At 48.8% G+C, this 115,343-nt stretch carries 111 protein-coding genes and 1 rRNA gene (1 of these 112 running past the window's edge); 63 read left to right on the top strand and 49 right to left on the bottom strand.

The window, feature by feature from the left end; all coding sequences use genetic code 11:
• On the bottom strand, window positions 1-377 hold the 5' portion of the coding sequence (yihA, locus tag CWE06_RS09165; RefSeq protein ID WP_126793367.1) for a ribosome biogenesis GTP-binding protein YihA/YsxC. Its footprint begins 277 nt before the window's first position; 377 of the gene's 654 nt are visible here — the first part of the coding sequence; its start codon is at window positions 375-377; its stop codon lies beyond the left edge, outside the window.
• Window positions 378-553: 176 nt separating this feature from the next.
• On the opposite strand from yihA, the gene CWE06_RS09160 reads away from it, so the two are divergent.
• Window positions 554-1,189 (top strand): c-type cytochrome, encoded by a 636-nt coding sequence (locus tag CWE06_RS09160; RefSeq protein ID WP_126793365.1) that lies wholly within the window; start codon window positions 554-556, stop codon window positions 1,187-1,189.
• A gap of 107 nt (window positions 1,190-1,296) precedes the next feature.
• Here CWE06_RS09160 and CWE06_RS09155 read toward each other — a convergent pair whose 3' ends face one another.
• The 3 genes from CWE06_RS09155 to polA form a co-directional block, all read right to left on the bottom strand.
• Complete coding sequence (locus CWE06_RS09155) at window positions 1,297-2,139, bottom strand: IS3 family transposase (protein WP_241972530.1); 843 nt, start codon at window positions 2,137-2,139, stop codon at window positions 1,297-1,299.
• Window positions 2,139-2,639 (bottom strand): helix-turn-helix domain-containing protein, encoded by a 501-nt coding sequence (locus tag CWE06_RS09150; protein WP_126793361.1) that lies wholly within the window; start codon window positions 2,637-2,639, stop codon window positions 2,139-2,141. The genes CWE06_RS09155 and CWE06_RS09150 overlap by 1 nt, the downstream gene beginning before the upstream one ends.
• A gap of 317 nt (window positions 2,640-2,956) precedes the next feature.
• Window positions 2,957-5,863 carry a DNA polymerase I gene (gene polA / locus CWE06_RS09145; RefSeq protein WP_126793359.1) on the bottom strand — a complete coding sequence of 969 codons (2,907 nt, stop codon included), beginning with the start codon at window positions 5,861-5,863 and terminating at the stop codon, window positions 2,957-2,959.
• Window positions 5,864-6,360: 497 nt separating this feature from the next.
• On the opposite strand from polA, the gene elbB reads away from it, so the two are divergent.
• On the top strand, window positions 6,361-7,020 hold the full coding sequence (gene elbB / locus CWE06_RS09140) for an isoprenoid biosynthesis glyoxalase ElbB (protein ID WP_126793357.1): 660 nt from the start codon (window positions 6,361-6,363) through the stop codon (window positions 7,018-7,020).
• A gap of 106 nt (window positions 7,021-7,126) precedes the next feature.
• Here the strand turns inward: elbB and CWE06_RS09135 are convergent, their stop codons facing one another.
• The 3 genes from CWE06_RS09135 to aroE all read right to left on the bottom strand — a co-directional run bounded on the left by CWE06_RS09135 (window position 7,127) and on the right by aroE (window position 11,162).
• Window positions 7,127-8,317 (bottom strand): YdgA family protein, encoded by a 1,191-nt coding sequence (locus CWE06_RS09135; RefSeq protein ID WP_126793355.1) that lies wholly within the window; start codon window positions 8,315-8,317, stop codon window positions 7,127-7,129.
• 86 nt (window positions 8,318-8,403) lie between these two features.
• Window positions 8,404-10,335 (bottom strand): SLC13 family permease, encoded by a 1,932-nt coding sequence (locus CWE06_RS09130; protein WP_126793353.1) that lies wholly within the window; start codon window positions 10,333-10,335, stop codon window positions 8,404-8,406.
• A 5-nt stretch (window positions 10,336-10,340) separates the two neighbouring features.
• Window positions 10,341-11,162 (bottom strand): shikimate dehydrogenase, encoded by an 822-nt coding sequence (gene aroE / locus CWE06_RS09125; RefSeq protein ID WP_126793352.1) that lies wholly within the window; start codon window positions 11,160-11,162, stop codon window positions 10,341-10,343.
• Here aroE and CWE06_RS09120 point away from each other — a divergent pair.
• Window positions 11,161-11,580, top strand: coding sequence for a group II truncated hemoglobin (locus CWE06_RS09120; RefSeq protein WP_126793350.1), 420 nt, complete (start codon window positions 11,161-11,163; stop codon window positions 11,578-11,580). The two genes, aroE and CWE06_RS09120, sit on opposite strands and share 2 nt — an antisense overlap.
• Before the next feature lie 65 nt (window positions 11,581-11,645).
• On the opposite strand, the gene CWE06_RS09115 is transcribed toward CWE06_RS09120, so the two are convergent.
• The 6 genes from CWE06_RS09115 to dprA form a co-directional block, all read right to left on the bottom strand.
• Window positions 11,646-12,350: a hypothetical protein gene (locus CWE06_RS09115; RefSeq protein ID WP_126793348.1), complete on the bottom strand. Its 705-nt coding sequence runs from the start codon at window positions 12,348-12,350 to the stop codon at window positions 11,646-11,648.
• Window positions 12,351-12,472: 122 nt separating this feature from the next.
• On the bottom strand, window positions 12,473-13,426 hold the full coding sequence (gene hemF, locus CWE06_RS09110) for an oxygen-dependent coproporphyrinogen oxidase (RefSeq protein WP_126793346.1): 954 nt from the start codon (window positions 13,424-13,426) through the stop codon (window positions 12,473-12,475).
• Window positions 13,423-14,001 carry an L-threonylcarbamoyladenylate synthase type 1 TsaC gene (gene tsaC, locus CWE06_RS09105; protein ID WP_126793344.1) on the bottom strand — a complete coding sequence of 193 codons (579 nt, stop codon included), beginning with the start codon at window positions 13,999-14,001 and terminating at the stop codon, window positions 13,423-13,425. The genes hemF and tsaC overlap by 4 nt, the downstream gene beginning before the upstream one ends.
• Window positions 14,002-14,075: 74 nt before the next feature.
• Window positions 14,076-14,633, bottom strand: coding sequence for a DNA topoisomerase family protein (locus CWE06_RS09100; RefSeq protein ID WP_126793342.1), 558 nt, complete (start codon window positions 14,631-14,633; stop codon window positions 14,076-14,078).
• 42 nt (window positions 14,634-14,675) lie between these two features.
• Entirely contained in the window at window positions 14,676-15,152 is a 477-nt protein-coding gene (locus CWE06_RS09095; protein WP_126793480.1) for a DUF494 family protein, read from the bottom strand.
• A 5-nt stretch (window positions 15,153-15,157) separates the two neighbouring features.
• The gene (gene dprA, locus CWE06_RS09090) at window positions 15,158-16,384 is read right to left on the bottom strand and encodes a DNA-processing protein DprA (RefSeq protein WP_198679075.1); all 1,227 of its coding nucleotides are present in this window, start codon (window positions 16,382-16,384) and stop codon (window positions 15,158-15,160) included.
• Window positions 16,385-16,553: 169 nt separating this feature from the next.
• On the opposite strand from dprA, the gene def reads away from it, so the two are divergent.
• Genes def through trkA form a run of 4 tightly spaced genes read left to right on the top strand, consistent with a single transcriptional unit; the run spans window position 16,554 to window position 20,844 of the window.
• A complete protein-coding gene (gene def, locus CWE06_RS09085; RefSeq protein ID WP_126793338.1) occupies window positions 16,554-17,069 on the top strand; it encodes a peptide deformylase in 516 nt (171 codons plus the stop codon).
• A 24-nt stretch (window positions 17,070-17,093) separates the two neighbouring features.
• Window positions 17,094-18,077 carry a methionyl-tRNA formyltransferase gene (gene fmt / locus CWE06_RS09080; RefSeq protein WP_126793336.1) on the top strand — a complete coding sequence of 328 codons (984 nt, stop codon included), beginning with the start codon at window positions 17,094-17,096 and terminating at the stop codon, window positions 18,075-18,077.
• Window positions 18,078-18,099: 22 nt separating this feature from the next.
• Window positions 18,100-19,458: a 16S rRNA (cytosine(967)-C(5))-methyltransferase RsmB gene (gene rsmB, locus CWE06_RS09075; RefSeq protein ID WP_126793334.1), complete on the top strand. Its 1,359-nt coding sequence runs from the start codon at window positions 18,100-18,102 to the stop codon at window positions 19,456-19,458.
• 3 nt (window positions 19,459-19,461) lie between these two features.
• Window positions 19,462-20,844 carry a Trk system potassium transporter TrkA gene (gene trkA / locus CWE06_RS09070; protein ID WP_126793332.1) on the top strand — a complete coding sequence of 461 codons (1,383 nt, stop codon included), beginning with the start codon at window positions 19,462-19,464 and terminating at the stop codon, window positions 20,842-20,844.
• Window positions 20,845-20,919: 75 nt separating this feature from the next.
• On the opposite strand, the gene CWE06_RS09065 is transcribed toward trkA, so the two are convergent.
• Together CWE06_RS09065 and CWE06_RS09060 are read right to left on the bottom strand one after the other, a co-directional pair.
• On the bottom strand, window positions 20,920-22,419 hold the full coding sequence (locus CWE06_RS09065) for a TrkH family potassium uptake protein (RefSeq protein WP_126793330.1): 1,500 nt from the start codon (window positions 22,417-22,419) through the stop codon (window positions 20,920-20,922).
• A gap of 103 nt (window positions 22,420-22,522) precedes the next feature.
• Window positions 22,523-24,607, bottom strand: coding sequence for a transglycosylase SLT domain-containing protein (locus CWE06_RS09060; protein WP_126793328.1), 2,085 nt, complete (start codon window positions 24,605-24,607; stop codon window positions 22,523-22,525).
• Between the two features lie 256 nt (window positions 24,608-24,863).
• On the opposite strand from CWE06_RS09060, the gene fadB reads away from it, so the two are divergent.
• From fadB to tusA, 3 genes are all read left to right on the top strand, one after another.
• Window positions 24,864-27,005: a fatty acid oxidation complex subunit alpha FadB gene (gene fadB, locus CWE06_RS09055; RefSeq protein ID WP_126793326.1), complete on the top strand. Its 2,142-nt coding sequence runs from the start codon at window positions 24,864-24,866 to the stop codon at window positions 27,003-27,005.
• Between the two features lie 17 nt (window positions 27,006-27,022).
• Entirely contained in the window at window positions 27,023-28,186 is a 1,164-nt protein-coding gene (fadA, locus tag CWE06_RS09050) for an acetyl-CoA C-acyltransferase FadA (RefSeq protein ID WP_126793324.1), read from the top strand.
• Window positions 28,187-28,391: 205 nt separating this feature from the next.
• Window positions 28,392-28,634 carry a sulfurtransferase TusA gene (gene tusA / locus CWE06_RS09045; RefSeq protein WP_126793322.1) on the top strand — a complete coding sequence of 81 codons (243 nt, stop codon included), beginning with the start codon at window positions 28,392-28,394 and terminating at the stop codon, window positions 28,632-28,634.
• A gap of 103 nt (window positions 28,635-28,737) precedes the next feature.
• On the opposite strand, the gene CWE06_RS09040 is transcribed toward tusA, so the two are convergent.
• The 3 genes from CWE06_RS09040 to CWE06_RS09030 all read right to left on the bottom strand — a co-directional run bounded on the left by CWE06_RS09040 (window position 28,738) and on the right by CWE06_RS09030 (window position 31,150).
• A complete protein-coding gene (locus CWE06_RS09040; RefSeq protein ID WP_126793320.1) occupies window positions 28,738-29,220 on the bottom strand; it encodes a GNAT family N-acetyltransferase in 483 nt (160 codons plus the stop codon).
• 154 nt (window positions 29,221-29,374) lie between these two features.
• Window positions 29,375-30,559 (bottom strand): alpha/beta fold hydrolase domain-containing protein, encoded by a 1,185-nt coding sequence (locus tag CWE06_RS09035; RefSeq protein ID WP_126793318.1) that lies wholly within the window; start codon window positions 30,557-30,559, stop codon window positions 29,375-29,377.
• A 9-nt stretch (window positions 30,560-30,568) separates the two neighbouring features.
• On the bottom strand, window positions 30,569-31,150 hold the full coding sequence (locus CWE06_RS09030) for a DNA-3-methyladenine glycosylase I (RefSeq protein ID WP_241972529.1): 582 nt from the start codon (window positions 31,148-31,150) through the stop codon (window positions 30,569-30,571).
• 100 nt (window positions 31,151-31,250) lie between these two features.
• Between CWE06_RS09030 and glyQ the strand changes: the two genes are divergently transcribed.
• From glyQ to CWE06_RS09015, 3 genes are all read left to right on the top strand, one after another.
• Window positions 31,251-32,222 carry a glycine--tRNA ligase subunit alpha gene (gene glyQ / locus CWE06_RS09025; protein ID WP_126793316.1) on the top strand — a complete coding sequence of 324 codons (972 nt, stop codon included), beginning with the start codon at window positions 31,251-31,253 and terminating at the stop codon, window positions 32,220-32,222.
• Complete coding sequence (gene glyS, locus CWE06_RS09020; protein ID WP_126793314.1) at window positions 32,219-34,291, top strand: glycine--tRNA ligase subunit beta; 2,073 nt, start codon at window positions 32,219-32,221, stop codon at window positions 34,289-34,291. Before glyQ ends, glyS begins: the two co-directional genes overlap by 4 nt.
• A gap of 211 nt (window positions 34,292-34,502) precedes the next feature.
• Window positions 34,503-34,775 (top strand): hypothetical protein, encoded by a 273-nt coding sequence (locus tag CWE06_RS09015; protein ID WP_126793312.1) that lies wholly within the window; start codon window positions 34,503-34,505, stop codon window positions 34,773-34,775.
• 190 nt (window positions 34,776-34,965) lie between these two features.
• Here CWE06_RS09015 and gyrB read toward each other — a convergent pair whose 3' ends face one another.
• The 4 genes from gyrB to dnaA are packed head-to-tail and all read right to left on the bottom strand — an operon-like array spanning window position 34,966 to window position 41,077.
• Complete coding sequence (gyrB, locus tag CWE06_RS09010; protein ID WP_126793310.1) at window positions 34,966-37,383, bottom strand: DNA topoisomerase (ATP-hydrolyzing) subunit B; 2,418 nt, start codon at window positions 37,381-37,383, stop codon at window positions 34,966-34,968.
• Window positions 37,384-37,396: 13 nt separating this feature from the next.
• A complete protein-coding gene (recF, locus tag CWE06_RS09005) occupies window positions 37,397-38,485 on the bottom strand; it encodes a DNA replication/repair protein RecF (RefSeq protein WP_126793308.1) in 1,089 nt (362 codons plus the stop codon).
• A gap of 22 nt (window positions 38,486-38,507) precedes the next feature.
• A complete protein-coding gene (gene dnaN, locus CWE06_RS09000) occupies window positions 38,508-39,608 on the bottom strand; it encodes a DNA polymerase III subunit beta (protein ID WP_126793306.1) in 1,101 nt (366 codons plus the stop codon).
• Between the two features lie 44 nt (window positions 39,609-39,652).
• Window positions 39,653-41,077: a chromosomal replication initiator protein DnaA gene (gene dnaA, locus CWE06_RS08995; RefSeq protein WP_420808533.1), complete on the bottom strand. Its 1,425-nt coding sequence runs from the start codon at window positions 41,075-41,077 to the stop codon at window positions 39,653-39,655.
• A 286-nt stretch (window positions 41,078-41,363) separates the two neighbouring features.
• Between dnaA and rpmH the strand changes: the two genes are divergently transcribed.
• The 8 genes from rpmH to CWE06_RS08955 all read left to right on the top strand — a co-directional run bounded on the left by rpmH (window position 41,364) and on the right by CWE06_RS08955 (window position 47,974).
• A complete protein-coding gene (gene rpmH, locus CWE06_RS08990; protein WP_126777617.1) occupies window positions 41,364-41,498 on the top strand; it encodes a 50S ribosomal protein L34 in 135 nt (44 codons plus the stop codon).
• 24 nt (window positions 41,499-41,522) lie between these two features.
• Complete coding sequence (gene rnpA / locus CWE06_RS08985; RefSeq protein ID WP_126793302.1) at window positions 41,523-41,897, top strand: ribonuclease P protein component; 375 nt, start codon at window positions 41,523-41,525, stop codon at window positions 41,895-41,897.
• A complete protein-coding gene (gene yidD / locus CWE06_RS08980; RefSeq protein ID WP_476692312.1) occupies window positions 41,858-42,178 on the top strand; it encodes a membrane protein insertion efficiency factor YidD in 321 nt (106 codons plus the stop codon). Before rnpA ends, yidD begins: the two co-directional genes overlap by 40 nt.
• Window positions 42,179-42,180: 2 nt before the next feature.
• Complete coding sequence (gene yidC, locus CWE06_RS08975; protein WP_126793298.1) at window positions 42,181-43,857, top strand: membrane protein insertase YidC; 1,677 nt, start codon at window positions 42,181-42,183, stop codon at window positions 43,855-43,857.
• A 151-nt stretch (window positions 43,858-44,008) separates the two neighbouring features.
• The gene (locus CWE06_RS08970) at window positions 44,009-44,770 is read left to right on the top strand and encodes a type 2 periplasmic-binding domain-containing protein (protein ID WP_126793296.1); all 762 of its coding nucleotides are present in this window, start codon (window positions 44,009-44,011) and stop codon (window positions 44,768-44,770) included.
• Window positions 44,745-46,166, top strand: coding sequence for a tRNA uridine-5-carboxymethylaminomethyl(34) synthesis GTPase MnmE (mnmE, locus tag CWE06_RS08965; RefSeq protein WP_126793294.1), 1,422 nt, complete (start codon window positions 44,745-44,747; stop codon window positions 46,164-46,166). Before CWE06_RS08970 ends, mnmE begins: the two co-directional genes overlap by 26 nt.
• 60 nt (window positions 46,167-46,226) lie before the next feature.
• Complete coding sequence (arsB, locus tag CWE06_RS08960; RefSeq protein WP_126793476.1) at window positions 46,227-47,276, top strand: ACR3 family arsenite efflux transporter; 1,050 nt, start codon at window positions 46,227-46,229, stop codon at window positions 47,274-47,276.
• Between the two features lie 50 nt (window positions 47,277-47,326).
• On the top strand, window positions 47,327-47,974 hold the full coding sequence (locus tag CWE06_RS08955; protein WP_126793292.1) for a DUF2959 domain-containing protein: 648 nt from the start codon (window positions 47,327-47,329) through the stop codon (window positions 47,972-47,974).
• A 48-nt stretch (window positions 47,975-48,022) separates the two neighbouring features.
• On the opposite strand, the gene arsJ is transcribed toward CWE06_RS08955, so the two are convergent.
• The 3 genes from arsJ to CWE06_RS12610 are packed head-to-tail and all read right to left on the bottom strand — an operon-like array spanning window position 48,023 to window position 50,942.
• Entirely contained in the window at window positions 48,023-49,219 is a 1,197-nt protein-coding gene (gene arsJ, locus CWE06_RS08950; RefSeq protein WP_126793290.1) for an organoarsenical effux MFS transporter ArsJ, read from the bottom strand.
• A complete protein-coding gene (locus CWE06_RS08945) occupies window positions 49,213-50,214 on the bottom strand; it encodes an ArsJ-associated glyceraldehyde-3-phosphate dehydrogenase (protein WP_126793288.1) in 1,002 nt (333 codons plus the stop codon). The genes arsJ and CWE06_RS08945 overlap by 7 nt, the downstream gene beginning before the upstream one ends.
• Window positions 50,199-50,942: a metalloregulator ArsR/SmtB family transcription factor gene (locus CWE06_RS12610; protein WP_126793286.1), complete on the bottom strand. Its 744-nt coding sequence runs from the start codon at window positions 50,940-50,942 to the stop codon at window positions 50,199-50,201. Before CWE06_RS12610 ends, CWE06_RS08945 begins: the two co-directional genes overlap by 16 nt.
• Before the next feature lie 151 nt (window positions 50,943-51,093).
• Here CWE06_RS12610 and CWE06_RS08935 point away from each other — a divergent pair, with 151 nt between their 5' ends.
• The 3 genes from CWE06_RS08935 (at window position 51,094) to CWE06_RS08925 (ending at window position 53,678) form a co-directional block, all read left to right on the top strand.
• The gene (locus tag CWE06_RS08935) at window positions 51,094-51,969 is read left to right on the top strand and encodes a patatin-like phospholipase family protein (RefSeq protein WP_126793284.1); all 876 of its coding nucleotides are present in this window, start codon (window positions 51,094-51,096) and stop codon (window positions 51,967-51,969) included.
• Window positions 51,970-52,090: 121 nt separating this feature from the next.
• Window positions 52,091-53,254: a dicarboxylate/amino acid:cation symporter gene (locus CWE06_RS08930; protein ID WP_126793282.1), complete on the top strand. Its 1,164-nt coding sequence runs from the start codon at window positions 52,091-52,093 to the stop codon at window positions 53,252-53,254.
• Entirely contained in the window at window positions 53,241-53,678 is a 438-nt protein-coding gene (locus tag CWE06_RS08925) for a hypothetical protein (protein WP_126793281.1), read from the top strand. The genes CWE06_RS08930 and CWE06_RS08925 overlap by 14 nt, the downstream gene beginning before the upstream one ends.
• Before the next feature lie 122 nt (window positions 53,679-53,800).
• Here CWE06_RS08925 and CWE06_RS12530 read toward each other — a convergent pair whose 3' ends face one another.
• From CWE06_RS12530 to CWE06_RS08910, 3 genes are all read right to left on the bottom strand, one after another.
• Entirely contained in the window at window positions 53,801-54,235 is a 435-nt protein-coding gene (locus CWE06_RS12530) for a hypothetical protein (RefSeq protein ID WP_241972527.1), read from the bottom strand.
• Window positions 54,236-54,378: 143 nt separating this feature from the next.
• Complete coding sequence (locus CWE06_RS08915; RefSeq protein WP_126793279.1) at window positions 54,379-55,230, bottom strand: universal stress protein; 852 nt, start codon at window positions 55,228-55,230, stop codon at window positions 54,379-54,381.
• A gap of 15 nt (window positions 55,231-55,245) precedes the next feature.
• Window positions 55,246-56,724: a SulP family inorganic anion transporter gene (locus CWE06_RS08910; RefSeq protein WP_126793277.1), complete on the bottom strand. Its 1,479-nt coding sequence runs from the start codon at window positions 56,722-56,724 to the stop codon at window positions 55,246-55,248.
• A 525-nt stretch (window positions 56,725-57,249) separates the two neighbouring features.
• On the opposite strand from CWE06_RS08910, the gene CWE06_RS08905 reads away from it, so the two are divergent.
• From CWE06_RS08905 to CWE06_RS08840, 14 genes are all read left to right on the top strand, one after another.
• A complete protein-coding gene (locus CWE06_RS08905; protein WP_126793275.1) occupies window positions 57,250-57,693 on the top strand; it encodes a flavodoxin domain-containing protein in 444 nt (147 codons plus the stop codon).
• 606 nt (window positions 57,694-58,299) lie between these two features.
• On the top strand, window positions 58,300-60,204 hold the full coding sequence (gene mnmG / locus CWE06_RS08900) for a tRNA uridine-5-carboxymethylaminomethyl(34) synthesis enzyme MnmG (RefSeq protein ID WP_126793273.1): 1,905 nt from the start codon (window positions 58,300-58,302) through the stop codon (window positions 60,202-60,204).
• Between the two features lie 149 nt (window positions 60,205-60,353).
• Window positions 60,354-61,004, top strand: a complete 651-nt coding sequence (gene rsmG, locus CWE06_RS08895; protein WP_126793271.1) for a 16S rRNA (guanine(527)-N(7))-methyltransferase RsmG — start codon at window positions 60,354-60,356, stop codon at window positions 61,002-61,004.
• A gap of 22 nt (window positions 61,005-61,026) precedes the next feature.
• Window positions 61,027-61,806, top strand: a complete 780-nt coding sequence (locus tag CWE06_RS08890) for a ParA family protein (protein WP_126793269.1) — start codon at window positions 61,027-61,029, stop codon at window positions 61,804-61,806.
• A 14-nt stretch (window positions 61,807-61,820) separates the two neighbouring features.
• Window positions 61,821-62,702: a ParB/RepB/Spo0J family partition protein gene (locus tag CWE06_RS08885; RefSeq protein ID WP_126793267.1), complete on the top strand. Its 882-nt coding sequence runs from the start codon at window positions 61,821-61,823 to the stop codon at window positions 62,700-62,702.
• A gap of 205 nt (window positions 62,703-62,907) precedes the next feature.
• Window positions 62,908-63,309 (top strand): ATP synthase subunit I, encoded by a 402-nt coding sequence (locus CWE06_RS12645; RefSeq protein ID WP_126793265.1) that lies wholly within the window; start codon window positions 62,908-62,910, stop codon window positions 63,307-63,309.
• Between the two features lie 12 nt (window positions 63,310-63,321).
• Complete coding sequence (gene atpB, locus CWE06_RS08875) at window positions 63,322-64,167, top strand: F0F1 ATP synthase subunit A (RefSeq protein WP_126793263.1); 846 nt, start codon at window positions 63,322-63,324, stop codon at window positions 64,165-64,167.
• A 54-nt stretch (window positions 64,168-64,221) separates the two neighbouring features.
• Window positions 64,222-64,464 (top strand): F0F1 ATP synthase subunit C, encoded by a 243-nt coding sequence (atpE, locus tag CWE06_RS08870; RefSeq protein ID WP_126793262.1) that lies wholly within the window; start codon window positions 64,222-64,224, stop codon window positions 64,462-64,464.
• 41 nt (window positions 64,465-64,505) lie between these two features.
• On the top strand, window positions 64,506-64,976 hold the full coding sequence (gene atpF / locus CWE06_RS08865; RefSeq protein ID WP_126793260.1) for a F0F1 ATP synthase subunit B: 471 nt from the start codon (window positions 64,506-64,508) through the stop codon (window positions 64,974-64,976).
• A gap of 16 nt (window positions 64,977-64,992) precedes the next feature.
• Window positions 64,993-65,526: a F0F1 ATP synthase subunit delta gene (gene atpH / locus CWE06_RS08860; protein ID WP_126793258.1), complete on the top strand. Its 534-nt coding sequence runs from the start codon at window positions 64,993-64,995 to the stop codon at window positions 65,524-65,526.
• A 14-nt stretch (window positions 65,527-65,540) separates the two neighbouring features.
• The gene (gene atpA, locus CWE06_RS08855; protein WP_126793256.1) at window positions 65,541-67,082 is read left to right on the top strand and encodes a F0F1 ATP synthase subunit alpha; all 1,542 of its coding nucleotides are present in this window, start codon (window positions 65,541-65,543) and stop codon (window positions 67,080-67,082) included.
• A 55-nt stretch (window positions 67,083-67,137) separates the two neighbouring features.
• Window positions 67,138-67,998 (top strand): F0F1 ATP synthase subunit gamma, encoded by an 861-nt coding sequence (atpG, locus tag CWE06_RS08850; protein ID WP_126793254.1) that lies wholly within the window; start codon window positions 67,138-67,140, stop codon window positions 67,996-67,998.
• A gap of 51 nt (window positions 67,999-68,049) precedes the next feature.
• Window positions 68,050-69,435, top strand: a complete 1,386-nt coding sequence (gene atpD / locus CWE06_RS08845; RefSeq protein WP_126793252.1) for a F0F1 ATP synthase subunit beta — start codon at window positions 68,050-68,052, stop codon at window positions 69,433-69,435.
• A gap of 18 nt (window positions 69,436-69,453) precedes the next feature.
• Window positions 69,454-69,882: a F0F1 ATP synthase subunit epsilon gene (locus tag CWE06_RS08840; RefSeq protein WP_126793250.1), complete on the top strand. Its 429-nt coding sequence runs from the start codon at window positions 69,454-69,456 to the stop codon at window positions 69,880-69,882.
• Between the two features lie 79 nt (window positions 69,883-69,961).
• Here CWE06_RS08840 and CWE06_RS08835 read toward each other — a convergent pair whose 3' ends face one another.
• The gene (locus CWE06_RS08835) at window positions 69,962-70,501 is read right to left on the bottom strand and encodes a hypothetical protein (RefSeq protein WP_126793248.1); all 540 of its coding nucleotides are present in this window, start codon (window positions 70,499-70,501) and stop codon (window positions 69,962-69,964) included.
• 195 nt (window positions 70,502-70,696) lie between these two features.
• Between CWE06_RS08835 and glmU the strand changes: the two genes are divergently transcribed.
• Window positions 70,697-72,088: a bifunctional UDP-N-acetylglucosamine diphosphorylase/glucosamine-1-phosphate N-acetyltransferase GlmU gene (gene glmU, locus CWE06_RS08830; RefSeq protein WP_126793246.1), complete on the top strand. Its 1,392-nt coding sequence runs from the start codon at window positions 70,697-70,699 to the stop codon at window positions 72,086-72,088.
• Window position 72,089: 1 nt separating this feature from the next.
• On the top strand, window positions 72,090-73,919 hold the full coding sequence (gene glmS / locus CWE06_RS08825; RefSeq protein ID WP_126793244.1) for a glutamine--fructose-6-phosphate transaminase (isomerizing): 1,830 nt from the start codon (window positions 72,090-72,092) through the stop codon (window positions 73,917-73,919).
• A 69-nt stretch (window positions 73,920-73,988) separates the two neighbouring features.
• On the opposite strand, the gene CWE06_RS08820 is transcribed toward glmS, so the two are convergent.
• Complete coding sequence (locus CWE06_RS08820; RefSeq protein WP_126793242.1) at window positions 73,989-74,294, bottom strand: hypothetical protein; 306 nt, start codon at window positions 74,292-74,294, stop codon at window positions 73,989-73,991.
• Window positions 74,295-74,437: 143 nt separating this feature from the next.
• Here CWE06_RS08820 and CWE06_RS08815 point away from each other — a divergent pair, with 143 nt between their 5' ends.
• On the top strand, window positions 74,438-74,674 hold the full coding sequence (locus CWE06_RS08815) for a VF530 family protein (RefSeq protein ID WP_126793472.1): 237 nt from the start codon (window positions 74,438-74,440) through the stop codon (window positions 74,672-74,674).
• An 11-nt stretch (window positions 74,675-74,685) separates the two neighbouring features.
• On the opposite strand, the gene CWE06_RS08810 is transcribed toward CWE06_RS08815, so the two are convergent.
• Window positions 74,686-75,228 (bottom strand): DUF2058 domain-containing protein, encoded by a 543-nt coding sequence (locus tag CWE06_RS08810; protein WP_126793240.1) that lies wholly within the window; start codon window positions 75,226-75,228, stop codon window positions 74,686-74,688.
• Window positions 75,229-75,433: 205 nt separating this feature from the next.
• Between CWE06_RS08810 and CWE06_RS08805 the strand changes: the two genes are divergently transcribed.
• A complete protein-coding gene (locus CWE06_RS08805) occupies window positions 75,434-75,835 on the top strand; it encodes a hypothetical protein (protein WP_126793238.1) in 402 nt (133 codons plus the stop codon).
• Window positions 75,836-75,880: 45 nt separating this feature from the next.
• Here the strand turns inward: CWE06_RS08805 and CWE06_RS08800 are convergent, their stop codons facing one another.
• The 3 genes from CWE06_RS08800 to yghU all read right to left on the bottom strand — a co-directional run bounded on the left by CWE06_RS08800 (window position 75,881) and on the right by yghU (window position 77,495).
• Window positions 75,881-76,162, bottom strand: coding sequence for a HigA family addiction module antitoxin (locus CWE06_RS08800; RefSeq protein WP_420808529.1), 282 nt, complete (start codon window positions 76,160-76,162; stop codon window positions 75,881-75,883).
• A 15-nt stretch (window positions 76,163-76,177) separates the two neighbouring features.
• Complete coding sequence (locus CWE06_RS08795; RefSeq protein ID WP_126793234.1) at window positions 76,178-76,456, bottom strand: type II toxin-antitoxin system RelE/ParE family toxin; 279 nt, start codon at window positions 76,454-76,456, stop codon at window positions 76,178-76,180.
• Window positions 76,457-76,622: 166 nt separating this feature from the next.
• Complete coding sequence (yghU, locus tag CWE06_RS08790) at window positions 76,623-77,495, bottom strand: glutathione-dependent disulfide-bond oxidoreductase (RefSeq protein ID WP_126793232.1); 873 nt, start codon at window positions 77,493-77,495, stop codon at window positions 76,623-76,625.
• Window positions 77,496-77,607: 112 nt separating this feature from the next.
• Here yghU and CWE06_RS08785 point away from each other — a divergent pair, with 112 nt between their 5' ends.
• Window positions 77,608-78,024: a hypothetical protein gene (locus tag CWE06_RS08785; protein ID WP_126793230.1), complete on the top strand. Its 417-nt coding sequence runs from the start codon at window positions 77,608-77,610 to the stop codon at window positions 78,022-78,024.
• 2 nt (window positions 78,025-78,026) lie between these two features.
• On the opposite strand, the gene CWE06_RS08780 is transcribed toward CWE06_RS08785, so the two are convergent.
• Genes CWE06_RS08780 through CWE06_RS08755 form a run of 6 tightly spaced genes read right to left on the bottom strand, consistent with a single transcriptional unit; the run spans window position 78,027 to window position 83,163 of the window.
• A complete protein-coding gene (locus CWE06_RS08780; RefSeq protein ID WP_126793228.1) occupies window positions 78,027-79,430 on the bottom strand; it encodes a hypothetical protein in 1,404 nt (467 codons plus the stop codon).
• 57 nt (window positions 79,431-79,487) lie between these two features.
• Window positions 79,488-79,931, bottom strand: coding sequence for a YybH family protein (locus CWE06_RS08775; protein WP_157981164.1), 444 nt, complete (start codon window positions 79,929-79,931; stop codon window positions 79,488-79,490).
• Between the two features lie 36 nt (window positions 79,932-79,967).
• Window positions 79,968-80,495 carry a DUF3617 domain-containing protein gene (locus tag CWE06_RS08770; RefSeq protein ID WP_157981163.1) on the bottom strand — a complete coding sequence of 176 codons (528 nt, stop codon included), beginning with the start codon at window positions 80,493-80,495 and terminating at the stop codon, window positions 79,968-79,970.
• 13 nt (window positions 80,496-80,508) lie between these two features.
• Window positions 80,509-81,075, bottom strand: coding sequence for an NADPH-dependent FMN reductase (locus CWE06_RS08765; protein WP_126793222.1), 567 nt, complete (start codon window positions 81,073-81,075; stop codon window positions 80,509-80,511).
• Window positions 81,076-81,094: 19 nt separating this feature from the next.
• Window positions 81,095-82,024, bottom strand: a complete 930-nt coding sequence (locus CWE06_RS08760; protein WP_126793220.1) for a pirin family protein — start codon at window positions 82,022-82,024, stop codon at window positions 81,095-81,097.
• A complete protein-coding gene (locus CWE06_RS08755) occupies window positions 82,021-83,163 on the bottom strand; it encodes an AI-2E family transporter (protein ID WP_126793218.1) in 1,143 nt (380 codons plus the stop codon). The genes CWE06_RS08760 and CWE06_RS08755 overlap by 4 nt, the downstream gene beginning before the upstream one ends.
• A 195-nt stretch (window positions 83,164-83,358) precedes the next feature.
• Here CWE06_RS08755 and CWE06_RS08750 point away from each other — a divergent pair, with 195 nt between their 5' ends.
• Window positions 83,359-83,820 (top strand): hypothetical protein, encoded by a 462-nt coding sequence (locus CWE06_RS08750; protein WP_126793216.1) that lies wholly within the window; start codon window positions 83,359-83,361, stop codon window positions 83,818-83,820.
• Between the two features lie 12 nt (window positions 83,821-83,832).
• Complete coding sequence (locus CWE06_RS08745) at window positions 83,833-84,141, top strand: helix-turn-helix transcriptional regulator (protein ID WP_126793214.1); 309 nt, start codon at window positions 83,833-83,835, stop codon at window positions 84,139-84,141.
• 2 nt (window positions 84,142-84,143) lie between these two features.
• On the opposite strand, the gene CWE06_RS08740 is transcribed toward CWE06_RS08745, so the two are convergent.
• Window positions 84,144-85,043, bottom strand: a complete 900-nt coding sequence (locus tag CWE06_RS08740) for a DMT family transporter (protein ID WP_126793212.1) — start codon at window positions 85,041-85,043, stop codon at window positions 84,144-84,146.
• A 6-nt stretch (window positions 85,044-85,049) separates the two neighbouring features.
• Window positions 85,050-85,625, bottom strand: coding sequence for a glutathione S-transferase family protein (locus CWE06_RS08735; RefSeq protein WP_126793210.1), 576 nt, complete (start codon window positions 85,623-85,625; stop codon window positions 85,050-85,052).
• A 193-nt stretch (window positions 85,626-85,818) separates the two neighbouring features.
• On the opposite strand from CWE06_RS08735, the gene CWE06_RS08730 reads away from it, so the two are divergent.
• Window positions 85,819-86,397 carry a phosphatase PAP2 family protein gene (locus CWE06_RS08730; protein ID WP_241972526.1) on the top strand — a complete coding sequence of 193 codons (579 nt, stop codon included), beginning with the start codon at window positions 85,819-85,821 and terminating at the stop codon, window positions 86,395-86,397.
• A gap of 29 nt (window positions 86,398-86,426) precedes the next feature.
• Window positions 86,427-87,470 (top strand): glycosyltransferase family protein, encoded by a 1,044-nt coding sequence (locus CWE06_RS08725; protein ID WP_126793208.1) that lies wholly within the window; start codon window positions 86,427-86,429, stop codon window positions 87,468-87,470.
• Window positions 87,471-87,536: 66 nt separating this feature from the next.
• Here the strand turns inward: CWE06_RS08725 and CWE06_RS08720 are convergent, their stop codons facing one another.
• Window positions 87,537-89,210 carry a M28 family metallopeptidase gene (locus tag CWE06_RS08720; RefSeq protein ID WP_126793206.1) on the bottom strand — a complete coding sequence of 558 codons (1,674 nt, stop codon included), beginning with the start codon at window positions 89,208-89,210 and terminating at the stop codon, window positions 87,537-87,539.
• 202 nt (window positions 89,211-89,412) lie between these two features.
• Window positions 89,413-89,808 carry a DUF4168 domain-containing protein gene (locus tag CWE06_RS08715; RefSeq protein ID WP_126793204.1) on the bottom strand — a complete coding sequence of 132 codons (396 nt, stop codon included), beginning with the start codon at window positions 89,806-89,808 and terminating at the stop codon, window positions 89,413-89,415.
• Between the two features lie 240 nt (window positions 89,809-90,048).
• Here CWE06_RS08715 and CWE06_RS08710 point away from each other — a divergent pair, with 240 nt between their 5' ends.
• The gene (locus tag CWE06_RS08710) at window positions 90,049-91,578 is read left to right on the top strand and encodes a sensor histidine kinase (RefSeq protein WP_241972525.1); all 1,530 of its coding nucleotides are present in this window, start codon (window positions 90,049-90,051) and stop codon (window positions 91,576-91,578) included.
• Window positions 91,579-91,598: 20 nt separating this feature from the next.
• Window positions 91,599-92,978 carry a sigma-54-dependent transcriptional regulator gene (locus CWE06_RS08705; protein ID WP_126793202.1) on the top strand — a complete coding sequence of 460 codons (1,380 nt, stop codon included), beginning with the start codon at window positions 91,599-91,601 and terminating at the stop codon, window positions 92,976-92,978.
• A 9-nt stretch (window positions 92,979-92,987) separates the two neighbouring features.
• Here CWE06_RS08705 and CWE06_RS08700 read toward each other — a convergent pair whose 3' ends face one another.
• The 3 genes from CWE06_RS08700 to CWE06_RS08690 all read right to left on the bottom strand — a co-directional run bounded on the left by CWE06_RS08700 (window position 92,988) and on the right by CWE06_RS08690 (window position 97,386).
• Window positions 92,988-95,072, bottom strand: coding sequence for a TonB-dependent receptor family protein (locus CWE06_RS08700; protein WP_126793200.1), 2,085 nt, complete (start codon window positions 95,070-95,072; stop codon window positions 92,988-92,990).
• Between the two features lie 3 nt (window positions 95,073-95,075).
• Window positions 95,076-96,224 (bottom strand): PQQ-dependent sugar dehydrogenase, encoded by a 1,149-nt coding sequence (locus CWE06_RS08695; RefSeq protein ID WP_126793198.1) that lies wholly within the window; start codon window positions 96,222-96,224, stop codon window positions 95,076-95,078.
• Between the two features lie 247 nt (window positions 96,225-96,471).
• Window positions 96,472-97,386 carry a hydrogen peroxide-inducible genes activator gene (locus tag CWE06_RS08690; RefSeq protein ID WP_126793196.1) on the bottom strand — a complete coding sequence of 305 codons (915 nt, stop codon included), beginning with the start codon at window positions 97,384-97,386 and terminating at the stop codon, window positions 96,472-96,474.
• Window positions 97,387-97,551: 165 nt separating this feature from the next.
• Here CWE06_RS08690 and CWE06_RS08685 point away from each other — a divergent pair, with 165 nt between their 5' ends.
• The 10 genes from CWE06_RS08685 to CWE06_RS08640 all read left to right on the top strand — a co-directional run bounded on the left by CWE06_RS08685 (window position 97,552) and on the right by CWE06_RS08640 (window position 107,819).
• Window positions 97,552-98,100, top strand: coding sequence for a peroxiredoxin (locus tag CWE06_RS08685; protein ID WP_126793194.1), 549 nt, complete (start codon window positions 97,552-97,554; stop codon window positions 98,098-98,100).
• Between the two features lie 94 nt (window positions 98,101-98,194).
• Entirely contained in the window at window positions 98,195-98,722 is a 528-nt protein-coding gene (locus CWE06_RS08680; RefSeq protein WP_126793192.1) for a carboxymuconolactone decarboxylase family protein, read from the top strand.
• A gap of 219 nt (window positions 98,723-98,941) precedes the next feature.
• Window positions 98,942-99,739 (top strand): undecaprenyl-diphosphate phosphatase, encoded by a 798-nt coding sequence (locus CWE06_RS08675; RefSeq protein WP_126793190.1) that lies wholly within the window; start codon window positions 98,942-98,944, stop codon window positions 99,737-99,739.
• A gap of 20 nt (window positions 99,740-99,759) precedes the next feature.
• Window positions 99,760-100,806 carry an FAD:protein FMN transferase gene (locus CWE06_RS08670; RefSeq protein ID WP_126793188.1) on the top strand — a complete coding sequence of 349 codons (1,047 nt, stop codon included), beginning with the start codon at window positions 99,760-99,762 and terminating at the stop codon, window positions 100,804-100,806.
• Window positions 100,807-101,141: 335 nt separating this feature from the next.
• Window positions 101,142-101,834 (top strand): hypothetical protein, encoded by a 693-nt coding sequence (locus CWE06_RS08665; protein ID WP_126793186.1) that lies wholly within the window; start codon window positions 101,142-101,144, stop codon window positions 101,832-101,834.
• Between the two features lie 24 nt (window positions 101,835-101,858).
• Entirely contained in the window at window positions 101,859-103,214 is a 1,356-nt protein-coding gene (mgtE, locus tag CWE06_RS08660) for a magnesium transporter (RefSeq protein WP_126793184.1), read from the top strand.
• Window positions 103,215-103,381: 167 nt separating this feature from the next.
• On the top strand, window positions 103,382-104,785 hold the full coding sequence (gene ccoG, locus CWE06_RS08655; RefSeq protein WP_420808532.1) for a cytochrome c oxidase accessory protein CcoG: 1,404 nt from the start codon (window positions 103,382-103,384) through the stop codon (window positions 104,783-104,785).
• A 26-nt stretch (window positions 104,786-104,811) separates the two neighbouring features.
• Window positions 104,812-105,819, top strand: coding sequence for a serine/threonine protein kinase (locus CWE06_RS08650; RefSeq protein WP_126793180.1), 1,008 nt, complete (start codon window positions 104,812-104,814; stop codon window positions 105,817-105,819).
• Window positions 105,820-105,869: 50 nt separating this feature from the next.
• Window positions 105,870-106,493, top strand: a complete 624-nt coding sequence (locus CWE06_RS08645) for a thiol:disulfide interchange protein DsbA/DsbL (protein WP_157981162.1) — start codon at window positions 105,870-105,872, stop codon at window positions 106,491-106,493.
• A gap of 24 nt (window positions 106,494-106,517) precedes the next feature.
• Complete coding sequence (locus tag CWE06_RS08640; protein ID WP_126793176.1) at window positions 106,518-107,819, top strand: mechanosensitive ion channel family protein; 1,302 nt, start codon at window positions 106,518-106,520, stop codon at window positions 107,817-107,819.
• On the opposite strand, the gene CWE06_RS08635 is transcribed toward CWE06_RS08640, so the two are convergent.
• Window positions 107,816-108,721 (bottom strand): acyltransferase, encoded by a 906-nt coding sequence (locus tag CWE06_RS08635; protein ID WP_126793174.1) that lies wholly within the window; start codon window positions 108,719-108,721, stop codon window positions 107,816-107,818. The two genes, CWE06_RS08640 and CWE06_RS08635, sit on opposite strands and share 4 nt — an antisense overlap.
• Window positions 108,722-108,857: 136 nt before the next feature.
• On the opposite strand from CWE06_RS08635, the gene CWE06_RS08630 reads away from it, so the two are divergent.
• Genes CWE06_RS08630 through CWE06_RS08620 form a run of 3 tightly spaced genes read left to right on the top strand, consistent with a single transcriptional unit; the run spans window position 108,858 to window position 114,037 of the window.
• On the top strand, window positions 108,858-109,529 hold the full coding sequence (locus CWE06_RS08630; RefSeq protein WP_126793172.1) for an ImuA family protein: 672 nt from the start codon (window positions 108,858-108,860) through the stop codon (window positions 109,527-109,529).
• Window positions 109,530-109,538: 9 nt separating this feature from the next.
• Window positions 109,539-110,918 carry a Y-family DNA polymerase gene (locus CWE06_RS08625; RefSeq protein WP_126793170.1) on the top strand — a complete coding sequence of 460 codons (1,380 nt, stop codon included), beginning with the start codon at window positions 109,539-109,541 and terminating at the stop codon, window positions 110,916-110,918.
• Entirely contained in the window at window positions 110,918-114,037 is a 3,120-nt protein-coding gene (locus CWE06_RS08620; protein WP_126793168.1) for an error-prone DNA polymerase, read from the top strand. The genes CWE06_RS08625 and CWE06_RS08620 overlap by 1 nt, the downstream gene beginning before the upstream one ends.
• Window positions 114,038-114,066: 29 nt before the next feature.
• Here the strand turns inward: CWE06_RS08620 and CWE06_RS08615 are convergent, their stop codons facing one another.
• Window positions 114,067-114,612: a gamma carbonic anhydrase family protein gene (locus CWE06_RS08615; RefSeq protein WP_126793166.1), complete on the bottom strand. Its 546-nt coding sequence runs from the start codon at window positions 114,610-114,612 to the stop codon at window positions 114,067-114,069.
• 629 nt (window positions 114,613-115,241) lie between these two features.
• On the opposite strand from CWE06_RS08615, the gene CWE06_RS08610 reads away from it, so the two are divergent.
• Window positions 115,242-115,343 (top strand): 16S ribosomal RNA (locus CWE06_RS08610); the annotation flags it as partial.

Raw genomic sequence — 115,343 nt, 5'->3', positions numbered from 1 at the left:
TCTTTCATTGGGTGACGAATGTCCATTAATACAACTAAACCACGTAGACATTTGCGTTTTTGGAGGTACTCCGAAAGTGCCTGTTGCCATTTGTGTTTCATCGCTAACGGAACTTTCGCGAAACCGTAACCGGGCAAATCGATTAAGCGACGGCCGTCATCCAAACTAAATACATTAATTTGCTGGGTACGTCCCGGGGTTTTACTCGTCCGCGCTAGGCTTTTTTGCTTGGTGAGGGTGTTCAACGCGCTTGACTTCCCAGCGTTCGAACGCCCAGCGAAAGCGACTTCTAGCCCTTCGTCGGCAGGAAGATGACGAATGTCGGGTGCACTTGTAATAAATCGTGCGGATTGAAAATGTACGCTTTGGCTACTCACTACGAACCTCAATTACTCAGGAAGGTCGGGTATTATGAACGAATAATAGGCTACCGCCAACCTAAGAACCGTCAATCAGACGTTTCATCGCGGCGAGAATCGTGTAAAATAGCGTCTGGAATTTTTTTCGGGCTTTGGCCCAGCTGAAGACAAAGAATAAACAGAGAAGAGAGATCATGAAAAAACTCGCGATTCTATGTGGTTTTGTGTTGTTCGCCAGTGGCGCTGCTACGGCTCAAGCCGATGTTCAAGGCGATGCCGAAGCTGGGCAGTCAAAGTCTGTTACTTGTGCGGCATGTCACGGCCAAACGGGTACCAGCCCTTCTGGCGACTTCCCGAACATTGGCGGCCAAGGCTACAAATATTTAGTTAAGCAATTAATGGACTACCGTTTAGGCGCGCAAACAAATGGCGCTGAAGGTCGTAACAACATGCTCATGGCCTCACAGGTTGTGAACTTAAGTGACCAAGACATCCATGACCTTGCTGCATTCTATGCAAGTCAAGAACATCCGGTTGGCACTGTTGACGAAGAAATCGTCGAAGAAGCACAGCGTTTGTTTATGGGTGGCGATTTGGATCGCGGCATCACTGCCTGTGCAGCGTGTCACGGCCCAAGCGGCTTAGGTATGGGCTTAGCAGCATTTCCATTGTTAAGCGGCCAGCACGCCGAGTACACAGCGCTCACTTTAAAAGAGTTCCGCTCTGGTGACCGCAGCAACGATCCAAACGGCATGATGCGTGATATCGCAGCACGCTTAACGGACCGTGACATCGAAATCTTGTCAAAGTACATTCGTGGTCTGTATTAGGAACACTCGGGTGATTTAAACGAAATACGCGATAACCACCCTTTTGTTAAGATTATTAAGAACCGCTACTCCTCGGATGAACTGACCCCATAAAGTTGGACTCATTTCTAAGCGGCTAACAAGGCCTGATTTCGATAATCAATCGGACTCAGGCCTTTTAGTTTGAGCTTAATTCGTTTGGTGTTGTAATAATCGATGTATTCTTTGATGTTTTCAATGAGTTCATCGGCGCTTTTAAATACTTCATTGTGATACATCTCTGTTTTTAGGATTGCAAAGAAGTTCTCTGCTACTGCATTATCTAGACAGTTACCTTTCCTCGACATGCTCTGCGGTAAACCTTTTTCTCTCATTTGTCGTTGGTAAGCTCTATTTTGATATTGCCAGCCTTGGTCAGAGTGGATGATAGGCATTTCATTCGGCCTAAGCTTACCTATCGCTTTCCTCAGCATGTCTGTAACTAGCGGTAACGTCACGGATTTACGGACTTCATAACTGACCACTTCTTGATTAAAAAGGTCGATGACAGGGGAGAGATACACCTTTTGCTCCCCGACTTTGAACTCTGTCACATCAGTAACCCACTTTTGGTTTGGCTTATCCGCTGTAAACTTTCTTTGTACTAAATCCGGCGCTATTCGACCGACTTCACCTTTGTAGGACTTATACCGTTTAGGTCTTACTTTTGACTTCAATCCGAGTTCACACATAAGTCGTTGCACACGTTTATGGTTCACTGACATGCCGGATAAACGCAGTGTAAGGGTTATTCTTCGATATCCATAACGTCCTTTATGCGCATGGTAAACCTTCTGGATTTGAGACTTCAAAGTTTCATCAGGGCATACTCGGCTTATGGATTGCCGATGGTAGTAATACACGCTTTTGGGTAAGCCTGTTGCTTTGAGTAAATGCTTTAAATTAAATCTCGCCTTGAGCTCATGGACCACTAGGGTCTTTTCTTTGCTTGTTTCTTTTTTGCTTGAGCCAAGGCTTCTAACTTTTTTAAGACGGCATTTTCCGCACGCAGGTAGTCTAATTCTTCCCGTAACTCTTTCTCAGTCATCTGCTCTGACGGTTTAGGCTCAGAAGGGTTATGCTTCATACGGGGTTTGCCTCTCTTCTTTGGAATAAGTCCGGGGATACCTTCGAGAGAATAAAGCTTTTGCCACTGAAATAATATTCCTGGCGATGATAAGTCATAGTATGCACTGGTATAAGCGAGCGACCAGTCATTCAATTGCATCGCTTTTAACGCATTCATTTTGAAAAACGATGTGTAAGGATAGTCTGAGTGAAGAAAACTACTTTCGCCATGAAGTCGATAAACCGATGACCAATAGCGGATTTGCCTAGATGAAACATTGAACCTTCGACCTAGCTCCAGTGAGCTTTCGCATTGCGCAAGTTTGGCTAGTTCAAGCTTAAATGTTCTTTGATGTTTGGACATAAAAAGACCCCCAGTAATTGGAATGTCCAACTATTGGGGGTCAGTTCACGGAGTGGCGGTTTTTTTATTGCTTGAGTTTAACCGGCCGTAGCTAACGCCCAATAAAAAGCCCCGGGCAAATTGACCGGGGCAAATGATGTCCAGGGAAAACATCTTGGGAGAGCATTACGCTCACTAAGTATGAGTCCCAATTAGGAAAAAAGTTTCGGATAAAATTTTGCTGTTTTTCAGTTGGTTATAAAATAACCAGATAAAATACTGAACTGACAGCTCAGTTGCGTAGGCATACCCGCCTCCGCTATCCAAACAAATAGCCGTTAGTGCGCCTCGTCCCAGTTGTCTCCAATACCCGCATCGGCAATTAGCGGCACATCAAGGGTGACTGCTTGTTCCATCACTGCGACAAGTTTCGGTACATAGGTGTCGACCTTATCGGCGCGAATTTCAAAAACCAATTCATCGTGCACTTGCATGGTTAGGAACACATCACCTTCGGCCACGTTGCTAGGGTCTTTCAGCCATGCGGCAACATCAAGCATGGCTTTTTTCATGATGTCGGCTGCAGAGCCCTGCATCGGGGCGTTAATTGCTGCACGCTCCGCGGCATTGCGGCGCATTGCATTACGCGCGTTAATTTCTGGCAAATACAGGCGGCGGCCAAAGATTGTTTCCACATACCCCTGTGCTGAAGCTTGTTTGCGGGTACGTTCCATGTAGTCTTGCACACCAGGAAATCGCTCGAAATACACATTCATATAGTGCTGGGCGTCATTACGACTGATATCGAGTTGACGTGCCAAACCGAATGCCGACATACCATAAATCAGGCCAAAGTTGACCGCTTTGGCACGTCGACGCTGCTCAGATGTCACCTCTTCAAGTGGCACACTAAACACTTCCGCAGCCGTTGCTTTGTGAATATCGCGACCACGAGCAAACGCTTCTAAGAGGCCTTTTGACTGCGACAAGTGCGCCATAATCCGTAATTCGATTTGCGAATAGTCAATCGCGACGACTTTGTAGCCTTGCGGTGCTATAAACGCTTTACGTACTCGCCGACCTGCTTCGTTCCGAATCGGAATATTCTGTAAATTCGGATCGGTTGACGACAAGCGCCCGGTCGCTGTTACCGCTTGATGATACGACGTATGAATACGGCCGGTTTGGGCTTTAATCATACGTGGTAATTTATCGGTATAGGTCGACTTCAGTTTCGCCAAGCCGCGATGACGTAGAATTAAGTCGGGTAATGGATAGTCCAATGCAAGCTCTTGCAGTACTTCTTCTGCTGTCGACGGCGCACCTTTGGGGGTTTTCTTCTTCACTGGCAGACCGAGCTGCTCGAAGAGTATGCTTTGCAGTTGCTTCGTCGAGTTTAAATTGAACGGTTCGCCAGCAATCTCAAAAGCGTCCTTCTCAATTTCTGCTAACTCTTTGGTAATTTCTTGGCTCTGCTTGGCTAGCTGGTCGGCATCGACTTGGACACCACGTCGCTCCATCATCGCCAAAATAGGAATCAGTGGTAACTCGAGCTCCCGCAATACCTCTTGCAGGCGTCCTTCGGCTAATACGCGCGGCCACAAGACTTCATGCAAACGCAAAGTAATATCCGCATCTTCCGCCGCATACGGAGCAGCTTGGGCGATGGACACCTCGTCAAAGCGCTTTTGTTTGCTACCTTTGCCGGCAACATCTTCATAGGCAATGGTTTTATGACCTAAATGCTGTAACGACAACGTGTCCATATCGTGGCGCGAACTGGTGCTATTCAGCACGTAGGACGCCAGCATAGTATCGTTGAAGATCCCACGGACACGAATACCATAGCGTCGAAACACATGCATATCGTACTTAATATGCTGACCTATTTTTTGCGGTTTCGCGTCTTCTAATAATGGCTTCATTTGCGCCAGCACCCAATCGCGATCGAGCTGCTGCGAACCGTCGAGGTCTTGGTGCATCAGTGGCACATAGGCGGCCTCACCTGGTGCAACCGCGAAGGAAATACCCACTAACTCGGCTTCCATGTAATCAATACTGGTGGTTTCCGTATCAATGGCGAAATAGTCAGCCTGCTGCAAACGCTTCAGCCAATCGCTAAATGTGTCTTTGTCGGTGATAGTGACATAACGACTGCGGTCAATGGGCGCCAACGCAGTGCTGTTTTCTGCTGCATTTCCTGCACTTGCCGCACTACTTGTTGCGTTAGCAGCCGAATTCGCGTCGCGCGCGTCTTTATCCTTACCGTTGCCATTTACGCCTTCGGCTTTATCCATACCTGTTTCGAGTGCCTTGGCGGCATGGCCAGCACCAGCATGTTCCGCTGATTGCTCACCTTTTTCGAGTAGCTCACCTAACCATCGTCGGAATTCACACTGCTTATACAGCTCGGCTAAACGCTCGTCGTCGGGTTCGGCAAGGATTAACTGTTCTGGCTTGAGATCCAGCTCCACATCGAGCTTAATCGTTGCCAACTCTTTCGACAGCAGCAAAATATCGCGATGTTCTTTAAGCTTCGCCGGCATGGTTTTCGCGCCGCGGAAACTAAGCTCAGCAACTTTGTCTGGATTAGCCAACATGTTCTCAATGCTGTCCATGCCAGCGAGCATCGCTAACGCTGTTTTTTCACCAACGCCCGGTAAGCCAGGAATGTTATCTGAGCTATCGCCCATGAGCGCAAGAAAATCGATCATCTGATCCGGGCGCACACCATATTTTTCGGGTACCGCCGCTTCGTCCAGTACTGTGTTTGTCATGGTGTTAATTAAAATGACATGCTCATTAACCAACTGCGCCATGTCTTTGTCGCCAGTACTAATGAGGGTCGTTCGGCCTTCTTGCGCGGCTTGCTGGGCTAGAGTGCCAATGACATCGTCTGCTTCGACACCTTCGATACTGATGAGTGGCAATCCCATAGCCCGGATAATTGCATGCAGCGGTTTAATTTGCGAACGCAGGTCATCCGGCATCGGTGGTCGATTGGCCTTGTACTCCGCATACATGTCATTGCGGAATGTCGTCCCTTTTGCGTCAAAAACCACGGCCATGTGTGTTGGATGATACTGGTTCAACAAACTCCGCAGCATATTCACAACGCCATAGATTGCCCCCGTCGGTTCACCCGCAGAATTAGTTAAGTGTGGCGGCGCATAATAAGCGCGAAACAAATAAGAAGAGCCATCAACAAGAATAAACGGCTGGTTGGGAATTTGTGGTGACGACATAGCAAAAAAACCTGTTTCTGATAGCACAGTAGAATGCTGTAAGAATGCCACAGACTTGCCATTCTGGCTAATCGGGAAGAATAATTTAGTCGATCACGGAATCCGTGCGAACAACCTGTGGATAACTCTGTGAAAAACGATCGATTCTGCCGTAAATCCGAAGCATCGGATAGCAGCATGAAATGAATGTAAGTGCTTGATTTAACAGGGATAGAACCGCAACCCAGACTGCCTATTTTTGTTTTTGTTGGCTTTTGAGCCAGCTGTGGAAACCGCTTTAGTCGAACTTCAATCAAAGATAGTTTAAAGTACCGACTTAGTGCCGTTTGTGACAAATCGCTCGTCACAATTTATATTTTTTTGTAAGCAATTTCCTAACAGGTTTGACAGATTAGCACAATCAATCGCCAATACCAGATCAAAATTCGATCTTTTTTAACATTTTTTGATCTGAGCAACGGCGTTTTTATAAACGAAAATAATTGAGGAGTGAGGCTATGAAAAAAATCGCTGTTTTATTAAGTGGTTGTGGTGTTTTTGACGGCAGCGAAATTTATGAGACCGTCATCACCCTACTCGCAATTGAACGCAACGGTGCGAGCTATCAATGTTTCGCTCCCAATAAAGATCAATTCCACGTGATCGATCATCACGCCCAACAACCTGTGTCCGAAACTCGCAACGTGCTGACGGAAGCTGCGCGTTTAGCACGTGGCAATGTCAAACCGTTACACGACCTGAAGGTTCATGAGTTTGACGCCCTAATTATCCCAGGTGGCTTTGGCGCCGCGAAAAACTTTTCAGATTTTGCCGTCAAAGGCGCAGACGCAGCTGCGGACCAAGACGTGGTGGCATTCTGTCAGCAGTTTGCCGCAGCCAAAAAGCCGGCTGGCTACATGTGTATTGCCCCAAGCCTATTGCCTTTCGTGTACGGTCATGGCATTCAATTGACCATCGGCAATGACAATGACACCGCTCAAGCCCTTGAGCAGCTGGGTGCAAAACACATTGACTGTGCGGTCAGTGACATTGTTGTTGACGAGCAGCACCGCGTGGTCACGACTCCGGCATATATGCTAGCAGGCTCTTTAAGTGAAGCGGCCAGTGGCATCGACAAACTCGTTGCCAAAGTTCTGAGCTTAGCAACGACCGACTAACGCCGGCAGCACCCGAAAACAAAAGGCCCAACGAGTTAGGTTGGGCCTCTGGCTAGTATGCATGTTGGTTACTGGTGCTTTCGCACTGCATATTCATTTGCGCCAACTATTGGATCGGAAAGCCATTCGCTTCTAACACGCCATTCTCAATTGTCAGGCGTAACGGCATTTCTTGCGCTTCAGCAGGTAAGGTCAACAGTAGCATTTGCATCATGGGTGGCATTTCCGCAACCGTTAAATCCAAGCGCACGCCATTCATTACCCAGCCGTAATCTACCAGTTCATCGTTTTCGAGCAGTTCCAAAGTTTCGAGCCAAACGTCAAGCATGAGCGCGACTTTACCGCTCATTGTTAAGGTCCCAAATTGCTCGCTGGTGCCGTTAAATCGCGTTAATTCTAGCTCTGGCTCTTGCGTTTCTAGGTTCAAGCTTTGGACCAATTCAAGATCAAAATCATCCATCTCACCGGTGAGAAAGTATTGCTGGATTTTAATCACGTCGTTCGCCAAGACACCGTTTAAACGCCATTCCATATCCACCTCATTGCGACCTTCGAGGAAAGGAATATCCATGGCCGTTGTGCCATAGAGAGTCGCCGTGTCGCGCGTCAGATCCATAAAGAAGGTGTAGCGGATACCGTCACTTTGCCATTGCTCTTGTTCACCGGTAAATGACATGCTACCGATGTCGACACGCAGGTCGACGACTTCAGCGATGCCATTGCGGATTTGCGTCCCCCAGTGCGCTTTAACGTCGTTCATGGATAGGACATCGATGCCAGGCGTACCAATTTTGACGGACGGAAATTGCCAGTCGGCCACAACCTTATTACCAACGAGAGCTACCTGTACTGTAGCTGGCGCAATATCGAAAACCATACCATCAAATTCGGCTTTGAACTCGTCTGCTGCATAGTCAACAAACAAGCCACCGCGCGATACTTTTCCGGTCGACGTGTAGGTATAAGGTGCTATCGGCTCATCGGCTAAAATGCTCGTGAACTGACTGCTTCCTTGTCCTTGCCAACGTGCACTGAGGAAGCCATAGGTAAGGTGAACTTCTTCTGAAAATGTGAGAGACATTGAGTCATCGACGGCATTCTCGCCATAAACTCGAAGCTTACCGGAACGAAAACCTTGCTCGAGCCATTCCACATTAATCGACACTTCATGGTATTCGGAAAACTCGGTTAGCATCCGCGGCAATTGCTCTTCAGCCAGCTTTTTCGTGGTCAGAACGCCCGCTATGTAACCTGTTACAGCCAAAATAATGACCACAATTAAAATATTCTTTTTCATAATCTTCCCGATAGTTTTTGCTTAAATTCAGCGACTTTCCTTGCCCGCTTGTTTGTTAAAACTTTCTTACTAGTACTGCCATTTGCCTACAACGGCCAGAAATAGAGTAATGCCGGAATACTGACCGCCAAAACAATGAGCTGCAATGGTAGCCCCATTTGCCAATAATCCCCAAATTTAAATCCGCCAGGCCCTAAAATTAATGTGTTGTTCTGGTGCGCAATCGGCGTTAAGAACGCACAGGAAGCTCCAACCGCTACCGCCATTAAAAAGGCGTCTGGGTTCAACCCTAACTGATTCGACACGCTCACCGCAATTGGACACATCACCGCTGCTGTCGCTGCATTATTCATGATGCTGGTGAGAAGCGTTGTGACAATCAAAATAAAGCCAAGAATCATCGGCGGACTGCTGTCTCGTAATGCCACCAGAGCCGTCTCAACGATTAAGTCTGCCGCACCCGTAGTCTCCATCGCCATTGCTATGGGTATTAGCGCAGCGAGTAACACCACCACGGACCAGTCGATGTTTTCGTACACTTGACGCAAAGGAATTACCCGCAGCGCCATAACCGCGAACATGCCACCGGCAAAAGCAACGGCGGCCGACGCAATACCGGTCGCAGCGAGCGCAACCGCAGCAACCATAATAATCGAGGCCAATGCCGCGCGTTTCTTACTGGGCACACGCACGGTTCGTTCGGCAAGCGGAACGCAGCTATAGTTGTTGGCAAACTGGGTCAGTGCCTCGGCAGTGCCTTGCATTAACAGCACACTTCCCGACTGAATTTTGGTTTGTCGTAAGCGTTTGACCGTTTGGCTACCTTCATAAGAGATAGCTAACAAGTTTAGCCCGAGGCGACTGCGCAAGCGTAACTCGGCAGCCGTGTTATTAATCAAGGCCGAGTCTGGCATCACCACCATTTCAACGAGTACCACCTCACTGTCATCCGAAGCGCGTGGCACGGCATCCGCATGCGCCGAGCTAGTTAAGCCACCACGTAAAGTGTAATCACCATGCGCGGTAACGCGGCGATCAACCCACGGCGGCGGCAAATCGAATTCCTCATCGACCAGCCTTACTTCTGGCTTTTCGCCATCTTCGTCTTCGTCGTCTTTGCTTGGCGGCTTAACGTTATCAACAAGACGCAGGCCTAACACACTGATCGCCTGACTTAAGCTCTCCGGCTCGGCTTTGATGACCAGTAAATCACCTTTTGAAACACGCTGATACCCATATGGGTGCACGACTTTGACCTTGTCACGTACCAAGCCAATAATCTCTGCGTCGCTTTCTTGTAATTTCGCATCGAGTTCACGCAGTAACATACCCGCGGCTTTTCCGTCTTCGGACACCCGTACTTCCGTGAGGTATTTACCCGTATCAAAACTGCCGGCATCCGCTCGTTCGCGCTTTGGAACTAGGCGCCAGCCGCCTATGGCGAGGAAAATAACCCCCGCAACAGCAACGAGCACGCCAACTGGTGCAAAATCAAACATCTGATAGCCCGCACCAAGTGACTCCGCCCGATAACCGGAGACAATCAGGTTTGGTGGTGTACCAATCAAGGTCGTCATACCGCCTAAGATCGAACCAAACGCCACCGGCATGAGTACGCGCCCCGGCGGAATGCCGAGCTTAGTTCCTAATTGAATGGCAATCGGCATGAGTAGTGCCATGGCCCCAACATTGTTCATAAAGGCCGAGAGCACGGTCGCTAATCCGGTAAGTGCTGCAATAGTCGTTACTGCGCCACCCGAACTTGGGGTAAATTTATGCGCAACCACATCGATGGCGCCGGTAATTTGCAACGACGCACTTAGTACCAGTACGCAAGCTACCGTGATCACCGCAGGATGACCGAAACCGTAGAAAGCTTCTGCGCTTGGCACTAGCCCAGCAATGACGCATGCCAATAATGCACCCAGTGCGACAATGTCATGGCGCCAGCGACCCCAAATAAAAAACACCAAGGTGAGTAATAAAATCCCTAAAATTAAACCCTGTGGTACGCTCATAGACCCTACTTTTGTTCGAGTTGTTGTCGTAATGCCTGTAACACCGGCAAAGTTTGCGGTTGTTCAGTCGTCCAAATTCGGTAACTCGCCGCTGCTTGCTCGACTAACATGCCAAGACCATCCGCAGTCGCACAATTCTGCTCGGCAGCCCATTGCAAAAATGCTGTCGGCTGTTGACCATAGACCATGTCATAACAAAATGGCTGGCCATGCAATATCTTTTCACTTACGTGTGGCCGTTCGCCCTGCAACCCCGCTGCTGTTGCGTTGATAATCACGGTCCATGGCCGCTCAGTTTCGATTGCAGTTAAGCTGCTCGCGGTGACACCGGCAAATTTTTCAGCGAACTCTGCTGCCAACCGCTCTGCTCGCGCTGCGGTTCGATTGGCAATATGCAAGGTACTCACCCCGGCATTCAAGAGCGGCATGATCACGCCACGCACCGCACCGCCTGCTCCAAGTATCAGGACTCGGCTGTCTTTAAGACCTACGCCTAATCGTTGCAAATCGCGCACTAAGCCAATACCGTCGGTATTATCACCGCGCCAACCTTGTTTGGTTCGAATTAACGTATTCACGGCACCAGCAGCGTGCGCACGCTCGCTTAGGTCGTCACATAAGGTTAGCGCAATTTCTTTCAAAGGCACGGTCACATTGGCACCGCCACCGCCGGCCTGATGGAATTCCTGTAAGCGCTCTGAAAACTGCTCTGGAGCTGCTAAAATACGCGCATATTCTAGCTCTCGCCCAAATTGAGCAGCGAATGCCGAGTGAATTTGGGGCGACAAACTATGTTCGATTGGATAACCAAAAACTGCTAATTTCATGAAAATACCGTCTTTTCTTCACCGCTTACGACCCGAACAGCCTCCCCGCTCAATCTATCAACGCCTTGGTGGAGAACCTGTTGTCAGGGCAATTGCTAATCGTTTCTACGACATTATGAGCACAGATCCCGCTGCGAAGGAACTCTATGCGATGCATCCGTTGCCACTGGATGCCATTCGACAGAAGTTTATCGAGTTCTTAAGTGGTTGGTTCGAGGGCCCGCAGCTGTATGTTGAAAAGTATGGTCATCCCATGCTGAGAGCACGACATTTGCCCTTTGCGATTGACGTTAAGATGCGTGACCAGTGGTTAATGTGTATGTACCAAACTCTCGATGAGCTGGTTTCTGAGGCAGAGCTTAGACATGAATTGCGCCAACGATTTACGCGGTTGGCGCATCATATGATCAATCAATAGTCGCGACGTTCTGCGCAACCATGTAGGCGACGTTTCAGGCAATCGAGCGATTGCCTGCACTAGAACTAGCTTGCCGCTTTCGCTTTTTGCTTCTGAATCCGCTCAATTCGTCCCGCAAAGCCGGTTTTGGTTTTGTCATCGAGTCCAAACGCTAATGCTTGCTCACAGACTGTGATGGCTTGGTCAAACTTGCCATCTTCAACCAACAACGTGGCGTAGTTTTGGAATGTCGTCACTTGCGGTAAGTTGCCACCATTGGCTGCGGCTACTGCCTGCTGCAAGTCAGCAAATTCTTTGATGTGACGCGCCGAATAAGTTTTGCAAATTGCCCGCCAGCCTTCGTCGGCACGGTTCCGGTAGCTCGTTTCAGTAATTTGCTGATACAGGCGATGACGTGCTAGCGGATCTTTTTCGTCGTCAAGGGCGATGAGCGGCTCTTTTACTTCATCGGGTACTTCCGCACCGAGTGGCGATGGTTGTGATTTGTCCGCACTATCAATGACAGGATCGACATCTTTCGATACTTTTGTCGACTTATTTGCCTCTTTTACCGGCTTTTCGCTCATTTCTTTTCTTGACTGGGGGCTTGACTGCGGGGTTGCCTGCGCATTGCTCGCCTGAGCTTCAGTTTTCGCTGCAGCCGGCTCAGCGGGTTTTGCCGTGCTCGTCGGTTGCGACTCTGCAGCTGAGTTATTGGCTAACCGCCGAACAACAAAAATAGCAGCAATCACAATCACCACTAAAATAAAAAAGATGGGTGCGTTAGACATGATAAGTTCCTGTATCGATTATTTTTTATGCGGACTCAGCTTAGTCTGAAATCGAACAAGAAACAAGCAATCGAGCGCGCGACACGACTAACCGCTGCGCGCGTCCGATTAATAGCGACTCGTTAGTCGAGCCAATTGCGTGGTTTCAGATAGTCTTGCAAGCCCTGCTCACGACTACCCGGCTCGGCTTGGTACATATACTCCCAACGCGCCAGCGGTGGCATCGACATAAGAATAGACTCGGTGCGACCACCGGTTTGCAGTCCAAACAAGGTGCCGCGGTCATACACTAGGTTAAATTCCACATAACGGCCACGACGGTACAATTGGAATTGACGCTCTCGCTCGCCAAACGGCGTGTTTTTACGTCGTTGCATAATCGGTACATAAGCCTTGGTAAAATGATCACCAACCGAACGCATCAATCCAAAAGCATGTTCGAAATCGAGCTCACCGCTCGGGTTGCGATTCAAATCATCAAAGAACAAACCGCCAACACCGCGAGTTTCTTGTCGATGAGGTAAGAAGAAATACTTATCACACCATGCTTTATAGTCGTTGTAATACGCTGGCCCAAATGGCTCACAAGCTGCTTTCGCCGTTTCATGCCAATGCTTAACGTCCTCGTCAAACGGATAGAAAGGCGTTAGATCAAACCCGCCACCGAACCACCATACGGGCTCTTCTCCCGGTTTTTCAGCGATAAAGAAGCGAACATTGGCGTGCGACGTCGGTATGAACGGGTTGTGCGGATGAATAACCAAGGATACACCGCAAGCATTGAAGCTGCGGCCAGCTAGTTCAGGTCGGTGTGCGGTCGCCGATGCCGGCATCGACGCACCAAATACATGGGAGTAATTTACGCCACCTTGCTCAATCACCCCACCGTTCTTCAGTACCCGTGAGCGACCTCCGCCCCCTTCTTCACGCTGCCAACTGTCTTCGACAAAGCGTTGTTGACCGTCAACGACTTCAAGTTCCGCACAAATCGAGTCTTGCAAAGTCTGCAAGTAGCTCTTCACTCGTTCTAAGTACTGGTTTTGCGGATTGGCTTGCTGTCGATCCTGTTGGCTCATCGTAACGTTGCTCCTGTCAGCGGATTAATAATCTGCGATGGGTCGGTGCGACCACCGGTTTCACCGGCCATAATCCAGTCTAATTCATGGCCAAGCTCTGCGGCGACCGCTTCGGCACTACGCAGCGGTGGCTTGCCGGTGTAATTGGCACTGGTCGACACCAGCGGAGTACCGAGGGCTCGACACAATGCGCGCACCGGTTCGAAGGCGGTCACGCGTACCGCAATGGTATCAAATTCACCACGTAAAAAACTTGGCACATTGGCTTTTGCCGGTAACACCAGGGTCACTGGTCCTGGCCAATGAGAAAACACCTGAAAACGTTTATCTTGCGGAATTTTGCTGTCATCAACATAGTCGAGCAGTTGACTGTAATCGGCTGCGATTAGAATGAGGCCTTTTGCTTCCGGCCGCTGTTTTAATGCAAGGAGTTTTCGCACGGCAACTTCATCGTACGGTGCACAGCCTAAGCCAAACACGGCTTCGGTTGGGTAGGCAATTAAACCGTGGTTCGCAATAGCCGCTTTTGCTGCAGCAAAGTTGTCTTGTGTTGGGTCAGAAATTGGGTACGACATGCGGACTCCTGAATGATTCACGATGACAGTGCTGGTTCCTTGCCGCGTCCTTTCGCACCAGCTAACGAGCGATATTATAACGGCTCAGATTTATAACCGCACTGCTTTTGCGGACAACGCAGGCGAACGCCAGCAGCTGAGTCTCGTTTAACCAAAACGCCCCAACCACAGTCTGGGCATGCTTGCGCAACCGGCTCTTCATTCAGGGCATACTTGCATTTAGGGTAGCGATCGCAGGCGTAAAATTGTTTCCCGTATTTATTCGCCCGCTGTTGCAGATGCCCTTTTTCGCACTCTGGACAGGCAATCGTTGCTGTCGTTTCTGCCGCTGCCGTGGGGTCGAGCATAAAGTGACAATTGGGAAAGCCGCTACAGCCAATAAAGAAGCCATACCGACCTTTTTTTAACAGCAGACCCGAATGACATTCTGGGCACTGTTCAGGCAATGGTTGTGGGTCAAAATCGCCGGTTTCGTGTAAAGATTGGGAATAGTCACAGGTGGGATATTGGCTGCAACCCCAAAAAGAATGATGGCCGGAATGTTTGAGCCGGACTGCATTTCCACACAGCGGACAAGGCTCGTCGCGCTCATTTTTACGTTCCGGCGCGTCAAATAGATGCGTTGGAGTCATAGGGCCTCTTGCTTTTTGGCAAATGGTTACACCGTCAGAAGACTAGTGTAACAAACCCTCTGGCTCTTCAAACAACAAGTCTTCCATCTGGCTGTAGGCGTCTTCGTGCCCAGGCACATTGAATAGCACCATGAGAATCACCCACTTCAAGTCTTCCAACATGAACTGCGGGGTATCAAGCTCCATGACGCGGTCAATCACCATTTCACGGGTTGCGAAATCCAGTACGCCAATTTGCTCCAAGTACAGCAGAAATCCGCGGCACTGCACGTCAAGCCTAGCCTGCTCTTCCGGGGTATAAGCCCGAAAAGATGCAACAGGTGCAGCTTGCGTCAAATACGGATGGTCCTGACTGTCTTGTAAATCAGCCAGACGCTCTAACCAAGCGAGCGCTTTCCCGATTTCCTGCTCGTGGAAACCTGCACGGGTAAGCTCGTCAGTCAGTTCATCGTGGTCAACCACCACTTCCATTTCAGAATGGACGTAGTTCTCAAACAAGTACATGAGGATATCAAACATCTTCATTACCTCCTCACCCTGACGTAACCGCCAGGTACTGTCTTAATCCATCCATCCAACTCGAGACTGATGAGCTGGTGCATTACTTCTGAAACCTCCTGACCTGCAGACGCGATAATCGCATCAACTGCAGTGGTTTCAAATCCCACACTAGCTAATATGGAGTCTTTTGCCAAGTATTCAACGTCAGATTGTACCATGTTTTGACAAAATTCTTCGAAATCGTCGTACCAATCGTCGTCACTCTCATCAAAGTCGCTGTCAGCGTCGCCTGAAAACGCTTGAGACGCTATCAGATGCTGTAATTCCTCCGCTACTTCTTCCGGCCGAGTAACCAATTTTGCGCCGTCTTGGATAAGCCGATGTGGGCCGGCACTTCCTGGGTCGAGCAATGAACCCGGTAAGGCAAAGACTTCGCGCCCAAATTCGTTCGCATAACGTGCGGTATGTAAGGAGCCACTTTGCGCCGCAGCCTCGACCACTAACACCCCGCAACTTAGGCCACTTATAATACGGTTGCGCAGCGGAAATTGTTCAGTCCGCACCGGAGTTCCCGGGCCATACTCACTGACAATCAGCCCATCTTCGCTGATTTGCTGCAACATCCGGCGATTGCGAGTTGGGTAAAAATTGTCAATTCCCGAACCTAATACGGCTACTGTTGGCGCCATGATCTCTAACGCTGCACGGTGCGCTGCACCGTCAATACCCATGGCACCACCACTGCAAATAACAAAGCCGGCCATTGACAAATAGCGACTAAAAAGTGCCGCATGTTCGCGCCCATGCGGGCTTGCATTGCGAGAGCCGACGATGGCGAAAAGTGGTTGCTTGAGCAATGCCAGGTTACCGGCGCCAAACAGCAACACGACGGGTGGCTGCACCATCAGTAGATCAGGAGGAAAGGAGCGACAGGCACGGGTGACTATAAAATGATCAGCACTTTCCTGCAGCCAAGCTAACGCTTGTGCGACCGTTTTTTTCTCAATGCTCGGCAATTGTGCACTGAGCACCTTGGGCAACTTCGTCAATGGTGCCAGCCGGTCAATCTTTGCAGGCTCCGCAACCAAACCGTCGAGCTGACGCTCAGCGTTTTCGTCTGACCCCTCCCACAGATTTAATATCTGCCGTAAGACAAGTGCGGGTGCACGCTGCACACGCAGCCATTGTTCGAGGACTGGCGATTGTAGAGTGTCAGCGCAAAAATGTATGCTGTGATCGATACCTTTCATTGAAAAACCTTCCTTGTAATTGCTCAAAAAACCCCCATATTCCGTAGTATAACGGGGGTAACGTCGCATGATATGCAGGATATTCCGCAGCTAAACAAGCTTAGGCCTGTATTTTCAGCGATCTTCCACGTAAAATTAGCGATCCACGTACGAACGGAAATAAAGCACTATGGCAGTAATGACGATTTTGAAATATCCCGATGAGCGCTTGCGCACGGTAGCTCAACCAGTGAAAGAAGTTGATGACAACTTACGCCGGACTATCGATGACATGTTCGAAACCATGTACAGCTCTCAGGGTGTTGGCTTAGCGGCAACGCAAGTTGATTTTCATCAGCGTCTGTTTATCGCCGACTGCAGCGATAACCAAGACGAACCCTTGGTCTTCATTAACCCAGAAATCATCGAGCGTGATGGTATTCACGAGAATGAAGAAGGCTGTTTAAGCTTTCCGGGTGTCTATGCCAAAGTTGAACGGGCAAGCGAGATTGTCGTGCGTGCCCTTGATCGCGACGGCAATTCATTCGACCGCAAAGCGGACGGCCTGCTGGCAATTTGTATTCAACACGAGATCGACCATCTCAATGGCAAGCTTTTTGTCGATTATCTTTCGCCACTGAAGCGCGACCGAATTCGCAAGAAACTCGAAAAAGAAGCTCGTATTGCGAGCAAACAAGGCGCCTAACGGCGAACCACGAGGACAGCTCCTGTGCGCATCATATTTGCCGGAACACCTGACTTTGCAGCCCGCCACCTGCAAGCGTTACTCGATACCAGCGACCTCAATGTGGTCGCTGTTTACACTCAGCCGGATCGTCCCGCCGGCCGCGGCAAAAAATTACAAGCCAGTGCGGTTAAAGAACTAGCACTTGCTCATGATTTGCCAGTTGAACAGCCTCTCAGTTTAAAAAATGAAGACGTCCAAGCGCGTCTGCGAGATTACCAAGCCGATGTCATGGTCGTCGTTGCTTATGGCCTCCTGTTACCGAAAGTCGTTTTGGACATTCCTCGGTTAGGCTGCGTCAACGTTCATGGTTCGCTATTGCCGCGTTGGCGAGGCGCTGCACCCATTCAACGTGCTATTTGGGCTGGCGACGCTGAAACAGGTGTGACGATCATGCAAATGGACGAAGGGCTCGATACTGGCCCCATGTTGAGTAAATCCTATTTGCCGATTAGTGCAGATGATACGTCTGCCTCTTTGTATGAAAAGCTTGCCAAATTGGGGCCGCTCGCGCTAGTCGAGACATTGCGTGGTTTAAATACCGGTGATGTGCACGGCGTGCCACAAGAAGATAGCCAAGCAACTTATGCCAAAAAACTCAGCAAAGAAGAAGGTTTAATTAACTGGCAACAAAATGCGACCTTCATTGAGCGTTGTGTACGGGCATTTAACCCATGGCCTGGCAGCTATTTTACCGTTGCGGCAAATACTGATCAGCCAATGAAGGTTTGGCAGGCAAAAGTCGTTGAACCAACACTCGTAGCAACAGCAAAGCAGCCAGCCGGATGTATTGTGAGTGCTGACAAACAAGGCATTGCGGTGCAGTGCCAAACCGGCATTTTACTCATGACCGAGCTGCAACCAGCTGGCAAAAAAGCAATGTCAGCGGCGGATGTTTTAAATGCTCGTCGCGACTGGTTCGCGGTCGGTAGCCAATTACCCTCACCTGATGTGAGTGCCACGTCTTAACTCAGAAGCGATTTTACTTTTCATGACGCCAGAACAGCGAAGTTCGGACTCAAAAGCCATCACGACCCGACCTGCAGCCGCGCGAGCAGCTGCAGCTCAGGCTTTACAACTGGTCTTGCTGCATGGCCGCTCACTCACCCAAGCTATTCCAAGTATTTCGGAAAAACTGACACCAAGCGAACGCGCTTTTGCGCAAGCCATGACCTATCAGGTCATGCGACAGCTGCCGGTGTATGAATGGCTATTACAGCGTTTGCTCGACAAGCCACTGAAAGCCAAAGTTCGCATTGTTCACTATGTGCTGCTCGTCGGCTTATGTCAGTTACGCGACATGCGAGTTCCAGCCCATGCGGCCATCGCTGAAAGCGTTGAAGCAGTAAGTTTACTTAAGCAACCCGGTTTAAAAGGCATGGTGAATGCGGTATTACGCCGCTATCAGCGTGAGCAAGAAGCGCTTGAACAGGCGTTAACTGTCGATCAGGCCAAATCCGCGACGCTCTCGCATGCGCATCCTGGTTGGTTTATCAAACGCCTCCAAGCAGCCTACCCTGAACAATGGCAGCACATTTGTTCAGCCAACAATCAGCCGCCGCCACTGTGGTTGCGGGTGAATCAGCGGCACGTTTCGCGAGACAATTACCTAGCCAAACTCCATGAGCTCGGTTTTGCTGCCTACGCTGATAGCCTATGCCCTTCGGCCATCGTACTAGAACAAAGCACTGACGTCACGCAACTGCCTGACTTTGCTGCCGGCGCGGTGTCAGTCCAAGACCGTTCTGCGCAATTCGCAGCGCACCTACTCGCACCGAAAAACGGTGAGCGCATTCTCGATGCGTGTGCCGCTCCAGGCGGAAAGACTGCTCATATTCTCGAGCTTGCGCCAGAGGCTCAGGTCACGGCGCTCGATTTCGACGAGCAACGTTTAACCCGAGTGCATGAGAACTTAGCTCGATTACAATTGCAGGCAACCGTGTTGTGTGGCGACGCAAGTAGCCAAGATTGGTGGGATGGTGAACTGTATGACGCAATTTTACTCGACGCCCCTTGCTCCGCAACCGGTGTTATTCGACGTCACCCAGATATTAAGTGGCTGCGCCGCAACGAAGATATTGAGCAACTTGTGGCTTTGCAGAAAGCGATTTTGCGACAGCAATGGCAGTTACTGAAGCCCGGTGGCCGTCTACTCTATGCAACTTGTTCGGTCTTACCTGATGAAAACATGCTGCAAATTCAAGCGTTTCTAGCTACAGTGAAAGATGCAGTAGCGGTAAATCTAGCCTTCAATCATTCCGTCGGATGGCAGATTTTACCAAACGATGTTGCCGGCCAAGCGCATGGCGGCGACGGTTTCTTCTATTTTATGCTTGAGAAAAAAGCCTAAAACATGAAAAAAGTCATTATTGTCGGAGCCGGTCGAGTCGGCGCCACGCTGGCGGAAAGCTTAGTCAGCGAACGAAACGAAGTCACGGTCATCGACCAAAATCGTGAACTGCTCGATCTTCTCCAAGACAAGCACGACTTGCGAGTGATTCAAGGCAACGGGGCACACCCTGATGTTTTGCGTGCCGCAGGCGCTGACGACGCAGACATGCTGATTGCGGTCAGCAGCCTTGACGAAGTCAATATGCTGTCCTGCCAAGTTGCTCACTCGATATTTAATACCCCATTGAAAATTGCCCGCGTGCGCTCTGAGCAATACACCAAATACGAAGACCAACTCTTTCGTAAAGAGCAAATGCCCGTCGACCATATCATTTCGCCAGAGCAGCTGGTTACGTCCTATATCAAGCGCTTAGTCGAACATCCTGGGGCACTGCAGGTGGTCGAGTTTGCTGAAGGCAAAGTAAGCTTGGTTGCTGTAAGGGCATCTTACGGCGGCAAGCTCGTCGGTCACGCCATTGCGACATTGAAAGAACATATTCCGAATACGGAAACGCGGGTTGCGGCGATTTTCCGCCAAGGGCGTCCTATTCGCCCGGTTGGCTCGACCATTATCGAGGCGGATGACGAAGTTTTTTTCGTGGCCGATAGCAAAAGTATTCGTGTCGTCATGCAGGAGCTGCAGCCGCTGGAAGCGCGCTACCGCAATCTTATGATCATGGGTGGCGGTCACATTGGCTCCGGATTGGCTCGGCAATTGGAAAACACCCACAATATTAAACTGATTGAGCTAAGTCATGCCCGCGCCGAGCAACTCAGTGCCGAGCTCAGCAATAAAACCCTAGTACTGCAAGGTGACGCCACCGACCAAGAAATGCTCAACGAGGAGCGTATTGAAGATGTCGACCTGTTCGTTGCCGTGACCAACGACGATGAAGCCAACATTATGGCGGCGCTTTTAGCGAAACGAATGGGAGCGAAGAAAACCATGGTGCTGATTCAGCGCAGTGCCTATGTGGATTTGGTTCAAGGTGGCGAAATCGATATTGCCATTTCACCGCAACAAGCGACCATCTCTGCGCTGTTAAAGCATATTCACCGCTCTGACTTTGCCAGCGCCTATTCGCTGCGGCGCGGTGCTGCGGAGGCTATTGAGGCAGTCGCTCGAGGCGATGAAAACACCTCGCAAGTAGTCGGCCGTGAAGTTGGCGAACTCAAGTTACCGCCGGGTACCACCATTGGTGCGATTGTTCGTGGCAGCGAAGTATTAATTGCCCACGACGACACCCTTATTCAGTCCGACGATCACGTGATTTTATTCTTAGTGGATAAGAAGTATGTGAATGAAATCGAGCGCCTGTTTGCGCCGGGCGCTCTGTATTTCTAGTCGTTGCAACTGCAACTGGTGGGCTTCAGTTGCGGGCTTGAGCTGCGGGCTTGAGCTGCAGTTCTGAACTGCCGCCTAGTGTTTCCAGAACGCCGGGGTGAATAGCACCAACAAGGTAAAGATTTCTAACCGGCCAAACACCATAGCGAGAATCGCAATCCACTTACCGCTGTCTGAGACCGTGGTAAAGTTACTCGCCACTTCCCCAAGTCCTGGGCCAAGGTTATTCAACGTCGCAGCGGTGGCGCCAAACGCTGAATAATCATCGAGCCCAGTCGCGATAAACAACAGCATAATAATCACAAAGACCAGTGCGTAGGCAGCGAAGAACCCCCACACCGCTTGTACGACCCGATCAGGCAAGGCGCGGTTACCCCACTTGACCGTGAAGACCCCGCGCGGATGAATCAATCGGTTAATTTCACGCATGCCTTGGCGGTACAGTAAAAGCACGCGAATCACTTTCAGGCCACCACCGGTTGAGCCTGCGCTACCACCGATGAAGCTGGCAAATATCAATAGTACAGGTAGGAATAGCGGCCAGGTTGAATAGTCTTGGGTGGTAAAACCTGCCGTGGTACCAATGGAAACCGCTTGGAAGATGCCGTGGAATAAAGCATCTGTCCAGTCACCGTACCAACGCTGAGAAACTAGCACCACCACAACGAGCAACATCAGGGTAAATTGGATGGCCATGAGGGCTCGAAATTCCGGGTCGTTGAAATAGACCTTTAATGAACCGCGATACAGTTCGTAATGTTGCTGGCCTTCAATACGGCGGCTATACAAGCGCGGCACAGCAGCAAAGTGCAAGGCAAAGTTCACCGCTGCGATAAGCAAAAACAACACACAGATCATGTGGATAACGGCGCTATCGTAATAACCCATGCTCGCGTCATGGGTTGAGAAACCACCTATCGCAATCGTCGAGAAAGCATGACCAATCGCATTAAATGGGGTCATGCCTGCAGCCCAATAGGCAAGCGCACAGGCAATAGTTAAGCCGAGGTAGATATACCAAAGCTGCTTGGCGGTATCGGCAATTCGTGGCGTCATTTTCGAGTCTTTCACTGGGCCTGGAATCTCAGCGCGATAAAGCTGCATACCACCGATGCCGAGGAGCGGAAGAATAGCTACAGCCAAGACGATAATCCCCATGCCGCCCAACCATTGCAATTGCTGACGATAGAAGCGATACGCATGCGGGAGCTCATCGATTCCCGTGAGGATTGTTGCACCGGTTGTCGTTAGCGCCGAAAACGATTCAAACATGGCATCTGTAAAGCTCAAGGTGTATTCGTCAGGCATCCAGAACGGAATCGCACCCACTGTTCCTAATACCACCCAGAACATTACGACAATCACAAACCCTTCGCGGGTTTTTAACTCGCGCCGGTGATCACGATTGCTATACCAAATGAGTGTGCCGATCACTAAACTCAGCACAAAAGCGACGAGAAAGGCCCAACCACCGCCGTCTTCATAGAAGTAGGCAAGAATTGCCGGCGGTAACAAGGTGACACTGAAAAGTGCGATGAGTATGCCCAAAATCCGCAATATTGTGCGTATTTGCATGGAAAACGAGTCCTTAGCCTATCTTGTTCTTATCGTTTAGCGGTTGCTCGAACGTGGGCATCAATAGCTGCAATGTTAGTCGGACATGCGATGGACGAGTGACTTACCCTCGCCCTTTGCCGTTTATTTGCATGCGCACCACGGGCGTTAATACATTAGCATCTTTTCCGAGCAACATCGTATAAATTTGCTGATAAGCAAGCACTGCCTTCACATAATCACGGGTTTCTTGAAACGGAATGAGCTCGACCCACAAGTCCGCTGGCATCGGTTCGTTGGGCAACCATTCATTCACGCGATTAATCCCTGCGTTGTATGCCGCAGTGGCCAATAGCCAGTTTTGATCCGTGCGCTGGAGTAACTCAGACAAGTATTGGGTGCCAAGCCGCACGTTATCTTCGGGTGCATCGAGGCGAGGTGCGGTATTGCGAGCAGGCCCAGGACTGCGACGAGCAAGGTGCTCAGCCGTGCCTGGCATCACTTGCATTAAACCACGGGCGCCCGCTGGTGAAACCGCATCAGGCTGGAAAGAGCTCTCCCGACGGGCGATCGCAAATACCCAAGAAGGCTCAATGGCAAAGCGCTCGGCTTCACTATTTAACAAATCGCGATAAGCCAGTGGGAAACGCCGATGAACGTCATTTAATTCGCCATTTTGGGCGAAACCAAAAATAGCCTGGTCATGCCAACCCCACTCTGAAGCAACCACTGCCGCAAGCAACTGTTGTTCAGCATTCAAGTCGGTGCGAAGCGTATTCCACTCGCGCCGCGCGTCGAGATACCGCTCAAGCTGCCGCCACTCATAAGCACGCAAGGCGGCCGGATGGTTCGCTATTGCTTGTAAATCTGCGGCTGAGTAATTGGACTCTTCGTGATTAAGCTCTGGCACCAACGACAAACGCGCACTGGCTAAAAAGCCATAGTAGTTCCGTTCATTGGCCACTTGTTGCAATTTCGCGTGGCCGAGGTCATTAAAGCCAAGTTCGACTAATGCCCGAGCATGCCAATAGACCCACTGGGGTCTACGCGCTTGATCGGTCGGTAAGTTCACCACAAAGTGATGAATTAAGTCGTAGCGTTGTTGTTTGAGTAGCGTCGCTAAATACCATTGCTGCGTCGTGGGGTCAGCTTGGTTAAGATCTATTTTCGCAAACCAGTCAATCGCATCAGGCTCTTGCCGTAAAGCGAGAGTTACTGCAATCGCAGCGTTCATCTGCTGCTTTTCAGCCGCAGAAAACGGGAAGGTAGTGAATTTTTCTTGCACGCTTTCCCATGCTGAAATCGTGGCACGATGGTTCTGCCAACGGTAACGTTGCAAAGCGGCAAGAATGATTTCTTTTTCACGATAGTCTTGGTCGCGAAACTCTTGTGTTCGACGCACTAATGAAGGATTAGCATGAATACGCCGCTTGAGCAGCGCTAAGTCTTGTTTGTCTTCTGGCATGTAGCGCGTGAGATAACGTGCTAACGAGGTTTGGCGCTCATTCAACGCCAAGCCAATTCGCCGCCACACCACTTGCTCAGTTCGATGGCCTGCGGCGGCCCAATTGGCAAAAACCGAGTCACAAGCCGACGGTAGACTGCGGCCGTGCAGCCACTGCGCCGTCACTTCTTGCCAGAAGCGCTCTAATTCGGCGCTGTCTTGGCGTACCTGTTGATAACGATAGCGTAAGTGCTGACACTGCAATTGCGCGGACGCCTGTGGTCGGTAATCACGGGTGAAACGCTGCGCGTCGTTCCGCCGAGCTAAGAATTGTAACCAGCTCGTGCGTAATTGACGCTCTGCCGGCGTGCCTCGGTGTTCGCGCAGAAACTCAAGAATTAGCGCTTCATTTTGGAGCGAAAGGTTGTTTTCTAACAGCGTCGCCTCAAGATAAGGAAAGAGTGGGTAATCGGTTATATTAAGCATGGCTTCGCGCGCTTGCGTGAATTCGCGCCGCGACAACATTTGCTCAATGGCGACAAACTGTTCACGCTGCGATTTTAAGCGCTCAGCTTGTGGCATTGAGGCATCAGGCCGAATACCAAGTGTGTCGTAACTTTCCACTGTGGCTGAATCATTGACACTGATGTCACTCGGTGAAAAAGCAAAAGCCGCACCAAGCAATAACCCCGTAAGCCCTAAAACAGCAAGCCGGGTTCGCAGATGAGTGACTTTTTCAAACGGGTGTTTAATTTTATTTCGCATTATGGGATGATAACCGCCACACTTTTTACGATACTGTTCCTAGAACCGATCGTGAATACAACATGAGTTCTTGGCGAAGTTCTTACTAGAGCGCTGAAAAGCTCTGAACGAAGTTCGCAACAACATAACTCGCTACAATTGAGTGCAAATCACCACGAGGTGCTATGTACGTTGTAGCATAAGCATACAACAACGCAAGCAAGAGAACAGAGATCCGCTCTGTTTTCTCGTCGGGAGACCAGTCGGGAGACCTAACATGATCTACCAAGGCAACAACCTGCATGTTGACTTTATTGAACCTGGAATAGCGCAAGTCACGTTCGATGCACCAGGTTCCGTTAACAAGTTTGACGAAAAAACACTAAATGAGTTCAGTTCTGCCCTCGATGCTTTAGCGGGCAATCAGGATTTAAAAGGCGTACTCGTTCGCTCGGCAAAGCCTACTTTTATTGTCGGCGCTGATATTACCGAATTCCTCACCCTGTTTGCCGATCTCGAAAAAACCAAGAAATGGGTTCACATGGCCTCGCGGGTTTTCGACAAACTTGAAGACCTACCTGTGCCTAGTGTAGCCGCTGTTAACGGCTTCGCCTTAGGTGGCGGCTGTGAAGCGATTCTCGCCTGTGACTATCGGATTGCTGACGAAACGGCTGTGATTGGTTTACCAGAAGTTAAACTCGGCCTCATCCCTGGTTTCGGCGGCACCGTGCGGTTACCACGCGTTATCGGTCCAGACAACGCACTTGAAGCGATTACCACGGGCGCCAACCACAAACCTGAGAAAGCATTAGCCGTTGGCCTGATTGACGCAGTGACGACGAGCGACCGCCTACAGGAAGGTGCTTTAAGTATGCTTCGTGACGCCATTGCCGGTGACCTTGATTGGCGAGCTCAGCGTCAACCTAAGTTGGAAGCACTGAAAGCCAACGAAGTTGAACGCTTAATGACGTTCAGCACCGCCAAAGGCCTAGTTTGGGCTAAGGCAGGTAAGCATTATCCTGCGCCACACGCAGCCGTTGAAGTGGTTGAGCGTGGTGCCGGCGAAGCGCGCGAAGAAGCGTTGAACATTGAAAACGAATTGTTTGTGAAACTGACCCAAACTGACGCCGCTCGTGCTCAAGTTGGTATTTTCCTTGCTGATCAAGTCGTTAAAGGCAAAAGCAAGAAAACTGCAAAAGCGGCGACCAAGCAGATTAAGCGCGCAGGCGTGCTTGGAGCCGGTATCATGGGTGGCGGTATCGCTTACCAATCCGCTGTTAAAGGCGTTCCAATCGTCATGAAAGACATTCGCCGCGAAGCGCTCGACTTAGGTTTAGCAGAAGCGTCGAAAATCTTAGGTAAAGGTTTAGAACGCGGCAAGATCAACCAGAAAGTGGTTGCCAAAACGCTGACATCGATTACCCCAACGCTCAATAATAGCGAATTAGCAGACGTTGATATCATCGTTGAGGCGGTGGTTGAGAATCCAAAAGTAAAAGGATCCGTGTTAGCGGAAATCGAAAAAGTGGTGGCGAAGGACGCAATTATCACGTCGAACACGTCAACCATTTCTATCGATAAGCTTGCTGAGAACCTCGAAGACCCATCACGTTTCTGTGGTATGCACTTCTTTAACCCAGTGCATAAAATGCCATTAGTGGAAATCATTCGTGGCAAACACACCTCTGACGAAACTGTGGCTGCAGTAACCGCATATGCTCTACAAATGGGTAAGACACCTATTGTCGTAAATGACTGCCCTGGCTTCTTGGTGAACCGCGTGTTGTTCCCTTACTTCGCCGGCTTTAGCAAGTTACTAGACGACGGTATCGACTTCCCTGGTATCGACAAGGTCATGGAAAAAGAGTTTGGCTGGCCAATGGGCCCAGCGTACCTTTGTGACGTCGTCGGCCTCGACACTGCTGATCACGCCACTCACGTCATGGCTGAAGGCTTCCCAACCCGCATGGCACGGGACGACAACGGTGCCATTGCCAAACTGGCAGCTGCTGAACGTTTCGGTCAGAAGAACGGCAAAGGCTTCTATGAGTACAGCGTCGACAAACGCGGTCGTCCACAGAAAGTCGTAAACCCAAGTGTTTATGAGGTCATTGGCAAAAAAGAAGCAAGTGCTGAGAAAGACGAGATTATCGCTCGCTGCATGATTCCAATGGTGAACGAAATGATTCGTTGTTTGGAAGAAGGCATTGTCGGCTCAGCCGAAGAAGCGGATATCGCGTTAATTTACGGACTTGGTTTCCCTCCATTCCGCGGCGGCGCGTTCCGTTACCTAGAAACGCTTGGCCTCAATAAATTCATAGAGTTAGCCGACAAGTTCGCTGATCTTGGTGAGATGTATCAAGTCACCGATGGTTTACGCGAAAAGGCGAAAAACGGCGAATCTTACTTTAAGAGCTAATTCGAACGGAGATTGTTATGAAAGACGTAGTGATTGTAGATGCAATTCGCACACCGATGGGCCGTTCGAAAGGCGGTGCCTTCCGTAACGTCCGCGCTGAGGACCTTTCAGCTGAACTCATGAAAGGTCTGCTAGCCCGTAACCCGAATATTGATCCAACCGAGATTGAAGATATTTATTGGGGTTGTGTACAGCAAACATTAGAGCAAGGCTTCAACGTCGCACGGAACAGTGCACTGATTGCAGGTATCCCTCATTCAGTCGGTGCCGTCACCGTAAACCGTTTATGTGGCTCGTCAATGCAAGCGATTCACGACGCAGCGCGTGCCATTCAAACTGGCAATGGTGATATCTTTATCGCCGGCGGTGTTGAGCATATGGGGCACGTACCCATGATGCACGGTGTTGATTTTCACCCTGGCTTGAACCGCTCTGTTGCGAAAGCTGCGGGCTCGATGGGCTTGACCGCTGAGCTGCTAGGTAAAAAGTTCGGCATTAGTCGCGAAGAGCAAGACTCATTTGGTGCACGTTCACACCAATTAGCCCACCAAGCGACCTTAAGTGGCGAATTTGACAGCGAAATTTATGCGATTAATGGCCACGACGAGTACGGTGTTTTAAAACGCTTCAAGCACGACGAAGTGATTCGTCCAGAAACCACGGTGGAAGCGCTTGCAGGCTTACGCCCTGTTTTTGACCCTGCCAATGGCACGGTCACTGCGGGTACCTCGTCAGCGATTTCAGATGGTGCTGCGGCAACCCTAGTAATGTCAGCGGACCGTGCGAAAGAACTTGGCTTAACGCCGCGTGTTCGTATTCGTTCAATGGCAATTGCCGGTTGTGACCCATCGATTATGGGTTATGGTCCGGTTCCGGCCACTCAGAAAGCTCTGAAACGAGCAGGTTTGAGCCTTGCTGACATTGAGTTGTTCGAACTCAACGAAGCCTTCGCAGCACAAGCATTGGCGGTTATGCGTGGTTTGAAAATCGAAGACCAGCTAGATAGCAAGGTGAACTTGCACGGCGGCGCGATTGCATTAGGTCATCCACTTGGTTGTTCAGGCGCGCGTATTAGCACGACCTTAATTAACTTAATGGAACAGAAAGATGTGAGCTTAGGTTTAGCGACCATGTGTATCGGCTTAGGCCAAGGAATCGCAACGGTATTTGAGCGCGTGTAAAAAGCACAGCACTTTGATATACCGCAAAAATCCCGCTGGCGATTATCGTCGGCGGGATTTTTTTATGGTCTGAAAATGCCTATAATGACCGGCAGAACCAAGTACGAGCTTCATGGCCAAGCATGACCTTGGCTCGCTAAACTTAATTCACAACTTGCCGTGCTCGATTTACACGCCATAAATTGAGCCCGTAAAAGGATGAAATATGTCGCCCTTCACTACCGCCGATTATCAACTGGATACCCTAGGCTTACGCTGTCCGGAGCCGGTTATGTTGATTCGTGGCAAAATGCGACAAATGCAAGATGGTGAGAAGTTATTAATTATCGCCGATGATCCAGCAACAACCCGCGATGTTCCCGCATTTTGTCGCTTTATGGATCATCAACTTCTTGCTGCGCAAACCGATGAGGCACCCTACCGGTACCTTATTCAGAAAGGCCTTTAAGCAATTTTCAGTTCGTTCCATGTGGAACACAATGTTCATTGCTCTGATATCTATCGACCTAGAGCGCGCTTTTCGCGCAGCGTCGCTCTGTCGATAGACAGTCTTACAGTTTATATTCCCAAAACTCCGCAGCACCCATTTCTGGGTCGAGCTGATAAGGCTTGAACCCATACTTCAAATAGGCAAGACGTGCTGGCTCGTTGCCGCTGAGAACTTCCAACGTGAGTTTCACGCAGCCACGTTTTCTCGCTTCCTCTGCGGCAGCAGCAATCAGCTGTTGGCCGATACCTTTTCCGCGCTGGCCATCAAGCACCGCAATATCATGCAGGTTACAAATCGGCTTTGCTGCAAACGTCGAGAAACCTTCAACACAATTGATCAGCCCGACAGCGCCAGCGTGGTCGTCCCAAGCAATAAAGCTGAACACTGTTGGTCTTTTTGCCATTTCGGCAATCAAGTTCGCTTTGGTGTCGTCACTGAGTGCTTCACCGCCACCCATCGGATCTTGAGCATAATGATTTAAAAGTTTAAGCAGTGCATCCGCATGCTCAGGATTTTGATAATCCACCGGTAAAATTCGCAACATTTCCTGCATATTCCCCTATTTTCATCTGGTTATCTCTGCGCGACTTCCCAAGAATAATAAGGGAAGCGCCGCAGTTTTAGCTTGCCCACAGAATAACATACTATAAGACCTACAAGGATCCTTGCTGATGGAACCTGGGGGAAATACGACTGAACTACATGACCTCAGGTAATTCGAGTTCAGCAGGCGCTTCCTGCAACTCGACAAACTGCTGCAGCCAGTCCTCGATGTGCCCACGTACCGGCTTTAACATGGCGACCATCGATGTATGTCCGAGCAATTCATATTCAAGATAGCGCTTATGCCCTTGCTCTACTTGATAAACTTTGAAACGCTCTATGTCCGGGTTCGGTGATGTGACAGTCACGGGGAAGTCTGTATCAACCTCTGGGTAGTCTTTCAACGTCTGTAAATTCTCGACGCCTAACCAGCGTTCCACGGCATTGCGGCTTGCCTGCAAATCAACCACTTGGTCGGTCCGCCCTGCGAGCACAAGTGCCGGGCTTTGCGTCGCTGCCAAACGCTGTGCAAGCGTGGTCATCCGCTCGGTTTCGCCACTGCGAGAGATGATATTTCCAAGCGCCGCATCGAAACGCGAGTCGGAGACAAACCAACGTAAGCGCCAGTCAGCCTCTTTCATTTGTTGAAACATAAAATTGGCGTCGCTGCGAAAATCGTTCATCGGCGCCACGAACACCAGACCTGAAGGTTGTACGTCCTTGTCAATGAATAAACGCTCAAGCTCGGTCGTTGCCATCATCCCCATCGAAAAGCCCATTAATACGACCGGTGCGTTTCCATAGTTATTGATCACGTGATCGCGAATCAGATCAAGATTCGGCAAGCCGAATGCCATTGGGTTCGTTTCCGTCGGTCCGGCAATAATCAATGGGCGAAACCCCAGTGAGCGTAACCAAACTCCCGTTGGTGCAAACAAATGCGCGGACTGCATGCCATAACCTGGCGCGACAATAACCACAGGAGCTTCGTCAGCAAGCTCAGGAAAGCGAAATAAGGTTTCTTCTGAAAAGTATTCGCTAAGCTCCGGTTCCCGTGAATGGCGCAACGATAGCGTCCACTTAAATTCTTCATGGGTCATTTGACCCTCATCATAGATAGCTTGCACTTCGGCTAAATCAAGATAATGCAAACAACGATGCTCTGCCGTCGCATCACAGACTTGTTGGCGATTAGGTGCAACCGCAAATTCGACGCTGGCCATGCCGCTCACAGGTTCCATGTTGAGGATTTGGCGTTCGACGAGGCTCGTGCAACCCGCTAATATCGCAATTACACTCATGGCTACGCCGGTACCAATTACCCTGGCAAATACTGTCATCACTTTCCCCTATTTAAAATCACAATCAACGAGATGGTCGTTCACCATACCGACTGCTTGCATAAACGCATAGACAATCGTTGGGCCAACAAAGGTAAAACCTGCTTTCTTCAGAGCCGTCGATAATGCCCGCGATACTTCTGTCTCAGTCGGAACATCCTGCATCTTTGCTGGTTGGTTTTCGATAGGAGTGCCATCAACAAATGACCACAACCAGTCAGAGAAATCGACACCCTGCTCGTGCAAGTGAACAAACGCATCGGCATTTTTAAAGATAGAATTAATCTTTAAGCGATTGCGCACAATACCCTTATTCTGCATTTGTTGATCAATAAACTGGTGACGCTGTTCACCTTGGATTTTCGCTAAACGGTGTGGGTCGAAGCCAAAAAATGCAGCCTCATAATTGGCTTGTTTACGTAAAATCGTAATCCAGCTCAGTCCAGCCTGCTGACCATCGAGGCATAATTTGGCGAACAGCTCGACACTATCACGGACGGGTTTACCCCAGACTTCATCGTGGTATTGCTCATAATCGGCATGCCCTAAACACCAAGGGCAGCGATTAATTGACTGATTGTCCATTCCCATGCGCTTTCTCCCTATAAATTCGGCGCTTGCTCAGTGTATAATCACACAAATCCCATGCCGCTGCACAGCGGAAATTCGGCCGAATTGAAGTGGAAATCTCATGGAAAAATTTGACGTTAAAACATTTCAGGGTTTAATTCTCGCCCTACAAGATTATTGGGCACAGCAAGGTTGTGCGATTGTTCAGCCTCTCGATATGGAAGTCGGTGCGGGAACCTTTCACCCGATGACTTTCTTGCGCTCGATTGGCCCAGAGCCATCAAGCTATGCCTACGTACAACCTTGCCGCCGTCCAACCGATGGCCGCTATGGTGAGAACCCGAACCGCTTGCAACATTATTATCAGTTTCAGGTGATCATGAAGCCGAATCCTGCTGATTTACAGGAGCTGTATTTGGGCTCGCTGAAGCTACTCGGTTTCGATCCTTTGGTGCATGATATCCGCTTCGTTGAAGATAACTGGGAGTCACCGACTTTAGGCGCATGGGGGCTTGGTTGGGAAGTTTGGCTAAATGGCATGGAAGTGACGCAGTTTACTTACTTCCAGCAAGTTGGCGGCCTTGAATGTAAGCCTGTGGCTGGCGAAATTACCTACGGTCTTGAACGCTTGGCGATGTATATCCAAGGCGTCGACAGTATCTACGACTTAGTCTGGACCACTGGACCACGCGGTACAATCTACTACCGTGACGTTTTCCATCAGAACGAAGTTGAACAATCGGCTTATAACTTTGAACATGCGGACGTTGCCGTCTTGTTTGACCGCTTCGATTCCTGCGAAAAAGAATGCGAGTTACTGATCAGCAAGAACCTTCCTTTGCCGGCCTATGAACAAGTGATGCGAGCGTCACACGCATTCAACCTGCTCGATGCCCGTCATGCGATATCGGTGACCGAACGTCAGCGTTATATTCTGCGCGTACGAACCATGGCGAAGGCCTGCGCAGAAGCCTATTTTGCCGCCCGCGCCGAACTTGGGTTTCCACTCGCAGAGCAAGCAGACGCCGACGCCGCCCTCGCAATTTACCGCAAGAGCCAAGAAAAAGCGCAGAAAAAAGGAGCGAAAGCATGAGTCAGCGCCACGATTTATTAGTTGAATTAGGCACCGAAGAGCTCCCTCCAAAAGCGTTGAAAGGCCTCAGCGAAAGCTTCACGAACAGCTTTGTTAACTCGCTCGAACAAGCACGACTCAACTACACGAGTGTCGAGTCCTATGCCACCCCTCGCCGTTTAGCGGTCTTGGTAAAAGGTGTGGAAGCTCGTCAAGCCGACGAAGTTGTTGAAAAGCGCGGCCCTGCTATTCAGGCAGCCTTTGCACCCGATGGTAGCCCTACTCGCGCTGCCGAAGGCTGGGCACGTGGCTTAGGAATCGACGTTGCCGATGCGGAACGTTTAGTAACTGACAAAGGTGAATGGTTACTTTACAACGCCACCGTGCCAGGTAAAGGCATTGAAGAATTGGTGCAAGGCTTTATCGACACCGCAGTTAAACAGTTGCCGATTCCGAAAGCCATGCGTTGGGGCTCAGGTTCTCATCAGTTTATTCGTCCGTTACATACCTTAACCGTTTTGTTAGATAGCAAAGTACTCCCTGCCGAGTTGTTTGGCGTGCAAAGCGACAATAAGGTGAACGGACATCGATTCCACCACCCGGAACAGTTAACCCTTACGCAGGCGGCCGATTACGCGGACGTACTTACAAGTGGCCACGTCGTTGCCAGTTTTGCGCAGCGCCGGGAAGCAATCAGAGAAGCAGTGGTTGCACTGGCTAAAACCGAGAATGCAGTGCCGGTTTGGGATGAAGATCTAATCGACGAAGTAGCCTCGTTGGTCGAGTTCCCTGTCGCCTTAGCAGCAGGTTTTGACGAATCGTTTCTAGCGGTACCCAAAGAAGCATTGATTTACACCATGAAAGACGACCAGCGTTATTTCCCGTTGGTCGACCAACAGGGTGAATTGTTGCCGCGTTTTATTTTCATTACCAACATTGAAAGCCGTGACCCACAGCAGGTCATCAGCGGCAACGAAAAGGTTGTGCGCCCTCGTCTAGCCGATGCACAGTTTTTCTTTGAAACCGATAAGAAAACTAAACTCAGCGAACGCCTTAATAAACTCGACAGTGTTCTTTTCCAAAAAGAGCTCGGCAGCATTGGTGACAAGGCTCGCCGTATGGAAGCAACTGCTCGCTTTATTGCCGACGAACTCAAGGCCGATAAAGACGCCGCCGCCCGTGCAGGCCTTCTCGCAAAAGCGGACTTAGTCAGCTCGATGGTCATGGAGTTTCCAGAAGTTCAAGGTGTCATGGGGATGCACTATGCTCGCCACGACGGCGAAAGTGAAACCGTTGCGCAAGCGATTGAAGCCCACTATCGCCCGCGCTACGCCGGAGACGAACTACCGAATTCATTAGAAGGCTGTGCGGTCGCTTTAGCGGATAAACTCGACACACTCGCTGGTATTTTTGGTATTGGACAAACGCCATCCGGCGATCGCGACCCGTTTGGGTTGCGTCGTGCCGCCATCGGTATGCTCCGAATTCTCGTTGAGAAAGAGCTCCCACTCGATTTAGTCACACTGGTCCGCAGTGCCGTCGCAAACTATGGCTCGGTTATTAAGAATCCAGACGAAGTTACTGATAACGTAGTCGACTTTTTACTTGGACGCTTCCGAGCTTGGTATCAAGACCAGGCTATTTCAGTCGACGTTATTCAGGCAGTGCTCGCACGTCGTCCTACTGTAGCCCTCGACTTCGATCGTCGCGTGAAAGCGGTTGCGGAATTCCGCACCAACCCGCAAGCCGAAGCATTAGCCGCAGCAAACAAGCGCGTGAGTAACATTCTTGCGAAAAGCGATGAGCAGCTCGGGCCGGTGCAACCCGATCTACTTGTAGAGAGCGCCGAGAAAGCCTTGTATGACGTGTTAAACGGCCTCAAGGATAAGGTTTCAGCTGCAGCAGTAAACGGCGACTACGCGGGCGCTCTGAGCGCGTTAGCAACCTTGCGCGCACCTGTCGACGAGTTCTTTGATAGCGTGATGGTGAATGCTGACGATGATGCAGTCCGTCGTAACCGATTAAGCTTGCTCGATGCATTGCGTAACGAGTTCCTGAAAGTAGCAGATATATCCTTACTGCAGTCATAGCTGGTAATAGGCCGCAACGCTGGACACCGTTGCGGCTTTTTTGTCAGTATGATTTGTCGGCCTTGATTATTGGCTTAAGTCATAGGATTAAGTTGTCGGCGTTAGCTGTAAGTGTTGAGTGTCGGCATTGATTATCAGCATTGGTTGTTAGCATTGTTACGAAACGTGAATCATGGGCTTTATTGGTAGGCATTCGATAAAAGGTGAGGTCATGGCATTTTTAGTCTATTTGGCGGTTATCTTCTTTTGTATGTGGGTCGGTAATGTCGCGGCCAAATTATCGAAATGGCTCGGCTATGCCGTTTGTATTGTCGCACCTATGCTTCTTGTGGTGCTGGTCGCCGCACTGCGATGGTACTTCGACCCCTCGTTAGACTTTGTTGGCCTTGTGACCGTGCTTGGCACCTTCCTCGGCTTAACCGGCATCATCACCTGCCTGATTGTCCGTCACATGGTTCTCAAGTCACCGCACTCCAACACTTAAACGGCTCTCTCGCATAAACGGCAGGCGAAAAGCATCTGTCTCAATTTGCTTTAATGTTTCCTTAAGTTGGAGCCGCTAGCCAAACCGCCAGCCGCACAGTTAGCGATGACACGAATAATCCCCCATTAAAAAACCCCAAACATGCTGAATGTTTGGGGTTTTCTGCTGTGTCAAAAATGGCTTCTAAGAACTAGACATCCAAGTTCGCTACTTTTAGTGCGTTACTTTCGATAAATGCTCGACGTGGCTCAACGTCGTCACCCATCAGTGTCGTAAACAACTGGTCTGCACCAATCGCATCTTCAATGGTCACTTGCAGCATGCGACGAGTTTCTGGGTCCATGGTAGTTTCCCACAGCTGGTCAGGGTTCATTTCACCGAGACCTTTATAACGCTGCACATACAAGCCACGCTTCGACTCACTTATCAGCCACTCAATTGCCTCAACGAAATCACCAACCGGCTGTACTTTTTCACCACGTTGAACAAAACCACCCGCTTCAACCAATCCGTTAATTTCCGTTCCTACTGACGCCAAGCGGTCGTAGTCACGCGAAACTAGGAATTCGTAAGTGAGCGGGAAGTCTGTGTAGACACCATGACGACGCAAACGAACCATTGGCAAGAACACACCGCGCTCGTCGTCTTTCGTCACTAGCACCTCATAAGTGGCTGAGTCTTTCTCTGTTGCCATCATATCCGCTGCGAACTTCTCAGACCACGCTTGAATGAACTGCTCGTCTTTCATGTTTTCAGCGGTCAGACGCTCAGCATAAACTAAGCGATTAAGCATGTGCTTCGGCAGGCGACGGCTCAAGCGCAAAATTGTGTCCATCGCAAACTGATAGTCACGAACCATCTTCTCTAAAGCGATTCCAGTAATTCCAGGTGCATCAGCATTCACATGCAATGACGCACGGTCTAATGCCAACGTGGTTAAATATTGAATTAAACCCGGGTCGTCTTTAATGTAGGTTTCTTGCTTGCCCTTCTTCACCTTATACAGCGGTGGCTGGGCGATATAAATATAGCCGCGCTCAATCAGCTCTGGCATTTGCCGATAGAAGAAGGTTAACAGCAAGGTACGAATGTGCGAGCCGTCAACGTCAGCATCGGTCATGATAATGATACGATGATAACGAGTTTTATCTGGGTTGTACTCGTCGCGTCCAATGCCGCAACCCATTGCGGTAATCAATGTTGCAACTTCCTGCGAAGACAACATTTTGTCAAAACGCGCTTTCTCAACGTTTAGAATTTTACCTTTCAATGGCAAAATTGCTTGGTTCTTGCGGTTACGTCCCTGCTTTGCAGAACCACCCGCAGAGTCACCCTCCACAATGTAGAGTTCAGAAAGTGCTGGGTCTTTCTCTTGGCAATCCGCTAATTTACCTGGTAAACCCGCTAGGTCGAGAGCACCTTTACGACGCGTCATTTCGCGCGCTTTACGCGCTGCTTCACGAGCCCGCGCAGCGTCAATAATCTTCTGTACGATGACTTTCGCATCGGTTGGGTTCTCAAGTAGGAAGTTCGCTAGGTTCTCACCCATGGCTTGCTCAACCGCACTCTTCACTTCTGAAGAAACCAATTTATCTTTCGTTTGCGAAGAGAACTTAGGGTCTGGAACTTTTACTGAAATTACAGCAGTAAGTCCTTCACGGGCATCATCACCAGTTGCGTTGGTTTTTGCTTTCTTGGTGTAACCTTCTTGTTCCATATAGTTGTTCAACGTGCGCGTTAATGCTGCACGGAAACCGGCCATATGGGTACCACCGTCGCGTTGCGGAATGGTGTTGGTAAAGCAATAAATATGCTCTTGAAACGAGTCATTCCATTGCAGACCAACTTCAACCGAAATTCCGTCGTCACGTTCAACGGAGAACTGGAACACTTTTGGATGAATTGGGGTTTTCTTGTTGTTTAAGTACTGTACGAACGCTGCGATACCACCGTCATATTTAAAGTGATCACGACGGTCTGCACGCTCATCAATCAAATGAATTGAAACACCCGAATTCAGAAACGACAATTCACGCACTCGCTTAGCTAAAATGTCGTAATGGAATTCCGTTTGTGTGAACGTTTCGTGACTTGGCCAGAAACGAATTTCAGTCCCTGTCTTGTCAGTATCGCCGACCGATTGAATATCAGCATCTGGATTACCGTGGGTGTAGGTTTGTTTCCAAACTTTGCCTTCGCGATGAATCGTTAATGCCAGCTTTTCTGACAAAGCATTAACAACCGAAACGCCCACGCCGTGTAATCCGCCGGACACCTTGTATGAGTTATCATCGAACTTACCACCAGCATGGAGGACCGTCATGATAACCTGCGCAGCGGAAACACCTTCCTCTGCGTGCATTTCAACTGGAATACCACGACCATCGTCACGCACAGAAACAGAGCCGTCTGAGTGCACGGTGACATAAATCTCATTACAATGGCCTGCCAGCGCTTCGTCGATTGAGTTATCGACCACTTCAAACACCATGTGGTGCAAACCTGTGCCGTCGTCGGTATCGCCGATGTACATTCCCGGGCGCTTCCGAACCGCATCCAGACCTTTCAAGACTTTAATACTCGATTGATCGTAATTACTAGCAGACATATATCATTCCTGTTTAATCATTTTTGATTGTTCCTTGTTCCACATGGAACAATCGAACTTCGGTATCCTTAAAGCGATGTTCTAATTCTTCTTTACGAATCGCAGTAATGAATACCTGACTTCCACTCTCTAACAAAGCGTTACAGAGTCGCTGTTGATTCTCCGCGTCTAATTCCGCTGGTAAGTCATCAACTAAAATAACACACCGCTTCCCTAGTCGGTCGAAATAGTCAGCACTTTGGACTAACCGCAGTGCTGCCACTAACAATTTCAGCTGACCACGTGATAAGCGCTCTCGCGCATCAATGCCGTCAACTCTTATTTGCCACTCCGCCTTAGTTGGACCAACACTGGTAAAACCTTGGCGCAAATCTAATTCTAACTTCGCTGCAAGCGCTTCTGCTAAACTTTGCTGCTCTTGCCAGCCGCGTTGCAACTTAAATTCAAACTGGTATTGCGGTAAAAATTGCTGACAATACTTATTCAGCTTTTGATTCAGCCCATCGAGATAACGCACTCTCGCTTCTGTCACCGCTTCACCAGCCAGCGCTAGCTGCTGGTCCCAATACTCACCGCCTTGCTGGTGGTAACTTCGTTGTTTCAGTAACGAGTTACGCTGCTTCAACAAACGTGAAAACGTCAGCCAATGACTGTAGTAGTTTTGTTCCACATGGAACAGCCCCCAGTCCATATATTGCCGCCGTTCTTTAGGACCATCGGTCACCAGCGTCACCCCTTCTGGGGTAATGAGCTGGATTGGCATTAATCGCGCTAACGCACTAAATTTTCGCTCTGTTTCGCCATTGATACGAATTTCTGTCTCGCCATTGCGAAACCGTCGAAAGCCAACTTTCTGTGTGTCACTTTCGTTGCTATCCTGCGTTCGCGTAAATAGCGTCAGCGCTTCATGTTCATCTTGCACAACCTGCCGAACCTGATGGGTTCGAAAGGAGCGCCCGAAACCTAACGTATAAATGGCTTCGAGCACACTAGTCTTGCCGCTGCCATTCTCACCGTAAATTACATTAACGTGCTGACTTGGCTCAAGCTGGGCATTGGCAATATTTCGAAAATGAGCAATAACCAGCTGATTAATTTGCATATCAATGAATGACGATTAGCGCTTACAGACGCATGGGCATGACGACGTAAAGTGCACCTTCGTCATCGTTGTCCTCAACGATTGCGCTGCTATTTGGGTCGCTTAAGGTAATCTTCACTTGCGGCCCATGAATCGCGTTCAGCACATCCAGCAGATAGGTCACATTAAAGCCAATCTCGAATGCTTGATTATTATAATCGACTTCTAAACGCTCTTCGGCTTGTTCTTGCTCTGGGTTGTTCGCTGTTAAGACGAGTTCGTTAGTGTCTAACCCCATGCGTACACCGCGGAATTTTTCGTTCGATAAAATCGAAGCTCGGACACATGCCTGGCGCAACAAGTCGCGATCAGCGACCACAATTCGGTCTCCGCCAGTTGGCAATACCCGACGGTAATCTGGGAAGCGACCGTCTAATAACTTACTGGTAAAGGTCATGCGGCCGGTAGCAACACGAATGTGATTTTGGCCGAGTGACAATGATACCACCGAGTCATCATCGTCGAGCAAACGCAACAGCTCAGAAACGCCTTTACGCGGCACAATCACTTGTTTGTGTGGTAACGCGCCTTGTTCAAGTTTAATGGCAGACAGAGCTAAACGATGGCCGTCAGTTGCAACGGTTCGTAAAATGTCTTCATTAACTTCGAACAGCATGCCATTCAGATAATAACGTACGTCTTGGTTTGCCATTGAGAAGTGAGTTTTGTCCATCAAACCGCGGAAATCACCTTGCTCCATTTCGATTTGAACTTCACTTTCCCATTCATCGATATTCGGGTAGTCACTTGCCGGTAATGTACTTAATGAAAAGCGGCTTTTGCCCGAGCGTACAATTGCTTTATCGTCGCTTGCAGTAATACTGACGTCGGCACCTTCCGGTAACGAGCGAATAATATCGAGGAGTTTCTTCGCAGGAATTGTCACGTCACCCGGCGTTGCTTGCTCTAGGCTCACTTCCGACACCAGTTCGACTTCAAGGTCGGTTCCTGTTAGCCGCAGGCTCTCTTCGCTCACTTGCAAGAGCACATTACTAAGAATTGGCAACGTAGTCCTGCGCTCAACTGCGCCACTTACGACCTGTAAAGGCTTGAGCAATGCGTCTCGTGAGATTGTGAATTTCATGCGGTTAACTCCCCTTTTTATTATTTATCGTCGCGGCTCGTTTGTTACACCGACAAGGTTCGATTTAAGTTACGATAATCTTCCTGAATTTCGTGATCAGACTCAATCAGCTCTTTAACCTTACGACAGGCATGCAATACCGTTGTATGGTCACGACCACCAAATGCATCACCAATTTCTGGCAGACTATGGCTCGTCAGTTCTTTAGCCAAGGCCATCGCCACTTGCCGAGGTCGGGCAACGGACCGCGTCCGTCGCTTCGAAGTTAAGTCGGATACCTTAATATGATAATACTCTGCCACGGTACGCTGAATGTTATCGATTGTCACCAATCGCTCTTGCGCAGCGATTAAGTCGCGCAGTGCTTCTTTAACAAAATCGATCGTGATATCGCGCCCGGTTAAGGTCACATTCGCAATCACACGGTTCAATGCACCTTCTAACTCACGCACATTCGAACGCAAGCGTTTCGCGATAAAAAAGGCAACTTCATGTGGCAGTTTAATTTTTCGTTCTTCGGCTTTGCGCTCAAGAATTGCCACGCGCGTTGGTAACTCTGGCGGCTCAATAGCCACCGTCAATCCCCAACCGAAACGTGACTTCAAACGCTCATCAACCCCTTCAATTTCTTTCGGGTAAACGTCACTTGTTAGGATAACCTGTTGATTTCCTTCAAGAAGCCAGTTGAACGTATGGAAAAACTCGTCTTGGAAATGGTCTTTCTTTGCAAAAAATTGAACGTCATCAATAAGTAACGCATCGACACTGCGATAACTTTCTTTGAAACTATCGATTTTATTGTGCTTCATGGCATAAACCATGTCTTGCACAAAACGCTCCGCGCGCAAATAGAACACCTTGGCATCAGGCTTATTGGCTAAAATACCGTTGCCAATCGAATGGAGTAAGTGCGTTTTACCTAAACCTGTGCCACCGTAGATAAACAAGGGGTTGTAGGCTTTGCCCGGATTCTCTGCAACTTGTAATGCGGCGGCTCGAGCCAGCTGATTTGAGCGACCTTCAACAAAGTTATCAAACTTGTAAGTGGGTTGCAGATTACTGTGTTGCAAAGAAATAGGGCGGTCTGCGGTATTCGGCTGCGGCCGCGCTGTTGGCTGATTAGCCGGCTTAGGTTCTTTGCTGATTTCTGGCTCTGAGCTGCCGTTGATAACTGGACTAGCCGCTGGAACCGGCGCTTTCCGCGCACCTCCGACCCGCAATTCGACGTTCGGAGCTTCATCACCTGCAGTTGCGCGTAAGAAAGTAATAATTTGCTTGAGGTATTTGTCTTTCACCCAGTCCATGACGTAGGTATTTGGAGCATACAAAAAGAGCGTGTTTCTTTCGAAATCAACCTGCAGCGGACGGATCCAGGTGCTGAATTGCTGCGCAGGCAATTCATTTTGTAATCGCGTCGCACAATCGTGCCACAGTGAATGACTCACGAAACACTCCCCTTCTGTTATTATTTTTTAGCCTTCGTGGCAGTGCTCTAGACGTCGCCATTGACGCCCTAGCAATGCCTTAAAAACAAGGCTTACGGTAGCACTTGATCGAAAGGCTGATCCTTGCTGCTCAGCGATTTTGATCGAGCCTTCCATTCTACGGAAAATAGCTCGTCTAGGCTAGCTTTTTACAGGTCAAAAAGCAAAGTTATCCACAGGCATTTATTTCTTATTTTATTTGACAGCGATCCTTTTTACTTGTAGAATCCGCGCTCATTTTGAAACCCAGATCAGCAACGGAATAACAGCTATGAAAAGAACATTTCAACCAAGTGTATTAAAACGCAAGCGTACTCATGGCTTCCGTGCACGTATGGCAACCAAGAACGGCCGTCAGGTCTTGGCTCGCCGCCGTGCCAAGGGACGCAAGCGTCTGACTGCTTAATTTAGTTTAAGCTCAGGCAGCTGAGTGACTCAGTACGCATATCCTCGGGAGTTACGTCTGTTAACTCCCGCAGACTTTCAAAACGTCTTCAATAATCCCCCTGTTAAAGCCGTCAGTAGCCAATTCACGCTACTTGCGAAGCCCAATGGTCGAGACTATCCTCGCTTAGGCGTCACAATCAGCAAGAAAACTGCCAAGCGCGCTGTCGATCGCAATAAAATTAAACGAATTGTGCGCGAAACTTATCGTTTAAAGCAGCATAAATTGTCAGGCTTTGATATTATCGTCATCGCTAAGCCAGGGGTGACCAAATTAGACAATCATGCCCTGAGCGAATTACTGAATTACTTATGGCGAAAATTAAGCAAACGCTGCGCGCAATACTCGTCGGAATCTTAACCGGTTTCATTCGACTTTATCAGTGGTTTATTAGCCCACTGCTAGGTCCGCGTTGTCGTTTTGTACCAACCTGTTCAGCTTATGCAATTACTGCTCTTCAAAAGCATGGCGTGCTGAAAGGAATAGCTCTCGCCAGTCGTAGAATTAGTAAATGTCATCCGGGTCATCCCGGTGGTTTTGATCCGGTTCCCGGAACAGAGTCGGAATGGGCGGACGAGGAGACCTTGGCTGCCGAAATTCGAGAACTCGACGCTAGGAAATCGAAAAAAGAGAAAGAGTAACTATGGATTCGCAACGTACAATTCTGGTTATTGCCCTTTTGGTACTATCGTTTTTCATGTTCCAACAGTGGCAACTAAAAGGCGGCAATACCCCGGGTATCGACCGCAGCAGTGCACCAACAGAAGTCAGCGCTAATGGTCAAAGCGATGTCCCATCTGACGTCCCAGCCGTGGACGGTGACATTCCAGTAGCCGGTGGTAATGGTGGTGTTCCTGCAGCAGAAACAACTGCCGTACAAGGCGACATGATCACCGTGGAAACCGACGTATTGCGCGTCAAACTAAGCCTTCGTGGTGGTGATTTAGTCCAAGCCGAACTGCTCCAGCATGCAGAAACATTAGGCGAAGCAGAGCGTTACACCATTCTTTATCAACGACCTGGTCACCTGCACATCGCTCAAAGCGGTTTAATTGGCCCTGACGGTATTGATAATTCAGAAACTCGTCCTGTTTTCCGTGCCTCACAAACTCGTTTCGAAATGAATGGTGATCGTCTTGAAGTGCCACTTTATTTCACCAAAGACGATGGCACTGAAATTATCAAACGCTACACATTCACGCGTGGCGATTATGCGGTGCAAGTGGCATATGACATTACCAACCACAGCGATGCTCCAAAAACCGTCAACTTCTATGGTCAATTAAAGCAGACCATGGTTGATGGCGGCCGTAGCAGCATGTTTATGCCAACTTATCGCGGTGCAGCATATTCAAGCGAGAGTAACCGCTATAAAAAGTACAGTTTCAGCGATATCCAAGACCGTAACTTTAGCACCAACACCCCTGCCGGTTGGGTGGCCATGCTTGAGCATTACTTCGTAACCGCTTGGGTTCCAGATCAAGAATCGACCAACCGTCTTTACACCAATCGTAATGCGCTTGGAGAAGGGATGATCGGTTTTATTGGTCCAGCACACACCATCGCACCAGGCCAAAATATCGTTCTCGAAACTGCTTTATACATGGGTCCGAAGGATCAAGCGCGTTTACGCGAGCTTGCCCAGCACCTCAACCTGACCGTTGATTACGGCTTCTTGTGGTGGCTAGCACAGCCGATTTACTGGTTGCTGTCTTTACTGCAATCGTTTGTCGTCAACTGGGGCTTAGCAATTATCCTCGTGACCATTATCGTCAAGACATTACTGTATCCGCTCACGAAAGCGCAGTACGTGTCGATGGCAAAAATGCGTAAGATTGCACCGAAAATGAAAGAAATGCGCGAGCGTTTCGGTGATGATCGGCAAAAGCTTTCGCAAGCCATGATGAAGATGTACCAAGAAGAAAAGGTTAATCCACTCGGTGGCTGCTTACCGATGTTGCTGCAGTTACCAATTTTCTTAGCGTTATACTGGGTACTTCTCGAAAGCCCAGAAATTCGTCACGCTGACTTTATGTTGTGGATCAACGACTTATCAAGCCGTGACCCGTACTTCATCTTGCCACTCCTGATGGGTGCAAGTATGTACCTTATGCAGCGCTTACAGCCGACACCAGTGACAGACCCAATGCAGGCTAAAATTCTGCAGTTCATGCCGGTCATGTTCACCGTATTCTTCCTGTTCTTCCCTGCAGGTTTGGTGCTTTACTGGTTAGTCAGTAACATCATTTCAATCACGCAAATGACTTACATTTACCGCCAGATTGATAAAAAAGAAGCGCTTGGCCACAAGAAGAAATAACACCCAGTGACGCATCAAAAGCCCTCAAGAATACGTAAGTGTTGTTGAGGGCTTTTTGTAGGTCGTGTAGAATTTTTAATCTACATTAGTCATTCATCATTTAAATGGTATACACTGAAACTCTATCGCCTAATTTGGGACTTTATCGAACATGCAGAAAACGGATTTTTCTTTATTCAAACTAGTTGCCAGCCTCAGCCTGCTGTTTGTCAGTATGTTTGTAACGCCCGCACAATCAGAAACCGCCAATACAGAATTAAGAGTCATTCGCATCGGCACCCTTCATGGTATTCAGGACAAACACCCTACGTTCGAAATTGTTCAAGAAGCCTATCGTCGGATTGGTTGGAACGCAGAGCTAGTCACTTTACCGTACGAGCGCAGTGAGTACGAAGCTAATCGAGGGCGGATTATCGACGCCGAATTAGCGCGGACATCAGAAGCGGAAAGAACGCTAACCAACCTTATTCGTCTCGAACCATCGATCTTCCCTGTTTACACGTCTATTTTTACGACCCGCAAAGACCTCGACATTTCAGACTGGGAATCGTTACGCGGCCTGCGCATCGATACTGTGCGTGGCATGCATACAGTAGCCGAGCGCCTCGGCGATATTCCGTTCAATGAAGTTGGTAGCATAGAACAAACCATCCAACGCCTACAGTCAGGCCGCAGCGATGTTGCTATTCTGCCAGGATATGAAACCGAGCTTTTACTCGAAGAACTAAATGTAACCTCGATTCATCGATTAACACCTGATTTAGAAACCTTTTTGCTCTATCATTATCTGCATGAACAACACGCAGATATAGTGCAGCCACTGCAGTACGCACTATGGCAAGTTATCCATGAGCGCCAAGTGCAACAGGCAGGTATTCAGGAAAATCATGAGCAACCCGAGTCTAACTTCTAACGAGTTATCCACAGCTGGCGAAACTTCAAGCTTTAGCCCTGACGACACCATTGTTGCCCAAGCAACACCGCCCGGTAAAGGCGGTGTTGGTATTGTGCGCGTCAGTGGTAGTGACGCCAAAGCGATAGCGAACGCACTCCTTGGCCATTGTCCCAAGCCTCGTTATGCCGACTATACCGAGTTTAAAGATGCCGCTGGTGAACTCCTCGACAAAGGCATCGCCTTGTACTTCGAAGGCCCAAATTCATTTACTGGCGAAGATGTACTCGAATTACAGGGCCATGGTGGTCCTGTCGTTATCGACATGCTGATTAAAGCTATTTTGGCGACAGGCAAAGCTCGCTTAGCCAGACCTGGTGAGTTTAGTGAACGCGCATTCCTCAACGATAAGCTCGACTTAGCTCAAGCTGAAGCGATAGCTGACTTAATTGATACCACCTCAGAACAAGCCGCTCGCATGGCCTTACAAAGCCTCCAAGGCGAGTTCTCATTTAAAATCGATCAACTGGTCGACTCTGTCATTCATTTACGCATGTACGTCGAGGCGGCCATCGACTTTCCCGATGAAGAAGTCGATTTCTTAAGTGATGGCAAAATTACCAACGACCTCGAGCAAATCATTCACAATTTACTGAGTGTTGAGCAGCAAGCCAAACAAGGGAGCTTACTGCGCGAAGGTATGCGTGTCGTCATTGCAGGGCGGCCGAATGCTGGCAAATCGTCACTGCTAAATGCCCTAGCTGGACGAGAGTCCGCCATTGTCACCGACATTGCTGGAACCACCCGTGACGTGCTTCGCGAGCACATCCAAATCGATGGCATGCCTTTGCATATTATTGACACCGCTGGGCTTCGTGAAAGCCCCGACAAAGTCGAGCAAATTGGTATCGAGCGCGCGTGGGCCGAAATCGAACAAGCCGACCGAGTACTCTTCATGGTCGATAGTACCGAAACCAATGCCATCCACCCTGATGATATTTGGCCAGAGTTTTTCGCCCGGTTGCCAGCGCACCTACCATTTAGTGTCATCCGTAACAAAATCGACCAAACCGGTTACACCGCTGGCTATCAAGAAAACCAAGGCGTTCCCGTTGTTTCTTTGTCCGCTGCAACTGGACAAGGCATCGAGCACTTACGCGAACACTTAAAAGCGTGCATGGGCTTCAATGCGAATATGGAAGGTGGCTTTATGGCACGTCGCCGCCACCTCGATGCCATTGAAAGGGCAAAAGCCCACCTCTACGCTGGCAAAGAGCAACTCGAAGGCTACCTAGCCGGGGAGTTACTCGCCGAAGAGCTGCGTCTCGCTCAGCACCACCTCAATGAAATTACGGGTGAATTTACTAGTGACGACCTACTCGGCAAGATCTTTGGTAGTTTCTGTATCGGCAAGTAACTAGCTAACGGAGTAAGCAAAATGGCTCACGTTGAACAAGCGCCATCCACCGCAGAGGGGATGGGAATCTTCGAGCGTTTCCTCTCAATTTGGGTTGCTTTAGCTATTGTCGCTGGCGTTTTAATTGGTCAATTTGCCCCTAGCGTGCCTGAAACACTGTCACGCTTTGAATATGCGCAGGTATCGATTCCGGTGGCGATCCTGATTTGGGCCATGATCTTCCCGATGATGCTGCAAATCGACTTTGCCTCGATTAAAGGTGTGCGTCGGCAGCCCAAAGGTTTAGTGATTACCACCACGGTCAATTGGTTAATCAAACCATTCACGATGTTTGCCGTGGCTTGGTTCTTCTTTATGGTCGTGTTCGAACCTTTCTTACCCACTGCCACTGCACGCGAGTACTTAGCTGGGGCAATTTTGCTTGGTGCAGCACCGTGTACCGCTATGGTCTTTGTTTGGAGTTATCTGACCCGCGGTGACGCTGGTTACACCCTTGTACAAGTCGCTCTCAATGATCTGATTATGTTGGTGGCATTTGCGCCGATTGTCGTCTTACTGCTTGGGATTTCCAATATTCAAGTTCCGTGGGACACGGTATTACTCTCGGTCTTGTTGTACATCGTCATTCCACTTTCTGCTGGCTACGTCGTGCGCAAAAGTATGATAAAACGTCACGGTTTAGACTGGTTTCAAAATGTGTTTCTCAAGCGCGTTGGCCCGATAACTCCTGTCGGCTTAATCGTCACTCTTGTTTTACTCTTTGCATTTCAAGGCGACGTCATTCTTTCCAATCCACTGCACATTGCTTTCATTGCGGTGCCGTTAATTATTCAAACCATCTTAATTTTCGCCATCGCCTACGGCTGGGCCAAGCTATGGAGAGTCCCTCACTGCGTCGCTGCGCCAACTGGCTTAATTGGTGCTAGCAACTTCTTTGAACTTGCCGTTGCCGTCGCAATTGCCCTCTTCGGCCTTCAGTCAGGAGCTGCTTTGGCAACCGTTGTTGGCGTTTTAGTGGAAGTGCCCCTCATGCTGGCGTTAGTAAGGTTTGCGAACAAAACGAGACATCATTTTCCCGATGCTGAGCCGAAAACAATCAGAGCGCGATAAAACGAGCTATAGTTAAACCGAGCCTCACTGCGAAAAATACGGAGAGTTACATGCGCGCTAAACAAATAATCGTTGGCACTTTGCTCATACTCGCGCTTAGCGCTTGTAGTAGCGTTTACTACAACACGATGGAACGCTTTGGTTATGAGAAGCGTGACATCCTTGTCAGTCGCGTCGAAAATGCTCGTGACGCCCAGTCGGATGCACAAGAAACCTTTGCCAATGCACTGGAGCAATTTCAGTCAGTCGTCAATGTGCCGGAAAGTGAGCTTTCACGCACCTACAACAACTTGTCGCGCGCTTATGATCAGAGCAAGGACTCTGCAGATCGTGTCAGCCAACGCATTCGAGATATTGAAAGCGTGGCTCGTGATCTCTTTCGCGAGTGGGAGCAAGAACTGCGTGAATACAGTAGCGACAGTTTACGCCGTCAAAGCGAGCAACAGCTGCGCGATACGGAGCGCCAGTACGACACGTTAATCGAACAAATGCGCCGCGCTGAATCGCGCATGGAGCCAGTTTTAACTGCCTTTAATGACCAGGTTTTATTTCTTAAACACAACCTCAACGCACAGGCCATTGGCGCGCTGCGGGGAGAATTAGGGCAAATTGAAAGTGACGTATCGTCTTTGATCAGCCAAATGCAGGAAGCGATCGCTGAGTCCGAAGCGTTTATCGCGCGTTTCCGTTCAGAATAAACAACAAAGCCCCGTTAGGGGCTTTGTTTTTAAACGTGTTAGACAGAACTACGGTTCTCGTCGCGGCAAAGTCCGAATGGTGAGTGTCGACAGCGCCAGCATCGCAGCTGATATGACAAGGCATGCTTCCAGCCCCCATTGCAAATACACCCAACCCGACAACACGGTGCCGAGCAGCCGACCACCAGCGTTAGCCATGTAGTAAAAGCCAACATCCAACGACACGCCGTCAGCACGTGAATAGGCCACGATCAAATAGCTGTGAAGTGACGAATTGACAGCAAATAGAATGCCGAAAATACCCAGCCCCAGCATAATGCTAGCCGCTACCGGTGCTTGTTGCCAAAGCGCTATGGCTAATAGCAGCGGACTCAAGGCTAACACCAAATTCCAGCCAGCGGCTTGCTGCCGACCCACGCCGCTCGCTGTCAATTTTGGCGCTACACCTTGGATGAAACCGTAGCCAATCACCCACAGCGCCAGAAAACTACCCACTTGCCAACTGCTCCAACCGAGTTGACTGGCCAAGAAAACCGGCAGTGCCACAACAAACCAAACATCGCGCGCACCGAACAAGAAAAAACGCGCAAGCGACAAGCGGTTAATTGCGGAGCTCTTCGAAAAAAGCTCATTAAACTTCGGTTTTGCTTTCGCTTTGCCTGCGTCTTTTTTCAGAGAAACTAAACTACCCATCCAGACAGCGAACAACATCAGTGCCATAGCCAATACTGCGCCTTGGAAGCCAAGTAGCGTTAATAACAGTCCGCCAAGGAAGAAACCGACACCTTTCAAGGTATTCTTCGAGCCCGTAAGTATCGCCACCCAACGGTATAGCTGGCCTTGTTGCTGATCCGGCACGAGTAACTTAATCGTACTTTTTGCACTCATTTTATTCAGGTCTTTGGCGATACCCGATATTGCTTGGGCGACCATGACCCATGCTACCGTTAACCAAGCAGCGGGTACCAATAGCATAACCAGCGCTAAAATCTGTAACCCTAGGCCGATATTCATGGTGCGGTTTAACCCGAAGCGAGCACCAAGGTAACCACCGACTAGGTTAGTCACCACACCAAAAAATTCGTAGAAAACAAAAAGCATTGCAACTTCGAGCGCGTTGTAGCCCAGCTGGTAAAAATGCAGCACCACCAGCATGCGTAACGCACCGTCTGTTAGGGTAAAAGCCCAATAGTTACCCGTGACCAGCAAATATTGCCGAATCGCAGGTGACAGGTGCGCTAACATCCTGCCACCTTGGCCATTAATTCGACGGTGCGGTTTGCATAACCCCACTCATTGTCATACCAAGCATAGATTTTCACGTGCGTGCCGTTGATCACTTTCGTCGACAGGGCATCTATAATGCTTGAGCGTGGATCGGTTTTATAATCCATGGAGACAAGCGGTCGCTCTTCGTACCCAAGAATACCTTTTAGCTCGCTTTCAGCCGCAGCTTTCATCCAGCCATTCACTTCTTCTGCGGTCGTTGCTCGGCTGACTTCAAAAACACAATCAGTGAGTGACGCATTGGCAAGTGGAACGCGCACAGCATGCCCGTCAATCCGGCCTTTAAGCTCTGGGAAAATTTCAATAATGGCGGTTGCTGAACCCGTCGAGGTTGGAATCAGGTTCATACCGCAAGCGCGCGCGCGACGAAGGTCCTTATGTGGCGCATCGAGAATACTTTGGGTATTCGTCAGATCATGAATGGTGGTCATCGAGCCATGTTGAATGCCAATATTGTCCAATAAAACTTTCACCACCGGCGCTAAACAATTGGTCGTACATGACGCTGCAGTCACAATTTGATGTTTCTGCGGGTCATATAAGTGATCGTTCACGCCCATCACCACATTCAATGCGCCCGCCTCTTTCACTGGCGCCGAAACCACCACGCGCTTCACTCCCTGCGCTAGGTAATCTTGCAAAACGGCGACGGTTTTCATCTTGCCCGACGCTTCAAGAACCACATCACAATCACGCCAATCGGTTTCGGCGATGGTCTTGTTCTGTGAAAAACGCATAACCTGGCCATTGACGACTATCGATGGACCGTCGACATGGGCTTCGTGCTGCCAAATGCCGTGAACTGAGTCGAAATTAAGTAAATGAGCAAAAGTTTCTGCATTTCCGCCCGGGTCATTGACTGCGACGATATTCAATTCTGGATGATCGGCTAGAATACGCAATGCTAAACGTCCAATGCGACCTAAACCGTTAATACCTACGTTGACGGACATACTGATTCCTTCTCGGTTGTTTCAATAAATTGGGGATTATGGGTGGCGCTCACCTGAATGACGTTGCGCATCCAATCTGGCATGGCTGGGTTTAAACGATAGTGCACCCAGCGCTCTTCTTTGCGATCAAGCAAGAGCCCATATTCGCGAAGTTGAGCTAAGTGCCGCGAGACTTTGGGTTGCGACATGCCCGTGCGCTCAACTAAATCACAAACACATAGTTCCGGCGTTGCCACTAAATGCATCAGCATGGTTAACCGTAACGGATCCGCAAGCACCTTAAAAAAATCTGCTGGGCTATTAAACAAATGCGGTTGTGTTTGCCGTTTACGCAGTATGAGCAAGAACATCCGAATCCGCTCACTCAGCTCATGCAGCGTTTGCTTAAATGCATTTGGGCTGTCGCTTTGAGTTGGATCGGGAAAGTCCCAAGCAATGAAGTTTTGACTGGTGAAATTCGCTTGGCACTCCGTTCTCGCTCGGTCACACAGGCTTATGACATAGTCATAATCGGCTGTATTGAGGTCGTCGAGCGACTTCGAATGCAAACTTTTTGTGTCCAAGTGGAAGTCTTGCAGAGCTGCAATAGCGCCAGCTGCAACAATACCTGGTTCGGTACCAGCGCTGGCGACTTCAACATCATCACCAGCAAATTGCCGCATTAAGGCTTCCGCCATAATTGAGCGAGCCGAGTTGGCGGTACACACAAATAAAACTTTTGTCACCATGGGGGCGCACCATTACATATGGAAATCCGTATATATGTTAATCCGTATGTATGCCTAACGCAAGAATTCTGTGAACTAACTGGAAAAACCAACCGTTTACTCCCATGATAACTGTATGTCGCGTTTAGGATTTGGCTAGCTGGGAGGTCTTATGGCTCGCTCTGATGTTGATCACAATCCAAACCATGCCCTTGTTGTGGAAGGTGGCGCTATGCGCGGTATTTTTGCAGCTGGGGTTTTAGATGCTTTTATCGAAGAAGAATTTTATCCATTCCACCACGCGATAGGCGTTTCCGCAGGTTCCACCAATGCGATTGGCTATCTTTCTAGCGCCCATAAGCGCAGTTACCGGATTATTACCGACCACGCTCGTCGCGACGAATTCATGAATATTCGCCGCTACCTCAAAGGCGGTCATTTTTGCGATGTCGGTTGGCTTTGGCACACCTCTGTCGAAGAAATGCCAATCAATACGCATGCGTTTATGAACCGCAATATTCCGTTAACCGTGGTCACTACCAGTATCGTAACCGGCAAACCTTGCTATCACTTAGTTGATGCGCACAATATGAACACCTTATTTCCAGCATCATGCGCCATGCCTGTGGTGTTTCGTGATTTCCCGCCTATTGATGACGAACCGATGACTGATGGCGGTTTAGCCGACTCGATTCCGGTCATCCGCGCCTATGAACAAGGCGCTCGACGGATTACGGTCATCCTTTCGCAGCCACTCGGGTTTAAGAAAACGCCAGCCCGTTTCCCGAGCTTATTAAAGCCGCTTTTCTCTGATTATCCGGCACTTTTTGAAGCAGTTACCCGCAGAACCGACCAATACAATGCTGCTTTAGACTTTATTGCGAATCCCCCTTCGGACTGTCAGCTACACATCATCGCACCACCGCAAAACTTCCCGGTCTCACGCTTTACTATGGATTTAGACTCACTCAACATGGGCTATGCGCAAGGCGTCAACGCTGGCTCGCGATTTATCTCGGAATCTCTCGTACGCAAAAAGCTCCGCTAACCACTACTCAGACCCCATGCGAATAAAGGATTGTGCTATGATTCGGCGCAATGTAACGTAAGACAGTTTCGACGGCTTTCGTACTCGAATTCATCGCTTATAAAAACAATGAGACAACATCATGGGACTTATACTTAAACTGCTCGCGGGGATTTTGCTCGGTACTTTTATCGGTCTCTATACGCCCCACTGGTTCGGTAACCTCTTAATCACTTTTAAAGTATTATTTGGTCAGCTCTTATTCTTCACCATTCCACTTTTGATTCTCTTTTTTATCACCAGTGGTATTGCTGCTCTACCGCAAAACTCCGGCAAATTACTCGGTCGAACGTTAGGTATTGCCTATCTCTCAACAATCATTGCCGGTGTCATTGCTTTCTTTGCAGCCAGCATTGTTGTGCCCATGTTAGCAACCGAAGCGAAAGAAGTGGCGGGGCTTGTTGGTACCACATTGACACCCTATATCGAACTAAACATTCCACCGTTGTTCAACGTTATGACTGCGTTAGCGTTGGCTTTTATCTTTGGTTTAGGTATTGCGGCAACGCAAGCACAACAACTCAAGAGCCTTTCTGATCAAGGTCGTGACATTATTGAGTTGTTGCTCGTTAATGTGATTATCCCGTTATTACCGTTTTATATTGCAGGTGTGTTTGCAGAAATGGCCGCCGCTGGGACGGTGTTTACGACCCTGAAGACCTTTGGCATTATTCTCATCTTGGCCATCAGCTTACATTGGATTTATATCGTTTCCATGTTCGTGATCGCCGGCATGAAAGCTGGTGTTTCGCCTGTCCGTTTAATTAAAAACATGCTGCCAGCTTACTTCACAGCACTAGGAACTATGTCGAGTGCCGCCACCATCCCAGTAACTTTGCAGTGTACGAAAAACAATAACGTTAACGAAGACGTCGCAAACTTTACGGTACCTTTATGTGCCACCACGCATTTGGCAGGGTCAACGATCACCATCGTAAGCTGCACGGTTGCGGTTATGGTATTACATAACTCTTTAGCAATTCCTTCGTTTATGGCCGTTTTACCATTTATCCTGATGCTTGGTATCGTCATGTTAGCAGCACCCGGTGTGCCCGGTGGCGCGGTCATGTCGGCAGTTGGCCTACTTGGTTCTATGCTTGGCTTTGGCGAAACCGCAATTGCCCTCATGATTGCTCTGTATATGGCACAAGACAGTTTCGGTACTGCTTGTAATGTTACTGGTGACGGCGCTATCGCTTTATTAGTGAATGAAGCGGCGCCTAGCACTGAGCATGAACCAAGCTAGCTCTCCGGCCACAAAGGCAATTCGCCACCCCTCGTTTCCTTGGGGGGTGGTTATTCTTTATGTTTTTATCGGCCCGATTATAGGCAATGCCGTCATCGCCTTGATCAGCGGTTTTACCATGCTTACAAGTGAACTCTCAGAGCCACTTGCTGCGCTTTCCACTACCATGCTGTTCTTTGTAATGGGCTTGATGTTCTGTCATTTGATGGGTGGTATACAAGCGCTTTTATGCGGTGTTGCCGCTGCATTATGGCAGCGCGAGCGCGGTCAGATGCCCTATCTGATTTCCGTTCTTTTTGGTTTTCTCACCGGTCTTGGCTTTATCTTCTTCCTTGGTTCTGACAGCTTACTTATGTCGATTCTATTTGTAAGTGTTCATATTGTCGCCGTCTTGGGCTGTAACTACCTTGCTCGGAAATTTTAATCATGGCGTTTGAAATTCGTCAGTTGAGCTGGCATAAACGTCGGCGCCCGGGCGAAGAGCCGAAGCCAGTCGCTGTCAAAGTGTCTTTGCAAAGTATGTAGAGGATTAACGTAAGTTAGTACTTACTTATCTTCTTTACTAGGTTTCTTAAGCGGTTCTTTATTGTAGTGGCGACGAATCCAGTTCATGCTTCGATACACGCTTTTTTGCGCGAGTAACCAGCGTTCCACTAAATATTTTCCTGGCACATCGGAAACAATAATCGCGATCAAGATGGTCAGTAGCCCTTGCCCAGGAAGAATGAGCATGATGAAACCAGCGATAAATAAAACCAAGGCGAACGCATTCCGCACGACATAAAATAGCACCCGCGTTGCATTCCAATGTCGCTCACGGTGATGATGGCAAAAGTAATCGGCCGGCATTTTCACAATGAGCCACGGAATAATAATCATCGATGCCAAAGCCATGACAATGCTGGTCGAAGCCAACAGTGGTAAGTAGGGCTGAAAGACGCTGTAAATATACATCATCCAATCGGGTACATACTGCTTCACGATAGACTCCCTAACGTTAAGTTCCTGCCCGCTCTGTATTTTATACGCCAGACATCTGTACGTCAGACAATAAAAAACCCCAGAACGCTACTTTACCGAAAAGCGACTGGGGTTTCATGTTTTCCTGCTGCCAAGACGTCAATTTAACGCAGCAGTAATAATGGAATTTTAGTGCTGCTTAACAGCTTATTCGTGTGACTACCAACAAAGAACTCGCGAATCCGAGAGTGTCCGTACGCCCCCATAACCATGGCATCCATTTTATGATCGTTGGCGTAGCTGAGCAGCGAATCTTCAACGTCTCCGGCCAGAACCGCAGTGGTAACTGCAAACCCTTGTTCTTGCAATTTAGCAGCTGCAGAATCTACCTGCGCTTGATGGTCGTTTGTTTCCGCGGCAACCATCACGACATGCACCGGAATACCACGAAACAGCGGGCTATTTGCGACCATATCGACCGCTTTCTTAGCCGTTGCCGAATGGTCATAAGCAATCATGATTTGTTGTGGTTCGCGGAACTCGCCCGTCACAACCCAAGTTGGACGATGCAATGCACGAATCACGCGCTCGACTTGATGACCGATATGCTGACCAATGCCATTACCGCGCTTGCCCTGACGGCCAATCACGAGTAATCGTGTTTCATTTTCAAGTTCCACTAAGGTATCGACTAAATCACCATGGCGCTGACGCAATAAGGGCTCTGCAAAGTCATTGGCAATATGTTTTTGTGCTGCTTCTAAGAACATATGCCCTTGTTGGCGCGCTAACTTTGCTCGCCGCTCTTCAAGGTCGATAATTTCTGCGAGGAGGCGTTGACGCTCATCCATACCAATTTGACCACTAAAGTCGCTCGTATCGCCTTGACGAACGTCATCCAATACGTTCAGGAGAACCAGCGGTGTGTTCATCCGCTTGGCTGACCAAGCCGCATAGTCAGCGACCGTATCGCTGAGTGCGGAGCCATCAATACATGCTATCGTATGTTGTGTCATGTTCCGTATTCTCCCTTAGTGTCCCATTAAGCGGTCAATGGCGTCTGGTTTATCAGACACACCAAACTTATCAACCACTGTCGCGGTCGCTTTATTCATGCCGACAACCTCGACTTCGGCGCCTTCACGACGGAACTTCAAAACAACTTTATCCAACGCTGCAACCGACGTGATGTCCCAGAAATGGGCTCGATCTAAATCAATAGTCACCTTAGCAAGAGACTCTTTGAAATCAAACGATTCGACAAATTTTTCCGACGAGGTGAAGAACACCTGACCGATCACTTTATAAGTCCGATGATGACCATCTTTCGCCACGGTCGAGCTAATGTGCATGTAATTACCAACTTTTGCAGCAAAGAAAATTGCTGCTAATAGCACACCAACAAACACCCCTAACGCGAGGTTATGGGTCCAGACTACGACCACAACCGTTGCAATCATCACAATATTGGTACTCATTGGATGGGTTTTCAAATCTTTAATCGACTGCCAACTGAATGTACCAATTGACACCATAATCATCACAGCAACCAGCGCAGCCATGGGGATTTTTGATACCCAATCGGACAAAAATACGACCATTAGAATCAATCCTGTACCGGCAACAAACATCGACAAGCGACCGCGACCACCTGATTTAACATTAATAACGGATTGACCAATCATCGCACAACCGGCCATGCCGCCCATGAAACCTGCACCAATGTTAGCAATACCTTGGCCACGGCATTCTTTATTGCGATCCGATTTGGTGTCGGTTAAATCATCAACAATGGTTTGTGTCATCATCGACTCGAGCAAACCAACAATTGCGAGAGGGAAAGCGTACGGCAAAACAATCATCAGTGTTTCTAAGTTCAACGGTACGTTGGGCCATAAAAATATTGGCAACGAATCCGGTAACTCGCCCATATCACCCACTGTGCGTACATCAATGCCCATATACATCACGACTGCGGTAATTAGGATGATCGAAATCAACGGTGAAGGCACTGCTTTAGTCAGGTATGGCAAACCATAAATGATCCCCAAACCAGCCGCAGTAAGCGCATAAACATGCCACGTGACATTCGTCAGTTCTGGTAATTGCGCCATGAAAATCAAAATAGCTAACGCATTGACGAAACCTGTGACCACCGAACGCGAGACGAACCGCATTAAGCTACCTAGTTTTAACAAGCCAAAAACTAGCTGAATAACCCCAGTCAAAATAGTGGCAATCAACAAATATTCGAGTCCATGGTCGCGCACTAACGTGACCATGAGTAGCGCCATCGCCCCGGTTGCGGCAGAAATCTGCCCAGGTCGGCCGCCGATAAAAGCCATAATGACACATATACAGAACGACGCGTACAGACCAACTTTCGGATCGACACCAGCGATAATCGAAAAGGCAATCGCCTCTGGAATCAATGCTAATGCCACGACTAAGCCAGCTAAAATATCCCCTCGGATATTCCCAAACCATTCTTTTTGCCACGTACCTATCATGACTTTCTCTCTTCTAACCTGAGGTGGATCCAACGACGTCTAAGGGAAGCCCGACAACCGAACTTATTAACCATAGACGCAAAAGCGAGAACTGAAAATTTTTCAACAAAAAAGCTGGAAGGTGATTAACTCGTTCATTCAATAACGAGCGTACACTATCCAGTTACATTAACTTATCTACAGTTCAATGAATTATTGGCCTGAAACGGCCGATTAAGCATGTTTTCAATGACAAAAAGAGCCTAATCTGAGCATGAAGACCGCTAAGGTGTTTAAAAATCACCCTAACACTGCGGTTTCAAGGACGTGCATTCTAGGTATCTCTTGTTTAGTATTCAAGCTATTTTTTAACTTAAACCATATTTAGCTTGCTAAACATGACCCTAAACATTTTTTTTAACGGTTATTGTTCATTCCCTGGTTTCTTTAGCGTATCGCTACCACCACGCAGAACAAAAAACACGGCTTGCAGTCATCACCCTGTATGTGGCTAAATTCGTTCATCACTTTATTGCAGGACACCTCATGAACATCCATATTCTTGTTGGCACGACATCAGGCAACACCGAATACCTCGCCGAACAACTACAAGGCGAGCTAAGCTCTCAAGGCCATACCGTCGTATTTCACGATCAACCTGATTATGCAAATGTTCCCCAATCTGATTGTCTCTGGCTACTCTGTATTGCCACCCATGGTGCAGGTGAATATGCGGATAGTATTGCGCCTTTCATGGAAACACTGCAAAGCGATAAACCTAATTTAAGTGCGCTCAAGTTCGCCATTATTGCCGTCGGCGACTCGAGCTATGACACTTTTTGCCAAGCTGGACGAGATGCTGAATCGTTACTTCTTGAACTGAGTGCCCAACAGATCGCTGAGCCACTAACGATCGATATGCTCTTAGAACTTGATCCCGAATCGACTGCCAGTGAGTGGTTGGAATCCTGGCGATCACAACGCAGCTAAACTCATTCGACGAAATCAGTAAATCTGGGGATAAAGTTATCCCCTTTTTTGTGCCTTTAATTATCAAGTAATTGATCACTTATTCGGATCTTATCCACACCTTACTCCGATCATTACTCACGCAAAGAATATCTTGGGGATAAACCGCGATCTTTCTTGTGATCGGATCCGGGGATAGATCTGGGGATAACTATCGATGTGTATAACCACGAAGTTATACCACTGGTTATGCGCAAATAAGATCGCTGCTTATACACACCTAAATCGATCGCATAACAATATGAAATTAAACTATTATTTCGACATACACACAGATCTTAAGCGAGCTAATAATAGAAATAATAAAAAGATCTTTAAAAAAATATAGATCTAATTAATACCGAAGCACTCTCTCGTGCTTGGATCGATACCAACGTGTTCATTGCCATCACCAAAACCGCTGAACTGCAAGAAACATCAAGTGTAAAAGGATTTTTAGTCACCAATAAAAGTGCTACAATAATCGGCTATACGATCGTCTATTGAGTCAGTTGATCCTTTTCCCTTATAAGATCAACTGCTTTTGACGACCCATTAAAGTACGATTCGATCGGAGTTCAGATCAAAATGGCAACAGATGCACGTTATGAAGTAATTGTAATTGGCGGTGGTCACGCTGGTACGGAAGCAGCACTTGCAGCTGCTCGTATGGGCAGACGCACCCTATTGATTACCCATAACATCGATACTTTAGGCCAAATGTCTTGTAACCCAGCCATAGGTGGCATTGGTAAAGGTCATTTGGTTAAAGAAATTGACGCATTAGGTGGCATTATGGCTCGTGCAGCCGATCATGCAGGTATTCAATTCCGTACCCTCAATGCATCGAAAGGCCCAGCTGTACGAGCGACTCGCGCACAAGCCGATCGCGCGCTCTACAAAGCATTTATTCGCACTGCACTTGAGCAACAAGAAAACTTACAGATCTTTCAGCAGGCAGCTGATGATCTGATCGTTACTGAAACAGCACTTGGTCCAAAAGTTGAAGGTGTCGTCACCCAAATGGGGTTGAAGTTTTATGCGCCGGCGATCGTTTTAACCACTGGAACCTTTTTAGGTGGTCAAATTCATATTGGCTTAAGCAATTACAGTGGTGGCCGAGCTGGCGATCCACCGTCTATCGCTCTAGCGCGGCGGTTACGAGAATTACCATTGCGTGTTGATCGTTTAAAAACCGGAACTCCTCCGCGCATCGACGCAAAGTCAGTCGATTTTTCTGTCATGCAAGAGCAGCCTGGCGACACCCCAACTCCAGTATTTTCTTACATGGGTAGTACCGACGATCATCCACAACAAATCAGTTGTTACATTACCCATACCAACGGCAATACCCATGACATCATTCGTAGCGGCTTAGACCGTTCGCCAATGTATTCTGGTGTAATCGAAGGTATTGGACCGCGCTATTGCCCGTCAATTGAAGATAAAGTCGTGCGTTTTGCTGACAAAGATTCACATCAAATTTTCGTTGAACCAGAAGGTTTAACAACCAATGAGCTGTACCCAAATGGTATTTCTACAAGCTTGCCATTTGATGTTCAACAGGCCCTGGTTCATTCCATCCGTGGTTTTGAAAATGCCCATATCACTCGACCTGGGTATGCAATTGAATATGATTTCTTCGATCCGCGTGATCTCAAGCAGTCGTTAGAAACCAAATACATTCAAGGCTTATACTTTGCGGGTCAAATTAATGGTACGACTGGCTATGAAGAAGCCGGTGCCCAAGGCCTCATTGCTGGTGTGAATGCAGCCTTGGCAGTACAAGACAAAGAAGCTTGGACACCACGCCGTGAAGAAGCGTATACCGGCGTTCTTATTGATGATTTAGCCACTCTGGGTACCAAAGAACCGTACCGTATGTTTACCTCGCGTGCGGAGTATCGCTTGTTGTTGCGTGAAGACAATGCCGACATTCGCCTAACAGCGAAAGGTCGCGAATTGGGCTTAATTGACGATGCTCGTTGGGCTCGTTTTAACGAAAAAATGGAAGCTGTAGAGCAAGAACAACAGCGTTTGCGTTCAACTTGGGTTCATAAAGATCACCCAGCCGTTGAACAAATTAACCCACTGTTAAAAACACCAATTAGCAAAGAAGCGAGTTTAGAAGAGCTCCTACGACGCCCAGAAGTGACTTATAACCAACTGATGGCAATTGAATCAATTGGCCCAGCTTTAACTGATGCACAAGCAGCTGAGCAAGTTGAGATTCAAGTTAAGTATGCGGGGTATATCAAACGTCAAGAAGATGAAATCGCGAAAACACGACGTCACGAAAATACCAAACTCCCCGTTGAGTTTAACTATGCCAGTATTTCTGGCTTGTCGAACGAAGTAGTCGCGAAGCTAACCGAGCACAAACCGGAAACGGTTGGCCAAGCAGCTCGAATTTCTGGTATCACGCCAGCCGCGATTTCAATGTTATTAGTGCATTTGAAAAAGCAGGGCTTACTGCGAAAATCAGTCGCTTAAATTCAAAAATTACGGCAAACTGTGGATGAATTGGATAAATTAGTTTATTTATCCACAGTTTAGCGACTCAACTGCTTCAGAATTGCAGAAATCGAGTTTCCAATGAACCAAATCACGAATGTTTTATTGAGCGAGTGGTACACACGATTATGAGCAAGGCAACGCCATTTCCCACAGAGCAATTAGCAGCCCGCTTATCGCAGCTGCTGAAAGAAACTGATTTATCGGTGAGTGACGAACAGCAGCAACAATTAATCGCCTTGCTCGGTATGCTGCACAAATGGAATAAAGCATACAATTTAACGTCGGTTCGAGATCCAGCAGAAATGCTTATTCGCCATATTCTCGACAGTATCGTCGTGAGCCCATATTTACATGGCAAAACCGTGATCGATGTTGGCACGGGACCGGGCTTACCAGGATTGCCATTGGCAATCTGCAATCCAGATAGAGAATTTGTTTTGCTCGATAGTTTAGGAAAGCGGATCAGCTTTATTCGACAAGTCGTGCACGAACTCAAGTTGACCAATGTCACGCCTGTACTTGCTCGGGTGCAAGACTACGACAGTAAAAATGGTTTTGATTCAGTTGTCAGTCGAGCGTTTGCCTCACTTGCAGATATGCTGTCGTGGTGTCATCATTTGCCTTCTGCCGATGGTCGTTTTATTGCCCTCAAAGGACTGGCGACAGAAGAAGAACTCGCTGCTGTAGAACCGCCTTATCGCATTCTAGCGGTTCATCAATTACAGGTGCCAACGCTTGAAGCGGCACGCCATGTGGTTGAAATTATAACCGATTAAAATAACAAATAGGTGAATGGACGTGGGAAAGGTCATCGCAATCGCAAACCAAAAAGGTGGAGTTGGTAAAACCACTACCGCTGTGAATTTAGCCGCCTCTATGGCCGCGACCCGACGTAAAGTATTGCTGATTGATTTAGATCCACAGGGCAACGCAACCATGGGTAGCGGAGTGGACAAATACGATGTCCCGGCAACCGTTTATGACCTACTCGTCGACGAAAAACCTGCCGCGAACGTGATTCAAACAGAAACTAGCGGTAAGTATCATTTGCTTGCAGCCAACGGCGACGTCACTGCCGCTGAAATTAAGTTGATGGAAGTCTTTGCTCGCGAAACTCGTTTGCGTCGCGCGTTAGAACCGGTGCGCGACTACTATGATTTTATTTTTATCGACTGTCCGCCCTCACTCAACCTATTAACCGTGAACGCGATGGCTGCTGCCGATTCAGTGCTTGTACCCATGCAGTGTGAGTACTATGCACTCGAAGGTTTAACAGCACTGATGGATACCATTGAGCAGCTAGCGAGTTTCGTTAATCCGAATCTCGCTATCGAGGGTATTCTGCGGACCATGTACGACCCGCGAAATCGATTAGCAAATGACGTCTCAGAACAATTAAAAAATCACTTTGGTGACAAGGTTTATCGTACGGTTATTCCACGCAACGTCCGGTTAGCAGAAGCACCGAGTTTTGGTGCTCCAGCCATGTATTACGATAAATCATCATCAGGCTCAAAAGCCTATTTAGCGCTTGCTGGCGAAGTGATTCGCCGTGCTGAAACTGCGACTACAGCTTAAAGGGGAAGGTTACCATGTCGGCGAAAAAACGAGGATTAGGACGCGGGTTAGATGCACTTTTAACCACTAGTGCGAATGCAGCTTCACGCCAACAAACGCAAGGCGACCTAGCCCAAGCGATCGACAAAGGTGAATTACGTAAGTTGCCGGTCGAGTTTTTACAGCCCGGTAAATACCAACCTCGCAAAGATATGGCGCCAGAGGCACTTGAAGATCTCGCTAACTCGGTCAAAGCACAAGGCATCATTCAGCCTATCGTTGTGCGACCGGTCGGTGAAAATCGATTCGAGATTATCGCCGGTGAACGGCGCTGGCGGGCGGCGCAATTAGCTAGCTTAGACACGGTACCCTGTTTAGTCAAAGACGTTCCAGATGAAGCAGCTGTGGCCATTGCGCTCATTGAAAATATTCAGCGGGAAGATCTGAACCCACTTGAAGAAGCTACAGCACTTCATCGTCTTATGGAAGAATTCGAACTTACTCACCAGAGCGTTGCCGAAGCCGTTGGTAAATCACGGACAACGGTTACCAACCTTTTACGCCTGATGCAGCTCAATGACGACGTCAAAATCTTGCTTGAGCGTGGCGATATTGAAGCCGGTCATGCAAAAGTTTTACTGGGGGTTCAGGGCACTTTACAAAGTGATTTAGCTCGTATTATCGCCGCAAAAGGCTTAACGGTGCGGGAAGCCGAACGGTTGGTGAACAAAGCGTTGAATCCAACCCAGAAAGAAGAGAAAAAAGCCGACCCTGATGTACAGCAGCTTGAAAATACCTTGAGTGATAAGCTTGGCGCTAAAGTTGCCATCAGTCACAACCGTAAAGGAAAAGGTAAGCTGGTTATAAATTATACAAGTCTAGATGAGTTAGACGGAATTTTGCGCCATTTTTCGTAAGCAAAAGAATTTACCGCAGAATCAGGTAGTTTTGTTGAATAAAAGTAGATAGCCCGATTATATAAGGCCTAAAACCCCCGGCTTTAGTTGCAATTTAGCGGCAACACTTTATAATCTGCGCAGTTTTTTTATGTTCAGTGCAGAAACTGCAATTTTTTCGCTTTTGCAGGGATGAAAAGCACCAAACCAGTAGGTTGGAATAGTCATGCTAGCACAGTCAAATCACCCGTTAACTCGGGCCGGACGCCGCCTAGCAAAACGAACGCTACTATTACAACTGAGTATTGGTCTTATTTTCGTCGTTTTTTTCGGACTGCTGATGGCAGGTCCAGGAACCCTGTCAGCGTTAGCTGGCCTCGTTATAGCCTTGGTTCCAAGTTTAGTTTTTTCAGCGTTGGCCTTCCGTTATGGAGGCGGACGTTTTGCGCCAAATGTCGTGCGATACTTTTTTATCGCCGAAGCAGTGAAATGGTTGTTGGTCGTTATCCTTCTAATCATTGCCTTTAAACTGCTTCCAGGACCGTGGTTACCGCTTTTTGTAACGCTTCTGGTTCTCTTGCACGTACAGTGGCTAGCACCGATTCTTTTAAATTCAAAAACTAGTTAATTGGGTAATTACATGGCTGCAGAAGGAAATACCAGCATCCAAGGTTACATTAACCATCACCTCTCAGATATGACGATTGGTGAAGGTTTTATGGCCGTTAACGTGGGTGCACTCAGTGTCGCGATTATTCTTGGTTTCGTCTTTGTCCTCAGCTTTATGGTTGTTGGCCGTAAAGCAACGACAGGCGTTCCGGGCAAATTCCAATGTTTTGTGGAAATGATCATCGAGTTTATCGCAACGTCGGTGAAAGAAACGTTCCACGTTAAAAACAAATTAATTGCGCCTATCGCGCTGACTATTTTCATGTGGATTTTCTTAATGAACCTCATGAAATTAGTACCAGTAGACTGGTTGCCAACCGTATTTGGTGCCGTCGGCCTCCTGATTAATCCTGAAGCGATAAAGTACAACGTTGAAGGATATTCTTTGCTTGAAAAAATCATGGCGCACCCATGGAGCTACATGACTATTGCACCAACCACAGACATCAATATCACGATGGGTCTGGCGTTAGGTGTCTTCTTCTTAATCGTTGGCTACTCAATTGCTTTCAAAGGCGTTGGTGGCTTCCTTAAGGAGCTAAGCTTTACACCGTTTAATCACTGGGCACTCGTACCGTTTAACTTAGTACTCGAGCTCGTGACACTGATTTCTAAGCCGGTCTCGTTAGGTTTGCGTCTGTTCGGTAACCTATACGCTGGTGAAGTTATCTTTATCTTGATCGCATTAGTCGGTCTCTATCAGTTACCACTGCATTTTGCGTGGGCGGTGTTCCATATTCTGGTTATTGTGTTGCAGGCGTTCTTGTTCATGATGTTAACCATCGTGTACTTGAGCATGGCAGCAGAAGACCATTAATAAACCATCAGTTTTTTTACATTAACCTTAACTTTTAAAATTGGAGAAAACCCAATGGCAATCGAAACTGCAACATTATTCGCTGTAGCTATCATCCTGAGCGTTGCTGCATTAGCAACTGCGATCTCTTTCGCAATCATGGGTGGTAAGTTCTTAGAAGCTACTGCTCGTCAACCAGAAATGGCTTCTCAGCTACAGACTAAAATGTTCATCCTTGCTGGTCTTATCGATGCAATCGCAATGATCGGTGTTGGTATCGCGTTGTTGCTTTTATTCGCAAACCCGTTCATCGGTTAATCAAGCACAATCGTCGATCACCAACTTAGAGGAGGGTTGTTGTGGATATTAACTTCACCCTTATAGGTCAATCGATTGCGTTTGCGTTCTTCGTGTGGTTCACCATGAAATTTGTGTGGCCACCGTTGAACAATGCGATTGAAGAGCGTCAGAAGAAAATCGCTGACGGTCTTGCAGCTTCTGAACAAGCGAATCAAGACCTTGAAGTCGCTCGTGCAAAAGCCGACGAAGAGCTCAAAGCAGCTAAACTACAGGCTGCAGAATTAATCGACCAAGCCAAAAAGCGTGCGGCGAAGTTGGTTGAAGATGAGACTCAGCGTGGTCATGCAGAGCGCGAAAAAATTATCGCTTCCGGTTATGCAGAAGTGGAAGCTGAGCGTGCTCGTGTTCGTGAAGAACTCCGCAAGCAAGTTGCCTTCTTGGCAATTGCTGGCGCTGAGAAAATCATTGAGCGCGAGGTCGATGCACAGAAGCAAAGCGACATTGTTGAAAAACTTGTCGCTGAATTGTAATCACGGGGGTTGAGCTATGTCCGAATATACAACGGTCGCTCGCCCCTATGCTAAAGCAGCTTTTGATTTTGCTGTTGAGCAAGGTGCGTTAGACAAATGGCATGGCATGTTGGCGTTCGCGACGGAAGTTGCTCAGAACGCTGAGGTCATTACCTTTTTGAACGGCGCGTCAAGCCTCGCTCATCAAAGTGACGTTTTTATCGGGATTTGCGGTGAGCAACTCGATAGCAACGGTCAAAACTTAATTAAAGTCATGGCCTCAAATGAGCGCCTCAAGGCTTTACCTGAAGTTCTGCGGTTATTCGCAGACATGCGCCAAGAGTACGAAAAAGAAGTGACGGTTGACGTTACTTCCGCTATGACTCTTGACGACGCGCAACAGGCTAAATTAAGTGCGGCCTTGGAAAAACGTCTAGAACGCAAAGTTAAGCTCAATTGCAGTGTTGAACCGTCAATTGTAGGCGGTTTGCTCATAAAAGCCGGTGACATGGTCATCGACAATACGTTAAGAAGCCAGCTCAAGCGCTTAGCTTCTTCACTGCAATCATAATCGGGGACGAGAGCATGCAACTGAATTCAAATGAAATTGCAGAACTGATCAAACAGCGTATTGAGAAGTTCGAAGTTGTCAGTGAAGCTCGCAATGAAGGCACCATCACTGCTGTAACAGACGGTATCATCCGGGTCACCGGTTTAGCTGACTGTATGCAGGGGGAGATGATCGAGCTTCCTGGAAATCGCTATGCAATCGCACTTAACCTTGAGCGCGACTCTGTAGGTGCGGTAGTAATGGGTCCATACGGTGACCTGCAAGAAGGTATTAAAGTCAAAGCAACGGGTCGTATCCTGGAAGTTCCAGTTGGACGTGCCCTACTTGGCCGTGTTGTAAACACGCTAGGTATGCCAATCGACGGCAAAGGTGCAATTGAAGCTGACGGTTTTGAGCCAGTTGAAAAAATCGCACCAGGTGTTATCGAGCGTCAATCAGTTGATCAACCAGTACAAACTGGTTACAAATCAATCGACGCCATGATTCCAATCGGCCGTGGTCAGCGTGAGTTGATCATCGGTGACCGTCAGACCGGTAAAACGGCTATGGCAGTTGACGCGATTATCAACCAGAAAGGTACTGGTATTAAGTGTGTGTACGTTGCTATCGGTCAGAAAGCTTCGACTATCGCTAACGTGGTTCGTAAGCTTGAAGAGCACGGCGCTCTTGAGCACACTATCATTGTTGCGGCGTCAGCTTCTGAGTCTGCAGCACTGCAATACTTAGCCGCTTACTCTGGTTGTACCATGGGTGAATACTTCCGCGACCGCGGTGAAGACGCGCTAATCGTTTATGATGATTTGTCGAAGCAAGCAGTTGCTTACCGTCAAATCTCATTGCTACTGCGTCGTCCACCAGGACGTGAAGCATTCCCAGGTGACGTTTTCTATTTACACTCGCGCTTGCTTGAGCGTGCTGCGCGTGTAAACGCTGACTACGTAGAGAAGTTCACTAACGGTGAAGTGAAAGGTAAAACCGGTTCTTTAACTGCGTTACCAATCATTGAAACCCAAGCAGGTGACGTTTCTGCGTTCGTACCAACTAACGTAATCTCGATTACCGACGGTCAGATCTTCTTAGAAACTGACTTGTTTAACGCGGGTATTCGCCCAGCTGTTAACGCCGGTATCTCGGTATCGCGGGTTGGTGGTGCAGCGCAAACCAAGATCATCAAAAAGCTTGGTGGCGGTATTCGTCTAGCATTAGCTCAGTATCGTGAACTTGCAGCGTTTGCTCAGTTCGCATCTGACCTTGACGAAGCGACTCGTGCTCAGCTTGAGCATGGTCAGCGTGTTACCGAGCTGATGAAGCAGAACCAGTATGCGCCAATGAGCGTTGCGAACATGGCCGTGTCTATCTTCGCAGCAGAAAAAGGTTTCTTGAAAGGTGTTGAAATCAACAAGATTCAAGCCTTTGAAGCGGCTCTGATTGAATATTTCAATGCTGAGCATGCCGACCTTATGGCGAAAATTAATGAAACAGGCGATTACAACGGCGATATCGAAGCTGAAATTAAAGCGGGTATCACCAAGTTCAAAGAAACTCAAAGTTTCTAAGAGCCGGGCCGTAGGAAACTACGGCCTTCAGTCGTTGTAAACGCAGGAGATTATTATGGCCGTTGGAAAAGAGATAAAAACTCAGATCGGGAGTATTAATAATACTCAGAAGATCACCAGCGCAATGGAAATGGTTGCAGCCTCGAAAATGCGTAAAGCGCAGGATCAAATGGCTAGCAGCCGTCCATACGCGGAAGCTATTCGCGAAGTGATCGGCCATATTGCTCAGGGTGACCTTGAATATCAGCATCCTTGGATGACTGAGCGCGAGGTTAAACGTGTTGGATATATCGTCATCTCGACCGACCGCGGTTTGTGTGGTGGCTTGAACAGTAACGAATTCCGTATGGTTTTACGTGACGTTCAAGAATGGAAAGAGAAAGGTGTTGACGTAAGTTTTGCTGCAATTGGTTCGAAAGCTGCTGCTTTCTTCAAGCGCATTACGAAAAATATCCTAACCCAGACCTCAGGTTTGGGTGATAAACCTGCCCTGAACGATCTGATCGGAACGGTATCGGTAATGCTTAACGCATTCGACAGTGGTGAATTGGACCGTGTGTACTTGGTGTACAACAAGTTTGTCAACACCATGACGCAGCAGCCAGTTATTAACCAACTGTTACCTTTGCCAAAAACAGAAACTGCAAAACGTGCACATGCTTGGGATTACTTATACGAGCCAGACGCAAAAACACTGTTAGACACATTGTTGCGTCGTTTCGTAGAAAGTCAGGTGTACCAAGGTTCAGTCGAGAATTTAGCGAGTGAGCAAGCGGCACGGATGGTAGCAATGAAAGCAGCTACCGATAACGCAGGACAACTGATTGATGAGTTGCAGTTAGTTTACAACAAAGCTCGTCAGGCAGCGATTACCCAAGAGATTTCAGAGATTGTCTCGGGCGCTGGCGCAGTGTAAACCTGCTACCCGGCAAAGGTCATGAAGATTTGCAGAGTTAGAGGATAAGTCATGAGTCAAGGTAAGGTCGTCCAAATCATTGGCGCAGTTGTGGATATCGAATTTCCACAAGCTAGCGTACCAAAGATCTACGACGCACTGCGCATCGCTGAAGGCGATTTGAAGGGTCTAACCCTCGAAGTTCAGCAACAGCTGGGCGGCGGTGTTGTGCGTACAATTGCACTCGGTACTACTGACGGTCTCCGTCGTGGTTTGAGTGTTGAAAATACAGGTGAGCCAATTTTGGTTCCAGTTGGTAAGGCAACACTAGGACGTATTATGAACGTTCTTGGTGACCCTATCGACGAAGCTGGCGATATCGGTGAAGAAGAGCGTATGTCGATTCACCGTGAAGCGCCGTCTTACGAAGAGCAGTCAAGCTCAATCGAGTTGCTTGAGACAGGTATCAAGGTTATCGACCTCATCTGTCCGTTTGCGAAAGGTGGTAAAGTTGGTCTGTTCGGTGGTGCCGGTGTAGGTAAAACCGTTAACATGATGGAACTGATCCGTAACATCGCAATCGAGCACAGCGGTTACTCAGTATTCGCTGGTGTTGGTGAGCGTACTCGTGAAGGTAATGACTTCTATCACGAAATGAAAGACTCTAACGTACTTGATAAAGTAGCGTTGGTTTACGGTCAGATGAACGAGCCACCGGGTAACCGTCTGCGCGTTGCATTGACTGGTCTTACGATTGCGGAGAAATTCCGTGACGAAGGTCGTGATGTCCTGTTCTTCGTTGATAACATCTACCGTTATACACTAGCCGGTACGGAAGTATCAGCACTTCTTGGCCGTATGCCATCAGCGGTAGGTTATCAGCCTACACTTGCTGAAGAAATGGGTGTATTGCAGGAGCGTATTACGTCAACCAAGACAGGTTCAATCACGTCGATTCAGGCCGTTTACGTACCTGCGGATGACTTGACTGACCCGTCACCAGCAACCACGTTTGCTCACTTAGATGCAACCGTTGTATTGTCTCGTGACATCGCGTCATTGGGTATCTACCCTGCGGTTGACCCACTGGATTCAACCTCGCGTCAGCTCGATCCACAAGTGATTGGTACCGAGCATTATGAAACAGCGCGTGGCGTTCAGTCAGTCCTTCAGCGTTACAAAGAACTGAAAGACATCATCGCCATCCTCGGTATGGACGAGCTGTCTGAAGAAGATAAGCGTGTTGTAGCACGTGCGCGTAAGATCCAGCGTTTCTTATCTCAGCCGTTCTTCGTTGCTGAAGTATTTACCGGTTCACCAGGTAAATATGTGTCATTGAAAGACACGATTGCTGGCTTTAAAGGCATTCTGGAAGGTGATTTTGATCACATGCCAGAGCAAGCGTTCTACATGGTTGGTACCATCGACGAAGCGATCGAAAAAGCCAACAAAATGTAATTGAACGGGAGGTTTGTAATGGCGGTATCTACAGTACGTCTGGATGTGGTAAGCGCAGAAGAACGTTTGTTCTCTGGCGATGTACGTTCTATCCAGGTGACAGCTGAAGAGGGTGAAATGGGTATTTTACCTAAGCACACCCCGTTATTGACCGCCTTGAAGCCTGGCATGATTCGTTTGGTGACAGAAGCCGGCGAAGAAGAGCTGTTTTATGTTGCTGGCGGCATTATGGAAGTACAACCTGACGTTGTGACCATTTTGTCTGACACGGCGGTACGTGGTGGCGAACTTGACGAGCAAGCGATTGAGAAATCAATCAAAGAAGCGCGTGAAGCAATGACCCATTCGTCGCCAGACATGTCATACGCTGAAGCAGCAGCAGAGCTTGCCCGTGCAGTCGCGCAGTTGCGAGTATTGCAACATCTTCGCAAGAAGAAAGGCAAGTAACAGGTTCGCACAAGGCGATCAGCAAAAAACCCGGCATTAGCCGGGTTTTTTATTACTTCTCGTCAATCGATAGAGATGCTTAGAAACGCAAAGAAAGCGCTAACCCGCCGGTTGTTGCGCTATCGAGATTGAAGCCCTGCATTTCATATTTGCTCGAGTCACGTAGACTAATCCAGAAATCGAATGCAACCCGATTCCAATTGTAGCCCAAGCCACCTGTTAGCATCCCGCCATTAAATGACTCGCTGACATTTGAATTCTTTACTGACCATTTGTCTTGGAAGAAACCACCACCAACGTACCATTTAAAGCCGGTTTGATTGAAATTACGTCCCCATAAGATAGCAAGCTCAGAGGTATCAGATTCAATTTGACTGATCGAGTCATGCTCTAAAGAGCCGGCATTGATGCGCGCAGCCCAACGGTCACTAAAAGCATATGTCGCAATTAAACCACCGCCGGATAGTTCGTCACGGCTATTTGGGCCGTCAATAATGGTTACATAACTGGTCACGCCAATATTAAAATTGCGGTCAGGTACTTCGTTTGCGTTCGCTGAGAAGCTCGTTAAACCAAAAACTGCAAGCACGCTGCTCGACAGCAAAAGTCCTTTCATCATGGGTCGTTCCTTAAGCTAATAGTTTGAAAATAATAAACACTTCACTTGCTAAAAGTGGTGGGGGAGTATGCCAAAATGCAAAACAATTTTCTAACATTTTACGTTACAAAACATTTCTTAAGTTTCGTTTCCGATTATCCTGAACCCTGTTAAAATTGAGGTTTTCACAGAGTCATTAGGTAGAAAGGATCGTCCATGACCACAGCACCCATTAATGTAACCATTAATGCAGTCATTCTTGCCGCCGGAAAAGGCACGCGAATGCGCTCGGCATTGCCAAAAGTTCTCCACCCTGTCGCCACAAAGCCAATGGTCGCCCATGTCATTGAAAGCGCTCAAATGTTAGGTGCTGAGCGAATTAACTTGGTTTTTGGTCATGGCGGTGAGCAATTAAAACAACGCCTGGCAAATTATGCAGTGGACTGGGTTGAGCAAGCTGAACAATTGGGTACTGGTCATGCTGTGCAACAGGCAATTCCGAAAATTAGTGACCATGAAACCGTTTTGATTTTGTATGGCGATGTACCACTAACCCGAGTGGAAACACTGCAAGCATTGCTTGCAGCAAAAGCCAACAGCCCTTTCGCACTGTTAACGGTTACCCTGCCCGACCCAACCGGCTACGGCCGTATTGTCCGCGATGCGCAGGGCAAAATTACCGGCATTGTCGAACATAAAGACGCGAACTCAGAGCAGCACAAAATTACTGAAGTGAATACCGGCATTATGGCCGTTAATGGTGGTGACCTAAAACGTTGGTTAACACAGCTCGATAATAACAATGTTCAAGGTGAATATTACCTAACCGACATCGTTGCCATGGCAGCAGCCGAAGGCGTGGCAATAGCAAGTAGCCAGCCAGCCGAGATCAGCGAAGTTGAAGGCGCAAATAATCGTGTGCAATTAGCCTATCTTGAGCGAGCATACCAACTGCGCAAAGCAGAAGAACTTATGATTGCTGGCGCAACTCTCCTCGACCCTGCGCGCATCGACGTGCGTGGCACCGTGACAGTCGGTTCTGACGTTGTCATCGACGTCAACGTCGTTTTCGAAGGTGAAGTCACAATTGAAGATGGCGTTATCATTGAACCGAATTGTGTAATTCGCGACAGCCATATTGCGGCAGGCGCTGTGATAAAAGCAAATTCAGTGCTTGAAGGCGCTAAAGTTGGCCCAACCGCGCAAGTTGGGCCATTTGCCCGTTTGCGCCCAGGTGCCGAGCTCGCAAAAGGCGCTGCAGTGGGCAACTTTGTGGAAATGAAGAAGTCCTATTTAGGTGAAGGTGCGAAAGCGGGTCATTTAACTTATTTAGGTGATGCGTCTATTGGTGCTGGCGCAAACATTGGTGCGGGTACAATCACCTGCAACTATGATGGGGTTAACAAACACAAAACCGAAATTGGCAAAGGTGCTTTTATTGGTTCAAATAGCTCATTAGTCGCACCAGTTGTCATCGGTGATAATGCGACCATTGGCGCTGGCTCGGTAATTACGACACAAGTCGGCGCAGACGAGCTCGCCGTCGCTCGTGGCAAACAAAGAAATATTGCGGGATGGAAACGCCCAGTGAAAAAGGGAGATAAGTAAGATGTGTGGAATCGTTGGAGCAACGGCAGAACGCCGTGTCGCTGGGATTTTATTAGAAGGATTACGTCGCCTTGAATATCGGGGCTATGACTCTGCAGGTATGGCGTTATTGAATGATGAAGGCTTGCAGCAACTTCGCCGAGTCGGCAAGGTGCAGGCGCTCGCCGATGCGTTAGAAGAAACCGGAGCAAACGGTTTTAGTGGCATAGCGCACACGCGCTGGGCTACCCACGGTGGAGTCACGGAAGCGAATGCGCATCCACACTTCTCAAACTCTACTATTGCAGTCGTACACAACGGCATTATCGAAAATCACGAAAGTCTGCGCAAGAAATTACAAGACTTGGGTTATGTGTTTACCTCACAAACCGATACCGAAGTGATTTGCCATTTAATGCACCATGAGCTGAAAAGCACCGACGACTTGTTAACTGCATTGCAAGCTACTGTAAAGCAGCTTGAAGGCGCTTACGGTACCGTGATCATGGACAAACGTCGTCCTGGCGAGTTGGTTGTTGCGCGTTCTGGTAGCCCACTTGTTATTGGTCTTGGTATCGGTGAAAACTTCATTGCTTCCGACCAGCTAGCTTTGTTGCCAGTGACCCGCGAGTTTATTTACCTTGAAGAAGGTGATGTTGCCCGTGTAACCCGCGATAAAGTCGAAATCTTTGACCATCAAGGCGCTGCGGTACAACGCGAGCAGCAAACGTCTGATTTACAGTATGACGCCGGCGGCAAAGGCGAATACCGCCACTATATGCTCAAAGAAATCCATGAACAGCCGTTTGCGGTGCGGAATTCACTGGAAGGCCGAGTCAACGGCGATGAAATCATGGTGAATGCGTTTGGTGAGAACGCTGCAGAAATATTCAAAGACATTCGTCACGTGCAAATCATCGCTTGTGGTACGTCGTATCACGCCGGTATGGTGGCGCGCTATTGGCTTGAAGCCTACGCAGGTGTGTCGTGTAATGTCGAAATTGCTTCAGAATTCCGTTACCGCAAGTCGCACGTGTTCCCAGGTAGCTTATTGGTCACCATTTCCCAATCGGGCGAAACAGCGGACACCTTGGCGGCCTTACGTTTAGCGAAGACATTGGGTTACCGTTCGAGTTTAACGATTTGTAACGTGGCGACCTCGTCAATGGTACGTGAATCTGATTTAGCTTTCTTAACTCGGGCTGGCGCGGAAATTGGTGTTGCTTCAACCAAAGCCTTTACCACGCAGTTGGTTGGCTTGCTGATGTTGGTGAGCGCTCTTGGGCATTTCAATGGTATGGACAAAGCCACCGAAGCACGAATTGCGCACGCCCTGTCGACCTTGCCGACCAAGCTCGAGCAATCGTTGAAAATCACCGCGGAAATTGAAGAGCTAGCAGAAGAATTTGCCGATAAAGACCATAGCTTGTTCTTAGGCCGTGGCGACCAGTATCCGATAGCGATGGAAGGTGCGCTGAAGCTGAAAGAAATCAGCTACATTCACGCCGAAGCCTATGCCGCCGGTGAGCTAAAGCACGGTCCATTAGCCTTGATTGATGCCGAAATGCCAGTCATTGTGGTTGCACCAAACAACGAGCTACTCGAAAAACTGAAGTCGAACGTTGAAGAAGTTCGTGCTCGTGGCGGCATCATGTACGTGTTCGCCGACAAAGACGCGCACTTTGCCAGCGACGACACCATGCGCGTGATTAACCTCGACCATGTTGACGAGCTAGTTGCCCCAATCGTCTACACCATTCCGTTGCAGCTACTGAGTTACTACGTTGCGATTATTAAAGGAACCGATGTAGACCAACCGCGTAACCTGGCTAAGAGTGTCACGGTGGAATAAACGTCGAAGTTTCGATAGAAAAAAATCGCCGTACGGCGATTTTTTTATGTTTGCTTGTCGGCGTAATTTCTACGCTTGGCGATCTCCGACCTCAAACGTGATGCCACCCGTGTACTTAGCGACGACATTATAAATCGCTGCAAATACGATAGTCATAATGTAGCCCATGATTAAATATAGAATTGGCATGGCAAAAATCATGCCGAGCGAAGGTGCTAGGAGTGACATGCCGTTGCCCGGACTCGAATCGAAAATAGCTGCGAGAGTAAATATCATAGCCATTGGAATAACAAGCACTAATGATAACGCCGCCATCGTTACAGCCACAGTCAGCGCTGTTTTGTGTAAGGAAAAGGACTTAATTGATTTTTTCATGGTTATTTTTTCTTATTGTTATGGTTTTCACCGAAGTAGCAGAGAAGAGATTAATTCTTTGAACATATCCCATGCGCTCAGCTATGATGGTCTTCAAATTCCAATTTATCAGAACCAGTCAAATTAACAACGTCCAAGGTCATATGAATCATCAACCGAATAACCCACTACACGGGCTGACATTAGAAAAAATCCTAACCCGATTGGTCGAGCACTATGACTGGAGTGGTTTAGCAACAAAAATTCCAATCAATTGCTTCAGTAATGACCCTTCGATAAAGTCCTCGTTAAAGTTTCTGCGCAAAACCCCATGGGCTCGGGACAAGGTCGAGGCACTGTATATCAGTACCTTTGCTGGCTCAAGCCCGTGGCTTAAATAGCAGACTGTCGACTACCACATCAGATCATCAGGTATCTTGTAATCTGCGTAAGGATCATCGTTGTCAGGGGCTTCATCTTGGGCGTCGGGGTTGTTGAGTAAAACAATCGCTGCGGGTATGCGTTGTTGAATCTTCTCTGCGACTTGAGCGGGAATTAGCGCATAGCCCTCACCGTCACGGACAATAGCTATCTGACCATGGGTTAGCTCGTTGTGTATTTTCTGTTTGACGTGTAAACGTTTCACCAATTTACCATCGGCAAAGTTAAAGGTGATGTCGCCCTTATGGTCAATTCGATTTACATCGATGAGCTGACGAACTTGGGCTGCGATGGCCTTTTCTTGTAACTCAGCTTGGCGCTGTCGGTTCAGTTCCTGATCGCGAGCGACTTTCTCAAGGCGCTTTTGCTCGGCAAGTAACGTCGCCTCATTGACGATTTTGTGCTTCTTACCTGCACTCTTCTTTTGCTGATGCTTTTCTTTGTTCAGAGTCTTTAGTTTTTTCGCATCGGCTAAGCCGGCTTTGAGCAATTGCTCTTGCAAGGCATTCTTCATAACAGCACTTTCCGTTTGAATTTGGTGTTGGTGGTATTGAAACTTTCTGTCAGCTTAAAACTAAACGCGCGTGCAGTACAGTGCCAATCCGATTACTTTTTCATTGGCAGTTATAAAGTATTGAGCTAATCTCAAAGGCGGTTAAAAAGGAATCGTAGTCTTAACCATTGATTCGTCATCACTCACAGAGCTTGGAGGCAAAGGAATGATACGTCCTATTATTTTCATTTTAATGACCGCAGTGCTCACTGCATGTACATCTGCACCAACAGTTGAACACCAAGTCACCGGTCAGACTCGACCCGCTGTTTCACCTGCTGACGTGTTGTTTATTCAACACGCTCCAGAGCAATTCCAAGAAATTGGCATTGTGTCAGCGCAAAGTCATAAATCCTCTACCTCACTCGACGAGTCGGTAACCGATGCGCTGATTGAGCTGTTAAAAGCCGAGGCCGCCGCACTCGGCGCGAACGCAGTGGTTATGACGTACCTAGGTGACGAGAGTGAAACAGTGCGCGTCAATTTCTACGATGGCACGCAAGGTGGGGCTCGAGATGAAATCCGGATTCAGCGTCACATACAAGGGCTCGCGATTTACGTGGAGTAAGGATTCGCGTTTCGAAACAGGACAGATCGCCTTTCGATGCTGAAATTATGCAGCAACTAGTTTTCGAACTTTAAGCGCCTCTCGATGTTGTTCGGCGTGCCAAAGTTCATACATATATTGTTGCTGCAACCAGCTTTCCGCCGATGTGTCGAAGGCGATAGACAAGCGAACAGCCATTTCCGGACTGATACCGGCGCGTCCATTGAGAATTGAACTGAGTGTTTTTCGGCTAACGCCAAGGGCGTCGGCTGCTTCTGTGACCGATATTCCGAGAGGCTCAATACAGAGCTCCTTAATAATTTCACCTGGATGCGGAGGGTTGTGCATTACCATAAATTGTCCTCAATGGTAGTCTTCATAATTAATTACTTCAGCATGACCGTCGTTAAATTTAAACGTGACACGCCAATTCCCGCTGACTTTGACCGACCAAGTTCCTTTCCTTTTACCTTCTAGCGGATGCAGCCTTAATCCCGGAAGTTTCATATCGTCAATGCTATTTGCTGCATTTAGTCGACCCAGAATTAAACGTAACTTCTTTTGATGTTCCACCATAATTCCAGCTGTACTGCCGGTGAAAAAGAAGTTAGCGAGACCTTTGTGTTTAAAGGATAAAATCATGAAAATTGTAACCTATAACGACTCACTTATCAAAGTATAAGTGTTCTGGTCATATTATGATCGTTGAAGTTACTCAGATGAAACGTAAGTTTTTGTCAGCAATAGCTGATTGATGCATAGCAAGCCTTCGCAAATTCGCCAAGGCTTGCTAAGAAAAACAGAGGAGTTAACCTTCAGGGTTCAATTTGTCCTCAGTTCGCAACTCAAAATCGCTGGCATCGTGGCGTTCGCGCAGCTGACTCGCTGGCTCTCCCCATGCTTTATTCACCATACGCCCGCGCTTTACGGCTGGGCGTGCGGCGACTTCTTCAGCCCAACGTAGCACATTTTTGTAGCTCGAAGCGTCAAGAAATTCTGCAGCTTCATACACTTCATTACGGACTAAGGCCCCATACCACGGCCAAATCGCCATGTCGGCGATCGTGTACTCGTCGCCTGCAATGTAGTCGTGGTTCGCCAATTGCTTCTCAAGTACGTCGAGCTGGCGCTTCACTTCCATGGTGTAACGATTAATTGGGTATTCGTATTTTTCCGGCGCATAGGCGTAGAAGTGGCCAAAGCCACCGCCAAGAATGGGTGCACTCGCCATTTGCCAAAACAGCCAGTTCAAACACTCTGTCCGACCGGCAGCTGATTTCGGGATGAACTGGTCAAATTTCTCCGCTAGATACAGCATCATCGAACCCGACTCAAATAAGCGGGTTGGCGGATTGGTACTGTGATCCACCATCGCCGGTATTTTCGAGTTTGGATTCACCGCAACAAAGCCTGAACTAAACTGCTCACCTTCCATGATATTGATTAGCCATGCGTCGTATTCTGCCGCCTTAATTCCAACAGCGAGAAGCTCTTCCAATAAGATGGTAACCTTCACACCATTTGGTGTCGCCAAAGAGTACAGCTGCAATGGGTGCTTACCAACGGGCAATTCTTGGTCGTGCGTGGCACCAGAAATTGGCCGATTGATGTTGGCGAATTTACCGCCATTACCTTGTTCCCATTGCCAAACTTTCGGTGGTGTATAGGTGTTTCCGGACATGAGGTACCTCGTGATCAACTAAATAATGAATGACTGTATGCTGCCATAGCCTCATTACGTTAGCTATCGTACAATGGTTGTATGTCGTTAGGTTTATCACAACAGGCTTCTCGTGTTTAAAAAGATCGAATCCATTCCCCGTCGCTATCGCTTAGCCTTTCTGCTTGCTTTGTTCGTCATGACTCACCTGATATGGGGTACAGAAATGCTCCGCTATTTTGGTGGCTGGACATTGCTGCTGTTTGTTATGTTTCCAGAAACCTTGGTCACTAAAATTCCGGCAGATAAAACGAAAGATATGCTGCGTTTACTTAGTCGCGAAGACGACCGTTTACGTGTCGGCATGGAGCAAGTAGCTCTGAGCGTTGTGAAAAAAGTTGCGCTCAGTGAATACAACGACAAATACGCGATGTTGTCGTTTCCGTATACGGGGAAAATCAGCTCAAACTACGTGTTTCCGATTGAGCAAATGAACGACGTACGCGCTTGGTTACAAACGCATACGCCGGAACTAGAGATTATTACTTAGACTTACAAGGCAATCTGCAAGTGCTCATTGGTCGAGGTTGGATCCAGCTTCCAGCCTGCGGGTGATTGAATGATAGATTGACCAAAACGTATTTCCAAATCCTGCATCTTGCGCAAGTCTTCCATGGTTGTCATCGGCGATTGACTCCAAATGCTCATGGTCACCTCATTGGCTAACGCGCTGCGTATATCCGCAAGCACAGGAGCGTTGCGAACATCAATTGCGATGTTGCCTAACGTTAATTGGAACGTTTCTGCATGTGGTAAGAAAATCAAATTGACCGCTAGCTGATGAAAGCCCTTGTCACCGCCAGAAAAGAACATAGGTAGCTCGATATCGCCATCGGTCATGGGTAAATTAATGGTGATATCGAGTCGATAAGGGTGTGAGGCTTCAATGTCCGCGAGCGTGATCACTTCCGTTTGAGACGTCTGTGCACGCGTCATATACTCAGAAAAATTCGCTTGCGAGAGGATTTCATTGATGTTGCCCAGAGCGTCCTCGGTCGAGATGGCAAATGTTTGCACGGCAAGTTCAAAGGGAGTTGCTCCCTGCTCAATCGTCTGGCGCCAATCCGTATTTTCAGCAGAATAATCATTCACAAGGTCGATGAATAGTGCGCCAGTGATGTAAGCAGACGTGCGCACCGCATGGGTAGTTTCAAAATGAGGGGCGAAATTTTCGAAGAAATCATCCATGCTGTTGCGATAATCTTCTGCGAAACTTGATCGGATACCGACCCAATGAGCGGTTCCCTCGGTTCGCTCGATATCGCCAAGATAGTCAGCGATTTCCGGAGCAATTACTTCATTGAGTGCGACACGAACGCTCAGCCAGGCGCGAATATCTTCTAAGTCACGACTGCTATGAGCCTGTTGAGCAAGAGCAAATTGCAATGCCAGCATGGCACGATGACTGGTTTCATCAAGAAAGTTTGGGTCGAGGAACTCATTACGACCGCGATCTGCAAATGCGTCACGTTGATAGCCATGAAAAGCTTCATGCAACAGGGTTTCGCGATGATCTGCGTGAGCTGCCTTGTCATCGCTAAGGCGAATGGCCGTGGCATTCTTATCGTTCGGCAGCGAATACTGAATATGAAAAGATGAATCGGTTAAATTTGGTAAACGTTCAGCGTAGTAATAATAGTTGTCGGCGAGTTGCTCATACCCTGCAATAGGCTCTTCCGTCGTAAAGAGAACAGCCTGGCCGTCGAGGCTATAGGTGATAAATGGAGTGTTCTCAGACCAAAACCCAGGCCAAACAGCGGCAAAATGGGCATGTGATTGCTGCGTTTCGATGGCGAATGCAAGGAGCTTCTGCGATGCTGCCGGAACCTCAGAGTTGTGATGTTCTGCTGCGGACGTCGTCGCAAGGACGAGCGCCAGTAGGAAATGAGTGAGCATGATGTTCCTTTTCATTTTTAAAAAGCGAAGCGGACAGTTCCCAGTCCGCTTTGAGAATTAATTCGGTGCGTTATTACTCACGCTATACAAAGCAATTTGCCAACCATCGTCACCGTTTTCCCAAATCATTAAAAACTTACCATCGTAAGACGTTGACTCGCGGTCGCCAGCGAAGGTGTTGACCACACGCCCGGTCATCCAAGCAACGTCATTCCCCGCCGCAATTGACGTGTACTCATGGGTGTAACGCGTGCTTTCAAGGAAGAAAAATAGGCGACTGAAGAAACCGCCTATTGCTGGGCGACCTTCCACGGGCGGCATATTTGCTATGTGCAGTATGCCATCATAGGCAAAAAGCTCGCTGAGGCGCTGGTGATCTTTATCCAGCATGGCACTTTGCAGTGCTTCAAATTGCTCTTCGAGCGTTGACTCAGCCTGCGCCAGCGGTGCAAGCAATAGGCTCGCTACGAGAATTAACCCGCGTAACGTTACTTTAACCATGACCATGTCCCTTTTAAGTTTTAGCCATTTCGATTATCAATCACATTCCTGCTGCAACCAGGTGCCCTTTTGTTCCATGGTCAAAATTTCTGGATTGCCGTTAAATTCAGTATTCACAGTAACAAGGGCTGAATACGTGCGTGGGTCGTGCACTCGAAACGTGCCTTGGCCGCTGGTTGGTGGGTTTGAGTCGCAGGCAAAGGTTACTTGAAACACGTCACCCGATTGTTCAGTGACCTCTTGCGTGCAGCCATCTTGTTGCGGCAACAGCCCTTGCTGTAAGTCAGACTCGGTCAAGCAGATTTCAAGGCTAGCGCCTTGCATATCCAAGCTCATACCCTGACTTGCCATCATGTCTTCGACCATTCGTCGCTGAGCAGCAGGTAAAGCGTCGAGTTGCTTGCGAACTTCATTCATGGCTTCTTCGAAAACACCACTTTCACTACTCATCGAATATTCGTGTTTCCATTTACCCGGTTGAATATCGAGTTTGATGGTGTCGGCAAGTGTGGTCGTGCTGAACCCCACAGCGAGCGTTGCAACGAGCATGGTTAGTTTATTCATGGCCTTTCCCCTTTTAGAAGGCTGCCATATCGGCAATGACAGCTTTAATCCGTTTGGCTTGTTCTTCATCTTTGAATGAACCGTCTTCTGCAAATGCCTCATGCGCTTTACTTAGGGCAAATTGCGTTGGTGCAACCCACAAGCTTAGCTTAGCTAATTGGTCGCGAAGTGCTAGTAAAGCGCGCAAACCACCAAGTGCTCCTGGGCTAGCTGAAATAATGCCGACAACTTTTCCTTTAAACAAGGTGATTCCGGAGTCGCCATTCTCTAGCGAACGTGACATCCAGTCTAACGTGTTTTTAACGAGAGCGGGAACAGCACCGTTGTACTCGGGTGTAGCGATGAGAAAGCTGTCATGTTTGGCGAACAGCGCTTGCAGTTCACGAACCTTGTCAGGCATGCCTGCGTCTTCAATGTCGCCGTTATAAATCGGTAATGGGAAGTCATTTAAATCGATAAGTGTGACCTCATGGCCCTCACTCTCGGCAATTTTTACGGCGTTTTGAATTAATTTCTTATTGAAACTGTCAGCACGAAGGCTGCCTGCAAAAGCTAGAATCTTTTTCTTCGACTGTGTCATACAAACTCCTCGCAGATGGTTACCATGGAACTTTCGGCCCCTGCATGCGAGCCGCGTTGCTGTTCGGTACATCGCCAAAGCGTTCGTGATGCGCATGCCAGTCTTGCTGCGCTTGGCTAATGTAGTCCTTACTATACCCTACGTAATTCCACCAAATTGTGATCGGTTTCGCTAACGGCTCACCGCCAATCACTAATAAACGTGTACCGGCTTGGGCTGCAATCGTGACGTGACTCACGCCATTGGCAAGCACAGCTAGCTCGTCTTGTGCAAAGCGTTCTCCATTTACTTGGAAATGCCCGATGAGTCCGGTTATGCCGTGCTCGAATTGTCGATTAAGGTTGAGCGTGATTTCGCTATCGTGCTCAAAGTGGATGTCGAGACCTAAAATCGGTGAGAAATGACGAGTTGGTGCTTGTGTGCCATCATATTCGCCAATCAGTACGGTGAGCTGTACGCCCTGTTCGTGACGAGTTGGTAAGTCGGGATAATGCTCAAATGCTGGCGCGCAGTCTTGCTGATCTTCAGGGAGGGCAATCCATAATTGCGCGGCGTGAAGTCCGCGACCTGCTTCAGCACTTAAAATGGACTCTTCGGTATGGCAAATGCCTTGGCCTGCGGTCATCAGGTTCACTTCGCCAGGGCGAATCACTTGGCGACTACCGAGACTGTCGCGATGCAGCACTTCACCGGCTAACATCCACGTAAAGGTCTGTAGGCAGGTGTGTGGATGTGGCCCAACTTGCATACCCGACTCACCGACTGCAAACTCAACTGGGCCGGCATGGTCAAGAAAACACCAAGGCCCAATGGTGCGCTGTGCTTTGGTTGGCAAGGTGCGCGCTACAGGGATGCCGCCGACGTCGGACATTCGCGCCTGAATACGTTTAGTTTTACAGAGGCTGGTATCACTGGTGTATTCTGTGTCCGCTTCGGATTCACGACTCATGACTGTTCCTTTTTACGCAAGACTTGAACGCTGTCCTTCGATAGCACTTGATAAACGCCGTTCATTTGTGGAATGTGGCTAATCACAACCATAATCACCGTCATTAATGGCACTGCAATGAACACACCAATCGGTCCCCAGAGCCAACCCCAGAAGAAAATGGCAATAAAAATAACCACCGGGTTAACCGCAAGTCGCATGCCATGAATATAAGGTTCGAGGAAAAAGCCGACGAGACTGCTAATAGCCATAAAGCTAAGTGGTACGACGGCCATTTGCCAGAGTTCGTCAAACGTGGTCACGGAGACGACCGTGAGCAGCGCAAAAGCAATAAACACACCCAAGTATGGGATAAAACGTGTCAGCGCCACAATGAGGCCCCAAACCACTGGAGAGGGCATGCCCATCGCCCAAGCGATGAGACCGATGGCGACACCAATACTGGTATTTGTTAGCGTGATGACGCCAAGGTAACGCGCAATTTGTTCTTGGCCGCTGCGAATAATCTGCATCATAATCCGGCGCTTACGACGTTTCATTTGATCCGCGAGGTTGAGTAGCATGCGGTCGCCACTCACGAGCAAGAAATAGGTTAAAGCAAGCGCTAACAGGACGCCAGAAGCAGTTTGGTAGAGGCCAGAAGTGAGTTGATTGCGCCAAGAATCGGTTTGCAATACGACAGTTTGTGGCGTTTCAGCGCCATTGTCACCCATTTGTTCTTCGAGTTGTTCTTCAATTTGCGCTGCGGTGTCAGTGATGGTACTGATATGACGTTGAATGTCGCTGTCACCGACCAGTAGTTGCGAGAGTGTTTGTGGCGCTCGAGCGGCCCATTCAAGTAGCGGTTGACTGACAGCGGTAACAATACCCGCCATCGCTGCAAGCAAACTAAGTAATAAGAGCAGCGCAGATAATGACTTTGGAACTCGCCACCGCTTGTAGAGTTTTTCAACGACCGGCGAAAATAATAACGTCACCAGAATAGCGAGCACGATTGGTAGAACAATTTGATGGGCAAGGTAGAAGGTATACAAAATGGCGAGAATGAATAGCCCATAAATTGGCGTTCTTAAGTTTTCATACGAGTACTCATTTGAGTTTTTAGATGAAGTTTCTTCGTTCGCTTCCGATTTCGCCATACGTCAAGTGTCCTTGTTTTTTTGAAACTACTTTTATCTAGTCATTAACTATAGTGCAAAAAACACCTAGTATTAAAGCTTTGGCGGCTGACTGTCATATGACAAACGCGTGCCTGACACATAATTGACGCCGATTTTTTGTCGTCCCTGTGCTGAAATGACCTTAAGCAATTCAGCCCAACACAGGATTAAATCATGAACAACGACAACCAACTTAAAAGCTCACCCGCAAGCTCTCTGTCGATGAGTGGCGGCGGCAACTTCTATTTCGACGTGCGAGGTCATCAGGTTCGCGTCTGGTTCTCGAGCTTCAGCGGCGCTGAGAAGATTTACCTGAATGACGAGCTTGTTTCTACAAACCGGTCTTATCGAAAAATGAGCACCCATACTTTTCAGGTAGATGGTGAAACACTTTCTTTGAAAGTCGGCGTACGGAGTTGGGGCGATGCCTTTCGTGGCATTTATGTCGCCGAGCTCTACCGGGGCGAGCAGCTAATTGACCAAGATGAAATTATCTTGTTCGCGGAAGAGCAAAAAGGAGAAAAACCGAAGCAGTCGACCTGGCGCTGGATTAGCAGTTTATTGATTGGTCTTGTGGTTGGTTACGGTGTCGGCTACACGTTTGCCAAGCTCACGAAATACTTCTTTTTTGGGTAAGGTGACTTTGGGATGAATGTAAATGCTGAAATTGTCCGTGAAAAGCGCCTGCAAAAAGGTTGGACGCAACAACAGTTGGGCGATGTTGCTGGACTCAGTTTGCGCACGATCCAGCGCGTCGAAAGCCAAGGGCAAGGCTCTTTAGAAACCTGCAACGCAATTTGTGCGGTACTCGAGGTGGCACGCGAAGACTTGTTGTCGCAAACGCCGAGTGCCGATCAAGGCCGTGCTAAACCAGTTTGGTTATTACCAACCTGCTTGGCGTTACTGATTGGTTTTGCAGCGGGTGTCGTTGTTACTGTACTGTTTAACGGTAGCTAACCTCAACCTTCGCCGGCCACACGCGTGCGCCGGCGCCATTGTTGAATGACCAATCCACTAACAATCAAAATGAGGCCAATCACAGTCGCCGGATAAATCGTTTCGCCAATGATAACGGCGAGTAAGACTAACGAGATAAATGGTGAAATAAAGATCAAATTGCTTATTTTTGCGGTGTTTTGCGTCAATTTCATCGCTTTTAGCCACAACACGAAAGTTAAGCCCATTTCAAATAGACCGACGTAAGTCACGGCGGCCCAGCCTTGCCAAGGAATTCCACTCCAGTCGCTAAAGTACCAACTCGCACCAATTGAAAATGGTAATGAGATTCCAAAGCAAACCAATAAGGTTAAAACAGGCTCGGAGCTATGGCGGGTATTTAAAATCCAATAGCCCGCCCACAGGAAAGTCGATAGTAACGCCCAGCCAACGCCCGCAGCACTGGTGAAATTAAGGCCGAGGATATCGCCGCGAGTGGCGATCACTAATACACCTAAATAACCAAGTACACAGGCGATCCAGTCCCGCTTTCTGATTTTTTGCCCGAGAAATAATGCCGCCATGAGCGTTAATGCAATCGCCCAGGTGTAATTTAATGGTTGTGCTTGAGAGGCTGGCAGCAAGGTATAGGCTTGAAACAAAACGAGGTAGTAAACCAACGGGTTTAACAAACCGAGAATGAGATAATAGCGAAAGTGTTTGCGTAGCTCGGGAATGATTTCGTGCTGGCGCTGTTGCACCAAAATCACGATGAGCAAAAACATAAAAGAAACTGCACTTGCTGCCGCAACCATTTGCAGTGGTGAGAGATAGGTTAGCGTGATTTTAAATGCAGTCGCGACTGTCGACCATAACAAAACGGCCGCTAACGCCAAGAGAAATGCGCGACGTTCAGCGGCCATGACTGATTAACCCTGAGGCGGTGCGGTGGCAACAAACGATGGCTGAGCTTTCGCATCGTTGAGTAATTTCAGTAACTTTGGATAGTTGCTAAAGTCTAAACGCTGACGGAAAAGTGCCCAATCCATAAAGCAGGCCAAGCGAATACCAGCATCATTCCATGGCAATTGGGCTGGCCAAGGATAGTCTTCCAGTGCTTGTAACGACGTTTGAATGCGAGCAGCTTGCCGTTGTAGATACGGATTTGCATCGCTCGTTAAGCCTTCGCGCTCAAGTAAAAACAGATTAACTGTGGTGTCGAGAGCGGTATTAATCAAGCAGTATAAATCCAGTGACTCGACGTCGGCGCAGAACGACTCTCCGGCCGACTCGCGGATAAACTTAAGAATTGAAGTGGAATCGTTCAGCTGCAGTGTTCTGCCACTGACTTCGGTGCGTAAAAATGGCACTCGCTGTGCTGGTGAACCAACCGCACTCTGGCCATAATCAGTTTCGACAAAATCATGAGCTAAACCAGTGTCCGCCAAGGCTATCCGAATATGACGGACAAATGGTGAGGTAAAACTTCCGAATAGTTGCATCATGGCGTCATTTTCCTAGCCGTTTCTGTATCGTTGCAAAGAGGCTTGCATCATGCCTCAGGCCCCACTCAGAAAGCAAGAACCAAGCGCAGAAAGGAAGCCCGAGGCTGGCGAATAATTAACCAAACGATCATCGCGCTGTAACAAATCTGTCATCGCCCCCGCCTACACTAGCTGCAATTGAAAGACGGGAGCCATGATGATGAAAACGTCAAGCCTTGCAAGTAATCGAAAATCGCCGCCGTTGACCAAGTGGATGCAGGTTCAGCAGTTCGAAGATCGCTGCTTTTGTTGGCTCAGTCAACAGTTGCGTCGACCTGGTGATGGTGCGTTAGCGCGCTGGATATCACGCTCAGGTGATGGCTATGGCTACCTGATTTTTAGCCTCGCATTGTTTGCCGTCGGTTCGCCCTTGGCGCTGCCGGTTCTGCAAATTTTATTGCTTGCTTTCGCTCTCGAACTTCCGATCTATTGGCTACTGAAGAACACCCTGCGCCGCAGTCGCCCGTACTCTCGCTTGCCGCACTTTGCTTCTTTAATTCAAGCGAGCGATAAATTCAGTTTTCCTTCTGGCCACACCACGGCAGCATTTCTATTTGCGACAGTCACCGCGGCCATGTTGCCAGCTCTCGCTATCCCGGTGTTTATTTGGGCTGCATTAGTTGGCTTGTCGCGTATTGCCTTAGGTGTGCATTACCCGACCGACATTCTGGCTGGGGCGGCATTAGGTTCTGCTCTCGCTTGGTTGGCATTGTCACTGAGCGGTGCAATTTAAGCACTGAGTCTCGCTAAAAGGATGCACACATGAAGATATTAATTGGTGTTCAAGGCACGGGAAATGGCCATATCAGCCGCTGTCATGCGTTAGCGCAAGCGCTGTCGTTCTATCCTGAGGTGCAAACCGATTTTTTAGTATCTGGTCGTGCCCCAGAAAAATTATTCGACATGGAAGCCTTCGGTGACTACCAGTGGCGTCAAGGTTTGAGCTTTCAGGTGCGCGATGGTCGTGTTTCCGTGCTGGATACCCTCAGCCACAACCCGTGGACGCAGTTTTGGCAAGACGTTCGAGATTTAGACCTTAGTCGCTATGACTTAGTGGTCACTGATTTTGAGCCGGTGACCGCTTGGGCGGCTCGCCGTCAAGGTGTTCGTTGTATCGGCTTGGGCCGTCAGTACGCATTCTTTAAGCAAACACCAGCATTGCCGACGACATTGCTTCAGCGCGCCATGCTGCGCCAATTTGCTCCGTGTGATGTGACGGTCGGAATGCACTGGGAAGACATTGGTGCGCATGTGCTACCGCCATTGATTCACCAGCCCGCAGGTGCTTTGCCGACCCTGAGCCAAGAAATTTTGGTGTATTTGCCGTTTGAACCCTTGCCTCAAGTATTGGCGCTCTTACAGAACTTTCCTGAGTATCAGTTTGCAGTGTACCACCCTGATGCACAGCGTCAGGACAATGGTCACATTCAATGCTTTCCGCCATCGCGGCAAGGCTTTGCCAACGCCTTCGCTCGCGCAGAAGGCGTGATTGCTAACGCAGGCTTCGAAACCAGCAGTGAGGCACTTGCCTATGGTAAGAAGCTACTCGTTAAGCCTCTGACAGGACAATTCGAACAGCTTGCAAACGCCCATTGCTTAGCCACTCGTCAGCTCGCAGCGGTCATGGACTCGCTGAATGCCAATTATGTTGAGCAATGGCTCGAAAGCAATCTTAGAGTGCGCATGGAATGGCCGGATGCCGGCCCTGTACTTGCTGACTGGCTTGCGAATGGAGCCTATGAACCGGTTACCGAGCTCCATCAACGGCTCTGGCAGCACACCCAGCGCGTCGCTCTTTCCGCTTAAGGAAGCACAAAAAAAGCTGGAGGACGCGAGCGGCTTCCAGCTTTCAATAACATAATTGCGTAATGATTAACGGCGCATGTCTTCGGTTTCTAAGCGCTTCGCTTCAAACTCATTACCGGCTGCCCATTGCGGCCAAACACGACTATTGGCCAGGTCACGGCCGGTGCGGAAAAACACCCACATGTCTTGGTGAATGCCGCGTAAATCCCACTCTGGGTCGTATTTGTCAGCAACTTTGTGATAGCGGTTAGCAATAAATTCAGCTGCTTCGCGCTCACCGTACTCGCGGCCAAGCGTGAAGTGATCAACGCCGCCTTTTGCATAGAGTACTGGCACACCTTGCTTGGCAAGGCTGAAGTGATCCGAGCGGTAGAAAATCCCCGCTTCTGGGTTGTTTTCTGGTGACATGTAGCGGTTTTGCGCTATGACGTGCGACTCAGCAAAGTCTTGCATGTTGGAATTATTCCAACCGACCACAACAAAGTCACGCACTGGGCCATGAGCATAGAACATGTCCATGTTAAAGCCAGCTACGGTTTTACCCAGAGGCATTAACGGGTTTTCGGCGTACCAAGCAGAGCCAAGTAGACCGCGTTCTTCAGCGCCGACAAACGCAAACACAACAGTTCGCTCTGGTGTTTCACCAGCAGCAAATTTCTCTGCCATAGACAGTAATGCAGCTGTCCCAGTTGCGTTGTCTTGAGCACCGTTAAAAATTTCGCCGCTGATTGGGTCAACACCCATGTGGTCCCAGTGCGCCATATAAATAATGTGCTCTTCTGGGTACTTACTGCCCTCGATGTAGCCAACAATATTGTGGGTATCGAGATAAGAGAACTCGTTTTCAACAATCATTGACACGCTGGTGTTTAGGTCAACCGGAGCAAAGTCTGACGATAGCGCTAGTTCGTGCGCTTCTGCCAACGACATGCCCGCATTCGCAAACAATTTTTCAGCGCTATCAGCGGTCACCCATCCTTCAAGCTCGACGCGATGCATGTTGTTGTTTTCAGTTTTCATGGTGAACCGAACCGGTGAACCACCAGCGATGACGCCCCAGCCATAACCTGCTGGACCGTCTTCATGAATAATAATCGCACCGGTTGCACCTTGGCGGGCAGCTTCTTCAAATTTGTAGGTCCAACGACCATAGTAAGTCATCGCGTTGCCGTTGAAGAGCGCAGGATCTTGCGTGGCATAACCTGGGTCGTTAACAAACATCACCACGGTTTTGCCTTCCACATCGAGACCTTCGTAATCGTTCCAGCCAAACTCAGGTGCAACAATACCGTAGCCAACAAATACCATGTCGCTGTTTTCAACAGTCACGCCGTCAAGCACACGATTAGTCCAACCCATCATTTCACTGCGATAGGCAAACTCGCTCGTTTCGCCATTGTGTTCAAGTTGCATGTTGGTCACGCGACTTGGCGCGATACGGACTAGCGGCACAGGCTGCGTGTAGTCTTCATTCGTGAACGACTGAATGCCGAGATCACGCATAATGCCGGCGATGTAATCGATAGTGAGTTCCTCACCACGAGTACCTGGAGCACGGCCTTCGAACTCATCAGACGAAAGTGTGCGTAAATGTTCCCGGTAGGTATCGCTAAAATGGGCGTCAATCAGCCCTTCAGCGTCTGCTTGCGGTGCGTATGGGTCAACCTCTGTTTGCTGTGGTGCTTCTGCACATGCGGCTAGCAAAACGAGCGCTGACGCACCTAACCAAAGGTGGCGCATGATATGTCCTCTTCTGTTGTATTCGCAATTAATTGCATGCATCGAAGGCTCTCTTGAGGAGCCCTTGTGTATGCGAACGGCAATATCATACCGCAAAAGTACAGCTGTAACATACCGAGAGAAAAGAAAGCGCAAAATAGAGAAAGCCCCGACCGAGGTCAGGGCTTTTGGGGAGTGCTACTTAAATGATCAGCATGACTGATTAATAGCGCTCGTCTTCATCTTCACGCATTTCTTCAACGCGACGCTGAACTTCAGGGTCGTTCTGCAGGCGGTAGGCCAAGGCATTGTACTCTTCAACGCTCAGACCAGTTTCTTCTACAGATTCAACCATTTCACGTTGTGCATTTAACTGCAGTTCCTGAGCTTGCTCTTGAGTCTCGACGCTCTCTAAAGCAGTCACAAACTCGTCGTTAATGCGTTCAATGTGCTCAATTGCTTCGACGAACTTCTCAAGTTGCTCATCGGTCACTGGCTCATTTGCCATTTGTTCCATTTGCTGTTGCGCGTACGCCGCTGCGTCCTGATCCTGAGCCAGTGCTGGCGTAGCGAACATGGCAGCAACAAGAGCTGAAAGTGCAAAAGTACGTTTTAACATAAGTCCTCCTGTGGACGTTTGAACAATTTATTGGAATGTCACAGAGAACAAAGCGAAGACCATGCCAACTTTTATATTTTGTTGTTATCTAATTGTTTTTAAAGGGTTAAATTAAAATTTACAGATTCTTTCCGCGTTCTTAACAGTCAGTTACATCAGGTATATGTGTATAATTTTGACACATGTGTCATTTATGTCCGTGACATTTTGTGTCAAAATTAGCCAATGCGAGAACTTAATGTGAAAACAAATTCTGTCCCATCTGCCTCGTGGTGGAAGTTATCGGGTGTCCAGCGAGCACTCATGCTGTACGTCGTCATTCCAATGTTAGCCATTGTCGGTATTGGACTTGGCGTGGGTATCGAGCGTCTCAATAGCCTGGAAACGGAGCGTCTCAAGGATGACTTAGAGTTGCTGGGGCGAGCGATTCGGATGCTCGTACAGGAAGCGATTCTAGAGAATGACGAAGAGGCGGTGCAACGAGCTTTAGATTCTGTATTCGACATTGGCCGGGTTTATGGCGCTTCGGTCTACGACGCCAATGGCAACCGTGTCGCTGCTGCAGGCATAGCATCGCGCGACCTCAGCCGCAGCCGTGTGGCACAGGAAGTTGTGCTCACCGGCGAACAGCAAGAGCGTACACGACAGATTTCCGGTGTTGAAATGTATTCGCAGTTTTTGCCTTTATTTGATCCGCTTGGACAGCCGAATGGATTTATTCAAATTAATCGCCAAGCCAGCGATTTTGATGCCTCGTTTGCACGTTTAACCCGAGTGGCATGGATAATCTGGGCAGCCATGGCATTACTTACCTTGACCGTCGTTATTTTTGGTCACTACCGTGGTGTTGGTCGTCACGTGAACCAACTCAAACAAGCGATGACGCGTGTTGAGGCCGGAGAACGGGATTATCGAGCGGCAACAGACGGCCCCGGGGAAGTAGCGCAAATCGCCCACGGTTTAAATCAAATGCTGGACAGTATTGAGCGCAAAGACGAGGAGCTAGAATTAGCCCGACAACAAGAGCAGGAGCTGGCTGAGAAGTTACAACACCAAGAGAAAATGGCGGCAATCGGTAATGTCGCCAGTGGCATCGCTCATGAGCTCGGAGCGCCGCTGACCGTTATTGATGGCCGAGCCCAACGCTTATTGCGCCAAGAAGAAGATCCCGATCGCCAGCGTCAGTTAATAGCTATTCGTGGCCAAGTGGCACGGCTCACTCGTATTGTCCAACAGCTACTTAACTATTGCCGTCCCGCCGAGGAGCATGTCGAAGAAGTGGCCGATGACGCGGCTATTCAGTTGCCCCAGTTACTGCAAGATGTTCTCGATAACGTTCGTCACGAACTAGATGACGAGTCGTTACAGCTGCGCTTGATGCTGCCCGAGACGCCCCTACCAATCTTTTATGCCAGTGCTTCAAGGCTTGAGCTCGCGCTGGTTAATTTAGTTCGTAATGCCGCGCAGGTTGCCGACCAATGGGTGGTGGTACAAGTGGACTTTGAACCCGGCCCCGTCAGCCTGCACTCGCGGCAGCAGCCGGAGCTAACGATTCGGGTTCTTGACGATGGTCCGGGTTTAACGGATTCGCTGACCGCACAAGAGCTCAAGGAACCATTTGTAACGACCAAAGGGCAAGGTGAAGGCACTGGCTTGGGTTTGGCAATTGTCAGCAATGTAGCGAAAGAGTATCGCGGCCAGCTGAATTTAGAGAACAACCCCGAAGGTCGAGGTTGTATTGCAACATTAACATTGAAATTGGCGACCTAACGGTTGCTGTTGGAGAGATAATGGCGAAGTGGAATGAACGCATCATCGTTGTGGAGGACGATCCTGGATTAGCCGAGCTCCTTGTTGAGGAGTTGGAATCGGAAGGGTTTCGTGTGCGTCATTTTCTCTCTGTCGAAGAAGCGTTGCCGCATATTGAAAGTGGGCAACCCGACCTCGTACTCAGCGATTTGCGCCTGCCTGGCGCAGACGGCATGACGCTAGTGAAACAGGTGAAGTCCTTGTCGCCAGCACCTTTGATGTTGTTAATTACCGCATTTGGCTCAGTTAGCCAAGCAGTGGCGGCTTTGAAACAAGGTGCCGATGATTTTATGACTAAGCCGCTGGACATGGAGCACTTGCTCCTAACCATTCAGCGCTTGTTAAAGCATCGTCGTCTTGAGCAAGAAGTGAGTCAACTGCGCCAGCAAAAAGATAACGAATCTTTTCATGGCATGGTTGGACACAGCCGAGCGATGCGTCAGCTTTATCAGAATATTCAGCAAGTGGCCGCAGCCGATGCGCCAGTCCTCGTGCTTGGCGAAAGTGGTACCGGTAAAGAGCTAGTAGCAAAGGGCATTCATGCGGAAAGTTCGCGGGCCGGTCAGCCGTTTCTGGCCGTGAACTGCGCCGGTATTCCTACAGATTTAATGGAAAGTGAATTTTTTGGCCATGCTGCGGGCGCTTTTACAGGCGCACAGAAAGCGCGTACGGGTTTATTGAAAGAAGCCGACGGCGGCACCTTGTTGCTCGATGAAATTGGTGAAATGCCGTTAGAACTGCAAGCTAAGCTCTTACGTGTTCTACAAGAAGGAACGATGCGTCCGGTGGGTTCGGATCAAGAAGTCGCGGTCAATGTAAGAATTATTGCCGCCACTCACCGTGACCTTGAGGCATTGGTCGCGGAAGGGACGTTCCGCCAAGACTTATTCTATCGGCTTGAGGCGCTCACGTTGCAGATTCCTGCCCTGCGTGAACGTGGTGATGACCGTGAACTATTAGCACAGCACATTCTTGCCGAACTCACTCAAGAGTCCGGTACGGCTCGGCAGTTTAGTGCGGCATCACTTGATTTGATTTATCAGTACCCGTTTCCGGGCAATATTCGTGAACTGCGCAACGCAATTGAGCGTGCGGTAACTTTTTGCCAAGAGGACGTGATTGAGCCTGAGCACTTACCCGAGCGTATGCGCTTGGCGGCGCAACAGTTGGCGCCGCAAATAGACTCAGCTAGCGCAACAAACACCGACCCGCAGCCTTTGCGTACGCTGAATGAAGTACAGCAAGACTACGTGCAATATGTACTGCGCGAAACCGGCGGCAATAAACGTAAAGCCGCCGATATCTTGGGGGTTACGCGCCGAACCTTGTATCGTTGGTTAGATGACAGCAAAGAGGGATAGCTTTAGCCTTTAAAACCGACGTAAGGTGACGCCTGCCATCCAAATCCGGCCAGGAGCTGGCTCAAACGACCGGCCATTACCTTGATTGACCACAACCGAGCCAACATAGGTTTTATCGGTGAAGTTCTCGATGCGCAGCCACGGCTGAATCAACCAGTTGCCTCGCTGAAGGTTACTGCGGATAGCCGCATTCCACACCGTTGCACTGGGCGCAAATTCATTGTTTGCGTCATTCGTGGCGATGTTTGAGCGGTATCGAGCGTTCAAGAGCAGCTCAAGCTGCTCAGTGCCCAGTGGCCGCCATTCCAATTGTTGAAACAGCTCATGGCGCGCAAGACCGGGTAGTCGGTTACCAGCAATAGCCACTTCACGACCACCATATTCTGCGTTTAAATAGGTATAGCTCGTGCGCCAGCTCCAATCTTGAGTAAATCGCCAGATGCCGCCGATCTCAAGACCTTCTCGTTCGGTACGAGCGGCATTGCGATAGGTCGTGCGGCCATCATTGCTTTGGTCGACCACCAGATCATCACGGGTGTTAATTTGAAAGAGCGTCACCTGGCCTTGCAAGGTTGCCCCAAGCCATTTCAAACCGATTTCCTGCTGCGCCAGTTTGGCGGCGCGCAAATCCGTGTTTAAACCCGAGCCTTCGTTTTGATAGGCCATTTCAGTTAATGTTGGTGTTTCAAACCCTTCGCCAACTGCCAAAAATGCGCTTAACTGCGGCGAAATGGCATAACTTAAGCCGCTACTCCAAGCAATCTCGGTATAGCTTGTCGAGCCGCTATCATCTGGATTTCCTTCGACAACAAAACGATCGTTAACGGCGAAGTCGAGGTTGCTATAACGCACTCCAGTTACCCAAGCGAGTCGCTCGTTCACTTGCAAGTCACTGATGACCGAGCCATCGAGGCTTTCAACGGTACCGGTTTCGTCGCGACGTAAGTCACCGCGGCGGCCAAAATCATTGACGAACCCAAGACGCTCATCGGTTTGTTCTTCATAATCGAGAGCCGTCGTGACTTGCCAGTTTTGCCGTGCTTGCCAAGTGGTTTCCGCGTTCACGCCTTTAAAGCTGCGAGCTAGGTCGACGACACCGCCGGCTTGCGTAATGGCACTACCCGGGAAGGCTAAATACTGTTCAATTTCACGTTTTCCCCGCCAGGCATTGACCTGCCAACCTGCTAAGTGTTCGCTGGCGCTGGCCCGCTGCCGCAGCGTAAGAGACTGCTGCCGATGACGAATGGACTTGCGCGTGCCGAAGGTCTCCGCTTGCGAAGCTACCTGACGCGGATTTTCCCGCCATTGTTCTGGACTAAGAGCTAGCGGGTCGCCCAAATAGGGCGCATCGTTATCGTCGATACGGAGGATTAGTTCCATGCCTTCGGCAAAGGTGTGGTAAGCACGAACCGCCCACTGGTCACGCTCCACCGCGCTGTTTGCCCGATCACCGTCGGTACGAAAGCGGGCGTAATCGAAACTTAAAGTGCTGCCAACGTCACCGCTATCCGCAAAGACCGCCCGAACATGCTGGCGCTCGCGTGCTTTGCTACCAACGCTCAGGTTCGCCGATAATTGTGATTCGAGCGGTCGCTCGCTTTGCAAATCAATCACACCGCCAGCCGAGTTTCCGTAAACCGCTGCGAATGGCCCGCGTAATACTTCGACATGGCTTGGCTCGTCGAGCAAAATACTTGACGTTTGCGCTTGGCCGTCGGGCATTGACAAAGGAATGCCGTCTAAACGTAAACGCACACCACGAACCCCGAAAGCGGCTCGTGCACCAAAACCGCGCAAGGTTACACGCGTGTCTTGGGCAAAGTTGTAGCGGGTATCGACTTGCACACCGGCAATGCCAGTCAGTAATTCGGCTGCATCGGTGCGCATACCGGGTAGCTGTTCTTGTACCGATATACGTTCAATACTAGCGGGAGTCGACAGCCAAGGACGCTCACTGCGGGTTGCTGTGACAACAATGACTTCCTCGTTTGCTGCGGCTTCTTCATCGGCAACGGCAGGCGAGATCAGTATCGAGGGCGAGAGAAAAAGGCTCGTCATCGCGACGAGCCTTGTGGTTGGGTACAACTTCGCCATGATTTATTCCGCTGGCTTTAAACGTAAGATTTTGTCGTTGTCACGATTATCGGTGAGCAAATAAATGTAACCATCAGGTCCGACGCGCACTTCGCGAATTCGGTAATCCATTTTCATGACTTCTTGGTGAATCACGCGATCCCCGTCAACTTCTAAACGCGCGACTTGTTGGCCACGTAACCCGCCGGCCAAAATATTGCCCTGCCACGCTGGGAATTTATCACCGTTATAAAAGTTCATACCACTAACGGCAATTGAAGGTGTCCAATGCCAAACCGGTAATTCCATGCCGTCTTTTTTGAAACTAACCGTTTCGGCCATTTGTCCGCCACCGTATTGTTCGCCATGGGTAATGACTGGCCAACCGTAGTTTTTTCCAGGCTCAGGTTGGTTAACTTCGTCACCGCCTTGAGGACCGTGCTCAACCGCCCAAACAAGCCCTGTACTTGGCTGAATGTCGATGCCTTGAATGTTGCGATGGCCATAAGACCAGATCTCTGGCAACGCGCCTTCTGTATTAACGTAAGGGTTGTCCGCTGGAACCGAACCGTCTGGGTGAATACGGATTAACGTACCCGTATGGCTGTCGAGGTCTTGTGACTCAATCATTTGGTGGCCACGATCACCTAAACCCACATAAAGATGCTGACCATCGGGGGTGAAGACCATACGGCCACCGTAATGACGACCGCCATCGACTTTTGGGTAACCGCTAAAAATCCGCGTAAAGTCATGTAAGGCACCGTCTGCTAAACGCGCATGAGCCACTGCAGTACTGGTTATGTTGCTGCCTGGTGCATCGGGCTCAGACCAAGAAATGTAAATACGTTGTGATTCTGCGAAGTCGGGTGCTAACGCCACATCTAACAAACCACCTTGGTTGCGCACGCGTACTTCCGGTAAGCCGTCAATCGGGTCGCCTAATGTGCCATCGGCTTCAACAATGCGTAAGCGACCCGGTAATTCGGTCACGAGCATGCGGCCATCACCCAAAAATGCAATACCCCAAGGGCGCACTAAGCCCTCAGCAACGGTTTCTACTTCAACGTTGGTCCAACGGGTTTCAATGGTGTTTGCTTCTGCTGGAGCTGCTAAAACCGCACTGCCTCCGAATGCCATTGCAAAAGCTAAGCTGATAGTCGTTCGTTGCATCGTGAAGTAACTCCTCTGTTAGTAGGTGTCTGTGCTGTACAGACAGGAAACAAATTCCAAGTTGCATAGAATTTGCTTAATACACACTCTGGTAAACGTGCGCCAGAAAATGCGCGAAAACAGCCTTTTGAGTATAGTTAAATACCACAAAAATGCGCTCTGCGATCAGACAGACTGCCAAAAACTCGATTAATGGATGGTTGAGCACGACGATTGTCGTGCTTAACTTGGGACTCTTAATGACGGTCTATTTCAAGGTTGAAATAGGCAGAAACTCTGCGAGTAACTCGGCTAATTTCCGGAATGTTTGTCGCCGGCTGGTGGTCGGTCGAAAGACTAAACCAATCTCTCGATAAGCTTCACCATCACCAGGCTCAGTAACCACTAAATCACTGCCGCTTAGCACGCCAGCATCAATGGCCATTTGCGGTACAAAAGTCGCGCCCTCCAAGGCTTCGGCCATTTGGATCAGGCTATGCAAGCTGGAGGCAGTAAACGGATTGATCTTTTCTTTGTTACCGAGGCGGCACGCAGTGACGGCATGGCCCGTCATGCAATGCTCTTTTTCGAGCAAAAAGATGCTTTTATTCGGTAACTTATTGTAGTCAACCGGTTCACCAGCGAGCTTCGCTAGTTTCGGTACCAGCACCATTTTGAACGGGTCTTTACCAACAACCCATTGTTGATTGCCCTGCAAATCGACGGGCAATGCCAAAATTAGCACATCGAGGTCGCCGTCACGCAACAAGTTCATGAGTTGATGGGTGGTGTCTTCGCGAATGTACAAGCTTAGCTTTGGGTAGTTCTGCTTCAGCGCTTTACTTAATGGCCCAAGAATAAAAGGCCCAATAGTAGGGATACAGCCAATCCGCAAAGGCCCTTCCATGATATTGCCTTGGCTTTGGGCAAAGTTTACCAGCTCTTCCGTATGGGTCAGGATTTCACGGGCGCGTTCAACAATCTCTTCGCCCATTCCGGTAAATAAAAAGGACTTATGATCGCGCTCAATCAACTGGCAACCGAGCTGCTCTTCAAGATTCTGAATGCCGCTACTTAGGGTCGATTGGCTGACAAAACAAGCCTGTGCTGCACGGTTGAAATTTTGATGCTGGTGCAACGCCAACAAATAGGTCAGGTTTTTCAAACTCGGTAACTTGGTCATCGTCTCTCACCAAAAGGCTAATCAAATTATTCGATTATAGTAATAGCTTTTATTCGTTTTCACCAATAAAAATTAATGCCTATGATGCTCCCCGAGTTTGCAGCAGTCCTAGTCAACGGCAGGAGCCTTTGAATAGGTTCTAAATTAAATCATGGAGAAATTTGAATGTTAACTATCGGTGATAAATTACCAGAATTTTCTGTAGTCGCAGCGAAGCCAGGCTTCAACATGCCTGAAGAAAATGGCGTGAGCGCGTTTGAAACCATCACGCAAGACAGCTTCGAAGGCAAGTGGAAAGTTATCTTCTTCTATCCAAAAGATTTCACGTTTGTTTGCCCAACTGAAATCGTTGAGTTTGCTAAATTGAACGAAGAATTTGCTGACCGCGATGCAGTTGTTCTTGGTGGTAGCACTGACAACGAATTCGTTAAATTAGCATGGCGCCGTGAGCACCCAGACCTGAACGGTTTGAACCAATACTCATTCGCTGACACTTCAGGCGTATTAGTTGACGGTTTAGGTGTTCGTGACAAAGCTGAAAGCGTTGCTCTACGCGCAACTTTCATCGTTGACCCACACAACGTTATCCAGCACGTTTCTGTGAACGCGTTGAACGTTGGCCGTAACCCAGCAGAAATCCTGCGTATCCTAGACGGTTTACAGACTGACGAGTTATGCCCATGTAACCGTCCTTTAGGTGGCGACACTCTGTAAGTTGTTCTTAGCAGAATAACCCTAGCAGAACCGCAAATAAGGGCAGCGTCCGCTGCCCTTTCATTCAGCAAAAGATTTCAGTCCTGGAGGCATCATGACTATTGCAGATTACAAACAACTTCTTGGTGATCACGGTAAAGATACCAAGCTTAACCTGTCTAACCTGTTCGGTAACGTTGACTCTTCAGGTTTAACCGCAGACCAATTTTACGGTACCGCACTGTCGTTAGTTTACGCGATGGACGACAAAGAGCTGATCGCCGCGGTTGAAGCCGAAGCGGAAGGTAAGGTTGAAGCTAACGTGGTGAGCGCCGCAAAAATCGCCGCAACTCTGATGGCAATGAACAATATTTACTATCGCTTCGTTCATTTATGTTCAGACAAGCAATTTGCCAAAATGCCAGCGGGCTTGCGTATGAACGCAATGGCAAATCCAGGTGTTGAGAAAGCCGACTTCGAACTGTTTTCTCTCGCAGTTTCAGCTTTGAACGGTTGTGGTATGTGCATCGACTCGCACGTCGGTGTTCTGGTGAAACATGGCGTTTCCGCGCAAGCCATTCAAACATCAATTAAGTTAGCGGCCGTGTTAAATGCAGCACGCACCGCTCGTTCAATCGCTTAATTGTAAAGTTTTTGACTGACGTGACTGTCATTAAACTGTCACCCAGGGCAGCTAATATCTCTCCTAGTTTCCCTGGGGTGCAAATACGGTTGTTCCCCTATACAAACCGTGAGCTTAGCCCGTCATTCCCCATGACGGGCTTTTTTTTGAGTCTGGTCTCAGTCCGCCTAGATCTGTTAGACTAGCACGCCTTTTGAACAGTCAGTGAATGGACATTTAATGGATTACTTTACAGCGTTTTGGCTTGCTCTCGTGCAAGGGATTACCGAATTTTTGCCGATTTCGAGTCAGGCTCATTTGGTTTTGGCGGGCCAATGGCTCGGTGACGTCTATCAAGGCCTTGCATTTGATGTGGTGCTGCATGCCGGTTCGCTTGTCGCGGTCATCGCGTATTTCCGCCACGAAATTTTTACCATGTTGCGCGATTGGTTTGGTACTTGGCTTGGTAAAGGGGCGACAAAAGATTCAAAGCTCGGCTGGTGGGTGATTATCGGCACCATTCCTGCGGGTGTGCTCGGTATTCTATTTAAAGACTTGGCTGAAGGTGTCCTGCGTGGCGAAGTAATCATGGGGCTGGCACTGATTGTTTTTGGCCTTTTGCTCGGTTTAGCGGACTGGAAAGGTCGTGGCGACCGCGATGAATATTCGCTAGGTTTGCGCGACGTATTAATTATTGGTTTTGCCCAAGCATTGGCGTTAATTCCGGGCACCTCGCGTTCTGGTATCACCATGACGGCCGCTTTGTTTTTGGGGCTGTCACGAGACGCTGCAGCACGTTTTTCATTTTTACTTTCGATTCCGATTATTGCGGCGGCAAGTTTGCTGCTAACCTTTGACTTAGTGCGCGAAGGAACAGACATACCTTGGGATACGCTGTTAGTTGGGTTTGTCGTTGCTGCCGTGAGCACCTACGCGTGTATTCATTATTTCTTAGCGTTTATTCGCCGAATCGGCATGCAGCCATTCGTGATTTATCGATTAATCCTCGGCGGCTTGTTGTTGTGGTTCTTTCTTTAAGGTTTAGAGCAGGTAATTCAATGCGGCAAAATTTATTTCGAATTTGGTTAGGTGTTCTTACGGTCGTGGTGTTAACGGCTTGTGCACCGCGCACGCCGCCGGCACCAACGGTCCTTGAAGGTCGAATTTTTGGCACCTTTTTTGAGGTTAGCATAGGTAGACAGCATGATTTTGATCGTGATGAGGTTCAAGCTGGTGTGCTTGCGGTACTCAATGAAGTGGACCGGCAAATGTCGACGTATCGGCAAGACTCGGTGTTAACGGCAGTTAATCAAGCACCAATTGGCGAGCCAGTCGCTGTACCGCCAGAGCTTTACTATGTGTTGCGGGTGGGTTACGACATCGCCGAGCAAAGTGGCGGCGCCTTTGACTTCACCATTGGCGGGCTGGTGAATTTGTGGGGCTTTGGCCCTGAAGGCCGCGTGACGAAAGCGCCTGAACCTGCCGTATTAGAGCAACGACTGGCAGAAGTTGGCTACCGTCATATTGAACTTGATGATGCCACCCAAACGATCACTCGGCATCGCGATGTTTTTGTTGATCTTTCTGGAATAGCCAAAGGTTACGGGGTTCAGGCGGTAAGCGAATACTTACTTTCGGTTGGCATCAGTAATCATTTGGTTAATATCGGTGGTGATTTAATCGCACTTGGCGAGCGCAATACCGGTCAACCTTGGCGAATCGGCATCGAAGCTCCGAATGACTCCATGCAAGTTGTGCGTCATATTTTGCCGCTGCGTGATGTCGGCATGGTCGGTTCTGGAGACTATCGTAACTATTTTGAAGACGACGGCGTCCGATACTCCCATACCATTGACCCGACCAACGGCTACCCAATTAGCCATAAGTTAGCATCAGTCAATGTCATCGGAGCCAACTTAACCGAAATCGATGCGTTAGCAACAGTACTCTTAGTGTTAGGTGAAGAACGCGGGCTAGCCTATGCAAATGAGCATGGCATAGCTGCCTTGTTTATTTATCGAGACGGTGAGCATTTTGAAAGCGTCATGAGCGATCGCTTTCAACAGAACCATGCCTCAGAAATGCGCGTGCCGACGGTGCAATAAGTCAAAATATTGATTTTTAGCTGCTAATTTATGCTCTAAAGGCGAACAATGTGGCTATTTCGCAAGCAAAAGGGTTGACCGTAGGGCAGCCCTTTTTTAAAATTAGCACTTCATTTGTTATATGGAGAGAGTAAGTCTTGGACAGTTCACGACGACGAATTTGCCGTTCAGGTCCGTTAAAGTCCCAGTTACTCTGATCCAGTGTCACTGCGACTTTGCCGAGCTTGAGCGTCTGTGCAAAGTTGCAGTAACGAAAGATCCCTTCTATCGACTCTTTCTACTGCCCTTTTCCGTGTGTTGTTCATCACTCACTCATTCGCATGAGGAGTTGAAGTATGCGTAAAATCACACTCGGGCTTTTAAGCATCTTTTGGTTGCCATCATTGGCATTGGCGTCAACCAACATGGTTGTCGATGACGCCACAATTGTTGACCCACAAAGTTGTGAAATAGAAAGTTGGTTCGGCGACAATGGTCGTGACTCATTGTTTTATTTTGCCCCCGTCTGTCAGTTTGGTGAAAGTGGTGTTGAATTAACTTTTGCCTACGAGCGCTGGCGCCCTTACCAGCAGGCCAGTCAGAACTACCTGACGACGCAAGTGAAAACAATGCTTGGTAGTTTTGACCAACAGCGTGGTGCTGTGGCTGTGGCATTAGGCTCAACGTTCGCACTTGATTCAAACTATAGTAAGCGGGTGCCACAGTATTATGTGAATGTGCCACTCAGTTATCAATTAACCCCAAGCACGACCGTGCATGCCAATGCCGGCTTGCTACAAGACACGGTCACTAACACCACGCGTACGACATCGGGCGTGGGTATTGAACAGCAGTTTAATGCGTCAGTTTCCGGTTTTGCCGAACTTTTCCAGCAACGGGGAGACGGTGTGAACTGGCAAATTGGCACGCACTTACAGCAGCTTATACCGGGTGCAAACGTAACTTTGTCAGTTTTAAGTACCGAATTTGACTCAGGCCGTGACCATGCCGTATTCGTCGCATTTAGCTTCCGCCCGCGTGGTTGGTAAGCAAGAGCTAAAGGAGAAAAGACAATGACTTATGAAGGTTATGAACATCTCATTGATCTCGTAGCTCAAGGTGACGAGGAGATTCTAAAAGCGGCGTTGGCGGAAATCCCAGCCGCGGATATCGCCGAGTATATTGACCAAAACTTTGAAGTTTACAGCGCATTAGCATTGCTCGATAAAATGCCAAGTGATCAGCAAGCTGAAGTTTTTGGTTATTTGCGCCCGAACAATCAGGAAGAGCTTGCTAGCCATATGGAAGTTGGTGTTTTGGCGCAACTTTTCCGCGACATGTCATCGGATGAACGGGCGGACGTTTATGCGCTGTTAGACGTAAAACTTCAAGACGCTGTGATGCGTCGCTTGGCGAAACGCGAGCGTGAAGACTTGCTGCGTCTCGCAAGCTATGAAGAAGGCACCGTTGGTGCGGTTATGACCTCGGATTATGCCGCGATCCCGCTTGCTGGTACCGTCGGTGATGCACTCAAGCGGTTACGCCAGAGCGCGCCCGAAAAAGAGACAATTTATCAGACCTATGTCGTTGATAAAGATCATCGCTTACAGGGGGTGCTGTCACTGCGTGATATTCTCACCGCCGCGCCAAGCGAAACCATCGAAGAGATCATGACCCGTGACGTGGTGGTGCTGAAGCCCGACATGCCGCAGTCTGAAGCGGCGCGGATTATCAGTCGTTATGACTTAATTGCAATTCCGGTGGTGTCCGATGATGACATTCTGATCGGCATGGTCACGTTCGATGACGCCATGGACGTTGTCGAAGAGGAAGACACCGAGTCCATTCACAAATCGGCTACGGTTGGCCGCTTAGAAAGCGGTATTAAAGATGCGAGCCCGTTTATTATTTATCGGAGCCGAATTAACTGGTTGGTTTTATTGGTTTTTGCCAATATTTTCTCTGGTTTGGGCATGATGTACTTTGAAGACACCATCGCCACCAATATTGCGCTGTTGTTCTTTTTGCCCTTGTTGATTGCGTCTGGTGGTAACACGGGTGCGCAGGCGGCTACTTTGATTGTCCGGGGTATGGCAACCAATGACGTCGAGAAAAAAGACTGGTTATACATGCTAGGTAAAGAACTGCTTGTGTCAGTTGGTCTTGGCGTCACCATGGCCGCTGCTATATCCGCAGTTGCTTTCTTCCGAGTGGATCCGGTGATTATTCCAATTGTGGCCTTGAGCATGGTCTGTATTGTGTTGGTCGGTAGCCTTGTCGGGGTTTTATTACCCTTTATTTTGAAGCGAGTTGGATGGGATCCAGCAGTGGCCAGTGCGCCGTTGGTAACCACTATTGCCGATGCGGGCGGTGTTCTTATTTACTTTGGCATTGCCGCGTCGTTTTTAACCCTAACGCCACCAGCCTAATAATTGATCCAGATCGCCACACCACCCTGCTATTTCCCGAGAATGGGCGTATAATCGAACCATTCTCGGGTTTTCCTTTTTAGATGGCAGGATTCAACGTGGTTGATACGAAGAACGGCTCTCAATCCCCTCAAAACGAAACGTCGTCCGAGCATCACGCTCAACCGATAACGGTCCAAAAAGCACCACCAAAGAAATCGGTGCATATTCAAAAACCGGATATTAGCAAACCACCTGGGAAGAATCATATCTATGTGCGCGAGGCCGAGGGTAAAGTCGAAACCACTCGACGCGTGCTTGGGTTTGCGCTCATGGCGCTGTTCGTGGTTTTACCGTGGCTGACATGGAACGGTGAGCAAGCCATTTTATTTAATATTATGGAGCAGCGTTTCCGTATCTTCGGCATGACACTGTGGCCACAAGACTTCACGATTCTGGCGTGGATTTTCATGATCTCGGCATTTGCGCTGTTTCTTGTGACCACACTGTTTGGCCGAGTTTGGTGCGGATTCACCTGCCCGCAAACCACGTGGACGTTTATATTCATGTGGTTCGAGCGCAAAATTGAAGGCGGTCGCCATCAGCGGATGAAGCTTGACGAACGGCCGATGGATGCTGACAAGTTTCTGCGTAAATTTGCCAAACATGCCATTTGGATTGTCGTGGCGTTGTTAACAGCAATGACTTTTGTTGGTTATTTCACCGATATTCGCGCCCTATTTACCGATTTTTGGCTGCTAAATTCGAGCGCTTGGGCAACCGGTAGCGTGCTTTTCTTTACTTTCGCAACTTATGGTAATGCGGGTTGGATGCGCGAAGTCATGTGTACCCACATGTGCCCGTATGCTCGCTTCCAGTCGGCGATGTTCGACAAAGACACTTACATCGTGGCCTACAATGAAGAGCGCGGAGAGCCTCGTGGCCCGCGCAAGCGTAAAGTTGACCCCGCCTCTATTGGTAAGGGTGACTGCATCGATTGCAACTTGTGTGTGCAAGTGTGTCCGACCGGTATCGATATTCGCAATGGCTTGCAGTATGAATGTATTAACTGCGGTGCTTGTGTGGATGCCTGTAACGACGTCATGGATAAAATGGGCTACCCGAAACAACTGATTAGCTTTACCACCCAACGTCGGTTAGAAGGCGGCCAAACCAAGGTTTTCCGGTTGAAAAGTGTCGGTTACGGGACTGCCCTGATTGTGCTTTCGGCCTTGTTAGTACTCGATATTATTCTGCGCATTCCGCTCGAGTTTGATGTCATTCGCGACCGCAATACTTTGTACCGAGTGAATGCGGAAGGCTGGGTTGAGAACGTGTACACTTTGCGCATAAGTAACAAGTCGCAAGAACCGCAAACCTTTACGATTTCGGCACGCGGTATTGAGGACATTCAGTGGTATGGCCCACATCAAATCGAACTAGCGCCTGAGTCAACCGAGAGTATGCCTATTACGCTCGCAGTAGACCCCTATTTCATGGATATTCCCATGAAAGAAGTCACCTTTGAAATTATTGCGGACAGTGACGAGCGAATTTCTCGCCGGGTGAAGAGTAACTTTATTTATCGTTAATTCAGCCGAGAAGCCAAGGAGCAGTGGTGGCAGATTTTAGTTTTCAGGACTTAACGCCCAATCATATCTTAGATGCGATTGAAGCTGCGGGGTTGTATCCAACGTCAGGTTTGCTGGCGTTAAATAGTTACGAGAATCGGGTGTATCAGTTTTTAGCTGAAGACCAAACGGGGAAAAGTGCTCGCTATGTGGCGAAGTTTTACCGCCCTGGGCGTTGGTCGACAGCTGCGATACTGGAAGAACACGAATTCACCGCTGATTTAGCGGCCGCTGAGATTCCGGTGGTCTGTCCGCTTGCGGTGCCTATCGAGCAGCCGCAATCAACGCTGTTCACTGCCGGCGGCTATCGCTTTGCTTTATTTCCAAGCGTTGGTGGTCGTGCGCTTGAGCCCGAACAGTGGGAACAACTTGAAGATCTTGGTCGCCACCTTGGCCGCTTACATCAAGTTGGTAAGGCAAAGCCATTTCAGCACCGTCCCATGCTCGTTTCTGCCGATCTGCTCCGCGAGCATCAACGTACCTTGTTGAGCTGTCCGTTGTTGCCAGAAAGCTTACAGTCGGCTTTCGTAGCTATTTTGCAGCCCGTGGTCGAACGTATTTTGCAGATTAACTGGTCACAGTATCAGCATATTCGGTTGCACGGTGATTGCCACATAGGCAATTTATTGTGGAGCGACCAGGGTTTAACCTTGGTTGATTTTGATGATTGCCGCCAAGGGCCTGCAATTCAAGACTTATGGATGATGCTCTCAGGGGATCGCTTTCAGCAAGAAGCACAACTCGATACCTTGTTGTCAGGTTATGAAGAGTTTTGTGATTTTGACCCCAAAGAACTGGCTCTGATTGAACCTTTACGCGCATTTCGAATCATTCAATACATGGCGTGGTTGGCCGTGCGTTGGAGCGACCCAGCCTTCCCTCGCAGTTTTGGGTGGTTTGCTGAGCCGCGCTACTGGGAGCAGCAAATATTAGCCTTGAAAGAACAACTCGCGGCTTTTGCTGAACCGCCACTAAACTTGCAGTCCGGCCTTTAATGGCGGCATAATCAAAGACAATGTAACGAATTAATTTTAGGATGTTAAACATGAAAAAGTGGTTAATTGCGCTCGCAAGCGCAGCAGTCATGGCGTTTTCTCCGGTGTCCGCGCAAAACTTCCAAGAAGGCGTGCATTACCGTGTTATCGGCGACACCCCAAGTAGTTCCCCCGAGATAATCGATTTCTTCTCGTTATATTGTAATGCGTGTTATCACTTTGCCGGTTTCAGTGACATGCTCAAAGCTGAGTTTGGTGACGCGTTTAAAAAGCACCACGTCAACTCAGTCGTGCCGAATGCAACCATGCGCGACAATATTCAGCGTATCCATGCTACTTCTATTGTGCTTGGTATTGAGGAACAGTTCGTTGAGCGTGTTTTCCAACGTCACTTTGTGCGTAATAGCTTTGTGAATACAGTCGCTGACGCCAAGCAAATCATGTTGGACTTAGGAGTTGAAGAAGCTGCGTTTGACCGCGCGTTCAACAGCTTTGCGGTGACTAGCTTGAGTAACCGTATGCGGGCGTTACAGCAACAATTTGGTGTCAGTGCGACGCCAACATACGTGGTCAATCGCAAATATCAAATGTTGCAGTCTGGGTTTCAAAACTCGAGCAATTTCTATGAAGAGTACATGGCACTCGCTAAATATTTGATGGCGAAAAAAGACTAAAGCTCGGCGACCAAGGAGCGATCAATGGATGAGTTAACGACGTATTGGCAATCAGCGTCATCTTGGTTAGAACAGCACCCACAGCTGCATATGGCTGTGGGTTTGTTTATTCTACTCACGCTTGCTTGGTTGAGTAATGCGGTGGTCAAACGGATGTTGGTGCGTGCGCTCATGCGCGCTTTGCGTGCGACCCCCGCAGGACGTGACGAAACCTTAGCGAATTCGACGGTTATCGCGCGTTTAGCGAATGTCATTCCGGCATTAGTGCTTTCCACAGGGATTGTATTTGTACCGCAAGTGCCAGAAATCTTAGTGGCAATTATTCAAAACGTTGCCAATGCTTTCGTGATTCTCACCGTGGCATTAGCCATAAACGGTGCTTTGACAGTCGTTAACACCATCTATGAACGGCGTCCAGATTCTCACTTGAAGCCGATCAAAGGCTATATTCAAGTTATTAAGATTTTGATTTATGCGGTCACCGCAATCCTGATTATTGCCACCTTGATTGATCGCTCGCCAGTGATTCTGCTCTCTGGTTTAGGCGCCATGGCTGCGGTTGTCATGTTGGTGTTCCAAGACACCTTGCTGTCTCTCGTTGCGAGCATGCAAATTTCATCGAACGACATTGTCCGAGTCGGCGACTGGGTTGAAATGCCGGCGTTGAATGCCGATGGTGATGTGATTGATATCGCGTTACACACGGTGAAAGTGCAAAACTGGGACAAAACCATCACGACAATCCCGACCCGGCGGTTTATTACCGACTCGTTTAAAAACTGGCGAGGTATGCAGGAGTCGGGCGGTCGGCGGATTATTCGTAACCTGCTGTTAGACCAGCAAAGTATCGGCTTTCTCACCGACAAAGAAAAAGAGCACCTGAAATCATTCCGTTTGTTGCGCGATTACTTGAAAGAAAAACAGCAGGAAATAGATGAATGGAATTCAGAGTTGCGGGATGACGGTAAGGAGCCGGTGAATACGCGTCGAATTACCAATATTGGGACGTTCCGGGCTTATGTGCTGAATTACTTAAAAAACCATCCGGGTATTCATCAACAAATGACCATGATGGTACGCCAACTTGCGCCAACACCAGACGGGCTGCCTCTGCAAGTCTATGGGTTTACCAATACGACGGCTTGGGTGGAATACGAAGGTATTCAGTCAGACATTTTTGACCACTTGTATTCTATTATTCCGGAGTTCGGCTTGCGGGTTTACCAGCACCCAAGTGGCGTTGATGTCCGCGAACTGAAGAGCGTACTAGCCTCGCCAGAACACGCTTTAAAAGAGGAAGTACGACCTAAGTCAACCGACGATTAACGCGCCCGGTTTAAATAGTCCTCAATACGCTGGTCCTTCATGGACCAGCGTTCATTTAGCCAGTCTTGAAAGTGCTCCCGAAACGCGGGGTCATTAAAGTAATCACCACGTAGGTCTGGCGTGACCGGTATGCGGTCAATATGCACGTACACTTCTGTTAGTTCACCACGCAATAACGGCCCAACAATTGCGTCACCCGCCTTGTATCCAGGGTAAACCATAGTGACATCGAGAATTTCTTGGAATTGCTCACCCATGGCTTGCAGCGTAAATGAAGTACCACCGGCTTTCGGTGGTAACAAATGACGATAGGGGCTCTGTTTTTTCGCATGCTTTGCAGGCGTTAAGCGAGTGCCTTCACAAAAGTTAATGACCGTTGTTGGAATGTGTCGAAACTTCTCACACTTTTCACGCGTGGTGGCAATATCTTTGCCTTGTAACTCTGGGCGCTTGGCAATTTGTTCTTTGCTGTAGCGCTTCATAAATGGCATGTCGAGTACCCAGCAACCGATGCCAACCACAGGTACCCAGAACAATTCCTGTTTTAGGAAGAAGCGTGGCATTGGCAAGTTAGAGCGTGATAGATGCATCATGACCAAGATATCAACCCAGCTTAAGTGGTTGCTCATGATCAAATACCAACCGTCGGGGTTATTCGGTAAGTCACCTTCAACTTGCCATTTGACCGGGTAGCTCAAGCGAAACATAAAGGACATAGCATACGCCCAGCCACGAAATACGGTGTTTGCGACTCGAGAAACAAAGCGCTGGGAGGCGGGAATGGGAATCAGGAACTTAAAAAGCCCAAGTATAATGATTGTTAAACCAATGAATAAAGTCGACAGACCAGCCCAGAGGAAGCTGATCACGAGTTTAATAGGGGCTGGCAAAAATCGTAGCATGGGTCATTATCTCCGCCGATCTTGTTATTTTTTCCAATCATACCGCAACTTAGAGCGAACTACAGAATACCTTGCAAAGAAAATAAAATCGCATACACTATACTGTACAAACATACAGTATTCTTGAGGTGGTTTTATGTCGGCTCCGCTCCAGCAATTGCTCGAAAAAGGCTCGCTTTGGCGAGGGCACAAAGGCGCAGCTAATGCCAATGCGAGAGAATCTCTTGCCTATGTGAGCACTGGCCAAGTAGAGCTAGATCAAGCGTTAGGTGGCGGCTGGTTACCGCAGCGACTGCATGAAATACAGCTACAGCAGTTTTTTGTTGGTGAGCTAGCGCTAGTCGCTCCTGCTATGGTGCAGGCAACTCAACAGCAGCGTTCGATATTTTGGCTAGCACCGCCAGCGCAGCCCTATGCGCCGGCGTTAGCTCAGCTAGCAGAAGCTTCGGTCATGGCGCAAGCACAGCATATTGTCCTGCGCCCGCAGCGAGTGACCGACACCTTGTGGTCTGCAGAAACTATCTTGCATAGCGGTCAAGCGGGAGTATTAATGGTTTGGCTCGAAGAACCGTCCGCGATTGCCATTCGGCGCTTACATTTAGCAGCTGCAGCAAGCCAAGCCTATGTTTTTGTGTTTAGCCCTTGGCAGCCGGAAGAAGCGCGTAGTTACGCAACGCGGTTACGTATTCATCTTAGCCAAGACAGCGTAAGCGGTTATGGTCAAGTGCAATGGCAATTACTTAAGCGTATGGGCGGATGGCCTCTACGCTTGGCTCGACAGCCATTACCAAAGTGGCCTAGCAAGTGAGGCGTGTGCATGTGGTTGTATGTTGCCCTACCTCACTTGCAGCTCGAGCGCATGCAAGTTTTACACCCTGACTTACAAGGTCAGCCGGCAGTCTTATATACCGAACAGCAACAAATGGTCGTGCAGTTCAATCAAACGGCGCAACGGCAAGGTATTCGTGTTGGCATGAACCTAGCCGACGCTTGGACGTTGACCGAGAATCTTCAACCCTATCTCTATCGGGAATCGCAACAACGCGCTTTGTTGCAGCATTTGGCAAGCGATCTCTATCACGCTTTTGCAGTTATTAGCCTCGACCCGCCGCTTGGTTTATGGTTAGACACCAAGCCAATGCAGAAACTCTATCCGCAATTACAGCACAGCCTTACCCAGTTGGAATTACAGTTGCAGCCTTGGCAGGTTAGTTACACCTTAGGTGCCGCAAAAACCCCCTTGTTAGCGAAGATGCTAGCGCAGTCAGGCATGCAGCAGTCGCCCGATATTCCAGTCGATTATTTGCCGTGCTCGCCAGAGCTACAAAAAAAACTCCGGCGTATGGGTATTCAAACGCTCGGTGCTTTACAAGCAATTCCACGCGCGCTTGCCGGTCGGCGTTTAGGTCACGAGCTGGTGCAGTTATTAGCGCGGATTCAAGGCGAACAACCAGAGTCTTTACGTTATTTTCGACCGCCAGAATGGTTTACCCAGCGTTTACCCTTGTTGGCCGAAGCAACTAGTTGGCAAGCGCTCAGCTTTCCGCTGAAACGCTTACTGCAAGAGTTGGAGCATTTCCTTGAAAGTCGCCAACAGCAAACGCGTCAGCTGTTATTGAGCTTCTATCACCGCGATGGCAGTGTGAGTAAGCTGCAGGTTGGTTTAGCGCATGGCGGCTACCAAGCGGAAGCGCTCTTGCGGTTATGCCAGTTGAAAATGGAGTCGACGCAGTTTTTAGCGCCGGTTCTGGACATTGGTTTGCAAGCCAAGCAACTCCAAGGCCGCCAGCATGAGTCGCGAGATTTATTACAAGGGCCGAGCCAAGCGCAGAAATCACTTGCGCAGCTACTGAACGAATTACAGCTGCGGCTCGGTCGTCAGCAAGTCTTTGGTTTGCAAACCGCAGCAGAAGCCTTCCCTGATTTAAGTTGGCAGCTTGCTCCAGCTGGCGCTGAGTTAGGACGAACAGAGTTAATTAAGCGCCCACCTTGGTTACTCGAACAGTCCTGCCCAGTCGACATTCGGCAGTGGCAATTAACGCGCGGGCCAGAACGTTTTGCGACACCTTGGTGGTTGCGTACTTATGGCGGCGCAACGCGAGACTATTGGCAAGCCCTGCATCAAGACGGTCGCAATGGTTGGTTGTTTTACGACTACCGTCAGCAACACTGGTATTTACAAGGGTGGTTCAACTAATGGCCTATGCCGAACTCCACTGTTTGAGCCACTATAGTTTTCTGCGTGCTGCGTCGTCTCCAGCGGAGCTCGTTGCGCAAGCGGCTGCTTTAGGTTATCGGGCGTTGGCGATTACTGATGAATGCTCATTAGCCGGTGTGGTGAAGGCTTGGAAAGCTTCGCAAGAGCATTCAGTGCAAGTGATTTGCGGGAGTGAATTTCACTGTACCGAGTTCGGGTTATTTGTCGTGTTGGTGATGAATCGTCGGGGCTACGCACAGTTATCTAGTTTAATTAGCACTTGTCGTCGCGCAGCAGAAAAAGGACATTATCAGTTTTCCGCTCAGCAGCTGTTAGAACAACCGTTAACCGATTGCTTGTTGCTGTGGCAGCCGTCAGAACTTGGTTGCCAAACTGCAGCCAAACAATTGGCCGAGCAATTAGCGACGACCTTCCCTAATCGACATTGGTTATTGGCCCACCGTTACTTACAGGCGGCCGACGCCAAGTCTTTAAGGTATTTACGCCAGTGCGTGCAGGACTATCAATGGCCTATTGTTGCGGCCGGTGGTGTGCGTATGCACCACGCTGATCGTTTACCTTTATTGCATGTGCTACAAGCGACTTACCATCACCAAACGGTGCAAAACCTTGGTTGGCAACGTTTAGCAAACGCCGAGCAAAGGCTGCGGACGTGTTCCGAGCTTGCCCAGTTATTTCCAGCGGAATGGTTGGCAGAAACAGAGAAAATCGCCAAGCATTGTCACTTCCAATTGCAGGAGTTGCGTTATGAATATCCATCGGAAGTTGTTCCTGCAGGCTTTACACCTGATGGTTATTTGCAACAGCTAGGTCTACAAGGCTTGCGTTGGCGTTACCCGGAAGGTGCGCCGAAAGCGGTGCGCGAACAATTAATGCGAGAGCTAGCGTTAGTTGCAGAATTAAACTTTGCGCACTTCTTTCTTACGATTTACGACATCGTTGTTTTCGCTCGCCAACAAGGCATTCTGCACCAAGGCCGAGGGTCTGCGGCAAACTCTGTGTTGTGCTATTGCTTAGGCATTACTGCGGTTAACCCAGCGCAGTCGCAATTGCTATTCGAGCGGTTTATTTCACGTGAGCGGAATGAACCACCGGACATCGATGTCGACTTTGAGCATGAGCGCCGCGAAGAAGTCATACAATATATCTACCAAAAATATGGTCGTCATCGTGCAGCTCTTGCAGCGACAGTCATTACCTATCGGTTGCGCAGTGCATTGCGCGACGTCGGTAAAGCCCTGGGTTTTGCCGACGCTCAGATTCAGCAATGGATTCACCGTCTGGATCGCCGTGATAGTGAAGACGGTTGGCAAGCGCAGCTGCAACAGATGGGTCTGATGAATCATCCATTAGGAACGCAGTTACTCGTATTAACTGAACAAATACTGGGCTTTCCCCGCCACTTATCCCAACACGTGGGTGGCTTTGTTATTGCTAAAGACGAGCTGAGTAACTTAGTTCCGATCGAAAATGCGAGTATGCCAGAGCGAACGGTTATTCAATGGGACAAAGATGACATTGAAGCTTTATGCTTGTTGAAGGTTGATGTGCTGGCGCTAGGCATGTTAACGGCAATTCGAAAAACGCTCGACTTGCTCCCGACTTTCTATCAACAAAGCCATACTTTAGCTAGCATTCCGCAAGATGACCCGGAAGTTTATCGCATGCTACAAAAAGCCGATTCGGTTGGGGTCTTTCAAATTGAGTCGCGAGCGCAAATGAATATGCTACCGCGTTTGAAGCCGCGTTGTTTTTATGACCTAGTCATTCAAATTGCTATTGTGCGCCCAGGGCCAATTCAAGGCGACATGGTACATCCTTATTTACGGCGGCGAGCCGGCGTTGAAGCGATTGACTACCCTAGCCTTGAAGTGGCTGACGTACTAAAGCGCACTCTTGGCGTACCGATCTTCCAAGAGCAAGTGATTAAGCTGGCGATGGTCGCTGCCGGTTTTAGTGGTGGTGAAGCTGATTCCCTGCGCCGCGCCATGGCGTCGTGGCGCAGTAAAGGCACATTAATGAAGTTTGAAACCAAGCTCATTAGTGGCATGCTCGAACGCGGCTATACCCAAGAATTTGCGGAACGCCTTTTTGCCCAAATTTGTGGCTTTGGTGAATATGGTTTTCCTGAATCCCACGCTGCCAGCTTCGCAAATTTGGCGTATGTGTCTTCGTGGTTAAAACGCCATTGCCCTGCTGCATTCTATGTTGGCCTACTGAATAGCCAGCCCATGGGCTTCTATTCACCATCGCAATTAGTCCAAGACGCCCGCCGTCATCACGTGCAAGTGCTGCCCGTTTGTATTAATTCCAGTAGTTGGGATCACCAATTGGTGGCATGTGAGAGTGGTGAGCCGGCCATTCGTTTAGGTTTTCGACTGATCAAAGGTTTACAGCAGCGCGAGCTAGACAGTTTTGTGCGGTTGCGCCCACCAACGGGGTTTTCAGACTTTGGTGATTTCGATCAGCGCGTGTCAGCTCAACAACTCAGCTTTGCTGCCCGAGAAGCGCTCGCAAGTGCTAATGCATTCGCTGAACTTGCGGGTAATCGTTATCAAACTCGTTGGAACTTAACGCACTTAAGTAGCCAATCAGGCCAGAAGAATCATCAAGACGAGCAATTACCCTTACTCAGTGTCCAGCAGGCTCCCGCTAATGATTATGAATTACCTGCGCCGGATCCCATGGCAAATATGCAAGAAGATTATCAAGCATTGGGGCTCACACTGGGTCAGCATCCGGTGGCGTTATTACAAGAGGCAGGAAAATTACCAAAGCATTACAAGGCGGCGGAGTTAGGTTATGTACGACACCAGCAGTTGGTTACTGTCGTTGGGTTAGTGACCAATCGGCAACGGCCAGGTACGGCAAGTGGCGTGACCTTCCTTTCGCTTGAAGACGATACCGGTACCGTCAATGTGGTGCTGTGGCAGGATCTTGCTCGGCAACAACGGCAGCAGTGGCTAAAATCGCGCTTACTAAGAGTACGAGGAGTTGTAGAGATTGCCGGTGAGGTAATTCACGTGATTGCAAAAGATCTCCAAGACTTAACGGCTGAGTTACCGGTTAGTCGTTTGCAATCACGCGATTTTCATTAGCGCGGTATTAGTTCGACATGCACTAAACATTAAAGCTCAGCGAGGTAGTCGTTTTTCAACAGCACATAGTTGGCCGCTGACTTGACTAAGAAAGAACGCTCTTCCTCGGTTAACGGACGAGTCTTTTTAACCGGACTGCCAACATAAAGAAAGCCACTCTCTAAACGTTTACCTGGAGGGACAAGAGAACCGCCACCGATAATCACATCATCCTCTACCACAGCGCCGTCCATAATAACCGCCGACATACCGATAAGAATCCGATTGCCCACCGTGCAGCCGTGCAGCATCACTTGATGGCCGACGGTCACATCGTCTCCTATAGAAAGAGGAAAGCCTGTTGGGTCATCCGGCCCTGTACGCGTGACATGGAGAATCGTACCGTCTTGTACATTGGTACGCGCACCAATCCGAATGTGATTCACATCACCACGTGCTGCGACTAATGGCCAAATACTCGAGTCCTCGCCAATTTCTATGTCGCCAACGATCACGGCAGACGGATCAACATATACCCCAGTCGCTAAAACAGGGTATTTACCTTTGAAGGGACGGCCTTGGTTAGGTTTTGCCATACGAAGTACCTCTTTAAATCGCGATGCCTTTCTAGGTAAAGGCGTTAAAATATACATATTAAGACTAATCTTACGCCAACTTGGACGATTTTTCTGCGGTTGATGCGAAAAACTAAGAAAAGTTGCAAAAAGTACTTGCTGAAATTATTTTGAGCCCTATAATTCGCACCACTTCCACGGCAGCAGCAACAAGCGCTAAGCAAGTTAAGCAGCAAAGGAAGCGAGGTTAGCAGAAAGGTAAAGTTATAGAAACAGAGCCTTTAGCTAAAATCGAAAGTTAAGACTCCATAAAGAGGCCTTAACCTTCTGATAACAACCTCGGATGGCAACAGTAAGCTTAGAAAAACAAAAAACTTTTCGAAAGCGGTTGACATCAAAAATGAGGCGTGTAGAATGCGCGTCCTCGCTTCGGGAAACGAAGCAAAACGTTCTTTAACAATATATCAAGCCAAGCAATCTGTGTGGGCACTTGCATCAGAACTGCATCGACCAAAAGCTACTTCGGTAGCGACTACTTCGGTAGTAAAATGGTTCAGCACTTTTGAAAGCAGGTAGCTTATATAAGTAACCAAAAATTCGATTGAGTTGAGCCGGATTCTTAGATGAATCCAACTTTGCATCAAAATCTTAAATTGAAGAGTTTGATCATGGCTCAGATTGAACGCTGGCGGCAGGCCTAACACATGCAAGTCGAGCGGTAACATTTCTAGCTTGCTAGAAGATGACGAGCG

Origin of the sequence: Aliidiomarina haloalkalitolerans, assembly GCF_003987315.1 — a bacterium.
Lineage (GTDB): Bacteria > Pseudomonadota > Gammaproteobacteria > Enterobacterales > Alteromonadaceae > Aliidiomarina > Aliidiomarina haloalkalitolerans.
The sequence above is the reverse complement of the archived record's forward strand: the minus strand, read 5'-3'. Positions and strand labels throughout refer to the sequence as shown.

Coding starts and splice junctions, on each gene's coding strand:
- CWE06_RS09160 (WP_126793365.1), top strand. CDS start 554: ATGAAAAAACTCGCGATTCTATGTGGTTTTGTGTTGTTCGCCAGTGGC.
- CWE06_RS09150 (WP_126793361.1), bottom strand. CDS start 2,639: ATGTCCAAACATCAAAGAACATTTAAGCTTGAACTAGCCAAACTTGCG.
- polA (WP_126793359.1), bottom strand. CDS start 5,863: ATGTCGTCACCACAAATTCCCAACCAGCCGTTTATTCTTGTTGATGGC.
- elbB (WP_126793357.1), top strand. CDS start 6,361: ATGAAAAAAATCGCTGTTTTATTAAGTGGTTGTGGTGTTTTTGACGGC.
- CWE06_RS09135 (WP_126793355.1), bottom strand. CDS start 8,317: ATGAAAAAGAATATTTTAATTGTGGTCATTATTTTGGCTGTAACAGGT.
- CWE06_RS09130 (WP_126793353.1), bottom strand. CDS start 10,335: ATGAGCGTACCACAGGGTTTAATTTTAGGGATTTTATTACTCACCTTG.
- CWE06_RS09120 (WP_126793350.1), top strand. CDS start 11,161: ATGAAAATACCGTCTTTTCTTCACCGCTTACGACCCGAACAGCCTCCC.
- aroE (WP_126793352.1), bottom strand. CDS start 11,162: ATGAAATTAGCAGTTTTTGGTTATCCAATCGAACATAGTTTGTCGCCC.
- CWE06_RS09115 (WP_126793348.1), bottom strand. CDS start 12,350: ATGTCTAACGCACCCATCTTTTTTATTTTAGTGGTGATTGTGATTGCT.
- hemF (WP_126793346.1), bottom strand. CDS start 13,426: ATGAGCCAACAGGATCGACAGCAAGCCAATCCGCAAAACCAGTACTTA.
- tsaC (WP_126793344.1), bottom strand. CDS start 14,001: ATGTCGTACCCAATTTCTGACCCAACACAAGACAACTTTGCTGCAGCA.
- CWE06_RS09100 (WP_126793342.1), bottom strand. CDS start 14,633: ATGACTCCAACGCATCTATTTGACGCGCCGGAACGTAAAAATGAGCGC.
- CWE06_RS09095 (WP_126793480.1), bottom strand. CDS start 15,152: ATGTTTGATATCCTCATGTACTTGTTTGAGAACTACGTCCATTCTGAA.
- dprA (WP_198679075.1), bottom strand. CDS start 16,384: ATGAAAGGTATCGATCACAGCATACATTTTTGCGCTGACACTCTACAA.
- def (WP_126793338.1), top strand. CDS start 16,554: ATGGCAGTAATGACGATTTTGAAATATCCCGATGAGCGCTTGCGCACG.
- rsmB (WP_126793334.1), top strand. CDS start 18,100: ATGACGCCAGAACAGCGAAGTTCGGACTCAAAAGCCATCACGACCCGA.
- trkA (WP_126793332.1), top strand. CDS start 19,462: ATGAAAAAAGTCATTATTGTCGGAGCCGGTCGAGTCGGCGCCACGCTG.
- CWE06_RS09065 (WP_126793330.1), bottom strand. CDS start 22,419: ATGCAAATACGCACAATATTGCGGATTTTGGGCATACTCATCGCACTT.
- CWE06_RS09060 (WP_126793328.1), bottom strand. CDS start 24,607: ATGCGAAATAAAATTAAACACCCGTTTGAAAAAGTCACTCATCTGCGA.
- fadB (WP_126793326.1), top strand. CDS start 24,864: ATGATCTACCAAGGCAACAACCTGCATGTTGACTTTATTGAACCTGGA.
- fadA (WP_126793324.1), top strand. CDS start 27,023: ATGAAAGACGTAGTGATTGTAGATGCAATTCGCACACCGATGGGCCGT.
- tusA (WP_126793322.1), top strand. CDS start 28,392: ATGTCGCCCTTCACTACCGCCGATTATCAACTGGATACCCTAGGCTTA.
- CWE06_RS09040 (WP_126793320.1), bottom strand. CDS start 29,220: ATGTTGCGAATTTTACCGGTGGATTATCAAAATCCTGAGCATGCGGAT.
- CWE06_RS09035 (WP_126793318.1), bottom strand. CDS start 30,559: ATGACAGTATTTGCCAGGGTAATTGGTACCGGCGTAGCCATGAGTGTA.
- CWE06_RS09030 (WP_241972529.1), bottom strand. CDS start 31,150: ATGGGAATGGACAATCAGTCAATTAATCGCTGCCCTTGGTGTTTAGGG.
- glyQ (WP_126793316.1), top strand. CDS start 31,251: ATGGAAAAATTTGACGTTAAAACATTTCAGGGTTTAATTCTCGCCCTA.
- glyS (WP_126793314.1), top strand. CDS start 32,219: ATGAGTCAGCGCCACGATTTATTAGTTGAATTAGGCACCGAAGAGCTC.
- CWE06_RS09015 (WP_126793312.1), top strand. CDS start 34,503: ATGGCATTTTTAGTCTATTTGGCGGTTATCTTCTTTTGTATGTGGGTC.
- gyrB (WP_126793310.1), bottom strand. CDS start 37,383: ATGTCTGCTAGTAATTACGATCAATCGAGTATTAAAGTCTTGAAAGGT.
- recF (WP_126793308.1), bottom strand. CDS start 38,485: ATGCAAATTAATCAGCTGGTTATTGCTCATTTTCGAAATATTGCCAAT.
- dnaN (WP_126793306.1), bottom strand. CDS start 39,608: ATGAAATTCACAATCTCACGAGACGCATTGCTCAAGCCTTTACAGGTC.
- rpmH (WP_126777617.1), top strand. CDS start 41,364: ATGAAAAGAACATTTCAACCAAGTGTATTAAAACGCAAGCGTACTCAT.
- yidC (WP_126793298.1), top strand. CDS start 42,181: ATGGATTCGCAACGTACAATTCTGGTTATTGCCCTTTTGGTACTATCG.
- CWE06_RS08970 (WP_126793296.1), top strand. CDS start 44,009: ATGCAGAAAACGGATTTTTCTTTATTCAAACTAGTTGCCAGCCTCAGC.
- mnmE (WP_126793294.1), top strand. CDS start 44,745: ATGAGCAACCCGAGTCTAACTTCTAACGAGTTATCCACAGCTGGCGAA.
- arsB (WP_126793476.1), top strand. CDS start 46,227: ATGGGAATCTTCGAGCGTTTCCTCTCAATTTGGGTTGCTTTAGCTATT.
- CWE06_RS08955 (WP_126793292.1), top strand. CDS start 47,327: ATGCGCGCTAAACAAATAATCGTTGGCACTTTGCTCATACTCGCGCTT.
- arsJ (WP_126793290.1), bottom strand. CDS start 49,219: ATGTTAGCGCACCTGTCACCTGCGATTCGGCAATATTTGCTGGTCACG.
- CWE06_RS08945 (WP_126793288.1), bottom strand. CDS start 50,214: ATGTCCGTCAACGTAGGTATTAACGGTTTAGGTCGCATTGGACGTTTA.
- CWE06_RS12610 (WP_126793286.1), bottom strand. CDS start 50,942: ATGGTGACAAAAGTTTTATTTGTGTGTACCGCCAACTCGGCTCGCTCA.
- CWE06_RS08935 (WP_126793284.1), top strand. CDS start 51,094: ATGGCTCGCTCTGATGTTGATCACAATCCAAACCATGCCCTTGTTGTG.
- CWE06_RS08930 (WP_126793282.1), top strand. CDS start 52,091: ATGGGACTTATACTTAAACTGCTCGCGGGGATTTTGCTCGGTACTTTT.
- CWE06_RS08925 (WP_126793281.1), top strand. CDS start 53,241: ATGAACCAAGCTAGCTCTCCGGCCACAAAGGCAATTCGCCACCCCTCG.
- CWE06_RS08915 (WP_126793279.1), bottom strand. CDS start 55,230: ATGACACAACATACGATAGCATGTATTGATGGCTCCGCACTCAGCGAT.
- CWE06_RS08910 (WP_126793277.1), bottom strand. CDS start 56,724: ATGATAGGTACGTGGCAAAAAGAATGGTTTGGGAATATCCGAGGGGAT.
- CWE06_RS08905 (WP_126793275.1), top strand. CDS start 57,250: ATGAACATCCATATTCTTGTTGGCACGACATCAGGCAACACCGAATAC.
- mnmG (WP_126793273.1), top strand. CDS start 58,300: ATGGCAACAGATGCACGTTATGAAGTAATTGTAATTGGCGGTGGTCAC.
- rsmG (WP_126793271.1), top strand. CDS start 60,354: ATGAGCAAGGCAACGCCATTTCCCACAGAGCAATTAGCAGCCCGCTTA.
- CWE06_RS08885 (WP_126793267.1), top strand. CDS start 61,821: ATGTCGGCGAAAAAACGAGGATTAGGACGCGGGTTAGATGCACTTTTA.
- CWE06_RS12645 (WP_126793265.1), top strand. CDS start 62,908: ATGCTAGCACAGTCAAATCACCCGTTAACTCGGGCCGGACGCCGCCTA.
- atpB (WP_126793263.1), top strand. CDS start 63,322: ATGGCTGCAGAAGGAAATACCAGCATCCAAGGTTACATTAACCATCAC.
- atpE (WP_126793262.1), top strand. CDS start 64,222: ATGGCAATCGAAACTGCAACATTATTCGCTGTAGCTATCATCCTGAGC.
- atpH (WP_126793258.1), top strand. CDS start 64,993: ATGTCCGAATATACAACGGTCGCTCGCCCCTATGCTAAAGCAGCTTTT.
- atpA (WP_126793256.1), top strand. CDS start 65,541: ATGCAACTGAATTCAAATGAAATTGCAGAACTGATCAAACAGCGTATT.
- atpG (WP_126793254.1), top strand. CDS start 67,138: ATGGCCGTTGGAAAAGAGATAAAAACTCAGATCGGGAGTATTAATAAT.
- atpD (WP_126793252.1), top strand. CDS start 68,050: ATGAGTCAAGGTAAGGTCGTCCAAATCATTGGCGCAGTTGTGGATATC.
- CWE06_RS08840 (WP_126793250.1), top strand. CDS start 69,454: ATGGCGGTATCTACAGTACGTCTGGATGTGGTAAGCGCAGAAGAACGT.
- CWE06_RS08835 (WP_126793248.1), bottom strand. CDS start 70,501: ATGATGAAAGGACTTTTGCTGTCGAGCAGCGTGCTTGCAGTTTTTGGT.
- glmU (WP_126793246.1), top strand. CDS start 70,697: ATGACCACAGCACCCATTAATGTAACCATTAATGCAGTCATTCTTGCC.
- glmS (WP_126793244.1), top strand. CDS start 72,090: ATGTGTGGAATCGTTGGAGCAACGGCAGAACGCCGTGTCGCTGGGATT.
- CWE06_RS08820 (WP_126793242.1), bottom strand. CDS start 74,294: ATGAAAAAATCAATTAAGTCCTTTTCCTTACACAAAACAGCGCTGACT.
- CWE06_RS08815 (WP_126793472.1), top strand. CDS start 74,438: ATGAATCATCAACCGAATAACCCACTACACGGGCTGACATTAGAAAAA.
- CWE06_RS08810 (WP_126793240.1), bottom strand. CDS start 75,228: ATGAAGAATGCCTTGCAAGAGCAATTGCTCAAAGCCGGCTTAGCCGAT.
- CWE06_RS08805 (WP_126793238.1), top strand. CDS start 75,434: ATGATACGTCCTATTATTTTCATTTTAATGACCGCAGTGCTCACTGCA.
- CWE06_RS08800 (WP_420808529.1), bottom strand. CDS start 76,162: ATGCACAACCCTCCGCATCCAGGTGAAATTATTAAGGAGCTCTGTATT.
- CWE06_RS08795 (WP_126793234.1), bottom strand. CDS start 76,456: ATGATTTTATCCTTTAAACACAAAGGTCTCGCTAACTTCTTTTTCACC.
- yghU (WP_126793232.1), bottom strand. CDS start 77,495: ATGTCCGGAAACACCTATACACCACCGAAAGTTTGGCAATGGGAACAA.
- CWE06_RS08780 (WP_126793228.1), bottom strand. CDS start 79,430: ATGCTCACTCATTTCCTACTGGCGCTCGTCCTTGCGACGACGTCCGCA.
- CWE06_RS08775 (WP_157981164.1), bottom strand. CDS start 79,931: ATGGTTAAAGTAACGTTACGCGGGTTAATTCTCGTAGCGAGCCTATTG.
- CWE06_RS08770 (WP_157981163.1), bottom strand. CDS start 80,495: ATGAATAAACTAACCATGCTCGTTGCAACGCTCGCTGTGGGGTTCAGC.
- CWE06_RS08765 (WP_126793222.1), bottom strand. CDS start 81,075: ATGACACAGTCGAAGAAAAAGATTCTAGCTTTTGCAGGCAGCCTTCGT.
- CWE06_RS08760 (WP_126793220.1), bottom strand. CDS start 82,024: ATGAGTCGTGAATCCGAAGCGGACACAGAATACACCAGTGATACCAGC.
- CWE06_RS08755 (WP_126793218.1), bottom strand. CDS start 83,163: ATGGCGAAATCGGAAGCGAACGAAGAAACTTCATCTAAAAACTCAAAT.
- CWE06_RS08750 (WP_126793216.1), top strand. CDS start 83,359: ATGAACAACGACAACCAACTTAAAAGCTCACCCGCAAGCTCTCTGTCG.
- CWE06_RS08745 (WP_126793214.1), top strand. CDS start 83,833: ATGAATGTAAATGCTGAAATTGTCCGTGAAAAGCGCCTGCAAAAAGGT.
- CWE06_RS08740 (WP_126793212.1), bottom strand. CDS start 85,043: ATGGCCGCTGAACGTCGCGCATTTCTCTTGGCGTTAGCGGCCGTTTTG.
- CWE06_RS08735 (WP_126793210.1), bottom strand. CDS start 85,625: ATGATGCAACTATTCGGAAGTTTTACCTCACCATTTGTCCGTCATATT.
- CWE06_RS08730 (WP_241972526.1), top strand. CDS start 85,819: ATGATGATGAAAACGTCAAGCCTTGCAAGTAATCGAAAATCGCCGCCG.
- CWE06_RS08725 (WP_126793208.1), top strand. CDS start 86,427: ATGAAGATATTAATTGGTGTTCAAGGCACGGGAAATGGCCATATCAGC.
- CWE06_RS08720 (WP_126793206.1), bottom strand. CDS start 89,210: ATGCGCCACCTTTGGTTAGGTGCGTCAGCGCTCGTTTTGCTAGCCGCA.
- CWE06_RS08715 (WP_126793204.1), bottom strand. CDS start 89,808: ATGTTAAAACGTACTTTTGCACTTTCAGCTCTTGTTGCTGCCATGTTC.
- CWE06_RS08705 (WP_126793202.1), top strand. CDS start 91,599: ATGGCGAAGTGGAATGAACGCATCATCGTTGTGGAGGACGATCCTGGA.
- CWE06_RS08700 (WP_126793200.1), bottom strand. CDS start 95,072: ATGGCGAAGTTGTACCCAACCACAAGGCTCGTCGCGATGACGAGCCTT.
- CWE06_RS08695 (WP_126793198.1), bottom strand. CDS start 96,224: ATGCAACGAACGACTATCAGCTTAGCTTTTGCAATGGCATTCGGAGGC.
- CWE06_RS08690 (WP_126793196.1), bottom strand. CDS start 97,386: ATGACCAAGTTACCGAGTTTGAAAAACCTGACCTATTTGTTGGCGTTG.
- CWE06_RS08685 (WP_126793194.1), top strand. CDS start 97,552: ATGTTAACTATCGGTGATAAATTACCAGAATTTTCTGTAGTCGCAGCG.
- CWE06_RS08680 (WP_126793192.1), top strand. CDS start 98,195: ATGACTATTGCAGATTACAAACAACTTCTTGGTGATCACGGTAAAGAT.
- CWE06_RS08675 (WP_126793190.1), top strand. CDS start 98,942: ATGGATTACTTTACAGCGTTTTGGCTTGCTCTCGTGCAAGGGATTACC.
- CWE06_RS08670 (WP_126793188.1), top strand. CDS start 99,760: ATGCGGCAAAATTTATTTCGAATTTGGTTAGGTGTTCTTACGGTCGTG.
- CWE06_RS08665 (WP_126793186.1), top strand. CDS start 101,142: ATGCGTAAAATCACACTCGGGCTTTTAAGCATCTTTTGGTTGCCATCA.
- mgtE (WP_126793184.1), top strand. CDS start 101,859: ATGACTTATGAAGGTTATGAACATCTCATTGATCTCGTAGCTCAAGGT.
- CWE06_RS08645 (WP_157981162.1), top strand. CDS start 105,870: ATGAAAAAGTGGTTAATTGCGCTCGCAAGCGCAGCAGTCATGGCGTTT.
- CWE06_RS08640 (WP_126793176.1), top strand. CDS start 106,518: ATGGATGAGTTAACGACGTATTGGCAATCAGCGTCATCTTGGTTAGAA.
- CWE06_RS08635 (WP_126793174.1), bottom strand. CDS start 108,721: ATGCTACGATTTTTGCCAGCCCCTATTAAACTCGTGATCAGCTTCCTC.
- CWE06_RS08630 (WP_126793172.1), top strand. CDS start 108,858: ATGTCGGCTCCGCTCCAGCAATTGCTCGAAAAAGGCTCGCTTTGGCGA.
- CWE06_RS08625 (WP_126793170.1), top strand. CDS start 109,539: ATGTGGTTGTATGTTGCCCTACCTCACTTGCAGCTCGAGCGCATGCAA.
- CWE06_RS08620 (WP_126793168.1), top strand. CDS start 110,918: ATGGCCTATGCCGAACTCCACTGTTTGAGCCACTATAGTTTTCTGCGT.
- CWE06_RS08615 (WP_126793166.1), bottom strand. CDS start 114,612: ATGGCAAAACCTAACCAAGGCCGTCCCTTCAAAGGTAAATACCCTGTT.